Here is a 115,343-nt window from a genome sequence, read left to right as displayed (position 1 = left end):
TGCTCAAGACGCTGAAAATGGGATTATTCGCCATGATTTTAAGCGAGGGTGCTTAGTCGGTAATTTAGAGCAAGAGTCTATTTTATTGTCGGATTCTTTTAGTCAGCGTTTACAGGAAATTTATGTCAGCTGGCAGAACCGTGTAGCGAGCTGCCTAACTGAAGGTCAAAAACAAAAAGAAGTAACCAGAGAACAGACTGTAGAAGTCATGTCACAAATTTTTTGGATTGGCTGGGAAGGTGCTGTTCATCGTGCTCGATTAGTTAAAAGTACCCAGCCGTTATCTGCTTTCTTAGGTTTTTTCATACAAACAGTAAAGCAAGAGCAAGGTAAGTAACTCTTTTCAGAAGCTAAGTTATCACTTAGCTTTTTTAGTTAATTAAATAGACGATCGGTCTAAAATTGGAGACTTTTATGTTTAAAGGCTTATTGATAACTCAAAAAGACAAACAACAATCAGCTCAAATCGTTGATATAAATGAAGATCAACTACCTGAAGGGGATGTATTAGTCGATGTGCATTACAGCACATTAAATTATAAAGATGGTTTGGCAATCACAGGTAAAGCGCCTGTTGTACGCTCTTTTCCTATGGTTCCTGGTATTGATTTAGTTGGTCAGGTTGATCGTTGTGATTCTACTGCTTTTAATCAAGGCGATTGGGTTTTGTTAAATGGATTTGGTGTCGGTGAAGCTCATTGGGGCGGATTGGCTGAAAAAGCCAAACTAAAAAGTGATTGGTTGATTCCTTTACCTAAAGGTATAAATCCAAAGCAAGCTATGACAATAGGTACAGCGGGTTATACTGCTATGCTTTCTGTCTTAGCACTTGAAAAACAAGGTGTTACATCTGATTCAGGCGAAATATTAGTAACAGGTGCTAATGGTGGTGTGGGTAGTTTTGCTATTCGCTTACTACATAAATTAGGCTATCGCGTTGTCGCTTCAACTGGGCGAATGGAGCAAACGGACTATCTGACGTCTTTAGGAGCCAATGAAATCATCAACCGAGTGACTTTATCTGAACCGGGTAAACCGCTGCAAAAAGAGCGTTGGGCTGGGGTTATTGATTGTGTTGGTAGTCATACCCTTGCTAATGCTTGTGCTAGCACGAAATATGGTGGTGTTGTCACCTCTTGCGGACTTGCACAGGGAATGGATTTCCCTGCTTCTGTTGCACCTTTTATTCTTCGAGGCGTGCGTTTAATCGGTATAGACAGTGTTATGCGTCCAAAAGCTGACCGCATCGAAGCATGGCAAAGATTAAGCGAGTTACTGACCCCACAAGATTATGATGCTATTAGTACAGAGATAGGATTGGATGGTGTCGTAGAAACGGCCTATAAATTGCTTGATGGTAAAATACGTGGCCGAGTTTTAGTAAAGGTTAAGAGTCAATAAAACGCTTGGCTTCTTCTCTTTAATTACCGAGAAAAGGATGAATATGAAAATTATTATTGCGCCAGACTCTTTTAAAGAAAGCCTAACCGCTTTAGAAGTTGCTAAGGCAATTGAAATCGGTTTTCGCCATATTTTCCCGGATGGAGAATATATTAAAGTTCCTATGGCTGACGGCGGTGAAGGAACCGTTCAATCTATGGTTGATGCGACTCAGGGTCATTTTGTTGATCTTGAAGTTACTGGGCCATTGGGTAACAAAGTTATGGCGCAATACGGTATTTTGGGTGCTAAAGAAGGTAAATTAGAAGCAACGGCAGTGATAGAAATGGCTTCCGCATCAGGTCTACACTTGGTGCCAAGAGAACAAAGAAACCCTCTTTACACCACCAGTTTTGGTACGGGTGAACTGATCAAAGACGCCTTAGATCGAGGTATAAAACACATTGTTTTGGGGCTCGGTGGTAGTGCAACGAATGATGCTGGTGCAGGACTCGCGCAAGCTCTTGGTATTCAATTTAAAGATGATAAAGGGCAAGAGCTCGCTTTTGGTGGAGAGGTGTTAGCGCAATTAAAAACGATTGATGCTTCTCAAGTTCACCCACTGCTTTCACAATGTCAGATTGATGTGGCTTGTGATGTAGATAATCCATTGTGTGGCGAGCGTGGCGCGTCTGCTATTTTTGGCCCTCAAAAAGGCGCTACGCCAGAAATAGTTGCTTTGTTAGATAATACTTTGGAATATTTTGCTGATGTTATCGCGGAATCTGGCTTTGAAGACCATCGTTTAGAGCCTGGTGCTGGTGCGGCTGGCGGAATGGGGTTGGGTGTAAAAGCTTTTCTTAATGCGCAGCTTAAGCCTGGTATCGAGATTGTTATGGAAACCGTTGGTCTTGCAGATAAATTAGAGAGCGCAGACTTAGTTATTACAGGTGAAGGACGAATCGATGGTCAAACTGTCTTTGGCAAAACTCCAATGGGCGTTCTAAAACAAGCCAACCTGAAAAACGTGGCGACTATTGGTATCGCTGGTAGTTTAGGTGAAGACGCTGATGTGATTTTAAGCCATGGAATGTTAGCTATTTTCCCCATTATTCCAGCTTTAGACAGTCTAGATAATGTGTTGGCCCATGCTGAAGAGAACTTGATTAACTCATCACGAAATATTGCATCCATGCTTAAACTAGGGCAAAACCTCAGTTAATGCGTATTAACTGAGGTTTTCCAAATTATTTCCCGATACAGAATGAACCAAAGATACGGCCAAGCAAGTCGTCACTGGTGAATGCACCGGTGATTTCACTGAGAGCTTGTTGCGCTTCTTTTAAATCTTCCGCGAGCAACTCCCCCGCACCGTAGCCATGTAATTGTTCATCACCCGCATCTAAGAATCGCTTCGCTTTATTAAGCGCTTCTATGTGTCGACGACGTGCAATAAAACCACCTTCTGTGGTGCTGTCGAATCCCATAACGGCTTTTAAGTGCTCAGTCAGATCAGAAACACCCTCTCCTGTCTTCGCTGACAGAGAGACCACAGAGACGCCTTGAACGGTTTCTATACCAGTACTTTCTTTGGTCAAATCTACTTTATTTCGCACCAGTGTTAAATGACTGGTATTACCGAGTTTCTCCATAAACTCAGGCCAAATTTCACTTGGGTTTTTTGAATCAATCGATTGGCTGTCGACCATCATTAAAATACGATCTGCTTTGCTAATTTCATCCCATGCGCGCTGAATACCAATGCGCTCTACTTCGTCTGGACTATCGCGTAAACCGGCGGTATCTATTATGTGCAGGGGCATGCCATCGAGATGAATGTGCTCACGTAATACATCGCGGGTTGTCCCTTCAATATTAGTCACAATGGCTGATTCTTTACCCGATAAAGCATTCAATAAGCTGGATTTACCTGCATTTGGGCGGCCAGCTATAACGACATTCATACCTTCACGAATCAAAGCACCTTGATTGGCTTCTTTCAGAACTAATTGAAGTTTGGCCTGAATGCCTGCAAGTTCATTGGCAACTTTCCCATCACCAATAAAGTCGATTTCTTCTTCAGGAAAATCTATTGCTGCTTCCACATAAATACGCAGATGAATTAAGGCTTCAACCAATTCATCAACACGCTTTGAAAACGCACCTTGCAAAGAACGTAACGCACATTTTGCTGCTTGCTCTGACGTACTATCAATCAAATCCGCAATGGCTTCCGCTTGTGTTAAATCCATTTTATCGTTCATGAAAGCTCGCTCTGAGAATTCACCCGGGCGAGCCAAACGTGCACCAAGTGCAACACAATGGCTTAACAGCATATCCATAATAACTGGACCGCCATGACCTTGAAGTTCAAAGACATCTTCACCGGTAAATGAATTTGGCCCAGGGAAATATAAGGCTAGCCCCATATCAAGCTGTTCACTCGCGGCGTCTTTAAATGGCACATAATGGGCATAACGAGGAGTTGGTTCAAAACCAACAATTTGTTTTGCAATTGTGAGGCTTTTCGGCCCTGATAAACGAATTATCCCTACGCCACCTCGGCCAGGAGCAGTGGCTTGCGCGGCAATTGTGTCTTGGTCTGTGGCGTATTGAAAATCAGTCATAATTAAGCTCTGTACGATGAAACAAGAATATTAACCATTGTCCGTTAGCAAGGAAGTCATGGCAATCTAAACATAAAAAAGGCCTCCCAATGGGAAGCCTTTTTCTATCGAAATTAAAGGTCACACTTAGAGCGTTAAGCTTCTCTTTCGATACGTTTGGTAATGATGTACTGCTGTATAATCGACAAGGTGTTGTTACATACCCAGTATAGAACCAAACCAGCAGGGAACCATAAGAAGAAGAAAGTAAATGCGATAGGCATGATCTTCATGATTCGAGCTTGCATTGGATCTGGAGGTGTTGGATTAAGCATCTGTTGCCCAAACATACTTACACCCATCAAAATAGGCAGTACGAAGTAAGGGTCCATAGACGCTAGATCATGAATCCATAAGAAGAATGGAGCATGACGTAATTCAACAGATTCCATTAATACCCAGTACAAAGAAAGGAAAACTGGCATTTGTACCAAGATAGGTAAACAGCCACCCAATGGGTTAATTTTTTCTTTCTTATATAAAGACATCATTTCTTGTGACATCTTCTGACGATCATCGCCGTACTGTTCTTTCAGCTTGGCAATTTCAGGTCCAAATTTACGCATTTTAGCCATAGAACGGTAGCTTGCTGCAGAAAGCTTAAAGAAGATAGCTTTCACACATACTACGATCAGGATAATAGCGACACCCCAGTTAATAACCACAGATTGAATGATTGTTAGTAACCAGAATAAAGGTTTAGCCAACCACCATAACCAGCCGTAATCTACAGTAAGTGCTAGATTTTCAGCAGTTTCTTCAAGATGATCTTGTAGTTTTGGACCAACATAGAAAGTCGATGCTAATGTGCCTTGTTTACCTGGTGCAATTTCAACCGGAGAGCCTGTAAAACCAATGATATTAAAACCGTTGTTAGTACGAGCTTGTAAGGTAACTTTTTGACCTTGCTCAGGAATCCAAGCAGAAACAAAGTAATGTTGCAAAACCGCTACCCAACCTTGAGTTGTCGATTTTTTAACAGGCTCTTCTTCCATATCAGAAAAAGAAACCTTGTTGTACTTGTTTTCTTCATCAGAGATAGCACCACCTAAATAAGGCTGCAATCCCATGCTTGTTGCTTGGCTTGGATCATCTGAATTATCGCGTTTGATTTGAGCAAACAAGTTACCACGCCAAATTGACGATGATGTATTGTCTACCGTAATCAATTGACGGATACGATATTTACCTTTAGTGAAGCGGAAAGTTTTGGTGTATTTCACCCCTTTCGCATCTGTGTAATAAAGGTTTACATCAAGCGAGTCTTCGCCATCCATTAAGGTATATGACGCTTGCTCTGATTGATAAACAGGACGACCTTCAACAGAAGCATCAGGACCGTTTTGACCAATCAAACCACTTTGAGTGACATAAGTGCGTTCTGCGCCATCTTCCAAGATTACAAATGAATCAGGCTTACCTAATTCTTTCTTGTATTGAAGAAGAGCCGCTTCAACAAGGTCACCGCCAACTGGGTTGATAGCAACACGCAAAGTATCTGTGGTTACTTCAATTAGTTTCCCTGGTGCGATTGAAGTCGCATTTTGAGGAACTAAAGCATTGGCGTCGTTTACGCTTTGAGTTGCCGAAGGCAAATCATTGCTGAGTTGAGTGTTTGTCTCAGGTTGTTCCTGAGAGCTTTGAGCTACACTTTGAGTGGACTGAGAACCATAATCTTGGTTCCACTGTAAAAACAGCAGGTAGCCACTGATAAAAAGCGCACCCCATAAAAAGTAACGTCTGAAATCCATGGTATTCAACTAATTTGTTTGGTTGGACAATAGGTTCAGAGAACCCTTATAAAAATCACGGGCTATTAAACCAGCCTTTGGCAGTTTTTTCAGCCTATTTTTACTTAGAAGTGACGCGTTTTTTATTTTGAGAGGGTTTTAATGCCTTTTTCGCCAATTGGTCCCATGCTTTATCGAGTCGATTATGCAAATTAGCATTATCTAATTCTTTAATGCCTTGGCGAGCCAAGAAGACAATATCTAAACCAGAAAGCGGAATTTTATGATGGCGAAAGGAATCGCGTACCAATCGTTTGATACGATTTCGTCCTACAGCCCGTTTATCCGTTTTTTTGGACACAATAAGACCTAACCGAGTTTGGTCATCATCTCTTTTTCGTGCCAATAAAAGGAATTCGCCTGCGAAGACTTTAGAAGAGGTGTCGTTAAAGACTGATTGATAATCCCCGGCATTCAGAAGTCTGACATGCCGGGGAAAACAATAATCATCGGTCATAAGCGTGTTTATGCGCTTAATACCTTGCGGCCGCGGGCACGACGACGAGCGACGATTTGACGTCCGCTTTTAGTAGCCATACGAGCACGGAATCCGTGGTTACGTTTGCGTTTTAAAACGCTAGGTTGGAAAGTTCTTTTCATCGTTCTTCTCTCACTGAAGCAGTGTTTCAGTTTTGAGGGTTAGCGATCGCCAAGCCTCTACATTTGATCGTTAAATCAGGGCGCGGATTTTAGAGCCTTTCCTTAGTAAATTCAATGGCTAACATTGCTTAATTGTTAAAAAAATAACCACACAATCAATTAAACACTTACACACAGACTTCTACCTTAAACGTGGATAAAAAAATTAAGGTAAAAATGTCTTATCCACAAAGTCACTGTTTTATTAATTTATCTGTATAAAAATCAAAATGTTATAAATTCTATTTTTTGTGGGTAAGGTAAAAATAATTCTTAATTATGCTGTGTATAACCTGTTGTTTTATACACACAAGAATAATTTTATCTACTGCTGTGTATAACATTTCGTGTTATTAACATTTTTGTGATTGTAGCCACTTTCGTTTTTATTCTATTTATATGTGGATAACTTCAGTTACCCAAGGTAAAATCCGCTTCTTGTCTGTCACTCAACCAGGGAGTACGCCTACAGTGTCTTTGGAGCATTGGGATCTTTGTCTGCAGCGTTTGCAGGGGGAGTTTTCCACATCTCAGTTCAACACTTGGATTCGTCCGTTACAGGCTGAAATGATGCCTAATGGAGAATTGTGCCTAAGTGCACCAAACCGATTTGTGTTGGATTGGGTGAGTAACAAATATCAAACGCGCATAAAAGAACTGTTGTCTGAATTTGCAGGCGATGATCTTGCCCCTACTTTAAAACTTGTGGTGAATAACCAAAATTTTGCACAAGCGAACCAAACAACATCAGCACCGCCTCCGCCACCTATTCCTAGTGCATCAGTTGCTAGCCCTTTAAATAATGAAGCGGCAAGAGAATCTGGTTATCGTCCAGGATTTGGTTTAATGGATGATGAAGAAGGCACACCACCAGCAGGGCTTGAATTTGAAGCACCGTTAACGCTTTCCCCTACTGGCAAAGGTTTAAGTGGAGAATTGGAACCTTATGAGCAGGGGCAGCTACCTTTAGCTGCACCTAAACGTAAGGTACAGGTAGAAGGCGGTATTAATCATGGTGCTAATCTAAATAACTCTTTTACGTTTGATAACTTTGTCGAAGGTAAATCGAACCAACTTGCTCATGCAGCGGCTTTACAAGTTGCTGAAAATCCAGGAGGCGCCTACAACCCACTCTTTATATATGGTGGTGTTGGTTTGGGTAAAACTCACTTAATGCAAGCCGTTGGTACAGAGTTAATGCGCCATAATCCAAATGCCAAAGTGGTGTATTTACACTCTGAGCGTTTTGTTGCGGATATGGTTAAAGCCTTGCAATTGAATGCCATCAACGACTTTAAACGTTATTATCGTTCTGTTGATGCTTTATTGATTGACGATATTCAGTTTTTTGCTGGTAAAGATAGAACCCAAGAAGAATTTTTCCATACCTTTAACGCCTTGTTAGAAGGTGGTCAGCAAATGATACTGACTTGCGACCGTTATCCAAAAGAAATCCAAGGTTTGGAAGACCGACTTAAATCTCGTTTTGGTTGGGGGCTTACAGTTGCTATTGAACCACCTGAGCTCGAAACGCGAGTCGCCATTTTAATGCGTAAAGCAGATGAAATTGGTATGAAGTTGTCTTATGATTCAGCATTCTTTATTGCACAAAAAATTCGTTCTAATGTGCGTGAATTAGAAGGTGCGTTAAAACGAGTGATTGCTAACTCTCATTTCACAGGTCGAGCGATTACGCCTGATTTTGTGCGAGAATCATTAAAAGACCTTTTGGCCTTGCAAGATAAGTTAGTGAACATTGATAATATCCAACGAATTGTGGCGGAATATTACAAAATTAAGATCAGTGATCTTCTTTCTAAACGCCGCAGCAGATCCGTTGCCCGTCCTCGCCAAGTGGCGATGTCGTTAGCAAAAGAATTGACGAATCACAGCTTGCCAGAAATTGGTGATGCATTTGGCGGTCGTGACCATACGACAGCCTTACATGCGATTCGTAAGATTAAAGAACTGCAAGACACGGATTCGGATATCCGTGAAGACTACAAACAATTGATGCGAATTCTGACCACCTGATGGTCTAAGACTTTGAGCTTACGAGGAAAGTAATGAAATTTTCAGTCGTCCGCGAGACACTTCTTAAGCCACTTCAGCTAGTGGCAGGCGTTGTAGAGCGCAAACAAACAATGCCGGTCTTGGCCAATGTTTTGGTAGAAGTTAAAGACCAACTATTAACTCTGACTGGGTCTGATCTAGAAGTTGAGTTGATTGGTCATGTTCCATTAGATGAATGTGAAGAAGGCCGTATTACCGTGCCTGCTCGTAAGCTAATGGATATTTGCAAAAGCTTACCAGACAGTGCTGTGATTGAATTCACATTGGATGATCAAAAAGCGGTTATCCGTTCTGGACGTTCGCGTTTCAGTTTGTCTACTTTGCCTGCTGATGAGTTTCCAAACATCCAAGATATGCAAGGTGACCTAACGGTTGCGATTGCACAAAATAGTGTACGTCGCTTAATCGACCGTACTGGTTTTGCCATGGCGAACCAAGACGTCCGTTACTATCTAAATGGTATGTTATTAGAAGTGGCTGATGGTCAACTACGTGTAGTTGCCACTGACGGACACCGTTTAGCAACGGCTGTTGAAGATGCACAAGTAAGCGGCGATTTAACTCAAGTTATCATGCCTCGTAAAGGGGTCTTGGAACTGAACCGTTTATTAAGTGACACAGATGAAGTGGTTGAACTAACAATTGGTACAAACCATATTCGTGCGACAGTTGCGGATTATGTCTTCACTTCTAAACTTGTTGAAGGCAAGTTCCCTGATTATCACCGTGTTATTCCGCGTAATAACGAAAAAATTGTCATTGCTGATCGCCTAGAGCTACGCCAAGTTTTCTTACGTGCTTCTATCCTATCAAATGAAAAATATCGTGGTGTTCGTTTAATTCTTTCTAATGGTATGTTGCAAGTGTTTGCCAACAACCCAGAACAAGAAGAAGCTGAAGAATCTGTATTGGTTCAATACCAAGGCGATAATATCGAAGTTGGTTTTAATGTTGGCTATTTGCTGGATGTATTGGGTGTTGTTGACTCTCAAGAAGTGCGTTTGTCATTAAATGACTCCAATAGCAGCGCTTTGATCGAAGAGGCGCAAAGCCATGCGGCACAATACGTTGTTATGCCGATGCGTCTCTAATGAGATGATAGTGATATTACCCGCTTGATATTTTAGAAACTGAAATGGTCAAGCGGGTCTTCCCTACCCTGATTAAGGTTTAATAGTTATGCCACTGGTGCGTTTGGACATCTCTCATGTTCGCAACCTTTCTAGTGTGCGCTTTGAACCTTCACCTCAAGTCAATGTGATCGTTGGGAAAAATGGCAGTGGAAAAACCTCTGTATTAGAAGCCATTCATCTTTTGTCTTTTGGTCGCTCCTTCCGTAGTCACAAACACAAAACCTATATTCAACATGAAATAGAACATTGTTTGGTGTTTGCTCAACTACATCAAGATCAAGGCAGTCCAATTCCTGTTGGTCTACAACGCCATCGTGATGGCCAGATTGATGTACGTATTCAAGGGCAACGAGCGCAATCCGTCATTGAACTTGCTGAACGCCTTCCTGTGCAGCTTATTAATCCTGATGCGTTTCGTTTATTAGAGGGTTCACCGAGTATTCGGAGGCAATTTATCGACTGGGGAGCCTTCCATTTCGATAAAGACTTCATTCAAGCGTGGCGAGGGTGGCAAAAAGCATTAAAACAGCGGAATACCTTGCTCAGACGTGGTAAAATCTCTAACAGTTTATTGGCGGCATTTGATCAGGAATTGATCCGGCTTGGTGAGCAAGTTAATGTGTCCCGAAAAGCCTATGTTGAAAAGCTAATACCGCATTTCGTTGAAGTATTATCGTTACTGACAACGGAGCTTTCGGTCGATTTACAGTTTTTCCAAGGTTGGGATTCACAGAAAAGCTTACAAATGGCAGTGGAATCAGGACGTGATCGAGATATTGAGCTGGGTTATACGCATACAGGCCCGCAACGGGCCGATTTGCGAGTAAAAACGGTCACAGGAGATGCGCTAGATACGCTTTCTCGTGGGCAACTCAAGCTGGTGGTTTCGGCGCTTAAAATTGCCCAAGGAAAACTACTGATTGATATGGGTCGCCCGCTGGTTTTTTTGGTGGATGATTTGCCCGCTGAATTAGACGCTAACCATCGACAGAAATTGTGTCGATTGTTGGAGTCTCTAAATAGTCAAATTTTTATTACCAGTGTTGAGCCTGACACGACAGATTTTACTTGGGCTGACACAACAGACGTTCGCCAGTTTTCTATGAACAACGGCGAAATGTCTTTATTGAGCAATGGTTTGCAGGAGAGTTAAATGAGTGAAAATAATTACGATTCGTCCAGTATCAAGGTGCTCAAAGGGCTAGATGCTGTACGTAAGCGTCCCGGCATGTACATTGGGGACACGGACGACGGCACTGGTTTACACCACATGGTATTCGAAGTCGTGGATAATTCCATTGATGAAGCATTGGCTGGTCACTGTGACACCATTACAGTACTGATCCATCCAGATGAATCTATTTCTGTTTCTGATAACGGCCGTGGTATTCCGGTTGATATTCATGAAGAAGAAGGTGTTTCAGCTGCAGAAGTTATCATGACGGTATTGCATGCTGGTGGTAAGTTTGACGATAACTCATATAAAGTGTCTGGTGGTCTTCACGGTGTGGGTGTTTCGGTTGTAAACGCTCTATCTGAAAGCCTAACACTGACAATCCGTAAAAACGGTAAAGTCTACGAACAGCATTATGCCCATGGCGTACCACAAGCACCTTTGGCTATTGTTGGTGATTCTGATGGCGCAGGCACAACAGTTCATTTCAAACCGTCAGCCGATACCTTTAATAACATCTTATTTGTTTATGATATTTTGGCAAAACGCCTACGTGAATTGTCCTTCTTGAACTCTGGTGTTGCGATTAAACTGAAAGACGAACGAACAGGCAAAGAAGACTTCTTTAACTACGATGGCGGTCTACGTTCATTCGTAGAACATTTGAACACCAACAAAACGCCTATCAATGATATCTTTCACTTTATTTGCCAACGTGACGATCTAGAAGACGGTATTGCCGTTGAAGTTGCATTGCAGTGGAACGAAGGCTTCCAAGAAAACATTTACTGTTATACTAACAACATCCCACAACGTGATGGTGGTACTCACCTAGCAGGTTTCCGTGGTGCTTTGACTCGTACGCTAAATAACTTTATAGAAAAAGAAGGTCTAGCGAAAAAGCAAAAAGTCGCAACAACAGGTGATGACAGCCGCGAAGGTCTAACCGCGATTGTTTCTGTTAAGGTTCCTGATCCTAAGTTCTCTTCTCAAACAAAAGATAAACTTGTTTCTTCTGAGGTGAAAACTGCCGTAGAACAAGAAATGGCAAAACGCTTCTCTGAGTACTTACTTGAGAAACCAGGCGAAGCAAAAATTATCGTTAATAAAATGATTGATGCTGCTCGAGCGCGTGAAGCCGCCCGTCGTGCTCGTGATATGACTCGTCGTAAAGGTGCATTAGATATTGCAGGCTTGCCAGGAAAATTGGCAGACTGTCAGGAGAAAGACCCAGCGCTTTCTGAAATATACCTAGTGGAGGGTGACTCTGCGGGTGGTTCTGCAAAACAAGGTCGAGATCGTCGTACTCAAGCGATCTTGCCACTTAAAGGTAAAATCCTAAACGTCGAAAAAGCCCGTTTTGATAAAATGTTGGCGTCTGTTGAAGTTGGCACTCTGATTACTGCATTAGGTTGCGGTATTGGCCGTGATGAATTCAACGCAGATAAACTTCGCTACCACAGCATTGTCATCATGACCGATGCCGACGTGGATGGATCGCACATTCGTACTTTGCTTTTGACTTTCTTCTTCCGTCAAATGCCAGAAATCATCGAACGTGGTCACATCTTCATTGCACAACCTCCTTTATTTAAAATTAAACGTGGTAAGCAAGAACAGTACATTAAAGATGAAGCTGCATTGGATCAACATCTAATCGAAGTTGCTCTAGATGGTGCTCACATGCACGTAAACTCAGATGCTCCAGGTATTCAAGGTGAGCCTCTAGCTGAATTAATGCGAGATTATATTCGCATTGAAGAAGATATTAATCGTTTGTCTCGTGTGTATCCAAAAGATGTCATGAGTAAACTTCTGTACTGTAAAGCTCTGACACAAGAAGATTTAGCAAACGAAGCCATTGTTACTGAATGGATTGAAGCGATCCGCAGTCAAATGCCACAAGATGCTCGTACTGGCTTCCGTTTTGACTTTTCTGTTGAAAAAGATGAAGAGCGTAATATCTTCTTACCAGTTGTTGAAATTATGTCTCACGGCGTAATGAACCGTTACCGTTTTGAAGGTACTTTCTTTAATTCTCCTGAGTACAAACGCATTGTTGCTATGGCAGAAATCGTAGCTGAATTATTCGGTGAAGAATCTTACATTCAACGTGGCGAGCGTCGTGAAGAAGTTACAACAATCAGTGAGATGAAAACTTGGCTGATGAAAGAAGCCAACCGTGGTATGACAACACAGCGCTACAAAGGACTGGGTGAGATGAATCCTGAGCAGCTTTGGGAAACCACAATGGACCCTGAAGCACGTCGTATGTTGCGCGTCACCATCGATGATGCTGTAGCTGCAGACCAAATGTTCACAACCTTGATGGGTGACGAAGTAGAACCTCGTCGTAACTTCATTCAAGACAACGCCTTGAACGTAGCCAACCTAGACGTTTGATCGCTTAAGTTGAGTTAATAAAAAAGCGGTTAGAGTGTATGCTCTAACTGCTTTTTTTGTGCTTGAAATAATAGAAATCTAGAGACTGTGCATCATGGAGGGTTCGCGCCAGTGTCGAAATGATGTGCTGCCTTTGGTTTTCCATGTACTCAGAACTCAACGACTCTCTAAGTATTTAAAGGTTTCAGCCAAGGTGTCGTGAGGTGTTTTCGGTTGGTAGCCGAGTTCTTTTCTTCATAGTGTATAAAACAACCTTTCTAGAAGCTTTCATAGTAGATGACAGCGCGTTTTACACCCAGAGCTTCAAGTTCAGAGGTTAAACTATTGAGAAAGCTTGTTGGTCCACAAAGGTAAAAGTCCGCATTCAGGTCTGGTACATGTTGTTGGATAAGTCCGCCATTTATGCGCCCTTTCCTGTTGTAATCTTCTCCAATGACGTCATGTGCGTTTGGCTGGCTAAAAACAACGTCAAGGTGAAGCGCTTCATGTTGTTTCTGAAGTGTTTTGATTTCGTTCAATAACGGCGCGTGGTCGCTATTACGAGCGCCATAAATAAAATGCACGGGTAATGATTTTTGCGTTTTAGTAAGGGAGTGCAGCATGCTGACTAATGGTGTGACACCAATGCCGCCGCTGATCAAAACGATGGGTCTTGTTGCGTATTTTAGGGTGAAATCGCCACTTGGTTTTTTGGCTTGAAGTACATCGCCTACTTGAATCTCGTCATGTAGATGCTGTGAACCTACACCTTTGTCTTCTCGCTTCACACTGATTCGATAATAATCATCCATGGGTGAGTTTGAAAGTGAGTAAGTACGTTCAATAGGTGGCTTGTCTTCTAATAGAGGCAATTGTATTGGCAAATGTTGGCCAGCATAGAAGCGAGGAAGCGTTTCTGCACTCATTGGTTCTGCTAAAGCTAACTCGAATGAAGTAACAGAACTACTCTCGATTGTTTTTTTGGTAACTCGCAATCCACCTTTGATGCTATTGGGCGAACTCCAACGCAAAGGCAATACAGCCTTTAACTCAACGATTTCATCTATCTCAATGTTTAACAGTCGATGTGCGCCTGGGTGTTCTTGAATCTTGTCTGAGTCCCAATCAATGTCTACCCGCCCCGTTATTTGCAGCATATTGCCTTTTTCAAAGTCCAGAAACAGCAAACCCACCAAAGGGTTGAGTATTAAATTGCCTATGGTGTTGAAAAAATTATTGCCAGAATAATCGGGAAGTACCAGTTGTCGTTCATTTATAACCTTCATAAAACCGGGCGAACCACCTCGATGAGAAGCATCCATACCGTTTGACCTATGCTCTCCTTCTTCCTTGTAACCACTGCCAATAAACAAAGTATCTGCGTTTGAAATCCATTCTTGCATAGAGGGTGTTAGTGAAGCGTGACGTGTTGAGCTCATATCCTTCGTGTTGGTTTCGGTATATTCCCAGACACGTTCCGAAATATATTGAGGGCAATTTCCAAAGGATTGGGACACTTTGAAAGTGATGCCTTGTTCGTTTTTACTCGCTATCGAACCTGTTGCTCTGTTGCGGCGTCGGTTACTTAGTTCAATGCCGATTAGCCCGACATTGGCACCTTCAATAAAAGCTTCTTCAAGCGCGTCACCTTGTATTGGCTGAGTGGTAAAGTGCAGTGTTTTATCATCTGGGAAATGCATAAAACCTTGTTTACCCGTTAATAACGTCACCCAAGGTTTGCCTTGTGAATCTGTGGCTGAAATTACAGCAAAAGGCAATTCACTGAAAAAAAGTCGATGTTGTTCTATGAAAAAAGGACGAATCGCTTTGGCTCCCCAATGGGCCATCTCTTTATGCATACCGACATGTTTCTGTGCCTGAATTTCGCCTTTGTGGAAAGCTGAAGGCGTAGTATTAAGATTGGTATTGATATTAGTATTGGGGAGTGTCATAAAACCTTCCTTTAAAGCTTAATTAACTCAAGGCGGATGTTGCCAGGAATACGACACATCATGTGCTCTATTCCACTGTCACCTAATGCTTCTGGTGTGAATTCAATGGTTACATCATCGCGTGCTACCAGCTTTTCGTGGAGTTCTGCTAATACTGTTGTCTCTGCAACACGCAATGCAAAATGGTGTAAACCAAGATTGGCTTTACGATCGAATGGAGTTGCTGTTGTAGGGTCTTCTGCTTGCCAAAGTGTCAGCATGATGGTGCCATCGCTCACAAAAATAGCGGGATAAGCGGGCACTTCTTTTACTTGTTTAAAGCCTAATGCTTCTATGAAAAATGTACTTGCTGCTTTTACATCAGAAACCGTAAGACCTAGATGGTGTATACCTTGAGTATGAGTCATTGTTTGTTCCTTATTCATTAGAGTAAAATATAACCGTTATAGTTACATTTTAGAGGTTATATTATGTTCCCTTTTATAACCTGTAAAGGTGTTTTATAATGGTTATCATGAAAAATCATAAAAGATCCTTTATCCATGTGGGCAACCATCTCGCTATGGACCTGATAAATACTCAGTTTGAATACCATGGAGAAGCCGTTAATCTGCTCTCTTGTTATGATGACCTGTGCCAATGGGCCACAGAAATGGGAATTGAATTAGAAACCAGTAATGACGATTCAGGAATGGACGCTGTTTGGTTACTAAGAGATGCGATAAAAACGCTGATGACAAATCGGATTGATCAACAAGCGCTTTCTAAGGAAGCGATAGACGTTGTGAATAAGCATTTGTGTCATGCACCCACTCAGCAGCAATTACTGACGATTGGTGAAGAAGTTACTTTACAGCCTTTATATCAGACGCTGACGCTTGAGCAATTGCTTGGGAAAATAGCCAAAGAAGCGGCTGAATTATTAACGTCGCCACAAAGCCAACAAATCAAATCTTGCTCGAACGAGAAATGCATCCTGCTATTTTTGGACACATCCCGTTCGAGAAAACGCAGATGGTGCAGCATGGAGCGCTGTGGAAACCGAGCAAAAGCAGCGAACTTTTATCATTCCAATAAAGATTAACTTTTGATGCTTGTGCAATAAGGTCATCTGTAAATTTGAATGGCTTTTAAGTAGATACATAGGTAGTAAATACTTACAAACTTTTTATGTTCTTATGCAAATACTTATAAGTCTCGATTTATGAGTATTTGAATAAGGTCGCAATACAAAATGCTGATAAATCTGTATAAACGGTAAACGGGAAATCTATTTTCTTATATTGAGTCTCACGGCCTTTCCCCGTTAATACTAATACTGGCGCACATCCTCGGGCTTCGCCAGCCTGAAGGTCTCTCATAGAGTCTCCAACCATAATGGCTGGGTGTTCTTGAAAAGATAAACCAAGTTGAGTTTCAATCGCTTCAATCATCCCACTCTTTGGTTTACGGCAAGCGCAATTGTCGTCTGGGCCATGGGGGCAATATTGTATTCCTGAAATACTACCACCCTCTGCTTCAACTAAGCTGACCATTTTATCGTGCATTGCTTGTAGTGTTATTTCGTCATAATAACCACGGGCAATACCTGATTGATTGGTAACAACAAATACTCTAAAGCCCGCTTTTGATAAGGCTGCAATTGATTTTATGCTGCCGGGCAATGGTAGCCATTCCTCGACTGACTTAACGTATTGATCTGAATCTTGGTTGATAACGCCGTCTCGGTCTAACAGAATAATGGGTTTTATTTGTGCCATTTGAAATTGCCTTAGCAGATAAATCAATGGATAAAGTGAGTTTCTTTAGATATTAATACTCACCAATGTCAGAGAAGGTCGAGTCACGACAAACAAGGCTAAGATCATGCGGAGATAAACCAATATCTAAACCTCGTTGCCCACCACTAACATAGATTTTTTTGATGTCTTTCGCGCTTTGGTCTATGCAAGTGATAAGCCTTTTCTTTTGTCCTATAGGACTGATACCTCCTACCAAATAGCCTGTTAAGCGCTCCGCTTCTTTAACATCAGCCATACGCAGCTTTTTAACATTGAAAGCATTGGCTGCGCGCTTTAAATTTAAAGTGCCTGTGACGGGAACGATAGCCACAAAGAATTGTTTATCGTCACTGACTAATAAGGTTTTAAAAACACTTGCTGGGTCTAAGCCGAGTTTTTGTGCCGCCTCTTCACCAAAATTGATGCAGTGACGGTCGTGTTCGTATTCATGAATGCTGAATGAAATTTTTTGCTTTTTTAATTGATTGATTGCGGGCGTCATTTACCAGCTTCCTTTCTCCAGTACTTTTCTGGGGTTATCTTTGCCAGAACATTGGTGTAAATAGAACTAAAAGTGTAAATACCTCTAGACGACCTAACAACATAGAGAAACACAGCATCCATTTGGCAGAGTCACCAACACTAGCAAAACTTGAAGAAACGTCACCCAAGCCTGGACCAAGGTTGTTTAGTGTTGCAGCAACAGCAGACCAAGCTGTAACCTGATCTAATCCTGTAGCCATTAAACCAATCATTAGTGTTATATAGACCAACAAGTAAGCTGAGAAGAACCCCCACACAGCAGAGACCACTCTTTCTTGAATAGCTTTGCCGCCCACTTTTACAGGAATAACGGCATTAGGATGAATTAAACGTTGAATTTCTCGTATGCCTTGCTTGAGAATCAATAGAATACGAATGACCTTCATACCGCCGCCGGTTGAGCTTGCGCAACCGCCAACAAAGGATGTAACAATCAATAGGAAAGGTAAAAAGTGTGGCCAGTTTGAAAAGTCTGATGTACTAAAACCAGATGTCGTCGCAATCGAAACACCTTCGAATACGGCATAACGTAGAGAAGTACTCCAATCGAAAGTTGACGTCATCGCTAAAACTAAAGTAGATAAAATAACCGTGCTAGATAAGATCAATAGAAAGAAACGGGCTTCTGGATCTTTAAAATAATGCCAAATGCTTTTATGTCTCCAAGCAAAGAAATGCAAGGCAAAGTTGAAAGCGGAAACAATCATAAAGAAGACACATATCAATTCAATTGCTACGCTATTGAAGTAACCAATACTTTCATCGTGGGTTGAAAAACCACCAATTGCAACCGTCGAAAAGCTATGACAAATCGCATCGAACAAACTCATTCCTGCTATCCAATAACCTAAAGCACACACACTGGTTAATGTCGCATAAATGTACCAAAGGGCTTTTGCTGTTTCGGCAATACGGGGTGTGAGTTTGGTGTCTTTTACTGGCCCGGGTGTTTCTGCTCGATAAAGCTGCATTCCACCGATACCTAACATCGGCATGATAGCCACGGCTAAAACGATAATACCCATACCGCCTAACCAGGTAATCCACTGGCGATAAAATAAGATGGATTTCGGTAAGTCATCAATCCCAGTAAGAATGGTCGCCCCTGTTGTTGTGAATCCTGACATGGATTCAAACAAAGAGTCAGTAAAAGAAAGGTCTGGGTTTTCAGATAGGAAAAAAGGCACTGAACCAAAAAGGCCAAGTACCGTCCAGAAGAGAACGGTTACTAAGAATCCGTCACGAATTTTCAGTTCTCCACGTGCGTTTCTAACAGGAAACCAAAGGAGAAAGCCGCCTAATAAATTTACTAATAATGCATAGAGAAATGCATCGAGCGCCCCGTCATTGTAAATTAGAGAGACAATAATGGGTGGAATCAGCGAGATACTGAAGACCATTACCAATAAACCAATGACGCGAGTAATGACACTAAAATGCATACTTTCTTCCTAGAGCTCCATAAGGATGGCTTATCGAGCGTCCGTTAAAATTTCAAAGCGTGTTTAAACATGGCTTTATTAAAAGAACGTCAGCCCTACCTGAAATAGTTGTTCAACGGCCGGTATTTGTTTTTTGTTTGTCACGAAAAGAATGACGTGATCTTCTGCTTGAATAACCAATTCGCTGGTGGCAATAATAAGATCGTCTTCTCGAACAATCGCACCAATTGTTGCCCCTTCTGGTAGGTTCAAATTCGCGATACTTCGACCAACCACTTTAGAAGAGCGGTAATCACCATGTGCTACAGCCTCTAGTGCTTCTGCTGCACCTTTACGCATGGAGTGAACATTCACAACGTCACCGCGACGAATGTAGCTTAGAAGTGAGCTAATGGTGGTTTGTTGAGGTGAAATGGCAATATCGATCATACCTTCTTGAACAATGTCCACATAAGCAGGGTTATTGATAATGGTCATGACCGTTCTAACACCTAAAACCTTTGCCAACATAGATGACATAATATTCGCTTCATCATTGTTGGTTAGTGCACAGAATACGTCAGTCGATTCTATATTTTCTTCAAGTAACAATTCTTGCTTAGAAGCATCTCCATGCAAAACAATGGTGTTATCTAATGTTTCTGATAAATATCGACAGCGCTCAGGATCTCGTTCAATGATTTTAACGCGATATTCTTTTTCTAGGCTTTGTGCAAGGCGTTCACCAATGTTACCGCCACCTGCAATAATTATTCGACGATAAGGTGTATCCAGTGGACGCAGTTCACTCATTACATCCAATACGTCTCGTTGCGCCGTTAGAAAGAAAACTTCATCGTTGGCACGAATATAAGTATTACCATCAGGGGAAATGGATTTACCGTCTCGATAAATGGCAGCGATACGAGTTTGAATAGAGGGCATGTGTTCTTTCAAAAAGCTAATTTGCTGATCGATTAATGGACCACCCTTTTCAGCTTTAACGACAACCAGTTGAACCTTGCCCTCAGCGAACTCCATAACCTGTAGTGCACCAGGATAACGAATCAATCGACTTAAGTGTTTTGTTACTTCTTTTTCTGGACTGATTCGTACGTCCATTGGCATTGCTTGATCGCAAAATAATTCAGGGTACTTTGAATATGCACTAGAACGGATTCGACCAATCTTAGTAGGCGTTTTAAATAAAGTATGGGCAACCTGACAAGCGACCATATTTGTTTCATCTTGATTACTTACTGCAATCAACATGTCGGCATCATTGCAGCCAGCTTGGTCTAAGACATCGGGGTGAGAACCACTACCTTGAACAGTTTGGATATCGAGCCTATCTTGCAACTCTCTAAGGCGGTCTAAATCTTTATCGATGACTGTTATGTCGTTATCTTCACTTGCTAGGTTTTCTGCAAGTGTGGCACCAACTTGGCCCGCACCTATAATAATGATTTTCATATTCTGCCTTTGAGCCTAATGTGTTTTTAGGCTCTGCGTTTGGTGTTCTAGTTTATTTTTTATCTAGGTCATTGTGAGTAATGAAAGAGCATCACAAGACTTTTCATTCAGTAAGTTAAGTGTAACCACATAAGCGCAATTATTTAACTTGATCTTGAAAAATACTCGTAATTTTTTTACTCATTTCGTATTGGCTTTCTGTCTTAGCATTTATTGTCATTTAACTATTTGTTCTTGTTACTTTCTAAGTAAAGGTTTTGATTATGAGTTATAGACAAAAAAATACCCAATCAACTGTGTTTCATGTGAAACAATTGACTGGGTATTTTTAGATAATGACTTATTTTTCAGTGATTTGTCTGTATCTATTTATAGTTTCTTTAAGTGCTTACTTTTTGTAGTAAGCAATAGTAGAAACCATCATGACCTTCTAAGCTTGGGAAAAGCTGGCGACCATGACTGACAGGAATTCCCCACTCTAATTCCAAGTCTGAATTAAGCGTATCCAAAGGAACCTCTTTAGCATCCGGCTGGCTTTCTAAAAACTGATTCACTTGCTGTTCGTTTTCTTCTGGCATCAGAGAGCAGGTTGCATAAAGCATAAAGCCATTTGGTTTGAGCGTTTTCCAAACCTGATTAATAATTTCCTGCTGTATTTCAACCAGCTCTTTAATATCCGCAGGTTTACGGTTGATCTTAATATCTGGATTTCTACGAACAACCCCTGTCGCAGAACAAGGCACATCTAATAGAATCTTGTCGAACAGTTCACCTCCCCACCACGCGTCTAAATCGCCTGCGTCAGCACAAATCAGATGGGCTGAATAACCTAAACGTTCTAGGTTGGATTCTATTTTTTCCATACGCCAAGGCTCTAGTTCAACGGCGGTTAGATCAATATCTTTCGCTATTTCTAAAAGGTGACCTGTTTTACCACCAGGGGCAGCGCAAGCATCAAGAACTGTCTCTCCTGATTTAGGTGTAAGAATATGGGCCGCTAGCTGAGCAGCTTCATCTTGGACGCTTGAATGACCCTCTTCGAAGTTTGGTAACTCACTAACTCGAACCGCATTTTTAAGGTACAGAGCGGATGACGAGAACTCACCAACAACTGACTTTATGCCTAATTCTGACAGTTGGGTTTGATATGTTTCACGTGAAACTACACTTTCATTTACGCGAATACACATAGGAGGATGGGTATTGCTGGCTTCTACAATTTGTTCAAGTTGATCAGGCCAATGCTTATTGAAGCGTTTCACCAGCCATTTAGGTTGATTATATTCAACTGATGGCATGGATTCTAAATTAGCTATGATCTCATCCCCTTCTCGTTGATATCTGCGTAAAACAGCATTCATTAATTTTGTTGCCCAATCCTTCTTGAGTAATCGACAGGCTTCAACAGATTCATTTACAGCAGCGTGATCTGGTGTGTTCATATAACTCAGCTGGTAAAGACCCAAAAGCAAAGTCGCGTACAAGTCTGTGTCTTTTTCTTCGAAAGGGTGTGACAACAGACTTAAGGCAACACTGTTTAATTTCGGATATTGACGACATACCCCAAAGCACAACTCCTTAAGCAAGGGAATGTGTTCGCTTGTAACATCAGTTTGGTGGCGGGCAAGTAGTGTACTCAAAGACCCCTGCTGAAGCAGAATGTTAGTAATGATTTCAATGGCTACCTGGCGAGCACTGTGCTGTATTGAGGTTGTATCAGATGGTTTCATTATGATGTTTGCTCATTCTTGTTTTCATTAACGCCAAGACGCTGACCGATTTCCAAAGCCTCCTTATGTTTACCATTTAGTGCATCCTGTACTTTCATACGCTTACCTCCAGCAAATTGAATATCCGTAATAAGTATGGAGCCATTACCGGTTGCAACAATAACACCTTCCTTACTGACAACTAAAATATCACCAGGTGTGGTGTCATCGTCACTAACTGTTGCGATTTGGGCTGCATGAATTTTCATAATACCTTGATTGCTTCTTGTGAAAGCTGATGGCCAAGGTGATAAACCTCGGATTTGTCGTTCAATTAATTTCGCAGAGGCTGACCAATCAATATCTCCTTCTTGCTTAGTCAGTTTTACCGCATAACAAGTTTGGCTTTCATCTTGCTGTTCTGGTATCAGTGCTCCTTGTTTTAATAACTCTAATGCCTCGATTAATGCTTCGCCACCAATGACAGCCAAGCGATCATGAAGTGTCGAGAAAGTATCTAGAGGTGTGATGTCACAATGACTTTTTAACAACATATCACCAGTGTCTAAGCCCACATCCATTTGCATGATGGTAATGCCTGTTTCTAAATCTCCAGCGATTAACGCCCTGTTGATCGGCGCCGCACCTCGCCAACGTGGTAACAAAGAAGCATGAACGTTAATGCAACCAAGTTTTGGAGTGTCCAATACAACCTTTGGTAAAATAATTCCGTACGCTGCCACAATCATTAGATCTGCATTGAGTTCAGCAAGCTGTGCTTTGTCTTCTTGTTGCTTGAAATTTAATGGTTGAAAAACAGGAATTTGGTTAGCTATAGCAAGTTGCTTTACCGGGCTTTGTACAAGCTTTTGGCCGCGCCCAGCAGGACGGTCTGGCTGAGTATAAACACCAACGATGTCATAATTATTAGCCGATTTATTTTCAAGAATAGCCTGTAAACTGGCTGCAGCAAACTCAGGTGTCCCCGCAAAAACGATACGAAGTGGTGATGATGGTGATGTCGGCATAGGGTTTCCTTAACAAAAAATCAGGCCTTGGCCTGATTTTAAAATACATATATTGTTGGTTTAATAATAACAATCTAAAAATAGTGATCTATAAAGTAGCGATTTAAAAAATTTTAAGCTTGTTTGAGCGCCAACTTATGAGCTTTCTCTAACTTGCTTTTAATTCGATTACGCTTTAATGGTGATAAGTAATCCACCATCAATTTACCATCAAGGTGATCTACTTCATGCTGAACGCAAACAGCCATCAGTTCATCAACCTCTAATTCGAATGGTTTTCCATGGCGATCAAGAGCTCTTACCCTTACCTTAGCAGCACGATATATATGCTCATAAAAACCAGGTACAGACAAGCAGCCTTCTTGGAACTCATTGGCTTCATCGTCTAAAACTTCAAACTCTGGATTGATGAAAACAATGGGCTCGTTACGTTCTTCAGAAAAATCCATTACCACTAGCCGGTAATGATAATCTACTTGAGTTGCTGCTAATCCCAATCCATTTTCGTCATACATGGTATCTAACATGTCATCGATTTGAGTTTGTAGTGCATCAGTAAATTCGGTGATTGGCTTCGCGACCTTACGTAAGCGTTTGTCCGGGTATTCAAGTACAGTTAAAACAGCCATGATCTTTTCCAACAATGTGTCTTTGTTCATGAGTGGAGACGATCTCTCCTACTCTTTTCATTCTGACTATTGTAACGCAACTCAGCCTATTGAGCAGTCCTCTCATGGCGGTTTTTTGTGCAATATGATTGAATAGCTTAATAGGCAAAGCCTATTTGTGTTTGGTTAGTCAGAAGAATTGCAAGGAAGCTGCTTCATTATGGATAAATCTTACTTAGCTGGTTTAACAAAATCAGATTGGTTGTGTCTTAGTTTTTTAGATGGGATTGGTCCAGCACGCCTTTCCCGCCTCTATACGTATTTAAATCATGCATCAAATAACGAGTCAGAGACTTTGTTACCTTTTCAAGAAAATGAAAATATTGATAGTTGTTTATCTTATGAATTATTAAGAGCACTTAAATGGCCTGAAATAACGGCTCGACAGGCTATGGATTACTTATCCAATTCGGTACTGACAGACGAGCAAGTGATGAAGCGAGATGACACTTTAGCTTGGCTGGAAGAAAATCATCACCACTTAGTGCTTCAAGAAGATGAAGAATATCCAAATGATTTGAAAGAGATCAATGTTGCGCCTGCGTTTCTATATCTTGAAGGTGATAGAGAAGCCCTAATATTTCCTAAAATCGGTATAGTTGGTGCAAGGAAATGTACTCGCTATGGACGGGATATAACTTTTCAGTTTGCTAAACAGCTATCAGATCGTGGTGTTTGTGTCGTGAGCGGTGGAGCTATGGGAATTGACACCGCAGCTCACCAAGGGGCATTAGAAAGCCAAATGACACCAACTCTTGTTGTTATGGGAACTGGCTTATTACACCGTTACCCCAATCATAATCGCTCTCTTTTCGAGCAAGTTTTAGAACAAGATGGGGCCTTAATAAGTGAATACCCACTATCAACAAGTCCTAAGCCTCATCTATTCCCACCTCGCAATCGAATCATCAGTGGTTTAAGTATGGGAATACTTGTTTCAGAAGCATCTGTTAAAAGTGGTTCTCTGATCAGTGCGAGTTATGCAGTGCAACAAAATCGAGAAGTATTTGCACTACCAGGTCGTATATCTGATTCACAATCGGAAGGTTGTCATCAATTACTTCGACAAGGTGCGACTTTAGTCCGTCATGTAGATGACATTTTGTCTGAATGCTGCGCCCTTGTCTCACATAGTTAAAATATCTAAACAAAAGTCTGGTGCTAAAAAAGAGAAGAAAAAGGTTGTGGTAAAAGACGTAGAAGACTCTCCTCTTTTGAAGTCTTCTTCTACTCTAAATCCGTCTTCAATTAATCAAGTTCCTTACTCAGTTTCTGAGGAAGCTAAAACAGTCGCTCAATTATTAGAAAGGGAATCTGTTGCTATGGATTTTGACGCGTTGATTCGCCATACAAAAATGACCGCAGGTATTATGATGCAGGTGTTAATGGAATTGGAATTATCGAACTGTATTGAAAATCGTGAAGGCCTTTATATCCGGTGTTAAAATTAACACCGGATATAAAATAGTAGCTAATCTACATCGCTAAAGATGTCTTTTTTGAGTTGTTTAATATCCCGACGCTCTTTTTTGTTTGGTTTATGGTCTGCCATAATACGACCACCGTAAGATTTGTTTTCTAGGGCTCGGCGCTCACGTTTTTCGACAGACTCTGGCGTTTCTTCGTATAGTAGTTGAGCTTCTGGAGCGCCACGGCGTTGAGCACTGATGGCTTTGATTTGGACGACCTTTTCATCCCAACCTGCTCTTATACCAATTAAGGCTCCGATTTCCACATTACGACTAGATTTGCCTTTGCTACCATTGTAAGACACCTTGCCACCATCAATTGCATCCTTGCAAAGAGAGCGTGTTTTGTAAAATCGTGCTGCCCAAAGCCACTTATCTAAACGAACGGCTTGTGGTGTAGACTGCTTTTCTGCTTTACTCATAAGTCTGTTTTACTCATCAAAAATACGTTGACCCTATTTTATTGTCATATTTGAGGCTGTCATGAAGGACGTTAATACACACCCTATTTTCCAAGCTCTTCAAAAAATAATACACGATGCTGCCGATGTGATCATGGATATTTATCAACGTTCAGATTTAGGCATCGAACAAAAATCTGATGACAGTCCTGTCACTGCTGCGGATCTTGCTGCGCATAACGTTATATTAGCAGGCTTGCAGTTACTTACACCTGATATTCCAGTTTTGTCCGAAGAAGGCGTTGTGGCGTTTGAGGAACGCTCTCAATGGCCAATGTTATGGGTTGTTGATCCATTAGATGGCACAAAGGAGTTTATTAAACGAAATGGCGAGTTCAGTATTAACATTGCACTTGTGGAAAATGGAGAGCCAATCGTTGGTATGGTGTACTTACCAACCACAACAGAAGGTTATTTTGGTGTTACACGACCATGGAAAGATCTGCCTGTTGGGGCTATGAAGTGGCAAGGTGACGAATACGAAAGCATCAAATTGCGCGTTCCTCGAGATCCAATTGTTGTGATGACTAGTCGAAGTCACGGCCCTGCATTACCAAAAGATTTGAAAGAGACATTGAAATTAACTTACGAACAAGTTCGAGAGTTACCAAAAGGAAGCTCAATAAAGGGGTGTCGTATCGCGGAAGGTATTGCTGACTTACACTTACGTCGAGGGCCGACAAGTGAATGGGATACGGCTGCACAACAAGCTATTATCGAAGCCGCTGGAGGAATGCTAGTGACTCCGACAGGAAAGCCATTTCGCTATAATCAACGTGAAACTCTCCTTAATGGACACTTTTTTGTGTCTGGACCAGAGATCGCTCCAAGCGTCATTGACTGGTATAAAAAAGATTAAAGTAATGGATTTAGTCTTTTTTATCTGTAACCAATCAAAAAAATATAAAATGTATGTATCGTTTCACGTGAAACATGCTTTTATCATTTTTTCTTACAAAACAATCAAATAGATAGGGATATTGTGATTGAGAGTTCCTGTCAGTTTGTTATCTGCTGATCATTATTAAGTCGAGAAACAATGCGTTCTTGAGCTCGTTTCAAAAAGTCTCTTTGTAGTGGCTGAGCAAAAGACCGTGCAATAGCTACGGTTCCAACCAAAGATACAACTGTCTCCTCTGCCAATGCCTTGGCTTCTTTTACACCACGTTTTTGCAAAATCTCAGTTAGACGTTCGACTAAACTGTCAAAGCATGCTTGATAAGCCTGACGAACTTTTTCTTCTTTATGGGCCGCATCAGTGACAAGAAATTCCAATGGAGACGGATGTTCTTTGTCGCTTTTACTCCAGCTTAAATAGCGAATAACGAGCGCCCTGAGGTGAGTTTCTTTACTTTCTGTTTGCTTGTCATCTCGTGCCCAAAAACCATGAGACGTAGCGAATTGCATCGCAGCTTCATACAAGCTGCTCTTCCCCGAAAAATGCGCATAAAACGCACCATGAGTCATGTTCGCCTTTTTCATGATTTGTGTGAGAGTGACGCGATCAAAACCGTTCGAGCAAAATAGTTTCGCGGCGGCTTGTAATATTCGCTGACGGGTTTGTTCTTTATGCTTTGGTGTATATGTATAAGGCATATTTAGTCTCCTAAATATTATCTTGATCATATAAAGACTCACTCTAACATGAGGACTTTCTTTTAGTCGAATTGCAAATAGCAGAATCATGGGTGCGATTATGACAACGCAGTTTCGACAACCAAAAAGGGGTTTTTTATCATGTCACTAGAACAAAGAATTGTAATTACCGGAATGGGATTAGTTTCACCATTAGGATTAGGTGTCGATGCCGTTTGGGAAAGATTGATTCGAGGTGAGTCTGGCATTCGCACATTACCAACCACTCTTTCGGAAGGACTGAATACACATATTGCGGGACAGGTCCCAAGTCATACGGAACAGGTGAACGGATTGAATGAATCTGACTATCTGTCACCAAAAGAGCGTAAACGTGTAGATCTGTTTACTCTTTTTGCATTGGCCGCTGCAGAAGAGGCATTAACGCAAGCCAAGTGGCAACCAACTACAGCAGCAGACCAAGAAGCGACAGCAACCATTATTGCTACTGGTATCGGTGGACTACCGACGATTACTCATGCGCAATCGGTTCTAAGCAATCAAGGTGCACGTCGTTTGTCGCCTTTTACTGTTCCGGCTTTCCTTGCCAATCTTGCTGCAGGTAACGTATCTATCAAGTATGGTTTCAAAGGCCCAATCGGTACGCCAGTGACAGCCTGTGCGGCAGGTGTACAAGCTATTGGTGATGCAATGCGTTTGCTACGTACAGGTGAAGCAAAAATTGCCTTAGCTGGCGGAACGGAAGCCTGTGTTGATCCTTTAGCGCTTGCTGGCTTTGGTGCATTAAAAGCGCTTTCGACAAGAAATTCGGATCCAGAAAAAGCATCGCGCCCTTTTGATAAAGACAGAGAAGGGTTTGTCATGGGAGAAGGCGCAGGACTAGTTGTATTAGAAACTCTGGAACATGCATTAAGTCGAGGAGCGACACCCTTAGTTGAGATTGTTGGTTATGGTACCAGTGCTGATGCTTATCATCTTACTTCTGGACCAGAAAGTGGAGAAGGCGCAGCACGCGCAATAAAAACAGCATTAACCATGGCGAATATTACCGCGGATAAAATTGACTATGTGAATGCACACGCGACGTCGACACCAGTTGGTGACCGTGGTGAGATAGGTGCGTTAAGACAAATATTTGAAGATAAGATCCAACAAGTCGCCATCTCATCGACAAAATCAGCAACTGGACATTTGCTAGGTGCAGCTGGTGGTGTCGAGACGATTTTCAGTGCTCAAGCTATACGAACAAGCATACTACCTCCAACGATTAATTTGGAGCAACCAGAAGAAAGTATGGCTGATTTAGATCTTGTTCCGCTGGTTTCACGTGAAAAAATTGTTGAATACGTTTTGTGTAATGGCTTTGGGTTTGGTGGTGTGAATGCTGCAATTGTCTTGAAACGTTATAGCTAAAATTACAGTTAAATCTAAGGGATTAGGCGAACGTAATAAAAAGGGTCACTTTAAATAGAGACCCTTTTTATTCAGCCTTTTAAAAGCTTTGCATAATTATCTAAATGGGATTGAGTAAGATCGTCTTGTGTGAATGTTCTACACTAATCCACCTATGCACATGTATTTGATTTCGACGTATTCATCGATACCGTATTGAGACCCTTCACGACCACTGCCAGATTCTTTCACACCACCAAACGGTGCGACTTCAGTCGAAATAATGCCTTCGTTAATCCCCACCATGCCGTACTCTAATGCTTCGGACACACGCCAGATTCGAGCGATATTTTGAGAATAGAAATAAGAAGCCAAGCCAAACGGGGTATTGTTTGCCATGGCAACCGCTTCGTCTTCTGTTTTGAAACGGAACAACGGCGCGACAGGGCCAAAAATTTCATTAGAGAAAATAGCCATCTCGTCAGTAATATTGGTCAATATAGTTGGCTCAAAGAACTGAGAACCGACATCTTTAGCGGCAGAGCCGCCAATCAAGACTTTAGCACCTTGGCTAATCGCACCTTGAACTAACTCTTCTACTTTGTTGATCGCGGCTTGGTTAATCAGTGGACCAATATTAACGCCTTCAACAAAACCATCACCTGTTTTGAATGTCGCTACACGAGCAGCCAGTTTTGTCGCGAAAGCATCATAAACGCCGTCTTGAACCAATATACGATTAGCACACACACAGGTTTGGCCTGCATTACGATATTTAGAAGCAATAGCGCCTTCAACTGCGGCGTCTAGATCTGCATCGTCAAAGACAATGAAAGGGGCATTGCCACCTAATTCCATCGACGTACGTTTCACGGTTTGCGCACACTGAGACAATAAAAGTTTGCCCACCGGCGTTGAGCCCGTGAAAGACAATTTACGAACAATTGAGTTACCTGTTAAAACACCGCCAATGGCTTTGGCGTCTTTACCCACCACGACATTTAATACACCGGCTGGAATGCCTGCCTGGTGAGCCAGTTCTGCCAGTGCCAATGCACACAAAGGCGTTTCGTCAGAAGGTTTGATCACAATTGCACAACCGGCTGCTAACGCAGGACCTGCTTTACGAGTGATCATCGCAATGGGGAAGTTCCAAGGCGTAATCGCGGCAACAACACCAATGGCTTGTTTGATGGTTAAAACACGTTTGTCTTTCGCAAATGTTGGAATCACATCACCATTTAAACGGCGTGCTTCATCAGCGAACCAATCAATAAAAGACGCACCGTAAAGCACTTCGCCTTTCGACTCTGCAAGTGGTTTGCCTTGCTCCAATGTCATCAGCTTCGCCAAATCGTCTTGGTTGTCCAGAATCAACTGATTCCAACGGCGCAGTAAAGTCGCACGCTCTTTTGCAGTTCGGCCTTGCCACTCTTTCTGAGCTTTTTCTGCTGCTTCAACCGCTTGTGTTGTTTCGTCAGCACCCAAATCGGCCACATCAATAATGTGCTCGCCATTGGATGGATTCGTAATTGGGAAGGTTTTACCGGATAGAGCAGTAACCCATTCACCATTAATGTAAGAATGGTTTTTCAGTAAACTAGGTTGAGACAATAGTGTTTGCATAAAAACTCCAGACTGAAGGAAGGAAGAAAACCAGTAAATGACTTTTTCATTTGGCTGTCCTTTAATACTAACGGATAGTAGAGAAAGTTTAGTGCATGAAAAATGACAACAGATCAATTTAATGTTTGATGTGCTTCAAACATTAAGTTGTGTAGAGTTTAATTTGTGATCTAGTAAGCCTTGTACATAGGCTGCAATGGCTTCAATTGGATCTGGTGGTGAAATAGCATGATGCTTTTCTTCGTAAGCTTTGGTTCATGTCGCCAATATTACTATCACGATAAAATAGAAAGGATTAATCTGATCTAACCTAGTCTGGAGAAAGGTCTTGCCGTATTTAGAACAGTTTATGCAGCAGTGGAAAGCGTATTTGTTAAGCGAGCTTGCGGTTTATGGGCTTGATTATAATGAAACCGATAGCAGCAAGAATTTTGATATTAAAAGGAATTCGCTGCTTTATTTTGGTTGGTTGCGCAGGAAGTTTCAATCGACAATCAAGATGGATGAATCAAGAGACGATGTCGCTTGGACGATGCTAGAAAGGCAATTAAGAGAGCTCGCAAAGAAAGCTGAAAAAGGCAGCTTTAACTTAGTTTCTAGGATGCATTTTGATGAAAGGCAAATTCAGATCATTCTCAATTTCAGCTACGATGATGAGCAACATATTGTCTATGTAAGCTGATCTCACTTTTGAGTTAAGGTGAGCAGTAAGATCAGCACATATCAAACAGGTCTATTTAGCTTTCTTTGCTTTCTTATTCGGTAAATCCGTAATGGTTCCAGCGCCCAGTTCCGCTGCGAGCCCTACTGTTTCATGTAAGCTTGGGTGAGCATGAATGGTTAATGCGATGTCTTCTAATGTCGCGCCAAATTCAATAGCGAGAGTCAGTTCACCTAGTAATTCACCTGCGTGAGAGCCAACAACGCCAGCACCTAATACGCGTTCTGTAGCTTCATCGTAGATGAGTTTGGTTTTGCCTTGAGTTACGCCTGAAGCAATCGCTCGACCACTTGCACTCCATGGAAAAACAGCTGTTTTGACTGAAAGCTTTTGTTTCTTCGCTTCGGTTTCGGTTAAGCCAACCCAAGCTACTTCTGGAAAGGTGTAAGCAATAGAAGGAATCGCAAGCGGCTGGAAATCGACTTTATGACCTGCAATCACTTCGGCGGCTATATGACCTTGGTGCGACGCTTTATGTGCCAACATAGGGCCATGAGTCACATCACCAATGGCAAAAATATTGGGTACAGATGTTCTGCCTTGATTATCGGTTAGCACAAAGCCTCTGTCGTCTATATTGACACTTATTTCTGAAATACCTGCAGTTCGGCCATTTGGAGAACGACCAACGGCGACTAGTACAGCATCAACAGCAAGGTTCCGCTCACCGTCTTTGTCTTTCAATGTTATGTTTAATGCTTCTGGTGTTGCTTTGATATCTGTTACTTGGGTTTGAGTCAGGAAGGTCATGCGATCTTTGTTGGCCTGCTCGAAAACTCGCACGAGATCTTTATCTGCACCGGTCATGATTTGGTCGCCTAATTCTGCAACCGTGATTTTCGCGCCTAATGATTGATAAACTGTCGCCATTTCTAAACCAATAATGCCGCCACCAAGAATCAACATATGTTCTGGAATGCGTTCAAGTTGAAGGGCGCTGGTGGCGTCGAGAATACGTGAGTCTTCATAAGGCACGAAAGGTAACCGAATCGCACGTGAACCGACTCCGATAATGGCATGTTTAAACGAGATACCTTGCTCTTTACCTTCTTTGTTGGTGGTTACAGTAATAGAAGTTGTTGAGTCAAATTTCCCCTCACCATAGAAGATGTCGACTTTGCGTCCTTTCGCCATAAGAGCAAGATTGCTGGTTAATGTATCTACTGTGGATTGGCGATGATGACGAATAGCATCGAGGTCAATTGTTGGTTTTGCGTATTGCACTCCATGGGCCGGCTCGTCCGCCATAATGATTTTTCCGGCAACATGTAAAAGCGCCTTTGAAGGAATGCAGCCAACATTTAGACATACACCACCGATAGTATTGTGGCGTTCTATCATGGCAACACTTAAGCCTAAATCTGCTGCACGAAAGGCGGCTGCATAACCACCAGGACCACTTCCTAATACCACAAGATCGTATGTCATTTTTGCTCTCCTTTAATAAGGTTTCGTGATGAAATTATATTCTATCTATCACATGATAGGTAGAATATAACTTGTAGATTTGTATCAGGTCAATAAAATATCTATCACTAGATAGATGAAATATGTGAAGAGAGAAAAGGGTTTCATGAGCAAAATAAAAGTCGATACTAAATCTAAGATACAAGACGTGGCTGAGCATTTTATTATTCAAGGAGGCTATGGAGCTTTTAGCTTTCGAGATATAGCAGAAGCAGTCGGTATAAAGAGTGCGAGTGTTCACTATCACTATCCAACTAAAGGGGATTTGGTCGCGGCAGTGATGGCTCGTTATACTTATGATTTTTCTCAGATGTTACCAGATCCAAATAATGAAGAATTGGATGCTAAGCATTTACTTCATGGTTTCATCGATGGATTTAAAGCCAAGGTTGTGACTCAAGGCAATATGAGTTTATGTACCATGTTGACATCGGATAAGCCGATCTTGCCTGAATCGGTCTGCTATGAGCTGGCTATTTTTTATAAATTAAAGTTAGATTGGTTAACGCAAGTACTGGTGCGTTTAGAACAAGTCACCGACGATGAGGCCTTAGTTAAAGCAAGCCAACTACTTGCTTGTTTACATGGTGCATCCATATTAGTTCAAGGCACCAATGACCTAAGTTTTTTTGATCGTGCTCTATCTGATTGGCGAACAACTTATCGCTAAGTTGTTTATCTTAAAAATAAGCTCGCTATATAAGATTATTACTTCATTGGGATTGCTTCAATAAGGTACCATGATTACTCTCGATACCCAGATTCACTTATTAAATGAAACAAAATAGATGACTTCAAAAGATAAAAAATTACATAACCCTACTTTCAAATGGTCTTTTTTAGCCCCGCGATTTTGGGGTACTTGGTTGCTAATACTTTTGGTGCTGGCTTTAGCTTATGTGCCTTATCGTATAAGAGACAATTTGGCGAAGAAACTTGTTCCTTTTATTATGAAGAAAAAGACAGGCGCACTAAAACGCGCCCGTATTAATCTCCAATATTGTTTCCCTGAAAAGTCATTAGCAGAACGAGAAATCATATTACGGCGTAGTTTGGAAACCGCCACTCAGTTTTGTTTCGCATACGGTGAGTTGTTTGTTCGCAGTGAAAAGTACAAAAAAAGCCGCAATGACATTATTGGAGGTGAGCATCTTTTTCCCTTATTAGACAAGGGTGAGAACGTCATTACTCTCGTTCCGCACTCTTGGACGGTTGATTACACAGGTCCAATGATGGTTTCTTTAGGTTACACTGTTACAAATATTATGAAACCTCATGCTAACCCATTGATGGACTGGTTGATGCATATTCAGCGTGTTCAATACGGTAGGGCGAAAACGGTAATGTATCCAAGAAGTGCTGGTGTGAAGCCGTTTTTACAATCTGTGAGAAAAGGTTGCGTTGGCTATTATCTACCAGATGAAGATTTGGGGTTGAAGCATTCAGAGTTCGTCCCTTTTTTCGGCACTGAAAAAGCGACTATTAAAGGATTGGGCAAATTAGCAAAACTGTCCAAAGCACATATTATCCCTATGTTCCAAGCCTACAACGCTAAGTCTGGCAAGTACGAGCTACATATTTTCCCAGAATTAGAAAACTTCCCCACTGGTGATGATAGAGAAGATGCGATTTTAATGAATAAAGCATTAGAAGCTATGATAGAGCCACACACTGAACAATATATGTGGATATTAAGTTTGTTACGCAGTCGCCCAGACGGCAGCAAGATATACCGTGAAGATGTTCGTTAATCTCTACTCGCTATTTTAAATAGGGCTTTTTATATGTCTAATTCTTCAACATTGCCAGATATTCAAGCAGTTAAACATTATCTTCTATCGCTGCAAGATCATATCTGCGCTTCTTTAGAAAGTTTTGAACCAAACATGCGTTTCAAAGAAGACGCTTGGGATAGAGAAAACGGTGGCGGTGGTCGAACTCGTGTCATTGCTAGCGGTAAAGTTATTGAAAAAGGTGGTGTAAATTTTTCTCACGTTATGGGCGATAACCTCCCTCCTTCTGCTACGGTAGATCGTCCAGAATTAGCCGGTGGCCGTTTTGAAGCCATGGGTGTTTCACTCGTTATTCATCCTAATAACCCTTTTGCGCCGACGTCTCATGCTAACGTGCGTTTGTTTGTTGTTTATAAAGACGGTATGGAACCTGTTTGGTGGTTTGGCGGCGGTTTTGATCTGACGCCTTATTATGGTTTTGAAGAAGACTGTATCCATTGGCATCAAGTATCGCGAGATGCGGTTGAGCCATTTGGGGAAGGTTATTATTCACGCTTCAAAAAATGGTGTGATGAGTATTTTTACTTAAAACACCGTGGTGAACCGCGAGGTATCGGTGGTTTATTCTTTGATGATTTTAACGAAGGTAGTTTTGAAGATTGCTTCGCTATGATGCAATCTGTAGGCGACAGTTATACAAAAGCCTACATGCCGATTTTAGAGCGTCGAAAAGATTTACCTTTCACAGAGCAACAACGGGATTTTCAATTACATCGTCGTGGTCGTTATGTGGAATTTAATTTGGTCTTTGACCGTGGAACGCACTTTGGTTTACAGAGTGGTTTAGGTCGCACAGAATCGATTTTAATGTCATTGCCACCAGAGGTTCGTTGGACATACGAATACCAAATTAAACCGGCCAGTGATGAAGCCAAATTGACGGATTATTACCTAACCTCAAGAGATTGGTTGTAATCCTATAGACAATAAAAAAAGAGGATATGTTTTGGATCAATACGCCGTATTTGGAAACCCTATTGCTCACAGTAAATCGCCTGACATACACATGCATTTTGCAAAAGAAACTCAGCAAGATATTAACTACACGCGAATTTTGGGCGACGATATTGAATTTGAGAACCAAGTTCGAGATTTTTTTGCAAACGGTGGAAAAGGTTTGAATGTCACAGCACCCTTTAAAGATCGTGCTTTTGCCATGTGTGAGATTTTGAGTCAACGAGCTAAGAAAGCCGGAGCTGTAAATACCTTACTAATGGGCAAAAATGGTGATTTATTTGGCGACACAACAGATGGTGTTGGCATGGTACGAGATATTATTGATAACCATAAACAAAATTTAAAAGACAAACGTATTCTAATCATTGGCGCTGGTGGTGCCGTCCAAGGCATTTTAGATAATGTGCTGGCAGAGAATCCAAAATCTGTAACCATTGCGAATCGAACAGTTGAAAAAGCGAAAGCTTTAGCCGAAAAGTTTGACTGCTTTGGGTCTTCGTTTGAAGACTTGGAAGGTGCGTTTGATTTGATTATCAATGGTACATCCGCGAGTCGCTCAAGTAGTCTACCTCCTCTAAAAGATGAATTAGCGAACGAGAATACCTGGTGCTATGACATGACCTATGGAAAAGGTACAACCGTCTTTTTGCAATGGGCTATTGATCATGGTGCAACTGGTGCTGATGGTTTAGGTATGTTGGTTGGCCAAGCGGCAGAGTCTTTTTACATTTGGCGACAAGTTCGACCTAACATGACGAGTTTGTTAAACACTATGCGCACGCAGCTGGAAGGCTAATTTTTTAATTGAAAGTCAGCTAAAAACTAAGGTTGAAAGCGATGAAAGCGCAGTGGTTTAATTCAGTTGATCAAATAGGCGAAGCTAAATGGCAAGCGGCTATTGGTGAAACTCGTTATCCTTTTGCGCAATTTTCCTTTCATAAGGCGCTTGAGCAAAGCCACAGTATCGGTGATGGAACGGGTTGGTATCCTGAATACTTGTTAGTCATAGACGATGATGATGAACCATTGGCGATTGCCCCAACCTATCTGAAAACGCACTCTCAGGGGGAGTTTGTGTTTGATTGGTCATGGGCCGACGCTTATCAGCAACATGGTTTGCAGTATTATCCAAAACGCATTTGGGCGATTCCTTTCTCCCCTGCTACTGGTCCGCGAGTTTTTTCTCACCTTGATCCAAATGGCGACGATGCTTCTTTTGCCCATTTGTATTCGGCTTTAACGGAACTCATGACACAGGCGAACCAAGAGCGTGGCTTTTCAGGCTGGCATTTGTTATTCGCCAAGGAAGAGCATGCCAATTTGCTTGCTGCAAACCAAAACCTCCTGCATCGAATTTCCTGTCAGTTTCATTGGTTCAACCGTGATTATCAGAGCATGGACCATTACTTTTCTCACTTCTCTAGTCGTAAGCGTAAGGCGGCGCGGAAAGAGCGAGAGAAAGTCATTGCTCAAGGCGTTACTTTAGATCGTAAATTAGGCAGCGAACTAACATCTGAAGAGATTGATTTTTTCTACATGTGTTATCAATCGACCTACGCCAAACGAGGTCAGCGTGGCTATTTGACGCGAGACTTCTTTGGTTTGTTGGCAGCAACCATGGGCGAGCAAATATTGTTGGTACAGGCTTATAACGACGGCGAGCCGATTGCGGCGTCTTGGTGTTTCTTTGATGACCATTCACTGTTTGGCCGCTATTGGGGATGTATGGAAGAAGTAGATTGCTTGCACTTTGAAGCCTGTTATTACCAAGGCATCGAGTTCTGCTTAGAAAAAGGGTTACAACATTTTGATCCAGGCACTCAAGGGGAACACAAAATAGCGCGAGGTTTCGAACCTGTGTTTAGCCACAGCATTCATCATATTGCTCACGAGGGTTTTCGTGAGGCGATTGGTAATTTCTGTGAGGAAGAAGCTATTGCAGTGCGTGAGTACCATCAAGATACCCACGCGTTGTTGCCGTTTAAACAGAGTGATTAAAGATCTTGGTGTGGACCGAACAATTCGTAATGAATACGATCCGCTTGCACGCCTAGAGTTAGTAGCTGTTGTTTGACAAACATCATGAAGCCCAATGGTCCACATAAGTAAAATTCACCATCTGTAATAGGTAGATCATTTTTGATGGATTCTAGCATCATGTTGCCTTCGTAAACGCCTTCTTCTGTTTTATCTGTCTTTTCATACCAAGTATGTACGCTCAACGGTAAAGACGTTTTTAGACCTTTCACATGATCTTTAAATGAATGTTGGCTTGGTACTGCGCAAGCATGTAAGTAGCTGATTGGTTGTGCGTAACCTTGTTTTGCGAAGGTATCCAGCATGGCTTGCATTGGCGTTAAACCCACACCGCCAGAAATTAGAACGACAGGTTTTTGCTTGTCTTGGAAGTAAAAATCACCCGCAGGTGGCATCAATTCAACTTCATCACCTACATTAAGGTGATCATGAAGATAGTTAGACATGACACCGGCAAGGTCGCCACTGCCTTCACGTTTCACACTAATGCGGTAAGTTTCACCATTTGGTGCTGTAGACAAAGAATATTGACGAATTTCTTCGTATTGGTTGCCTTTAGGATGCAGTTTTACCCCTAAGTATTGGCCTGGAAGATAATCAATGACAGCGCCTCCATCAACAGGTGCGAAAACAAAGCTGGTGACCAATTCTGACTCTGGTGTTTTAGAAATGACTTTGAAGCGACGGAAATCTTTCCAGCCACCAGACTGTGCAGCGCGTTCTTCATAAAGATCACCTTCTATCTTGATGAAGATCTCCGCCAGTTGTCCGTAAGCAGCTACCCAAGCGTCTTCTACATCTTTGGTAAAAGCGTCAGGGGCTAATTCTCGTAGAGTTTCAATCAAGTGATGACCAACAATATCGTACTGATCTGGCTTGATGTTAAAGCTAGTGTGTTTGTGAGCAATACGCATCACGGCAGTTGTCAGTACTTCCAAGTTATCAATGTGTGTTGCATAGGCGGCAATGGCATTAAACAAGGCGGCTGGCTGGCGTCCTGTTTTTTGATGGGTCATGTTAAATACGTCTTGCAGCTCAGGGTTATGAGAAAACATACGCTTATAGAAATGTTCTGTAATCGCTGGACCTGCAGAGGCTAATAGTGGAATAGTGGCTTTTACAGTGTCTATATGTTGTTGAGATAACATAGCGCTTCCTTAATTAATGAGATAAATAAACCGTTTGTTGTTCATGTCTTATCCCTTCTATTGCGAGCTTTGTGCCAATTTAAAATAAACAATAAAAACATATACTTAAGTTTTATTTGTTATTTAAAGAGTCAATAAGACTCATATAAAATAAAGTCTATATGTTATCTTTGAGTCAATATGACACAGACATAATATACTTGATGAGTTGACCACTATGAATCAGATTTCAAACAACGCCCTACTTAGCTTTGCGCTCGACCTTGCTAGTGCAGTTACCCAACCTAATCGTTTTGAACAATTGGTGTACGCCGTGCGCGCCACCATCAATTGTGATGCGGTTGTTTTACTAGTGAACAACAACTATGTGCTGATACCGATTGCTCAACGTGGTTTGTCTGATGACCTTATGGGAAGGCGCTTTGCTATTGGAGAACACCCTCGACTCAAAGAAATCTGTAGTGGTCATTATCCTGTGCGATTTCCTGCTGACTCAGAATTGCCAGATCCTTATGACGGAATGGTGATTGGCCATGATGATGATTTAAGAGTGCACTCGTGCATGGGTGTACCTTTGCATTTGGAAGGCAAGCTTATTGGTGTGGTGACCTTAGACAGCATTACACCGGGCGTATTTGACAATATCGATTCAAGAGCATTAGAAATCATTGGCGCTATGTCTGCGATGACCCTAAATACAGCCATTTTGATGGAACAACTGGAAGATAAAACACAGCGAGCACAACACGTACTCCAAGCCATGAATGAACAAGCCCAAGTAAAAGATGGCGGCGAGATGATTGGCCAAAGTGATGTTATGAAGGCGCTAGATCAAGCGATTAAATTGGTAGCACCTTCTGATTTTGCGATTTTGATTGAAGGGGAAACGGGTGTCGGGAAGGAACTCGTAGCACGTATGCTCCATCAAACTTCATTACGTTCCGCATCGCCTATGGTGTATGTGAATTGCGCAGCGATTCCTCATCATTTAATTGAAAGTGAATTGTTTGGTCATGTGAAAGGGGCTTTTACTGGCGCTGACCGTGACCGACAAGGAAAGTTTTTACTTGCAGATGGCGGAACCTTGTTCCTCGATGAAATCGGTGAATTACCATTAGAAGTTCAAGGAACTTTACTAAGAGCCATTCAAAACCAAGAAATTCAAGCAGTTGGTAAAGATCAAGTTCGTAAAATCGACGTGAGAATCATCGCAGCCACCAATCGCCATTTGGAAACTGAAGTCAGGGAACATCGTTTTCGTGCTGATCTATTCCATCGCCTCAGTGTGTTCCCTATTCAAGTTCCTGCTTTACGCCATCGACAAGGGGACATTCCATTATTAGCTGGCTTTTTTGCTGAGCGCTTTCGTCGTAAGTTAGGTTTGCAGCAGTTAAACTTATCCAGTTCAGCAATAGAGCTATTAGAAGCCTATCGCTGGCCTGGTAATGTACGCGAACTTGAACATGTTATCTCTCGTGCGGCTTTGTTTGCTAAGGCTGACACTCCAACAGGTATTACTGTGATATCACCTGCTCATTTAACAGGGTTACAATTAAGCCAAGAAATAAAAGAAAGGATACAAAATAAAACAAACAATATGCCAAAAAACACCAGTGAAGCGAAAGGAAAAATAGATTTTCGTTTAGAAACAGAAACTTATCAGCGTAATTTGATTCGATCTGCATTAGATAAAACGAACGGGAATTGGACCAAAGCCGCCGAACATTTGTCAATGGATAGAGCCAATTTAGCACGGCTGGCTAAGCGACTTGGCATTAGGGTTATTAAAGAGGTTGTTGCGAAGTAATCATTTTACTAAAACCGACTAAATCAGAGAGTCGGTTTTATGACTGTTTTTAAAGTGAAGCCTGTTGTTTTAATTGTACCCGCTATAACTAAAACAGCGCCGATTAGTGTATGCCATCCGACCATTTCATCTAAGAAAATCACACCCCATAATACCCCGAAAATAGGGATTAAAAAGGTCACAGTTAAGGTCGATGGCATTCCGATATCGTTTAATAACTTAAAGAAAATCAGAAACGCGACGCCTGTACAAATAACGCCTAGTGCTAAAACAGAAGCAACCACAACCCAATCAATATCGGTGACAGTGTTAGGCGGGATAAAGAATAAAAGCGGCGTAATAAACAAGGTCGCCATAAACATTGATCCGTAGGCGTTTGCTATTGGGTCTACCTTTTTCGCTGTTTGAGTGTAAGTGCCCACTATGCCATAGCAAATTGGCGCACACAGCACAACGAATACTGCGAACAGATTGTTACCTTCGAATAACTCAGGGTCAAGTCCAACAATCACAGCGACACCTAATAAACCGAGACATAATCCAAAGACTTTCCCCGATTCCAGTTTTGTTCGAAAATAGAGTGCGCTTATTGCGGTACCAAAAATAGGCGTTAAGGCGTTTACTACAGACATTAATGATGCGGTTAAATATTGCGCTGCGTAGCCATAACAAAGGAAAGGAATAGCGGCACTTAAAATTCCCATCACTGCATAATGTTTGCCATGCTCTTTAAAATTAATTTTCTTCTTTAAGGCCAGTGCAACAAAAAAAGAAATAGAGCTGCGAAACCAACACGACCTTCAATAAGCCAAACACCACCCAATGAAGGCGCGCCAATACGCATAAATAGAAAAGATGCTCCCCAAATTGCAGCCAATGAAATAAGGTAATACGCGCTTTTTAAGCCCATGAAAAGATCCTTTAGGAGAGCGATTTATTCGGATTCGAATGGTAGCATTTTTTGCTATAAGGGCATGACGATTCTTTTAAAAATCGGCATATGTTAAAGACCGTGTCGTGCGGCGCTGACTTGGCGAATACGTTCGGCAGGAAACTCTAATTTAGGTAATAAGTAGTTTTTTAGTTCGTCTGAATAACCTAGCTCATCTAAAGCTGCAGCCATGCAATTTAGCCACATAGCTTTTTCTTTTTCTGTTACGACTAAATGGGCGTGAGCTTTAGGAAGGTTAATTTCCCCGTATGTTTTGGCGAACAAACGCTCCCCTCCCATCCAACCTGATAAAAAAGCCGTCAACTTATCTATGGTGAGTTCAATATTACTTGGGTGCATCTCAAATAAAGGTCGAAACTCTGGAGTGTTTTCCATGAGTCGATAGAAGGTTTCAACCAAGGTTCGTAATCCCGTCAGACCACCAACAGCTTGTAATGTACCATCGCCTTCACCGTACTGTATTAAAGGGTTAGTTGGAGTGCTGGAGTTTGTCATATTATTCTGAATCTCGAGGACCGTTTTGATTTTGTTTTTCTGTTTTTTCTTTGTCCATTTTTATCGAGTTTCTGTAACCACCTAAAGCAGCTAGCGCACCAATGATGAAGCTCATATAGAGGGGAATATCGAACAACATAGTGATACTGATGAAGACACAACCTACCGCCAAACCCTCAATAAAAGGCTTTGCTTTCTTAGTGATAAATTTAGACATACAACTCTCTAATATATAAAAAATAAGCGCGAGTTTAGCAAATTTCCTCGATGATGTTAGCTAAATTGTGGAAAAAAGTACGACTTATCCAATATTTAGTAGTGGTGTTTTTATTGTTTCGGAATGTTCTACTGTGTGTACAAAGTGTCCAAAAGTGAAAGAAATGATCATCCATAACCGACATTGGCCTTAAATTTACACATAAATATGAAAAACTGCCGCTAAATGTGAATAACTGCTATGATTTTCCACTTGTTTGAATAAATTCAATTTACTACCTTGGCTGTTTTTTATCCACAGGGAACAACATACCCACAAGCGAGACGTCAGTGTCCAAATTATCTATACATTCTGTTTTCAGCGCCTATCGAGCGAATGTTGTGCTTAACACTAAGATTTGGCGCATGGCTTGGCCACCAATGGTTTCGAACATTACCACGCCGTTACTGGGTTTGGTTGATACGGCTGTGGTTGGGCACTTAGGAACAGCAACACATCTTGGTGCTGTGGCGATTGGCGCGAGCATTTTTAGCTTTCTGTTTTGGGCATTTGGCTTCTTACGTATGGGATCGACCGGATTGACGGCACAAGCGTTAGGACAAGGTGATGAAAGGCGAGTACGAGAGCTTTTGTTGCAGTCTATATTGATGGGGATTTTCATTGGCTTGATGCTGATTTTATTTCGTGCACCTTTAATTGATCTCGCCATCGATTTGATGCAACCCAGTGAAGATGTAGAGCCTTGGGCACGAATTTATTGTGAGGCTCGGATTTTTAGTGCGCCAGCGGTGTTGGCTGGTTACGCTTTAATGGGATGGTTTTTTGGAGTGCAATACTCCAAAGGTGCTTTGTGGATGCTATTGGTGATTAATATTGCCAACATGGCGCTCGATTATTTTGCTGTTTATGGTTTAGGTATGGCCAGTGATGGCGTGGCGTGGGCGACGGTTTTTGCACACTATATTGGCGTTGTTGTGGCGGGTTTACTGGCGTGGCATAAACTAAAAGGTTTCTCCGGTCATGTGCCGATGAAAGCCTTGGTAAAATGGCGAGAATATATAGCCTTAGTACAGGTAAACCGTTATCTGTTTGTACGTACGATTTTGTTGTTATTAGTAATGCTGTTTTTTACCGCTCAAGGGGCACGCCAAGGTGATTCTATTCTTGCCGCAAACGCAGTATTACTGATTTTCTTGATGATCATTTCCAATGCGCTTGATGGTTTCGCCTTTTCTGTAGAAGCCTTGTGTGGCGAATATTATGGACGAAAGGACAAAGATAACTTCCGAAAAGTGGTTCGTCTTTCGACTTATTGGGCATTAGTTGCCGCGATTATTTTAATGCTAATATTTTGGCTCTTCGGTAATCAAATCATCAGTTTATTAACCAATGTTCAAAGCGTTCAAGATGATGCAAAACTGTATCTACCTTGGCTGATTTTCTTTCCTCTGTTGGGTATTTGGTCTTTTATGCTGGATGGTGTCTTCATTGGAACAACCAGCGTGAAGCAAATGCAGAACACCATGATTATCTGTGTTTTAGGTGTTTTCTTCCCTGTTTGGTTTATTACTCAAAATTTGGGAAATCATGGTTTATGGCTTAGCCAAGCGGTACTTTTTCTTGCTAGAGGTGTCACCTTGTATTGGTGCTACTTGAGAAACATGAAGCAAGGAGTTTGGTTTAAGAATACTTAGTTAAAGATCATTATTTTGGTTTCCCGAGCGACGTAAAGAGCGCTCTAAACGTGTTTCTTCTTGGCGCATTCTGAGTAAGTTATCTTCAACAAAAATCAAGTGTTTATGGGATGCATCACGGGCTTGTTCTGCGTTGCCATCCATAATAGCTTGGTAAAGGTCTGAATGTTGTACCATTACCAAACGACGAGCAGCCTTCTTTGAAAATAAGCTTTTGAGGTTGCTTGAAATACTTTTTTCCAAGACCGAATGCAAACTACGTAATGTGTGCATTAGCACGACGTTATGGGCGGCTTCTGCAATGATCATGTGAAATTCCATATCTAGTTTGGCTTCTAAGGCAAAGTTCTGGTCTTGATTCGCTGTTACTAACTGATGGAAGCAGTCCGTTAATTTTGTCTTATCGGCTTCTGTACTTCGCAAGGCCGCGTAATAAGCAGCAAGGCCTTCTAATGCATCGCGAAACTCCAATTGATCGTATAAAAACTCGTTATGGGTGCTGAGTAGATCTTGTAACGGATCGGCAAAGGCGGTGCCAAGTTGATCTGATACGTAGGTTCCGCCACCATGCCGACTGAATAAAACTCCACGAGCTACAAGATTCTGAATGGCTTCTCTCAACGATGGGCGTGATACCGCGAATTGCGCCGCAAGCTCTCGTTCTGGCGGTAGTTTTTGTCCAGCCGTAAAGCTACCTTCTAATATCATGTTTTCTAACTGTTCAATAATAACATCGGAAATTTTACGGTGTTTGACTTGACCAAAAAGGTTGGTAGGCATGACTTTTCCATCTACATTGGTTTACTTGTTAATAACTTAAAAATTGGTAAAACCAATTAAAATGTCGCTAAAATTCGATAAATATTGACTAAAGTATAGGTTGACAAATTATCAGTCGATTCTTATTGTGCAGCAATATCAATAGGTAAATTGGTCTTACCAATTTAAAGCATTCATTGACGGCTTGTCTATGTTTTTTTGTAGATGAAGCAATGTCGCGTTCTATTATGGAATTTCCGTATGACTGATTCTCTCGTGGTTAACAATAAAAAAGCACAATACGATGACTTATATCAGACACTAAAAAATTCAATTGACGACTCTCGGCTGATTCGAGACCCACTCAGAACATTAGCGTACGGTACTGATGCTAGTTTTTACCGTTTGATTCCTCAGATCGTTGTTCGTGTTGATAACGAAGCGGAAGTGAAGTTGGTAATAAACGCAGCAAGAGAGCGGAAGCTACCTGTGACCTTTCGAGCCGCCGGAACGAGTTTGTCGGGTCAGGCTGTATCAGATTCCATCTTGGTTCAACTTTCAGACAACTGGAAAGGCCATCGAATACATGAACATGGTCACAGCATTTCCCTTCAACCGGGCATTATTGGTGCTCGTGCGAACCAGTTATTACTGCCTTTCCAACGTAAAATTGGCCCTGATCCAGCATCAATCAATGCCTGTATGATTGGCGGTATTGCGGCAAACAATGCCAGTGGTATGTGTTGTGGTACGGCGCAAAACAGTTACAACACGATTAAAAGTGCACGCCTTATTTTTGCCGATGGTAGCTTATTAGATACAGCCAACGAAGACAGTCGTTTGGCTTTTGGAAACCAGCATGCAGATTTGCTTGATACCTTAACTCGTTTGTCTCGACAGGTTCAGAGCAACCCTGAATTAGCGGATAAAATAAGACACAAATATCGTTTAAAGAACACTACAGGTTACAGCTTAAACAGCTTGGTGGATTACGAAGACCCTTTCGATATCTTGCTGCATTTGATGATTGGTTCTGAAGGCACGCTAGGCTTTATCAGTGAAGTGACGTACGAAACCGTTTTGGATCACCCAATCAAAGCGGCAGCAATGATCTTCTTTGATGATATGGAAGCCACTTGTCGCGCTGTAACTGCCTTAAAAAGTGCGCCAGTGTCTGCCGTAGAGTTGATTGATCGCGCTGGTTTAAAAGCGGTGGAAGATAAGCCAGGCATGCCAGACATATTAAAAACCCTTGGCGCAAACGCTGCTGGCTTATTGGTGGATGTACGCGCATCTGATAAAGACGAGCTTGCCGCCAATATTATTGCCGTGTCTGCATCTTTAAATGGACTCAATACCATCAATGACATCGAGTTTACGCAAGACAAAGACATTTACGATTCTTATTGGAAAATCCGTAAAGGCTTATTTCCAGCGGTTGGCGCAGTTCGTCCTGTAGGAACAACCGTAATTATTGAAGACGTGGCGTTTCCGATAGAGCAACTGGCGGAAGGCGTTTTGGAGTTACAAGGCGTTTTTCAGAAGTACGGCTACAATGAAGCCATTTTGTTTGGTCATGCGTTAGAAGGCAATTTGCACTTTGTCTTTACCCAAGGGTTTGAAAACCCTGAAGAAGTCACTCGCTATGACAAACTCATGGCGGAAGTGGCTCAATTAGTGGCCGTGAAGTACAAAGGCTCGTTGAAAGCCGAACACGGCACTGGCCGCAACATGGCTCCGTTCGTCGAGCTGGAATGGGGCAAAGAAGCTTATCAGATTATGTGGGAAATCAAGCAAGCGTTTGACCCAATGACTCTGCTCAATCCTGATGTTATCTTGTCCCATAATGCGAATCTGCATATCGAAAACTTGAAACCTATGCCGAAGGCAAATGACAAAGTAGATACGTGTATCGAATGTGGATTTTGTGAACCGGTCTGCCCCTCTAAATCACTAACTTTAAGCCCTCGCCAACGTATTGTTATCTGGCGTGAGATTCAGGCTTTACGAGCTTCTGAGAAAGATCCAGAACGCTTGGCAAGATTGCAAAAAGACTATGATTATCAATCGATAGACACCTGTGCAGCCTGTGGTTTGTGTTCGACTCAATGCCCTGTTGGCATCAACACGGGTGATTTAACACGAGAGCTACGACACGATCGAAATCCAGACAGTAAAGTGGGTTATTGGATCGCGGATCATTTTGAAGGTGTCACCAAAACCGCTAAGCTTGGATTAACGGTAGCGAATGGTGCATGTCATATTTTGGGTAATAAAGGTATGGGCATGGCTACGGGCGCTTTGAATAAGGTGTCTGGCGGTGTCGTGCCTAAATGGCACAATCAAATGCCGAAACCAGCTGGCTTGATTCCTACGTTTGATTGCAGTGATTTAGAGTCGACTGAAACACTGAAAGAAGTAGTTTACTTCCCTAGCTGTGCAACGCGAGTCATGGGGGCAGGACCCAATGCGGAAGACAAACGCTCAGTAATGGCGGTAATGTTTTCTGTGCTTGAAAAAGCAGGTTTTAAAATAACTGTACCTGAAGGTGTAGAAAGCCAATGTTGTGGTATGGCGTTTGAATCGAAAGGTCAATTTGAGGCTGCTCACCAAAAAGCCAATGACCTCAATACGTTATTGCTCGCAGCGAGTGACAATGGACGAATCCCTGTCGTGTGTGATGTGAGTCCTTGTTCATTACGCATGAAGGAAAGTTTAGATCCTCGTTTGGAGTTACATGAACAAGTCGGCTTCTTATCGACTCATGTTATGTCTCATTTAACCTTAAAAGAGAAAGTCGAAAAAATCGCTCTTCATGTCACTTGCAGTACCACCCGAATGGGATTGGCTGACGATTTTGTTGCCTTGGCAAAACAGTTAGCAAACGAAGTCGTTATTCCACCAGACATTACTTGTTGTGGTTTCGCTGGTGATAAAGGTTTCTCAACCCCTGAGTTAAACGCCAGCGCTCTGAAAACGCTCGCCAAAGCAGTAGAAGGTTGTGATGTCGGCTACTCTAACAGTCGAACCTGTGAAATTGGTTTGTCTGAGCACAGCGGTATTGAGTATCAATCTATCGTTTATTTAGTGGATCAGTTGGCTCAGCCTTTGGTTTCTTAGTTGCGTATTATCGGTTAACTCACAACAAAGATCTTAGTAAGCAGCGAACAAAGATCAATGCCTAAAGCGAGGCATTGATCTTGTTAAGCGTTCAACTCTTGTTCTATTTGCTTTTGTCTAAAGCTACAGCATCAAACTAGTGTAAATCCCAAACACGCAGACGATGAGTAACGCGACGCCGATAAATCGGAAGAAGACGGCGGTTTCGGCTTGTTGAATGCGGTTGTAGAACCTTTGTCCAAAAACGTGACCAATTAAAGCGCAAGGCAGTAACCAAAGTTGATGGATAAGTTGTAAGTCGACGCCAGCGATAAGGAATGAGGTCATTTTGATTAAGACCAATATAAACCAAAGGACGAATAAGGTATCGCGCAGTTGATAACGTGACACTTTAGTGGCGAAGACAGAGACGATGAGCGGTGCGCCAATGAGTGAGGTGCCACTCACATAACCGCCAAGCATAAGGAATAAGGTATCGAGGTACTTGTTGTTACTGTAAAACGGTTTGTTCAAAATATATGACACCGCAAAAACCGCGACAATCACAAAAATTACGCCAGTGACTATGTCGCCTGGTAATGTTAGTAAACCAAATACACCGATGAGCTTGGGCACAATCATGATGCCGAGAGCTTTTTTAAGGTACCGCCAATCAATGTTGCTGCGAGTTTCTACTGCTTTACCCTGTTCTGTGGCCAGTTTCGCTTTTGTCTTTGTGTCTTTTGATCCTTGCCATGCAATCCAGCTTGAAAACACCAATAAATGAACGGAAATAATAGGTAAAAATATCAGTGGAGAATTTTCTACTAATAATAAAAAAGGTAATGCTAGTACAGCGCCGCCGAAGCCTAATCCACTACGAACAAAACCGCTCCAGATAAAAATAATGCCAATTAAGGCATATTGCCACCATAATAAATGTTCCATGAGTGTCCTTTGGAATAAAAAATAATCAGTTGGTAAAAAGGGAGCAACGAGTGTAACCAAACTTTGCTTTTATCACACGGCGATTTTTATTAATGCAAAGATGAAAGACCTTAAGATTCGACTCCACAAATGAGGGCTTTGCTTTCTTGGGGTAAATAGAAATGTTAATTAGGGCTGTATTATTTATATCAGTAATTGCTAATATTGTATTTATTGAAATTAGTATTAAAGCATTGCAACAAGGAATTATTGAATGAAGCATCGAATTATTTTTGCCGTACTAATGTCGTTCACTCTGTCATTGTTTATGTCCGCGTGGATTACTTATATGAATATTGGATTACCCTCAGATTTCGTTTCATATTGGATGAATGCATGGGCATTGGCATGGCCAGCTGCAGGTATTATTTCGTTTGTTGTTGGGCCTTTTTTGCACAGTCTGGCACAAAAAATCGCGAATAAAATTTAGTATTTTAGATCTGCCAAAGCGAAAAAATAAACCGTAACTTTTATATTGCGGTTTATTTAATCAACAAAAAAACTTTATTTAAAACGCTTTTGGGGATACAGGTAAAGAGTGTTCCGTCAGTTGTTTTGGATCTTGTTGGTATTTTCCCCACGTGCGATCCATTGGAATCACGCCAGCCCAAACAGGCCAGCTGTAATCTTCTGGGTCATCAATTGGCGGTTCGCCGCGAAATTTCACAGAAGCTTCTTCGATCTTGATCCTTACTAAGCCAGTGGCTTTAATTTCATTGTCGTTAACAGGTCTTAATTGTTCCCAACGGCCAGGGCTTACCTTGTCTAAAAAAATCTTAAACTGACGCACTTTTTCTTCTTTGTTATCAATCAATTCAGGCACACCAAATAGCGTTACAGAACGGTAGTTTACCGAGTGATGCATGGCAGAGCGCGCCATCACTAAACCGTCTAACAAACTGACGTTAATGCACACTTTTTCTGGTGTGTCGATTGGACCTTTTACATTCCGAGCTTTCGAGTGTGCGTGCCAATAAAAGTAATCTCCTTCACGCCAATGGCAGGTTGGTGTGACAAAGACTTGGCCTTCTTTGGTTTGGCCAACATGACACATAAGAGCCGCATCAATGATGTCTAAAGCGGTTGCCTTGTCGTAGCTGGCTCTGTTTGGCCCTCTTTTAACTTTACTTAGCGGTGTTTCTAGTGAATCACTCATTGGTTCAAATCCTTGTCATTGTATTTAAGTGGCGATATAACAAGGTTAAAAGAATCTGGCTTCTATAAAAATGGCCAGAATAGATATAAAAAAACAGGCCAGTTATGAAGTATGCCATTGGCAGTTTGCGTTTTTCTTTAGATGAAGACGGCGCGCCTTATTATCAGCAGTTGATCACCCAGATTCAGCAAGGCATTGTGTCGGGTGAATTATCGGTTGGAGATAAATTGCCTTCGACGCGTTTTTTGGCTGAATCTTTAGGTGTGTCGAGAAGTACAACATCCCGAGCTTACGATCAGCTTCTTGCTGAAGGTATTTTAATAAGTAAGGAAAAGCGTGGCGTGTTTGTTTCGGCTTTACCAATGATTGGTCATTGGCTGTCTCCTTCATCGAATGGAAGAAAAACGCACCATAAAATCACCAAGGATCAGGATACAAAGAAATTTAGTTTCGATGCCGGTGTGGATGTTTCTGTTTTTCCAACGAAAGAATGGGCGACGAGCATGCGCCGCAGTTGGTTAAATCCTGATTTGGCTTTGCTTCAAGGAGGTTATCCAACAGGCTATCCAGATTTAAAAGACGCAATAGTGGATTATTTGTATCGCGTGCGTGGTCTTGAATGCGTGGCTGAGCAAATTATTGTCACGGCGGGAAATAGGGACTCGTTGATTTTATTGCAACATGCACTTACTTCGTTATTAGAATCTCAGCAATCCATATCTAAAAAAACACCAATTTCATGGTGGCTTGAATCCCCTACTTATCCACCGATGCGCGAAGTACTTTCTCAAAAAGGAAAGATAGGCACTATTCATATCGATGATGAAGGTCCTTGTTTACCGGAAGGTGACTCTTGTTTATTGGAACAGAGCTCTGCGAGTGTGGGGATTATAACGCCTAATCGTCAATATCCTTTAGGAACAAGTATCAGCTCGCAACGCCGGCAGCAATGGCTACAGAAACTTCAGCAGGTGTCTTCTGATTGGTGGCTGGTGGAAGACGATTATGACAATGAATTTGTGTATCAAGGCCGAAGTGATGTGCCTTTTATGCAAACAGCAAGTATTCATGAAAAGGCGCGAGATCGTGTGTTTTTCGTGGGAAGTTTTTCGAAGGTATTATTTCGTGGTTTACGATTGGGTTTTATTGTCTCACCGATAAAACAAATAGACTTAATCAAGCAAAGCCAAGTAATACTGGGGTCATCGTCATCTTTACCAGTACAGCCTGCTGTGGCAGATTTTATGATTCATGGTAGCTTTGATCGTCATATCAACCGAATGCGTCGGCATTATCGAATCAAACGAGACTTCCTATTGGCTTTACTCAATGAAAGACTAACTCCATGGTTTGATTGGAAAAAGCCTCGTGGTGGTATGCATATTCTGATTGAGTTTAAAGCCGATGTTCTTAGCATTTTCTCTGATGAATGTTTGGATCGGCGTATTGCCTCCGAGCTGTCATTACAAAACGTATGCCTTTCTACGTTGTCTTCTCATTACCTTGATCAGATGATAACTAGGCAAGGTTTCGTGCTGGGGTTTAGTGGACCAACTGAGTCTACTATGCTTCAAATAGTGGAAGCATTACAGGCTTGGCTAGAATGTACTCTAAAAAATGAAAGTACGTAAAATAATCATTTTGGGCCTATAGTTATTGATAATTCATTAGTTCATTTCGACGATTTTTAGTGCTAACTGAACTATATCTGAGTTTTATTTTTGGTGTGATATCACCAAATAAACTTCATAAATAATAGTAATGAGTATTGCACTATTCATGATGTTAGGAATTGGGCTTTAGATGGATTTATTTTGCCCTTGTAGTATAGTGTGCGCCGTGAAAGATTGATCTAAATCATTAAACTATGCGTAACCAAGTATTAATTGTTCAAACAATTGATTACGGAGTGTGATTTACAGCCTTCGACTATTGTAAAAGCCCTAGCGCAAAAATATAATCGTCAGGCTTAATTTACACTACATGCAATATGTGATGTGGTTTTTTGATGATATCTATGGAGATGCTCATTATTGTATTTATTAAGCATTCAATTTAGTTTTCATAACTAGATGCATTATGTTTATGAATTCTAATGAGTTTAAGTTAAGCGCCTAGCTTGCTTGTAAAAGCTGCTCTAGGACATTCTGAGGTTACAGATGAAGAAAAAACTGTTCCAGTCAACTATGCTGCTTTCGCTTGCACTACTTCTAAGTGGTTGTGAGCTAGCTTTGTTCGATTCTAGCGGTGTCACGGGCAAACAAATGGGTGACACTATTCTACTTACTATGGGATTGATGCTTATTGTAGTTATACCAACTATTTTAATGACTATCTGGATTCCATTTAGATACCACGCAAGTAAGAAAGATGAATCTTACGATCCAGAGTGGGAGCACTCTAGTAAGATAGAGTTTTTTGCTTGGGGTGTACCTATTGTAATTATTATCGTGCTAGCAACGATCACTTACATTACATCTTATTCACTCGACCCTAGAAAAGAGATTGTTTCTGATAAGAAGCCTCTCACTGTTCAAGTGGTGGCAATGGATTGGAAATGGCTTTTCTTGTTCCCAGAAGAAAAAATTGCGGTAGTGAACGAAGTTGCCTTCCCTGTTAATAGACCAGTTGAATTTTTGGTTACCTCTCAATCTACTATGAACTCATTCTTTATTCCCAAGCTAGGTGCGCAAATTTATGCAATGGCTGGAATGGAAAACCGTCTAAACCTAATGGCTAATGAAATCGGTGAGTATCGAGGTATATCAGCAAACTACAGTGGTTTTGGTTTTGCGGGAATGCGTTTCAAGGCAAAAGTAACCTCAGAAGAAGATTTTGAAAAATGGGTAGAAGGTGTTAAAGCTTCTGGCCAGGTACTAACCGGTGCTGAATATGATCGCTTAATTGAAAAGACACGTGATCATGAAGTGGAGTATTTCTCATCGATAGATCCTCTACAATTTAAGAATATTATTGAGTCTTTTATTGGAGCCCAAAATGGTTCAAACTGATCTAATCAAAGATCCCCATGTGTTGACTGGTAAGTTGCACTGGGGCGTAATCCCTTATACTGATCCTGTCGTTGCACCAGTAATGGCTGCGGTCGTTCTTGGTGGTTTGTTACTGATTGCCTTTATTACCTACAAAAAATTGTGGGGGTATTTATGGGACGAATGGTTTACTTCTGTCGACCATAAAAAAATAGGCATAATGTACTGTATCGTTGCATTAGTGATGCTTGTACGTGGTTTCTCAGATGCCATCATGATGCGGGCACATCAGGCTTTATCGACGTCAGATAAGTTTGGTGAAGGGTTCTTACCTCCCGAACATTATGATCAGATTTTCACCGCTCACGGTGTAATCATGATCTTCTTCGTGGCTACCCCTCTTATGATTGGTATCATGAATGTGATCATGCCGTTACAGATCGGTGCGAGAGACGTTGCGTTTCCTTTCCTTAACTCATTAAGCTTTTACTTATTCTTAGTCGGTGTGTTGCTAATTAACATATCGCTTTTTGTTGGTGAATTTGCGGCAGTAGGTTGGTTAGCTTACACACCTCTTTCTGGTATCGAATACAGTCCCGGGGTTGGTGTAGATTATTGGATATGGGCTCTACAGATATCCGGTATTGGTACAACCTTAACAGCAGTGAACTTTGTAGCGACAATTCTGAAAATGCGTGCTCCTGGCATGACAATGATGAAAATGCCTGTGTTCACGTGGACAACATTTTGTGCCAACATAATTGCTTTAGTTATTTTCCCAATTTTAACGGTCGCTATTGCTCAATTAACACTTGATCGCTATTTAGATTTCAACTTCTTTACGAATGATGATGGCGGTAATCAGATGATGTGGGTTAACTTGATTTGGGCTTGGGGTCATCCCGAAGTGTATTTCTTGGTATTGCCTGCTTTCGGTATGATTTCAGAAGTAACATCGACTTTCTCTAGAAAACGGCTATTTGGCTATGTCTCTCTTATATGGGCGACTATTGCCATCACGATATTGTCTTTCCTAGTATGGTTACACCATTTCTTTACTATGGGCTCCGGCGCTAGTGTTAATGCTTTCTTTGGCATCATGACAATGATTATCGGTATACCAACTGGTGTGAAACTCTATAACTGGATCTTTACTATGTATAAAGGTCGTGTAGAGCTAACAGCTTCTATGTGGTGGGTGATTGCAATGCTAATTACCTTCACTATAGGTGGTATGACAGGTGTTATGTTGTCTATCCCTGCAAATGACTTCATGTTGCACAATAGTATGTTCGTACCAGCTCACTTCCATAACGTAATCATTGGTGGTGCGGTATACGGTTACTTTGCTGGTTTCACATATTGGTTCCCTAAAGCGACTGGAGTGAAGTTAAACGAGACCTTAGGTAAATGGTCTGTCGCACTTTGGTTCTTTGGTTATTTCTTCGCTTGGTTCCCTCTTTATTACACAGGCTTTGACGGTATGACGCGTCGTCTGCAGTATATTGATAACCCAGAGTGGCAATTACCTATGTACATCGCTCTTATTGGTGTTGCTCTTATTGCTGCAGGCATTGGTACTCAAGTGTTTAATATTGCTTGGAGCTTGTATAACCGCAATAAGCCAGAATACAAAGATGAGACCGGTGATCCGTGGGATGCTCATACTTTAGAGTGGTACACCACGTCACCACCACAATTCTATAATTTTGGGCATGTTCCATATATTAACGATCGTGATCAGTTGCTTGATATGAAGCAAAACGGTACTGCCTACAAGCGTCCTGAAAAATACGAACGCATTCATATGCCGAAAAACACTTGGGCAGGTCCTGTGTTAGGTTTACTGACATTACCTATGGGATTTGGTTTTGTATGGCATATTTGGTGGATGGTTATTGCATCAGTAGTTGCTATTTTCGCTTGCTGGATCAAACTCAACTTCGAACGTGATAAAGATTATTATGTCGAAGTCCCTGAAGTTGAAGCTATTGAAGGTAAATTCTTGAAGAGTAATGAAGGTCGTAATTATTACTTTGAAAAGAATGCTAAATACTACAAAAAGTGGAAACCATCAGATCAAAATGACAGCACGGTTGTTGCTAAGTAACCAATAAACCGTGGTTATAGCGCTATTACTTGGTAGCGCTATAACCAGAATTTAAATTTTGGAAGATATTTATGACTGCATTAACTAACGATCATGATCTTCATGAACATGATGATCACCACCACCATGAGGCTGAAGCCGCTGATCGCTATTTGTTTGGCTTTTGGTTATACATAATCAGTGACTGTCTGCTTTTTAGTACTCTGTTTGCGACTTATGCTGTAATGGGTCAAAACTTTGCAAATGGCGTTACACCTAATGAACTGTTTAATTTAAACTTTGTTGCTGTTGAAACGGCATTGTTGTTGTTGAGTAGTTTTACATTCGGTATGGCGATGCTGGGTGCTAATGTTGAAAACATGGCCAAAACTAAGTTCTGGTTGATCATTACTGCTTTATTGGGATTAAGCTTCCTTGGCATGGAAATCTACGAATTCGTTCATTTCAGCCATGAAGGTGCAACTCCACAGACAAGTGGCTACTGGACTTCGTTCTACAGTCTAGTTGCGACTCACGGTCTTCACGTAACAGCGGGTTTGATTTGGATGTTTTTCTTATTCATTCACTTTAATCGCGATGGCTTTTCTAACGAAAATAAAATTCGTTTGTCTTGTTTAAGTTTGTTCTGGCATTTCCTAGATATTATCTGGATTTGTGTCTTTAGCTTTGTATATTTAAGAGGAGCTATGTAATGTCATCATCTGAAACTGGTCCTGGTGGACAAGCTCACGGTAACGTTAAAGAATACGTAACAGGTCTTATTCTTTCTATTATACTGACTATTATCCCGTTCTACTTGGTGATGTCAGGTACTGGTAGTGATACCTTTACTGTTATTGCTATAGTGGTTGCTGCAATAGCTCAAGTGTTGGTTCAAATGGTTTTCTTCCTTCATATGAATGGATCTTCTAGTCAAACTTGGCTAACCGTTTCTGCCGTGTATGCACTGTTTATTTTGCTATTCGTTATCATTGGTTCAATGTGGATATTTGAGCATTTGAATCACAATATGCTAATGGGTCACTAACCTAGTCGAGAAAATTATGTTTAAAGACTATGTTTCGCTGACCAAGCCAGGCATTATCTTCGGGAATCTCATAGCCGCTGCAAGCGGCTTTTTCCTTGCTGCTAAGGGCAATATAGATTGGTTTTTATTACTGATTGTATTGATTGGAACAGCGTGTATTGTTGCGGCTGGATGCGTGGTTAACAATTATGTTGATCGTGATATTGATTTAAAAATGAGCCGTACAAAAAACCGCGCATTAGCTCAAGGGCGTATTAGTGTGAGTTCTGCACTTATTATGGCTTTGGTTCTTGGTGCCATTGGTTTTACGCTATTGCATATCTATACAACTGCTTATGCAGTCCTTTTTGGTGTCATCGGAATCCTTGTTTATGTTGGCCTTTATACACTGAAATACAAACGTAACTCTGTATATGGAACGCTTGTCGGTAGCTTATCTGGCGCCTGCCCTCCTGTTATGGGCTATGTCAGTGTTAGTAACGGGTTTGATGTTGGCGCTGCTATTCTTTTATTGACCTTTTGCTTTTGGCAAATTCCTCATTCCTATGCCATTGCCATCTGTCGATTCGATGATTATAAAGCTGCGAATATCCCTGTATTACCAGTGAAATATGGTGTACAGACGGCAAGATATCATATGTATGTTTATATTGTTGGCTTCGCTGTTGCCGCTTTGATGCTTTTTGAAAGGGGCTTTGTTGGGGTCATATATGCTCTAGTTGTAAGTTTAATGAGTATCTATTGGATTTATTTGGTTAAAATTGGCTATAAAGTAGAAAATGAACAGGCATGGGGAAGGAAATTGTTTGTGTTTTCCATCCTTGTGGTAACTGTTTTTAGTGTTTTAATCTCGGTTGATTACGTTAACCATGGACAGGTAGAGGTCACTTCTCTTCAGCATTTAAAAATGGCTATACCATCATGAATGAAACTAGAGTTTTAAAAGTATCTGCATTTGTCGCAGTGTTTCTTTCTATTTTTATTATTGTCTTCTATGTAACAACATCTACCCGTCCAATTGGCGAAAAATACAAGCCATTAAGTGAGTTAGGTGGTCCATTTACTTTGGAAACAAAGGAAGGGCCATTTTCACTTTCTGATATTGAAGGTAAGGTAGGTGTTGTTTATTTTGGTTTCTTGAGTTGTACCGAAGCTTGCCCTGCATCTATTGGCGTCGTTCAGGCTGCATATAAACAGCTTACTGATGATGAAAGAAATGGTGTTCAGTTTCTATTCATTAGTGTTGACCCTGAAAGGGACTCCTTGGAAGACCTTTATGACTTTGGTGATTATTACGACAATGACCTGCTTGCTCTTACTGGTACTCAGGAAGAAATTGATAAAGTCACATCAGATTATGGCGTATTTTTTGAGTTAACAGACTTAGAAGGTTCCGCACTTGGGTACACAGTTGATCATTCATCTCGTTTTTACATGATTGATAAAAACGGTAAATTGTTTACTACAATGAGCCATAGTACGACACCAAGCGAACTTGCTGCGCGAATAAAACAGCTTCAAAACTTAGAAAATAGCTCTTCTTAAATTATCTATTCATTGTTTCGTCTATCCAAATGTAAGGACGTGTTATGCAAACTGCTCGTAACTTGTTTTTCGTATGTGCCATTTTACCGGCGACTTTTCTTACTCAAATGACTTATGCAGAGACTTCAATGTCTGTGATAGTAGAAGAACATGGAATTCAACAATGTAAAATACCTCTACTGGCTATTGCTGATGAGCTGATTGGTAACAAGGTTCATAGATTACATGTCGATCAACCTAAACAGCATGCTGACAAATACCCATTTACTGTCGTCGGTGTCATTTCCTATAACGATGAAGATGCACAGGTCCAATTTAATGCATCTCCTATGGTTAATGGTGAATGTGAAGTCTCATATCAAGAAGTGTTCGCTTTGCCTGAAAATTGTTTAGAAGTTCGAGAGCAAGTTTTTAAGAAGTGGGAATACGTAGGTCGATTAAGTAAAGATAGCTTTTTTTTACGACATAAAGAGCGTTTGACCAAAAATGCGACGCTAACAAGTATAAAATCTGGCTCTGAATGTTTGGTAACTCGACGTCACAGTGGTATTTGAGAGGTAATCTTATGAAAAAGACAATAGCATTACTATTAATGGCTATTAGCCCGTTGGCTCTGTCTGCTCAATTAGAAATTAGTAGAACAAACCTAAGAGCAAACACACCTGGAAGTGATAATACTGCGGCATACATGGTTGTTGATAATTTAACAAAAGAGGATGTGCGTATTGTTGGTGCTGAGTCTGATGTGTCAGAGTTTACAGAACTTCATAGTCACAAGATGGACGGTGATCGAATGATCATGCGCCATGAAAAGTACATTGATGTTGATGCTGGCGAATCAGTACGTTTTGCACCAAATGGCTACCACGTTATGTTGATCGGTCTGAAAAAACGTGTGAAACATGGTGAGCAAGCAACCATCACACTGAAATATGATGATGGTACCTCACAAGCTTTTAAGTTTGACGTTATTGATCCAAGAAAAGCAGCAGAGTAATTGCTCTAGAAAACGGCTCTGCAAGTAATGTCTTTAAAAGCCTATTTAGCTTTTTCCGTGTTGATGTTTTTCTAGTAAGTTTTCTATTCCTTCAATAGTTACTTTTCCATGTAAAACATCAACAATTTCTCCATCAGGAGAGAGGATGTAAGTTGTTGGTAATACCGCTGGTAATGACATTGGCAACACTTCAAGAGATGATGTTTTTAAGACAGGAAATTGGATTTGATAGCGCTTTTTCAAATCCATAATTTCTTGATCAGATAAACTGTCGTAACTGATCCCAAACACACGTAAGTCACCTAATTGTGCAAGCTCATTTAATTCTGGAAGTTCTTCTAAACAAGGTTTGCACCATTCTGCGAAATAATTAACGAGCGTCCATTTCTCACTTTTCCAGCTATATGACTGTCCTGAAACCGCCTCAAAAGAAGGTGTTGGTGTGCTGTGTAAATTTATAACGATAACAAGTGTTAATATTGGAATAAGAGCACATCCAAGAAGTTTAATGGCGAAAGGTTTATTTTTAATAAACATAATAAAGGCTCAAACGAGTAAATTAAAAGACGAGAACTCTGAAATTAGAAGCGTTAGGATATAAATAATTTAATAATGATAACCATAGGTACTGTGCTGAGCAAGGTTAAGAACAAGCAAAGAATTAGCATGTAGCTCCATCATAAGATTGAATGTTTATTTTATTTCAACTTATCCTTTTCTTGATAACTTTCTATTTTGCTCATTATTCGTTATTTTGAGTATCTGTCAGTGAGATTTTATTTGACGCAATAAATCAAAAAGGATGATGTTAATGAAAACGCTTTTAACCTCGATAGTGACAGCTTGTTTCGTCTTTATCTTAGGCTCTAATCCAGCTTATGCTGACACTCTCAATTGCCAAGCGTTGTTAACAAAAGTTCCAGAAAGCGTAGATATCAAAGTTTCTATGCAAGCTTCAAACAAAGAAGTTAGAAGCCCTTTTTGCTTAGTGTCTGGTGTTATGGCGCAGCGTTTAGGAGCAGATGGGAAGTTTTACTCAATCAAATTCGAATTGCGTTTGCCAAATTCTTGGCAAGGACGTTTTGCCTATCAATTTAATGAAGGTAACGGTGGAGAAGTAAAACCTGCGTTAGGTGCAACAACAGGGCTTAGATCTTCACAACATGCGATTAACCAAGGCTTTGCAGTTGTTTCTAGCGACAGTGGTCATGACGCGCAGGCCTATCCAGAGGCTGGACTTTCAAGTGGGGCTGTATTTGCTCATGACGCTCAAGCACGTCGGGATTATGCTTATGCTGCTGTGCAAAAACTCAACCCTGTGGCGCGCGCACTTGTAGAAAGCTATTACCAATCTCCAATCAAGTATTCTTATGGCATCGGCCAATCAAATGGTGGGCGTCTGGCTATGGTTGTTGCCACTCGTTTTCCAACCATGTTTGACGGTCTTCTTATTGGTTCTCCTGGGTTTAATGCACCTAGAGCTGCCTTACAGCATCCCTGGGATGTTCAAGCCTTACATCGTGTGAACGATGATATTAGCCAATCTCTAACACAGAGAGATCTCGACTTTTTTGCATTACGAATGTTGAATCAATGCGATGCATTAGATGGTATTCATGACGATATGATATTCGCGTCTGATGCTTGTCAGGCAGTTTTTGAACCTAAAGCCTTAGTATGTAAGGGGAAGTTTGATCGAGACTGCCTTCCTTTGACTAAGATCGCAGCGTTGATACAAATGCATAAAGGGCCACATAATTCAAAAAACCGGGCTCTTTACAATAGTTGGGTTTATGACTCAGGTATTCGTTCTAACAATTGGCGTATGTGGAAAGTCGAAAGCAATATTTCTGTATGGAATAATAAGCCTGCAGGCCTTGTTATGGGAGCGTCTTCACTAGCGCATATCTACACAACACCTTTTTCAAATATCGCAGGTGATTTATATTCTTTGGAAAAGTATTTGCTATCATTTAACTTTGATAAAGACGCTCCTAAAATTTACGCAACGAATAAAGATTTCAACGAGTCGGCAATGACTTTAATGACACCACCAGATGTTGTGAAACCTAAGTTAACCGAGTTTAAGCAATACGGTGGCAAGATGATGATCTTCCATGGAAACAGTGATCCGGTTTTTTCAGTAAAGGATACAGTTCGCTGGTATGACTTTTTAGACTTTGGTTTAGGAGGCAGCGCAAAAGAGTTTGTTAAATTCTATCGAATTCCCGGTATGCCTCATGGGCAAGGTGGCGCCTCAGCTGATCAGTTTAATATGCTACAACCTTTAGTTGATTGGGTAGAAAGAGGTAAAGAACCCCGAGAGATTATTGCTTCGACAAGACTGGATAATCCAGAAATCACACCTCGTATGGTAGGATTAACTCGTCCCCTTTGTCCTTACCCTGCTTATGCGCACTATCGAAGTGGTAATTATTTGAGTGCGAGCTCTTTTCGTTGTGTTGTTGCTAAATAGTCATAGCGCTATCGACCGCCACCAACGTCGATAAAGCTCCCTGTGCTATAGCTTGATTTATCGCTGAGTAGCCATAATATTGCTTCGGCTACTTCTTCTGGCTTTCCTCCGCGTTGTAATGGCAAATTGGGTGCAATACGATCCACTCGCCCAGCTTCACCGCCATCGGCGTGCATGTCCGTATAAATCAAACCGGGTCGGACCACGTTAACACGAATCCCATCGCCAGCGACTTCCAAAGCAAAGCCTTTGGAAAAAGAATCCACTGCACCTTTACTCGCCGCATAATCTACATATTCATTTGGGGAGCCATAAACAGACGCAAGGGAAGATACATTAACGATCGCCCCGCCTTTGCCTCCTTGACTGAGTGCCATATGTTTAAACGCCGACTGACAACATAAAAGTGTGCCAAAGACGTTGGTGTTGAATATTCGCTGCCAGCGGCTCAAATCGGTTTTGACAAAGGTTGTTTGTGCTTCTAAGATTCCTGCGTTATTCACCAAAGCACTCACTGGCCCCCAGCTTTTAAGAATATGCTCAAACATAAATGAAACCTGCTCTGCGTCACTGACATCGGCTTGTATACAGTGAGCTTGGCCGCTAAGCTTACGGATTTCTCTGATAACCTTTTGAGCGGAAGCTTCATCTTGTCTGTAGTTCAAAACTATTTCATAGCCTTGTTGTGCAGCAAGTTTTGCAGTTGCCGCGCCAATACCTCGTCCACCACCTGTAATCAATAAAATAGGTTTTTTCATAGGCGACTCCTAATTCTGTTTTGTGATTGCTTTTTTACCATACTGAGTTTTTTTATGGAGATCCAGATGGAAACTAGGCTAGTACTGTCCAATGGCACAGGCTATCATGCGTGTCATTCTAATTGTCCAACGAATTACGTTTTGCTTGGAGGCTAATGTGAGCTCATCAGGTCGACACTTTATCTTAGGCTACGGTAGTCTTATCAATGGTGAAAGTCGTGCAAAAACCGGTGAAACAGGTAATGTTTGGCCTGTTAAATTGTATGGCTTCGAACGACATTGGTCGGTGATGAGTGATGAATTTGGAATGAGTTCTGTCGCGGTGATTCAAGCACCACAAAAAGCGTGTAATGGTGTATTGGTAGAAGTGCCTTTTGATCAATTTCCTTTGTTTGATGAGCGTGAACGAGGCTATCGTCGAGCACAGATTCAATTGGATCAGTTAAGTACTTATGACACCATATCGTTGCCTGAAGGAACCTACTGGGTGTATCACACGGACGAGGTTGTTGAGCCACATCAGGATAGTCCGATTACTCTAAGTTATCTGGATGTAATTTTATCTGGCTGCTTAGAGCATGGTGATGCTTTTACAGAGGACTTCTTGATGTTGACCAAAGGCTGGGCATCGCCTTTACTTAATGACCGACAGACACCGCGCTATCCAAGAGTGCAACCTGATATTGAGACAGAGCGTTTAAATGCGTTATTGGCGCCTGTAACCACCCTTTCTATAAAAGAGCTATCTGCAACTTATGAACCTTAACTCGACGAGCCAATTGTTGGCACGCAACGAAGACGAATTATCTGGCAAAATTTTATTTGCTAACCCAGAAGACACTTATCCTTTGGATATTAGTAGAAAAGCGGATGTGTACGCTTGGTGTCAATCTAAAACGTTTTACGATGCGTTATCGCGCGTTGGCTTTGCAGATGAGAAATTGTTTCTATCAGAGCAATGGGCACCTGAAAACGGCAGTGATTTTGATTACATCGTTGTTTATCAGCCTAAAGCAAAAGAGTTATTAGATTATTTATTGGCGGCAGTTTTACCTCTTTTAAAAGATGGTGGACAAATTTGGCTAGTGGGTGATAACAAAAGCGGCGTTAAATCCTCTGCGAAGCGTTTAGAGGTGGGATTGGATGATGTCGGTAAGGTTGATGGTGCGAAACACTGTTTACTCTATGCTGGCTATAAACGCCGTCCTGTGAAGCCTTTTGTGTTTGAGGATTGGATTGTTACTTGGCAACAAGAAGTTGCAGGGCAAAGTTTCACCTTGTGTAGTCTGCCGGGTGTATTTGGTCACGGAAAATTAGATAAGGGCACAGAACTGTTTTTGAATCAGTTAAACGAACATCGCTTCATGAGTGATGTTGCCAGTGCCCGAATTCTTGATTTTGGTTGTGGTGACGGCATTATTGCGCTTTGGATGTATAACAAAACGGGCGCTCGAATCACAGCATTAGATGACAGTGTATTGGCTTTAAAAGCCACTGAGTTAACCTTTGCTGCAAATCAGGCCAATGACGCTGTGACGACGATTGCATCAAACGGATTGAACGAAGTAAAAGGCCGATTTAATTACGTTGTAACAAACCCGCCATTTCACACGGGTATCACTACGGATTACAGCATTGTTGAAAGCTTCTTTATGACAGTGAAACAGCATTTAACTTTGAATGGCGAGTTGTTTGTTGTAGCGAATGACTTCTTACGATATCCACCAATCCTTGATGCAGCGCTTGGTTCACACACACGACTATTCAGAGACAAAGGCTATTCTATTTACCATGGTCGCCAGCCGAAAAAACGCTAGTTGTTAATGGCGTCAAATGACGATACTCGAAACGCGCAGTTCTTTATGAAATGCGCGTTTTTTTATTCTCTTAGGAATGCAGAAAGAATAAAAGAGATTAAGAGTGAAAATCTCTCATCCAGAGCTGTAAGTGTTTCAGTAAGGCCAGTGGCGCTTCTGTTAGTTGTCGACCAAGACGAGTGACAATATGCACTTCACCAGAAGATAAAATAGGATCTGCAATAGGAAGTGACACAACAAGCTTGTCTTCTAATTCTCTTCTGACAACAAATTCAGGCAAAATGGTAACGCCCATATTCGACCGTACAAATTCTTTTAGAAGTGAAAATGAGTTCACGGTCATGGTTGGCGCGAGTCGGATTCTGTTTTTAAATTCAGCCACGGCAATAAGTTGTCTAACGCCGAACTCGGCTTCTTGTAGAACCATTGGGTAAAGCATCAATTCCTCTAATTGAACTGGGCGGTTCAATGCTATTAATGGGTGTTCAATTGGAACAATAGCGCAGAGAGGGTGTAGTGAAATCTCATGAGAGCGTAGTTTTTGATGGCTAGGCGGATGGAACAAAACACCTATGTGAGCTTCGTCCTCTTCAAGTTTCCGAATCAAATCATTAGAACCCGCTACATGTACTGATAAGGTTAAATCTGGATACAAAGCTTGAAACTGAGGTAAGGCTTTTGACATTATGTCTCCAATGAAACCTTCACCGATGGCTAAGGTGATGTGACCTGACTTTAAGCCTTTTAGAGCCTGCAACTCTGATAGGCAGGTTTCTTCATTTGACGTGGCTTCACGGTAGTATTTCAGTAAGAGTTGGCCCGCTTCGGTTGGGCGTACACCTTTACGATGCCGCTCAATAAGAATGCACGTGAGCTCTTCTTCCAGTTGGGTGATTTGGCGGCTGATTGCCGAAGGGGCCACATCGAGTTTATCCGCTGCGCCCCGAATTGTGCCTAATGAAACGGCTTCATAAAAATACGTTAATCGTTTTGCGTTAATTTCTTTCATTTCTGTTTACCTTTAAGCCTTCCCACCACCATAAAATAAAAAAAGGCAGTGAGCAAAACTCACTGCCAAATAAAGCGCCTTGGGAGGCTTTGGTGATGTAAAACTAACGACTAGGGAGACGCTGTTTTACAAGTGCACACCAAAATTGAATGGCGACTTCAATAACTCGATCATTGAAATCGTAATAAGGATTGTGGAGCGCTACAGAATCCTCTTCATCCACACCCAGCCAAAAATATGCACCAGGACATTGCTCTAACATAAAAGCAAAATCCTCTGACGCCATAGACGGCTGAATATTGTAATGAGCATGACCTTCAGCACATTGCGTTTGAGCAACATTGTGAATAATAGCTGCATGCTCAGCATGATTTTTTGTCACTGGGTAACCTCGATGATAAGCCAGTGAAACAGTTAATCCCGGAGACTCGTTATGACTAGCGATATAGGCTGTTAATATTTTTTCGACCTGATCCCTGACTAGAGGGTTTAAACAGCGTACGGTGCCTCTTAGGGTTGCAGATTCAGGTAGAACATTGATTGCTTCGCCACTATTAAACATAGTGACACTAACTACAGCAGATTCTAATGGTGAAATATGACGTGATACTATGGTTTGCAAACGTAAAACGAGATCAGACGCTGCGACGATCGGGTCTATGCCCATGTGAGGCATGGCAGCATGAGAGCCTTTACCAGTGACTGTGATATCGAAAGTATCAAGAGACGCCATCATAGCGCCATCATTCACGGCGATATCACCTGCAGGTAGCCCCGGCCAATTATGTAAACCGTAAATTGCATCCATTGGAAAACGTTCGAACAAACCGTCTTCAATCATTTTTTGAGCACCACCGAGATTCTCTTCGGCGGGCTGGAAAACAAAATACACGGTGCCACTAAAAGGTTTTTGTTCCGCAAGATAACGAGCGGCACCCAGTAGCATTGCAGTATGTCCATCATGACCACAGGCGTGCATACAGCCTTTGTGTTGAGATTTATGGCCTGGTGTACCTAATTCTTGGATTGGCAGAGCATCCATATCTGCACGTAAACCAATGGCTGGTCCTGAACCATTTGTTAGCACACCAACGACACCTGTAATGCCGATACCTGTGTGAACCTCTAGACCAAAGCTGCGAAGTAAGTCTGCAACTTGTTGAGATGTTTGATGTTCAGCAAAACCTAATTCTGGATGCTGGTGGAAGTTTTTTCGCCATTGTGTAGCGTCGGCGACGAGTTGTTTTATATCTGTCATCATTATCTCCAAGTGTATTCTCTAGTCAAAATTAGCAGCGAGCATATGGATGCTGTTAATCCAGACACTTTTGACTTCGCTGTATTCTTAGAACTGTGATTTGTTTATTGTGACTTTAAAAAATAAAAAGCATTAAGGTGATCCGCTCAGAGAGAGATCACCCTAATGCTTTGGTATTCAATTTAACTTAGAAGTTAAGTAAAGCATCTGCGACAAAAACAGAGCCAACGTAAGTTCCTGTGAAAACTAAGATAGAAATAGCAGCAATTTTAAAACCAGATCGCTTGAACAAATCTACTTCCATTTTAGTAATGGCCAAAGCTGCGTAAGCTAATACAGGCGTTACCATTGCAAGGAAACTGATGTTTTTAAGTTCAGCTAAAAGAACGGCAGATACAGGAGACACAGGAATTGTTAAAAGAACACTAACAAGTGACACCCAAGCAACAGCAGGGAAACCAATAGGTACGAATTTCGCCAACACTAAACCAACAACAACCATAGCGTAGATGATCAACATCGCGGGTAAGGTTTCAATTGGGTTCAGCCCCGTTCCTGCCCAGTTACTGACAAGGCTTACAAACGAAATCACAGCTAACGCGACGAGATTCTCTTTGAAGGTCAAGCGCATTTCTTCTGCTTTTGGTTCAACAGTATTTTTAATCGTAGAGTTCATATTATTGTGCCTCTTTTGTTGTTACATCGTTGGCGTTTTCACCGGATAGTTTTTTGTAAAACCACTCCGAGAAAGGCAAGGCAATAAAAATTGCAACGTATAAACCAGTTGCGTTGGTAAGTAAGTTACTTGCACCTGCAAAGGCGAGGATTTCATCTTTCATTGCTGGAAATGCGGTAGCCAATGTACCTGAACACGCTGCGGTCATGCTGCCACTACCAACACCACAGGCCATAGCCAGCGCTCTAGGATCGAACCAACCAGTGGTTGCGAAAAACCCTGCTAGTAAAGCAAAGTAAATTGTACCGAACATGGTACCCATAACGTAAACCCCCATAACACCGATGCCTTCGTTACTTTTTAGGCCGTAACGATCAGAGATCAGAGCAATGTTCGGCTCACGGGCAATAGAGTAAGTTGCGCCAATGGCTTCACGTCCCATTTTGAAAACCAATACAGCGATTGGCATTGCAATCAACATGGTGCCTAAGTTACCTAATTCTTGTAATACCATTGCGTAACCCGCTTCCGCAATTTTTGGTAATGCTGGCCCGATCAAACTACCGAATTTGGCAATAAAAGGCAGGATACCAATGACGATAAGTGGAGCAGCAATAGATGCATTCTTCTTAGTGATAATTTTTTGTGAAAACTTCGTTATGTTTGGGTTCACAAACAAACAAAGAACAAAAGCATAAAATAAAGGAAGGAAAAGTAATTTGGCATTAGCAATTGGGATGCTCTGAACGCCAATCCATTCGGATATAACAGACATAACAATGACGATTGCGTGTAATCGCCAATTAAGCAGTAAGCTCATTATTGGGCTAGATTGGTTATTCATTCAAGGCTCCAGTTTTGGTGAGTGGGCTTTTTATAAAACGCTTTTTGGTGTTGCTTTATAATTTTGTCACTGTTGCGATAGAGGCAACAATCAGATTGTTAGGCTTAATTGAACATTATAAAAGTTATGTAAAAGGTATATTTTAAAGCTCTTTATAAGTGCATTTATGCACCAAATAAGGATGGAGGGGTTGTTATGCCTTTATTGTTCTTAATTGAATCATGGGGCTTTCGCACTGATTTGACGCATTAAAACCTTAGGCAAAAGGTGAGGAAACAATATAAGCAAGTGGGGATAGCCTTTCATAGTCATTAAATAGTCATATTTCCTTTTTTATATTTCAAAATGATCTAAAAAATAATTCAAAGAAGCGTGTTTAATTGAAGGGAAAAACCAATAATCAGCGTATTTTCTATGAAAATGGCAATGTCTCTTCGTAAAGTAGGGCTTTTTTAGCTTATGGATTGTGCTGCATTATCCAAGGGTAGTATTGAAAATAGGATAGATCAGCTCTATAGAAGAGTGCGGTAATAAATACTTAACTCTGATAAAATAGCAACTTATGAATCTCGCAGCCCATTATGTTGATGGCGCTGATACCCTAACACTAGGAATCCGTTTTGAATAACAACGATGTTTTACGCCGTCTTCGCTACACTTTCGATCTAAAAGAATTAGCTATAGTCGATATGTTCGCTTCTGCAGAAGAAACTGTCGCGCAAGAACAAGTTACAGCCTGGTTGAAGAAAGAAGATGATGCTGGTTACGAAGAAATGGCAGACGTGGATATGGCAATCTTTCTAAATGGTTTTATTAACACTAAACGTGGCAAGCGTGAAGGTCCACAACCTGAGCCTGAAAAACGCCTAACTAATAACGCCATTTTTATGAAGTTGCGTATCGCATTAAACCTACAAGCGGAAGAAATTTTAGATATCATGTCATTGGCAGAGTTTAATCTTAGTAAACATGAGCTTAGCTCTTTTTTCCGTAAGCCAGATAATCGCCATTATTGTGAATGCAAAGACCAAATCTTACGTAATTTTTTGATGGGTTTACAGAAACATTATCGTGCTTAAAATATAGTGATTTGAAATCATAACGCCACCTAGCACAGCTAGGTGGCGTTTTTTTATATTCAAAATAATTATTAACGAGTAAAAATATGAATGCATTTATGGGGTTAATGCTTATCGATGTTGCGATTGAATTATGAATTTTGCTTTTTCCTATTGCATTGTTAAATTTATATATTACTGTATGACAAATGTTTGGTAGCTGAAATATTGAGATATTGGCATTTATAACCTATTTGAAGGCTATTAATTACTATTAAATTCAATGTTTTAAGTCATATCAGACAAATAAAATTACAATAAAATAAAAGGTAAATCGTATGAAAAAAATCATAAAAAGTACGCTAATGGTTGCTGCATTCGCTTTTGTTGCTGGTGTTTCTGCTGCTGACTATCCTTCTAAGACAATCCGACTAGTTGTTCCTTTTAGTCCTGGTGGTGGAACCGATTCCGTAGGTCGTGCTCTAGCTAATTCAACTAAAGATGTTCTGGATCAAAATATCATTGTGATGAACAGAACTGGCGGTTCTGGTGCCGTTGGTATGAGCTTTGGTGCGCAACAACGTGCAGACGGTTATACATTGACTGTTGTTACGCGTGAAATCGCTTCTTTGCCTCAACTTGGCTTGATGCAACACGATGCAGATGACTTCAAACTTATTCGTATGGTTAACTTAGACCCTGCAGTTGTTCTTGTTAGCAAAGACAGTCCTTTTGAAAATATTAATGATCTAATTGCTGAGGCTCGTAAAAGAGAAGGCGGTCTTAAATTCGCTTCTACTGCGAAACCTAATTTTTATTTGATGGCGTTAGAAAAAAGTCAAAATATCAAGCTTAATGCGATTCCTTATAATGGTGCATCCGAAGCGATTCCTTCCGTTCTAGGTAATCACACCGCGGTAACTATGGTGACACCTGGTGAAGCAATTTCTCAACTTAAAGCGGGTCAATTGAAAGCGCTTGGTATCATGTCTGAAGAACGAATTGCTTTCCTACCGAACGTACCAACTTTGAAAGAACAGGGTATCGATGTATCAACAGGTACTTGGCGCGGTATTGGCGCTCCAAAAAACACACCTGATGATGTGATTGAAACACTAGGTAAAGCGTTTGACACTGCAATGGCTTCTCCTGAATTTAAACAATTCATGGAAAAAGGAGCTATGACTATTCATAACTTAAACGCGAAAGAGTTTACTGAATTTGTTGCTGAAGATACTAAAAAATTAGGTGTTCTTCTTAACTAACAGTAAAAGTAGTGATCAAAATCACCTCTAATAAATTAGGGGTGATTTTTTAAATTAGGTTATAGATATGAATAGTAAAAACCTTGCTTTTCCGATAATCATTATTCTTATAAGTATTGTGGCTTTGTTCTTTATCGGTCAGTTTCCTTCCCCAAGTTATGAAGATTCTAGTGTTAGCTCGAAATTTTTTCCTAGCGCGATTGCTATTATACAAATAATAATATGTTCCATTATCATTCTGGGAGAATACATTAATAGAAAAGATAAGGCAGAGAATTATGCTTTATTTAATAAGTATTCATTATTTGGCGCTCTATTTCTTATAGGCTATGCTGTTTTAATTTATGTTTTTGGCTATTTTATATCGACGTTATTAGCTTTTATTGTTTATTTACTCTTCTTTAAAAGTAAAAATATTTGGTATTACATTACTGCATTGATTTTCACTTCAGTTGTTTATTATGTATTTGCTAATGTATTTTACGTTGCATTACCTGAAGGTCTTATTACGGGGTTTAATTCATGATTGAACATTTATTTAATGGATTGTTAACAGCGTTAAGCTTTGACGTTTTTCCCGTTTTATTATTTGGTGTTGTTGGCGGTATTATATTAGGTGCCATGCCAGGATTAACTGCGACGATGGGTGTGGCTATACTACTTCCATTTACATTCGGAATGGATTCGACTCCTGCACTTGTAATGCTAATTGGCGTGTATATTGGTGGCATATACGGTGGCTCTATTGCTGCTATATTATTAAACACTCCTGGAACACCAGCTTCAGCAGCAAGTGTTTTAGACGGTTATACATTAACCAAGAATGGTCAAGCCGCAAGAGCATTAAGTATCTCTGCAATCTCTTCATTCACCGGAGGGATAATTAGTACTATTTTATTAATTGCATTTGCTCCCATTCTAGCTAACTTTGCATTAAGGTTTAATGCTCCAGAATATTTCGCATTAGCTCTTTTTGGTCTAACTATTATTTCAAGTATTTCTGGTAGCAATCTTTTGAAAGGTTTACTTGCGGGTACTATTGGTCTTTTAATATCAACTGTTGGGCTAGATCCTATTAATAGTGTACCAAGATTTACTTTTGGTGTATTAGATTTATATAGCGGTATTAATATAATCCCTGTATTGATCGGCCTTTTCGCACTATCTGAAGCACTGACTCAATTAGAGACAGTGATCAGTGATAAAAAACAAGTGCTACGTAGTTTTAGTTTAAAAATGCTAAGCCGAAAAGATTTAAAAGAAATTACTCCTACTGCAGTTAAAAGTGGTGTAATAGGGACCATGATAGGAAGTATCCCAGGAGCTGGTGCGGATATCTCTTCTTTTGTTTGTTATAACGAAGCAAAGCGCGCATCAAAAAATCCTGAAGAATTTGGTAAAGGTTCAATTAAAGGTTTGAGCGCGGCGGAGTCTGGTAATAATGGAGTAACAGGCGGAGCCTTGGTCCCTCTTCTTACTTTAGGTGTTCCTGGTGACGCTGTTGCTGCCGTTCTTTTAGGCGCATTAGTTATTCAAGGCTTAAATCCAGGACCTCTATTATTTACCTACAGCCCTGATATTGTGTATGGAATATTTAGCTCAATGTTAGTTGGTAACATAATTATGCTTATCGTTGGGTTAGTTGGGATTCGTTTTTTCTGCAAGATTATTGAGATTCCTAGATTGTTAATGATTCCAGTCATCATGTTTTTATCAATCATTGGTGCTTACGCAATTAATAATTCAATGTTTGATATTGGCGTCGCGATCTTCTTCGGATTATTAGGATTTATTTTAATAAAATTCCGTGTACCCTTGTCTCCTATATTAATTGCAATGATTCTTGGACCAATGGCGGAAACAAATTTAAGAAAATCACTTCTTTTATATGAAGGATCATGGTCCTTCTTATATGATAGGCCAATTGCTTTATTCTTTGTTGTGCTGACATTGTTTTCTGTTTATACCGCAGTGCGTTTTAATATGAAGAAAAAATCTTAAGTTAAAAATTAATAAATCGAAAATTAAAACTTAATTTTCTAAAGGTGAAATAAGATAGACTATTTTTTGATGGTTTTCTTTTTTCACCTTTTTTATTTAAATTCAACTAACGTATGATATTAGTATTCAAATAAAATAATTATGATTGTAAGATAATATAAACCCTCTAATTTATATTAAAATAGAAGATTTTATTAATTATTGGGCTACTTTGGAGTGAATTCTTATTTTCTTGGTCAAGGTATTGAGACAACTAGGCACATAAAAAATGTTTGAATACATATTAGAGTCTGATAATTTTTTCGTCACTATGAAGTAATGGAAAAATATTGGTTTTAAATATTTAAGTGAACTAATTGAAAGCATAAAAAAACGCCCTTTCGGGCGTTAAAAATCACTGTGAGGTGATTGTTCGTTGATTTACAGAGAGTTTATGCAGCACCCTGAGTAGCGATCTTTATACGGTTTTCTTCCACCCCGTGACAAGCAATTAAATGGCTTTGTTCTAGGTTCTCATCACTATCTAATCTCAATGTGGGTGTTTCTGTTTTACAGCGATCATTCGCATAACTACAACGACCGTGGAAAGCACAACCAGACGGTGGATTAAGTGGGGATGGTAGTTCACCTTCTAATTTAATACGCGTACGGCGTTTCTCTGGTGACAGCTGAGGTGTACTAGATAACAAAGCCAAAGTGTAAGGATGTTTGGGGTTCTCGAACAATTGCTCACGAGTACCTTGTTCTACCACTTTGCCGAGATACATAACCATGACATCGTCTGCGATGTGTTCTACCACAGATAAATCATGGGAAATGAATACATAACTCAAGCCAAACTCTTCCTGTAAATCCATCATCAAGTTCAAGACCTGCGCCTGAACTGATACGTCGAGAGCTGAGACAGGCTCGTCGGCAACAATGACATTTGGATCCAGCATCAGGCCTCGAGCAATGGCAATACGTTGACGTTGACCACCAGAGAACATGTGCGGATAGCGGTCATAGTGTTCGGCCTTCAAGCCTACCTTTGCCATAATTGCCAGCGCTTTTTCTTTTCGTTCTGTTTTTGAAAATTTGGTATTAATGATCAGAGGCTCTTCTAAAATTGCCCCAATTTTCTTACGTGGATTTAATGAACCATAAGGGTTTTGAAAGATGATTTGGATCTTCTGACGTAACTTAGCTTGAGCATCCTTGGTTAAAGTTAGTAAGTCTTCACCTAGATGAGCCAAGCTTCCACCTGTTGGTGTTTCGATCATAGTGAGCATACGACCTAGGGTCGATTTACCACAACCTGACTCCCCAACGACAGCAAGGGTTTTGCCTTTTTCAAGGTTGAAGCTAATGCCGTCTACCGCTTTGACAACGGCATCGGGTTTAAACAAACCTTGTTTAACATGGTAATGCTGCTTGAGGTTCTCAGCTTTTAAAATTAAGCGGCTATCGAATGACTTGTCAAATTGACTCATGCGGTTGGTCTCCCTTCGCTGTCCAATGGCGTATGGCATTTTACTTGACGGTCTAGATCGCCTTGGTTCTCAGGCTCCACCTTACGGCAATGATCTGTGGCATAAGGGCAGCGAGGACTTAACAAGCAACCAAGAGGGCGATCATATTGGCCAGGAACTACGCCCGGAAGTGCTTCAAGTCGAGCTTTCCCTGCGGCCGATTCTGGTAAGGAAGCAAGCAAAGCTTGTGTGTATGGATGTCTTGGTGTGTTAAATACTTCTGATGCAGGGCCGGATTCAACAATCTGTCCCGCATACATTACAATCACACGATGTGCGACTTCAGCCACAAGAGCCAAATCGTGAGTAATTAACACCAATCCCATTTGTTTTTTACGTTGCAGATCAATTAGTAGATCAATGATCTGAGCCTGTATTGTTACGTCTAAAGCGGTTGTCGGCTCATCAGCGATCAATAAACGCGGATTACAAGCAATGGACATAGCAATCATTATTCGCTGGCTCATACCACCAGAAAGCTGATGAGGATAATTATCCAAACGAGATTCCGGTGCAGGAATCCCTACTTGAGTGAGTAGCTCAATAGCGCGGGCTTTCAGTTCTTTTTTACTGCCGCCTTGATGTGTCTTTAATGCTTCAATGATTTGATAGCCCACGGTAAAACATGGATTCAAACTGGTCATCGGGTCTTGGAAGATCATTGCAATATCGGAGCCTGTTAGCTTACGACGTTGCTTTTCTGGCATGGCTTGTAGGTCTTGGTCATCAAAACTTAGTTGCTCTGCACTGACTTTACCAGGGAAATCAATTAATCCCATGATAGACAAAGAGCTCACACTTTTTCCTGAACCTGATTCCCCTACAATACCAAGGACTTCCCCTTCTTCTACTTTGTAACTGATGTTATCTACGGCACGAAAATTACCGAAGGTAACACTTAAATTTTTCAACTGTAACAGTGACATCTGAACCTCTCCTACTGTTTCAATTTAGGGTCAAGAGCGTCGCGTAAGCCATCGCCCATGAGGTTAAACGCCAATACCGTGATCAGTATGATCAAACCTGGGAAGGTAACAACCCACCATGCGCGTTGTACGAATTGCAAAGCGTTAGCCAGCATAGATCCCCATTCTGGTGTTGGTGGCTGAGCACCTAACCCAAGGAAACCAAGTGCTGCCATATCAAGAATCGCACTTGAAAAACCAAGTGTTGCTTGCACGATCAGAGGTGCCAAGCAGTTTGGTAAAATACAAACAAACATTAAACGTAATGGGCTAGCACCAATGACTCGTGAAGACGTCACATAGTCACGAGACATTTCGGCCATGGTTGCAGCACGGGTTAATCGCACATAATGGGGTAATGACACAATAGAAATGGCTAATGCCGCATTCACAATGCTTGGCCCTAAAATTGCGACAATCGCAATCGCTAACAACAAGCTTGGCATTGCCAGCATAATATCGACGATACGCATGATCGCAGTATCAATAAGGCCTTTGAAATATCCAGCTACAAGGCCAAGTAAAATCCCCATAACCAAAGAAGCCGTCACCGCTACAATGCCAACGGCAATAGAGAGACGAGAGCCATAAATTAAACGTGACAGAATATCGCGGCCAACGTCATCAGTACCCAACACAAAGGACCAGTTACCGCCTTCCAACCATGCTGGTGGCAATAGCAAGGCATCACGGTATTGATCAGATGGTGAATGTGGAGCAACAAAATTGGCAAATATCGCCATAAAGAAAATCAACGCAATAACAATAAGGCCACCGAGAGCGCCTCTGTTACTGCTGAAATAGTGCCAAAACTCTTGAAACGGCGTCATAGGGACAGGTGCCGATAATTGGCTATTGTCCGTTGACGCTTTTGTAGAAGTAGTCATAAACGTCTCCTTATCGGCTATGTCGAATGCGTGGGTTAATGATGCCGTAAGTGATATCTACCAAAAGATTCACGAAAATGATGATACAAGCCACAATTAAAATGCCGCCTTGTACTACAGGGTAATCACGACGGCCAATCGATTCGATTAACCATTTACCAACACCTGGCCAAGCAAACACGGTTTCCGTCAAAATCGCACCAGATAGCAATATACCTACTTGCAAACCGATAACTGTAACCACAGGGATTAATGCATTACGAAGAGCGTGAATAACGATAACTCGCCAAGGCGCGATACCTTTAGCGCGGGCTGTACGAATGTAATCTTCGCTCAATACTTCCAACATAAAAGAACGGGTCATACGGGCAATTACAGCCATAGGAATCGTTCCGAGTACGATACTTGGTAAAATAAGATGGGAAACAGCAGAGGTAAATGCTCCCTCTTCATCAGATAAGAATGTGTCAATCAACATAAAGCCGGTGACATCGTCAATCCAATAAGTCACATCTATCCGCCCAGAAACAGGCGTCCAACCAAGGTTGACAGAAAATACCAGCATGAGCAGTAAAGCCCACCAAAAAACAGGCATGGAATAACCCGTTAGGGAAAATGTCATGACGGAATGATCAATAACGGTACCGCGCTTTACTGCTGCGAAAATGCCTGCGGGTAAACCGATAAGAATGGCAAATATAGCGGCACATGTGGCCAATTCTATGGTTGCTGGGAATAAGGTTAAGAACTCACTCATTACTGGCTCTTTAGTAACAAGAGAGTTGCCTAAGTCGCCTTGTAAAACACCTGCTACATAACGGAAGTATTGAATATACATTGGTTGGTCGAAACCCAATTGAGCGCTTAGTTCAGCATGACGTTCAGGGCTTACACCACGTTCGCCTGCCATGACATCAATAGGGTCACCAGGAATTAAGCGAATAAGGGTAAAGGTCAATAAGGTGATCCCGATGAAGGTCGGAATAACGAGGCTTAAACGACGAAAAATAAATTGAAACATAAAGGACTGATTCTCTTACCATGTTATAGGAGCACATCACTTCGATTTGAATAGCCGTACGATTTGAATGGCTGCTCGACTCGAATAGTCATTCGATTTGATTAAGCATTGGTTTAATCAGATCCGCTCTATGAACAAAATGCCTACTCACGTCCCAGCGAGCAGGCATTTTATAAGTTGTCCAATTAAGGACGATCTTTTAAACGCTGTTTATTTACTAACGTTGTAGAAGAAGTGACCACCAAGTGGATCTACTTTATAGCCTTTTACTTCTTTACGAATTGGTTCGTAAACGACAGAGTGAGCAATGGTGATCCAAGGTGCTTCACGTTTGAAGACAACCTGAGATTCTTCATACAACTTAGTACGTTCTGCTTTATCCGCAGTACGTTTTGCGCCTAGCAACAAGTTATTGAACTCTTCGTTACACCATTGTGCGCGGTTAGAACCACCAACACCTTCACAGCCAAGTAGCACGTATAGGAAGTTATCTGGGTCACCATTATCACCAGTCCAACCTAATAGAACGGTATCGTGTTCACCTTTCTTAGAGCGGTCTAGGTATTCACCCCACTCGTAAGAAACGATTTCTGCTTTCACACCAATTTTTGACCAATCTTCCTGCATAACTTCTGCCATACGGCGTGCATTTGGATTGTATGGGCGTTGCACAGGCATTGCCCAGATGTTGGTTGTAAAACCATTTGGGTAACCAGCTTCAGCTAAAAGTTTTTTCGCTTTCACTGGATCATATTGGTAATCAACAACTTTGTTGTTGTAAGACCACATTGTTGGCGGAATTGGGTTCTTAGCTGCTTTACCTGCACCTTGGAAAACCGTATCAATGATTGCGCTCTTATCCGTTGCTAGGCTTAATGCTTGGCGAACTCGAACATCATCAAATGGTTTTTTCTGAGTGTTAAACGCTAAGTAACCAACGTTTAAACCTTCTTGGCTAAGTAGGTTGATATTTGGATCCGACTCCATTTGCTTAAGATCAGCTGGGTTCGGGTAAGGCATAACATCACATTCGCCTGCTTTTAGTTTTGCATAGCGAACAGAAGCGTCTGGTGTGATAGAGAAAACAAGACGATCTACTTTTGCTTTGCCTTTCCAGTAATCTTCAAAGGCTGTGTAGCGGATCAAGGAATCTTTACGGTACTGAACTTTTTGGAAAGGACCTGTGCCTACTGGATCGCTGTCTAGTTTCTCTGGTGTACCAGCAGCCATTAATTTATCCGCTTGTTCTTTAGAGAAGATAGACGCGAAATCCATTGCCATGTTGGCAACAAAAGGTGCTTCTGGTTGGTTAAGAACAAATTTCACTGTGTAGTCATCGATTTTTACGATGTCTTTGATCAAGGTGTCCATGCCCATAGCTGTGTAGTACTCATAAGAGCCACCAGAGACCATGTGGTAAGGATTGTTTTTATTGCCTTGACGATCAAACGAGAAAATTACATCGTCTGCGTTAAAATCACGTGTTGGTTTGAAATCTTTAGTTGAATGGAACTTAACGCCTTTACGCAAATGGAAAGTGTATTCAAGACCATCGCTTGATACATCGTAGCTTTCAGCAAGTCCAGCTTCAGTTTCCGTCGTGCCTAATTTGAACTCTAGGAGACGGTTGAACATGTTTTTTGATGAAGCATCAAATGTGGTACCAGAAGTGTAAAGTGAAGCGTTAAAGCCTTCAGGACTGCCTTCTGAACAGTAAACCAATGTAGTTGCAGCGTGAGCAGATGTACTGATTGCTCCAGCGGCCATAAGTGCAAGTGTCAGTTTTCCTAACCCTTTTTTCATTGTAACTCTCCAATTAACGTAATTATATATCGTGCGAACACGTGGGAAGTCGAATCAAGGTATTCGTTACTTTTGTGATTTCTTACTAGAGGGGCGAACATCTTTTGTAGAGCGCCTTTTAGAAACAAACCCCATTCAAACTACTGTTCAAATGGGGTTGTTCTGCCTCATCCTTGAGCCCCCTTTAGCCACTTAAATAACCCTGAATAAACACAGTTATTTAAAAATAGCATTATTGAAGATTACTTAAGCGCCATTAAATGACCAATCGAAATAACGATATGTCCTATGCATGTAATGAATATGAAATAGGAATGATGGCTGTAGAGCCTTGTTACATAAGGTTTTAGCTTTGATGAATAACGTAAGTAATGTGGAAAAAATGTGTGATATTTCTTATCAGAAAAGAATCTGATCGCACAGATGTAACGACTTTTATCGTGTTATAGATAAGAAAAGAGCTTGAGGAGAGTGTCGAGAAGATGGATTCAATATAGGCAGAAAGTAAAAAGGAGGTTAAAAAGAACAAAGCCCAACACTTATCAAAATATTGGGCTTTGGGGATTTATCAAAACAGAAAAAATAGAGGGGAGCGGTAAAAACTAAGCTTTTTTATCGAATGCTTTTACCAATGCTGAAGTATCTTGGCGGCCTCGACCTTCTTTTATTAAATCCTGGTAATCTTGGTCGATTGCTTGGGTCAATGGTAAAGAGAAGCCCATTTTTTCTGCCTGAGCCAAACAAAGCCCCAAATCTTTATGCATCCACTCAATAGCGAAGCCAAAATCGAATTCGTCTTTTGCCATGGTTTCACCACGGTTTTCTAATTGCCAAGAGCCTGCTGCGCCATGCTTGAGAGTATCAACCAAGGTTGCGACATCTAAATTAGCTTTCTGAGCAAAGCGGATACCTTCGGATAAACCGGATAAAACGCCACCGATTAAAATTTGATTTACCATTTTAGTGAGTTGACCATTACCTACTGGGCCCATCAACGTAGTTGCTTTTGCATAAGAGTCCAAGACAGATTGAGCTTTATCTAAGTCACTTTGCTCACCGCCGATCATAATTGTTAATACACCATTGACTGCACCTGCTTGCCCGCCAGAAACAGGTGCATCCATAAAGAAGAAGCCATGCTCTTGTGCTGCTTGATGTAGTTCTTTGGCTACTTCTGCAGAAGCGGTTGTGTGATCAATAAATAAAGTACCTTTTTGAGCGTTTCGAAAGGCACCATCAGGGCCTAAATACACTGCACGTAAATCGTCATCATTACCTACGCAGGTTAAAACTATTTCCGCATTTTGAGCCGCTAATGCTGGTGTAGCGACAGAAGAGCCAGTGTACTCTTCGCACCAGGTTTGGGCTTTTTGAATTGAACGGTTGTATACGATGACATCGTGTCCTGCTTTACTCACATGACCCGCCATTGGATACCCCATAGTTCCTAATCCGATGAAGCTGACTTTCATTGCATTCTCCTTCCTCTATTATTCAAGATGGCGCTATTTATGCTGTAATTTGATGAATAGATAATACGTGGTTGTTAAATAATTACGAGATACAAAAAATACGAAAATTGAGCATACAGAAGCGAATTAAAGGTGGTTTTGATATGTTTTACGTAATTCCTAGAGGTGGAGGCCTCGCCTGACATCCCTGTGGATAACTCTGTGCAAGAAAAATCAGACGAGAGATTATTTCGTTGATATAGGGTTATTTGTCTAGAATCGTGCATATTTCATACGATTTTTCTCTTTTATTTTTGCGCTGCAATTTCTTCCTCCTATTGTCAATAGTGAAACGTGATTTTATTTTATAAAAAAGATTTCTCAAATTGACATAGTTGATATTGATTATTAATCGAATAGTAAATTTAAAAACACAGAAATATAGATAAAATCTATTTAAAACATGATGTTATGTGTTTATTTCCTCCTTTATTAAATTAAATAAAGCATGAGCCAGTTGTTCATTAGCATGGGAGTCTAGATGCACACCATCGACTTCACTTGGCTGTAAAATACCAGCAGAGTTAAGGAAAAGGCATTTGTTGTGAATAGCCATATCTTGGTAGTGTTGGTGAAAATGTTGAGATTTTTCAATGGCTCCGTCGAAGTTCGCGGCCAAAGAGCCCATTGGGGATAAAATATTTGGCGGGGCCACGACAACAAGGGTTGGGCTAGGAAAACCGTGAGAATTCGGCATTCTTGACCTTTCAATCAATTTCTCGATGCCTTTTGCTGCTTCATAGGCTCCAACATTAAAATGTCGCTTCAAATCATTCGTGCCTAGCATCAAAATTAAAATATCAACAGGCCCAAAGGTTTCCAAAGCCGCTTGCAGATAAGCTAAGCCATTTCTGCCTTCTAAAAATGGATCATTCCACAAGGTGGTTCGGCCCGGTAATCCGAAATTAATGACGTCGTGTTGATGACCTAATAAGCCATTTAATATGGATGGCCAACGAAGGTGTTTAGGGTAGCGTCCACCATTAGGAATTCTGCCCCAAGTTAGAGAGTCGCCGTAACATAAAATAGTCGCCATAACCTACTCCTTGCATTTTCCTATGAGTCACTGAATAGTGTAGTAAATATAACGCTGATCTGAACAAGAATTATCGTCGAAAAGACAGGTTCATTAATGTTTGTCAGGGTTAAATAAAATAATAATAAATCGCAAAGAGGCCTTTATGAGCGATACACCTTTTTATACAAAAGATGAAATGCATTTAGCATTTGGTCGTCTGAAGTCTGTCGCTAAGCAAACGCCCTTTCCAACAGTGGAACAACGTCAACAATGTTTAACTGATCTAAAAATTTCTTTGTTGAATTATGAACTCCCTTTGTTAAATGCTTTGCAGAAAGATTTTGGCTGCCGTGCTTATGAAGAATCTCGGCTGCTTGAATTTATTCCTTTATTAGGTGAAATAAAGCACGCCAAGCGTCACCTTGCTAAATGGATGAGATCATCTAAACGCAATGTACATATCAGTAGTTTCCCCGCAGCCGCTAAAGTGGTGTATCAGCCTAAAGGTGTTGTCGGTGTTATCTCTCCTTGGAATTATCCTGTTTTACTTTGCTTGGGGCCTTTGGTAGGTGCTGTAGCAGCAGGCAACCGAGTGATGTTGAAAGTGTCGGAGTTTTGTCCAGAAACTAATAAGGTATTACGAGATATATTGAACGAAGCAATGGGAGATGATTGGGTAGAGTTGGTGGAAGGCGAAGCAGATATTGCGGATGAATTCAGTCAAATCGCCTTTGATCATTTACTGTTTACTGGTTCAACATCTGTTGGTCGTATTGTGATGCGTAATGCGGCTAAGCATTTGACACCCGTGACATTGGAGTTAGGTGGTAAATCGCCTTTGCTTGTTGCCCCTTCTGCGGATTTAAGCGATACGGCTAAAAAACTGATCTTTGGTAAAATATTGAATGCAGGACAAACCTGTGTAGCGCCAGATTACGTGCTTTGCCATCAAGATCAAAAGCACGGTTTGATTGAACAAATGAAAGCGGAGCTCGCAGTTTATTATCCAAATGGTATTCTCAGCCCTGATTACACAAGCTTAGCGAATAACCGACAGATGAGTCGTTTGAAAGGTTACCTTGAGGAAGCTTCTGCGGCTGGAATTACATGTGAAAACCTCATGGTGGGAGAAGCCGAGCAAGATGGCAAATTGGCGTTTCATATTTTGCATCATCCAGACGATAAATTGGCCATCATGCAGGATGAAATATTCGGACCTTTGCTGCCTATCTTGACCTATGCAGACATAGACGAAGCGTTTGATTATATTCAACAGCAACCTCGTCCATTGGCTATGTATCTCTTTACTCAAGATAAAGAAGATCAAAAACGCAGCGAAGAAAATATTGCCAGCGGTAGTTTAGTTGTTAATCAAACGATTATCCAAGTGGCACAACCGGATCTGCCTTTCGGTGGTGTCGGCGCATCGGGTATTGGTGCATATCATGCAGAAGAAGGTTTCCGGACATTTTCACACGGGAAGTCTGTGCTACGTCAACGAGGCTTCAACATTGTTGGCTTATTTCGCCCTCCATATAAACGCCGAATACATCGAATCATTGAAAAATACTGGCCTTTTTTGTAAATGTCGATTGAATAAGTATGATTAGTATAGAATTTCAACGTTCTGATAATTGAGGCTGCTTAATAGTGACTGGGTAGGTTCTCTGTCTGTAATAACACAATCATAGTCACTTATTTTTCCCCATAAGCAACGTGATTCCGTTTCGAATTTTGTACTATCAATAACCAATATTCGATAGTGACAGTGATCCACTAAGGCCTCTCTTGCCATGACTTCTTCATCTGTAAAGTCGAATAGGTGTCCTTGCTTATTGATGGCAGCAACAGAGAAAATACCGATATCAGCTCGATATCGTTGGAAAAACCGCATGGCATCACCACCAATGACATCTTGATCTCGCATTCTTACTTTTCCGCCTGAAATAGTCAGTTCACAATCTGGGTGTTCACATAAATTTCGAGCCGCATGTAGGTTGGTTGTCATTACTTGTAGGCCTTGAAAGGTGTTTAGTTGACTGGCAACTTCCGCCACGCTTGAACCACTCCCAAGGAAAATAGACTGATAATCTGCAATTTTGCTAATACATAAATCTGCAATACGCTTCTTCCCTTCCGCATTACGAATTCGCCTTTGGTCAAAGCTGATATTTTCTCTATGGGGAAAAGGGATGACTTCCCCATGACTGCGTAATAACAAGCCTTTTTCAGCCAACAGTCGGATATCTGAACGAATTGTCTGTACTGATACTGCAAATTCGTCAGCAACGGCTTGTAATGTTTGTCGCCCTTGCTCGTTAATCCATTGAACAATTTCGTGATGGCGTTGATTCATTGCTAAATCCTTTCTAATCATGTTTTTTAAAATAGATTTTCGAAACGAAAGTAACTAATCATCAAACGAAAATATTTTGTCACTATAGTGTCAAATTGTGTCGGTATTGTTGCAGCTCACTTATCAAAAAGAGAGTTTCCCAATGACCATGAAGAAGACTTTATTGATATGCGCAGCAGCCCTTGCTTTCCCATTATCTGTGCAAGCTCAAGATGTATTGACTCTGTACACGAGTCAACCAAACAAAGACGCACAAATGACGGTAGATGCTTTTGAGGCAGCTAACCCTAATATTAAAGTTGAGTGGGTTCGTGACGGCACGACTAAATTGATGACCAAACTACGAGCAGAATTGTCTTCTGGTGTTGTGAAGCCTGATGTTCTGCTAATTGCTGACAGTGTTACTATGGAATCTATGGTGTCAGATGGTTATCTGGAAGCATACTTAAGCCCCAATCGAACAAAATATGAAGATAGCTTGTACAGTGACAAAGGCTATTATTATGGAACCAAACTGATTACGACTGGCATTGTTCATCATAAAAATGCACCGCAATCGCCAACGGATTGGTCTGACTTCATAAAACCGGCCTATAAAAATCAAGTAGCAATGCCAAGTCCTCTATATTCTGGTGCCGCTCTAATCCATCTTGCGACGTTAACAGATGAAAAAACGCTAGGTTGGAATTACTACGAGCAATTACATACGAACCAAGTGAAAGCTCAAGGTGGTAACGGCGGTGTACTAAAAGCGGTAGCTTCAGGTACTAAGCCTTATGGCGTCATTGTTGATTTCTTAGCCATTCGAGAAGCGGCTAAAGGCTCACCGATTGAATTTGTTTTCCCTAAAACCGGTGTAAGTATGGTGACTGAGCCCGTTGCCATTATGAAGGGCGCGAAAAATAAAGCTGCCGCAAAACGTTTTGTTGATTTCCTCTTGTCGAAAGAGGGTCAGCAGTTGGTATTGGAGCAAGGCTACTTGCCTGCTCGTGGTGATATTGGTGTACCAACAGGTTTCCCTAAACGTGAGGCAATTCGTTTAATGCCTTTTGATGCAGCGAAAACCCTAGAGAATAATGAGGCAAATAAAGCCCGTTTCAGCAAGATCTTTGAAGGTTAAGCGATATGACCCCTTCTTTGATTAAAGCGCGTTTTATAGATAGACCTTCTATGGATAGCCAGCTTCGCTGGTTATCCATAGGATTGTTCGTCTTAATTGCAGCGTTAAGTGTTGTGCCGAGTTTACGTTTGCTTGTGGAGGCACTAAGTCAGGTTACCTTGTCTGCGTCGTCACCTTTGGCAGAAGTCTTACGTAGTGAACGAACTTGGATTGCGCTAAAAAATAGTTTTTACACTTCAGGTTTAGGTACCTTAATTGCTGTTGTTTTAGGCTGTGGTTTCGGTTTTGTTACCACGTTAACGAATATTCGAGGCCGTGCAGTTTGGGTATTCTGCTTTATGTTGCCTATGATGATTCCGCCCCAAGTAACGGCATTGAGTTGGTTGCAGTTGTTTGGGCCAGCAAGTCCTATCTTAAATACATTTGGTATTGCGCCTGCATTAGGTAGCCCTCAGCCAATGTACTCTGCAGAAGGCATTGCCTTGTTGTTAGGGATTCAAAGTGCACCATTAGTTTATCTTGCTCTTCGAACTCAGCTTATTGCGCTACCACAAGATTTATTGGAAGCAGCACAATTAGCAAAAGCATCTCCGTTTCGTGTTTGGGTTGATATCATCGTCCCCCTTTGTCGTAGTGCTATTGTGGCTGGTGCCGCGTTGGCGTTTGTTTCTTCGTTGGGAAATTTTGGTATTCCCGCCATGCTCGGTATTCCTGCTGGTTACATTGTTTTGCCAACCTTGATTTATCAGCAAATGGCAGGTTTTGGTAACGACATGCTGAGCCAAGTAGCGGGTCTGTCGATGATCATAGCCCTATTAGTATTGGCGGGTATGTTATTACAGCAATGGTTACAACAGCGCAGTCGTTATGCCCTGCTAGGACATACGGCTCGGTCTATTTCTTTCCATCTGAAGCGTTGGCGTTTACCTCTTGAGTTATTGCTTGCCGTGATTCTGTGTTTCATTCTAGTTGCGCCATTATTCGCTTTGATCGTGAGTTCTTTGGTGCCTGCTTTAGGTATGCCTTTAACCCTAGATACACTGACATTCTCCGCTTTTCACGAAATGATTAGTCGTCAGGGAGTAACCAAACGAGCTTTTGAAAACAGTGTGTTTCTTGCCTTTGCAAGTGCTTTTGTCTTGATGATTGTTTCCTTGCCATTAGGTTATCTCTTGATGCGCTTGCCAATGCGTACAAGAGCAGTAATAGCTAGTCTGATCGAAGTGCCTTATGCCATTCCTGGGATTGTTTTAGCGATCGCCTTTATTTTGTTATTTGCCAAACCTCTGCCGTTTATCGAAGTCAGCCTGTACGGCACTTTAGGCATTATTTTCTTAGCCTACCTTTCTTGTTTTTTGAGTGTCTGCTTGAAGCCTGTATTAAGCGCCATGTCGCAACTTGATCCTGCCTTAGAAGAAGCGGCTCAACTCGCCGGTGCACGACCAATTAAGCGACTGATCGATATTATTCTGCCCCTTACTGCGCCGGCCTTTTTTGCTGGTGGTTTATTGGTTTTTCTTATCTCGATAAATGAGCTGACGGTTTCCGCTTTATTGTGGAGTGCAGGAAACGAAACTTTAGGGGTTTTAATTTTTAACCTAGATGAAAGTGGTGACAGTGTGCTTGCTTCTGCCATTGCTGTGCTGGTTGTCATGCTGGTGGCTGGGTTAATGAGTTTACTGAGCTTATTTGCCCCTCGACTGCCAAAAGGAGTTATCCCATGGCACGATTAATATTAGAAAATCTTCATAAGTCATTTAACGGTGAAGCTGTTGTAAATAATCTAAATCTTACAATTGAACCGGGTGAATTTGTTGCATTACTTGGTCCAAGCGGTTGCGGTAAGTCCACTATTCTAAGAATGTTGGCTGGGTTTGAACCTGTTTCTGATGGGCAAATTACTCATGGAGAAATTTGCCTTTCGAGTAACAAGCATCATGTGGCAACGGAAGACAGAAACTTTGGCATGGTCTTTCAATCCTATGCTCTTTGGCCACATATGAGTGTAAAAGACAATGTAGGTTACCCGCTGAAGGTACAAAAGATCAATTTAGTTGAGCGGAACAAACGTATTCAAGAGGCTTTAGAAATTGTCCAGCTTGAGGAATATGCTGATCGATTACCAGCCCAGCTTAGTGGTGGACAACGACAGCGTGTGGCACTTGCCCGTAGTCTGGTTACTGAACCTGATGTGGTGTTGTTTGATGAGCCACTTGCCAATCTAGACCGGCATTTACGTGCAAAAATGGAAGAAACTTTCCGTGCTTTCCATAAACGTACTGGTGCGACTATCGTGTATGTGACCCATGACCAGTCCGAAGCCATGTCACTTGCCGATCGCATTGCCGTATTGAACAAGGGGGAATTAGTGCAATGGGGTACGCCTCAGGCGCTTTATGCCACGCCGAAAAATACTTGGTTAGCAAATTTTATAGGCCGCGGCTCTGTATTGAAGGTGAGTGAAATTGCCCCACAACAATATGTTAATAGCACAGACTTACATGATCTGATCAAAAGATATTCTTCTGAACAGGTTTTTAGTTCAGTGCTTGTTCGTCCTCAAGATATTCGCTTTGTACCTGCTGATGCTTTCTCCATTGTTGTGACAGTAGATAACTGCATCTTTCGTGGAGAGAGATATGATATCGAGTTAACACTGGAAGATGGACAGAAACTGCTTACTTATAGTGATGTGCCTATGACAATCAATAGTCCACATCATATTCGCCTTGAGCAAGCTTGGTCGCTTGAGAGTGAATCATGAAGGTTAGCATTGATATTCTCAGCGGAGCAGGTCGCAAAACAGCGGCTGCAATTTTAGTCACTTATCAAGCTTCCCATGAGTCACGCGAAATACGTCTTTTATTAGATGCGGGTGGCGCATTAGAAGTGGGTGAAGACAAAGGCTGGAATCAGCCGAAAAACCTAGACGCAATTTTAATATCTCATGATCATCAAGATCACATGGGAGGTTTACTTGATGTTGATGGCAACGTCCCCGTTTATGCCACTCAAGAGGTACAAAAATTATTACCAACACATCTTAACCTTCAAACGTTACCTGTTGGTGGCATGACCTTAATTGAAGGTATTGAAGTGACCACAGGATCTGCAGGGCATTCTTTTGGTGGTGTGTGGTTACATTTAAATATTGGGGAAGGTATTTACTACAGTGGAGATTTTAGCTTGGAGTCAACCTTATACCCTTTCACAATGCCACCGAAAGCAAAAATCGCTCTACTTGATGCGTCTTATGGCTTATATGACAACAGCTTAGAGGAAGGTAAGCAGTCACTACTGAGTTTTTTAAAGGAAGAAAAATCCTTGGTCATGCCAGTTCCCCAAACTGGGCGAGCGTTAGAGATAGCTTGTTGGTTAACGTCTTTAGACTTTCATGATTGGACTTTGGGTGAAGATTGTTTGTCAGCAGAAACGGCCTTGGCGTCACCAATGGAAGGAATATGTGCTGACACTAGACCCGTATTAGAGCGCCTTAAAGGCAGACAGTTTGACCTCAATACGAAAGTTATCTTATGTGGTGACCCTGATGGTGTTAGTGGTATAGCTGCAGATTTACTACTTCAACCAGAAACCTATTTGCCCGTTTATACAGGCCACCTTCCTGAGCATGCTCGACAAGCGGTCAGTGAAGATAAGGCGCACTTTGTACGTTGGAATGTACATCCACGTAAACAAGACTTAAAACGCCTTATTAATCATTTGGGCTGTGATACGTGCGTTCCTCTTTTTCATGGCATGAAAGACCTACAAGAGTGGCAAACAGCGCTTGGTCCAAGTGTCACGTCACAAACTTATATTGAGAAAACGTATGACATTAATTCGTAAACCATTCGTGTTTGCCCGCCATGCCCAAAGCACATTCAATGCAGCTCATCTTATTGGTGGTTTCACAGACAGCCCACTGAGTGAGCAGGGCATTGAACAGGCAAAAAGTGCAGAGTCGATTCTAGGAGATGTTTTAAATAACGATTTACACCGCAATAAATGGAGTGTTGTAGCGACTAGCACTTTGCAACGAACTCAGAGAACCGCTTTCTATGCGGTACCTAATCAGATGATAACCCCTTATGAACAGCTTAAAGAGCGGGATTGGGGAGATTTAGAAGGTTGCCCGATAGAGCAACAGTTGCCTTATGAGGTGACACCACCGAATGGTGAGTCTTGGGACGATTTTGAGACCCGAATCATCAGTGCACTAAACGATATTTTAGAACAATATCCGCAACCGCTCATTATTGCTCATTCAGGCGTTTACCGAGTGTTGAATAATGTGATTAACGGTACCCCTTATTGCCCAAGAATTGGCAATGTCTCACCTATATCTTTCATACCCAACCAAGATGATGGTGGTTGGAAAATAACTCCCCTTAAAGGAAATTCAATATGACCAAACACGCCGTTATTGTTGACTTAGATGGCACACTTGCAGAATTCGACCACACTCAAGTTGCCCATTGGGTACTAGGTGCAGAGAAGCATTGGGATCCGTTTTTCGAACATATGAAAAATGCCCCTGTGATCGAAAACATACTGCGTTTAGTCACTATTTTAAAGCTGCAAGGCCAATCTATTTTGATTTGTAGCGGTCGTCCTGAATCCCATAAACAGCATTCTATAGAGTGGATGCAACAGTATAACGTGCCTTTCGATGGCGTTTACCTACGCCCTGAAAATGCGGATGAAGTGCCAGATGAAGAGGTGAAAAAAGAACTTCTACAGAAAATTCATGATGATGGCTTTTTACCTTGGCTTGTATTAGATGATCGAGACGCAGTGGTTGCAGGATGGCGTAAATTAGGACTGACATGTTTGCAGTGCGCACCGGGGGATTTTTAACCCGAATGGTTTTTACTATATAGCCATTAACCTAATCTCAAGTTAGCATGGAGCAACTTTTATTTGGAGAAGCTCCATGTTCCAACTTGTATTGCTTAGTAGCCAACAACATGTCGATGTCGCTAATTTATCTCTTTCTGCTGAATTAATGGGTTTACCTAAAGAGATTCCAATTCGTGTCCAGCAAACGTGTCTAATTGGCGGTAAGCAAGCTGGTTCTCGTTTGATTACCTTGGTTGTAGGTGATTCTGTTGTACGTATTGTACCAACGCGAGGAATGGCTGTGTTGGATGTGGTGCGGCATGATGTTCACTTTGGTTGGGATTCCCCTGTTAAAGACATTGTTCATCCGAATTTTATCAACCAAGAAGCGTCTAGTGGTACAGGGTGGTTAGATGGCTTTAATGAAATGGTTGTTCGTTGTGGTTATCAATGGACTGGGCACCCAGGACAAGATGGCGATGAGTTTCTAACTTTACATGGCCGTATCCAAAATACACCAGCAGATGAAGTCATTCTAGAAGTAGAGCAAACTCCGCCTTACCGCGTTACATTACGTGGTCGAGTTGATGAAAAACGTTTCAAGTCTACAAACTTTGAATTACAAACTACCTTGTCACTGACTCCAGACAACCCTTATCTCACAATCGAAGATATTCTGACGAATAAAGGCAGTTATCCGCGAGAATACCAAGCTATCTATCACAATAATTTCGCTCAGCCGATTCTCGAAAGTGGTTCGAAATTGCACGTGCCTGTGGCAGAGTTGTCTCCTTTTAATGATTATGCTGCTGGTGGCTTGCATGACTGGAACTCAATGCCAGAGCCAACTAAAGACTTTGATGAAATGGTTTTCAATGTTCGCCCTATCACTGATGCAGAAGGTTTTTCACATGCTTTGTTACATAATGAAAGGGCAAATAAAGGTATTGAGGTAAGTTATCAGACAGAGACCTTGCCAGTGCTTAGTGTTTGGAAAAATACAGACACACTGGAGCAAGGTTACGTAGTAGGAATCGAGCCAGGAACGAGCTTCGCCTACAATCGCTCTTATCAAAGGAGTTTAAACTTAGTGCCTGTGATAGCAGCGGGAGAATCAAAACATTTTGTTGTACGGTTTGGTTTTTTAACAAGTGAAGCACAAGTAAAGTCCAGTGTGACAAGGATTGCTAATTTACAAAGCTCTCAAACGCCTCAGGTTTCGCCTACACCGCTTGTGCTTCTTGAAAATACATAGCATTACGACTGAAACGTTCCCAGTCGCCAGCTTCCATATAAGGCGCACTGCTTAATGGTTGATTGTATATATAAATCCAACCTCGGCCATAGGGTGAAAATACACGCTTGCGAAGAAATAACGAGGTTTTTATGGATTCTGGGTTGAAGCCTTCAAGGCGATCGAGTTCTTCCAAAATTTCGTCGGACACATCGTACCACTCCACACGGATTCGTCCGCTTTCGTCATGGGTAGGAATAATGCCGGGGAAGTCGCCTAAGTTGTACATGCGAAATCCTGTTAACCAACCTAACCCAATACGTTTACATCCAGCGATTAACTTATGATTGTTTAAACCCTCGCGAAGGGTTCCATAGACAGCAACAATGTTAGTAGTCATGGGTGAATTCCATCTTTATGCATTCAATAAAGTGCACAAGATGGCCTTGCTGAAGCGTCATTTCAAGCCCATAAGGCCGAATCAATAAGTAAATTACAGAGCCCTGACACATCCTTTATACATTCAATAGATTGCTTGTTCAGGGATACATTTTGTAACCTGTTTTTCTGACGTTTTTTTTGCTCAAAATCGTACTTCTTAATTCGGTCACGAAGCGTGAGCCGCTTCATGATCCAATAACCAGCGTTTGCGCTCTAATCCGCCAGCGTATCCCGTTAAACTACCGTCTTTTCCAATGACTCTATGACAAGGAATAATGATGGCAATACGGTTCATGCCATTGGCTCTTGCCACCGCGCGAACGGCTTTCGGGTTGTTCAATCGAGTGGCTTGTTCTTGGTAGCTTGCGGTAGTAGCAAAAGGAATATCACATAAAGCTTTCCAAACAGAGTTTTGGAAGTCTGTTCCCGGTGTATGAAGTTTCACCGTGAAGTCTTTTCGTTGGCCGAGGAAATACTCGTCTAGCTCTTTTTTCAGCTGCTTAGTGTGGATATTTTCGCCTGCCACGATAGGCGCTTTTAGACGACGCTGTAGGTCTTCGAATTCTGTTTCAAGCATACGGCGATCTACAAACTCTAAAAGGCAAATTCCGTCGTCTGAGGCGCATACAAACATGGGGCCAATAGGCGTGGTGAGTCTATCGATTAAAATCACTGGGTTCTCCAAATTTAGCGTGGGCGAATGGCCCAACAGCTTTTTAAAAGTGTAACCGAAACCACTCAAAGAGTCGTAGCCTGAATCTAACGCTGTGTTGGTCGCTGTTTTACCATTTTTTAATTCTTGGAAAGCATAATTGATGCGGTACATACGCTGGAAGGTTTGAAACGTCATGCCGTAATGCTGGTTAAACCAACGTCGTAAAAAAATAGGACGAATGCCTGCTTCAACAAGTTGCTCATCGGTGATTTTTGCTTTGGTGCAATCTCGCACAAGATCCATCGCGACTTGTACTTCATGGGGTGCTTCATGGGCATTTTCGGTAGGTCGACAAACTTTGCAAGGACGAAAACCCGCGTCCATCGCATCTTTAAAGTGAGTATAAAACAACACATTTTCACGTTTGGGTTTGCGGGCACGACAGGTAGCGATACAAAAAATCGACGTGGTTGTCACGCCCACAAAAAACACACCAACATAACTCGATGTACGGTTTATCAACGCCTGATAATAATCATCAGTTAATTTTTCATCAGTGATTAACATAGACATACTCGTTAGCATTTTCTCTGTGTTATGGAATACAACACCCAATAATCTAAGGTTAAGCCATTAGGCTAAAAAACGACAACCGAAAACTGGACGAGTATTTTTATGAGGCATTTTATTAAAAGCGTATCGTGGCGGCAGAAATAATCTTTTGTTTGTCTGTGGATTTTTACTTATCATTCGCCCTCTTTGGATTTTCTTCTGACTCGTATTTAGCTGTTTAAGGGCGATGTTATGGATTACAGTTTATTTACTGTGGCTTTGTTGATGGGCACAGGGTTTGTTGCCGGTATTATTAACACTTTAGCTGGTGGTGGTTCTAACTTAACCTTGCCTGCTTTGATGGTAATGGGAATGCCAGCAGACATAGCTAACGCCACAAACCGTGTTGGTGTCTTTCTGCAAAACGTCACGGCAACCTTTGGCTTCCGCAAAGCCAAAAAACTGGATACCGTTGACATCATGCCAGTGATGATTCCTTCATTAGCGGGGGGCGTTGTTGGGGCTTTCGCTGCTAGTTATGCACCAGAAGCTTGGCTGAAACCATTATTGCTGAGCGCGATGATAGGTATGACGCTCATCATGATTATTCGTCCTGCCATGATTGCACCGCCAGAAGGTACGATTCCATTTAAAGTAAGAGAAAAACCGAGTGCATGGATCGCTTTATTTATCGCCGGTGTTTACGGTGGTTTTGTGCAAGCGGGCGTTGGGTTCATTTTGATTGCGGCGCTAGCAGGAACATTGCGTTATGACTTAGTGCGTACTAACGCGTTAAAAATGGTCTGTACACTCGGCTTTACCGCATTAGCGCTTGGCGTCTTTATTTGGAACGATCAAATTCTGTGGATTCCCGGATTGATCCTCGCGTCTGGCACCATGTTAGGCTCATATCTTGCCGTAAAAATGGCGATCAAAGCCAATCCGAATCACCTTAAATGGTTCCTCTTCATCATGACGGTATGCGGCAGTGCGGCGGCTTTGTTAAGTGATTAATATTTACTTCAGTAATCAATGTTCATTGTTTCAATGACTTTAATATTGAAGAAATTCCAGTCCGAGTAGATTGTTTAGTGGTGATAGGGCGATATACCTTCATTAATTAAAAGTGCTTAAATTACTGGGTTTTAAGCACAGAACATGGATCTTGTTTATCTATCTGCTGGGTGATTAACGCCATCGCTGACGACGACCTCGCCAAGATCAAATGGATTGACTCCTTCCAAACACCCAATATTGTAACCATATATATTTGGTGAAGATCGGCGTTGGTGATGAGTATAAATACCGCAGTTCGAGCAAAAGTAGTGTTTCGCAATCTTGGTGTTAAATTGGTAAAGTTTTAAAACATCATGACCTTTGACTACACGTAGGTTCTTTAATTCGATTGAACCAACGATCGCACCTTTACGGCGACAAAGAGAACAATCACAACGTCTCGGGTCGACAATGCCTTCTGGTAAAGTTAGTTCTAATTCCACTGATCCACAGTGACAAGTCGCTTTGTGCTTGAGTTGAATATCTGTATTGCCGACTTTTTTAATCATGGTTTCTTCCTCTTATTTTTGCTTTAAGGTCTTTGAAATTCCTTTCTCGCTGTGTCTATTTTTTTTCGCATAAAACAATGCTCGGCGTGGTCATTGATAAGCCCCATGGATTGCATGAAGGCGTAAAGTGTCGTTGGGCCAACGAAAGTCCAGCCGAGCTTCTTCAAGTCTTTAGATAAGGCGATAGATTCTTTACATGTGGTTTGTGTTTCTGGTGGTGGCAAGGTGTTTTCATCTGGTTCGTAGCGCCATAGAAACGCCGCAAGAGAGCCTTCTTTGGCAATCATTTCTTGCGCCCGTTTTGCATTGTTTATTACTGCGTAAATTTTGCGTATATTACGGACAATTCTCGCGTCATTAAGTAATATCTCTATATTTTTGTCATTGAACTGAGCAACTTTATTGATATCAAATTGATGAAAGGCAAGACGAAAGTTTTCTCGTTTGGTGAGTATGGTTCGCCAGCTCAAGCCAGATTGGAAGGTTTCCAAGCAGAGCTTTTCAAACAAGCGCTGATCATCAGCAACAGGAAAGCCCCATTCATGATCATGGTAATGGGGAAAGTCCGGAGCGGAATCCGCCCATGCGCAGCGTTTCTTTGAGTCAGTCACATTATTTTCCTAATTCTCGATGACGTGTAAGGCGCGGTATTCGTCGTAGGCGAATTGGTCCGTCATGCCGCTGATGTAATCTTGAATTAGGCGGCAACGGAAGTAAAACTCCCACGCATTGTCAGATAAGCTATGCAGTTCGGTACCTTCAAAATGTTGTTTGAATGATATTAGGTTTTTTAAGGCGGTTTTGTACGCTGCGACGTATTTGCTCGATAACTTGTTACTCAGGCGTGTTTGGTAAAGGTGCGTTTTGTCTTCTCCATTGATAATGGCTGTGAAGGTTTGACTGTCTAACGCTAAGAGAGGTTTGTAGATATCTAATAGCCCAGTAATGATTCGATAACCTTGCAGCTCTTGTTTTTGAACTTCAGGTGCACAGAACACATGATTAAAGGCCACAGATTTTAGCGTTTCTAGGAGCGCATGAGTGCCGCTAAAATCTTCCACTAATGCTTGGTTGTAATGGCCATGGAAAACCGCATCTATGTTGTCGATGAATTGCTTGCTGGCATGGCTCACCGCACGAGTGTTTATTGCTACGCGAAACGGTACAAAAAAATCGCCTTCTATGTTGGTCACTTTATAGCGGCGTATATTATCTTCTATTAGTTTCCCCATTAAATTCTGTTCACTTTCTTTAATATCGAACTCGCTGCTATCGACAATTTCATTGTAGGTTTCTTTGAGTTTGTCGAGCAATTCGTCAAACTTTAAAATGCCCTTTTCTATGGCGTCTTCGATGTCGGCGATGCAGTAAGAGATATCGTCTGCGGCTTCCATGACGTAAGTAAAAGGGGAGCGGCAACCTTCTTGAATATTCAGTGTTGAGTTGATGGTATTGATAATAGGTGTTTCGCTGAGGTAGTAACCGGCTTTCTTTTTAAGGTAGCTTTTCGGATCCTCGTCTTCTTTCTTTGGTTTCGCTTGGTCGGCTCGGCGCGTGTATTTGATGATGCCAGACATTTGCGTGTAAGTGAGATTTAAGGTTTGCAAGGTATGTACGATTCGTAGCGCTTGTGCATTGCCTTCAAAGTTACAGATATCGGTGATGATAGGTTGAAGTGCTTGTGTTGTGTCTGAAAGGTCTGTTTTTTTCTTTTATCTTCTAACAGAGAAGGAATGTGATCACTGAACCATTGATTGATAGCGCCTTCACCAAAATGACCAAAGGATGGGTTGCCAACGTCGTGCATCAAACAGGACATTTCAACGATGGATTCAAACTGGCGATCTAAATCAGTTAGACCATACATTGCTCGTTTTTCTGGGTTGAGATTCTTAAATATTTGTTGGCTGATGAAACGACCCACTTGCTGTACTTCCATGGAGTGGGTAAGTCGGCTGCGTACCGCGGCGTTGCGCTCCAGAGGAAATACTTGGGTTTTTTGTTGTAAACGACGAATGGCGGCAGAGTTAATAATGCGACCACGATCACTTTCAAAAATTGAAAGGTCTTGGTTGTGCTCATCAAAATTTAGTCTGTTGAATGAACGGTGTGGGCGAATTTTATTTTTAAAGTCAATCGTCATTTTTTAGCGTCCTTAACCCTAATCGTGTGTACTCATTGATAGTACCGATATTTCCATAACAAAGTCATGTTTAATCGATTGTTGTCAGTCAGTAGAGAATGCCTGACTTTTCACTGTCATCTAACCGTCACAGAACTGTCACTTAGATGTTGTTTTGCTTAGGTATAGTAAAAGGCACCCTATTGATGTGAAAGGTGTTATGTCTTCAGTTCTTTCTTTATCAACGCTTCAAGAGCATGTGTATTTTCTCTTGAATGAAGTTGAAACGCACTGTCACCTTGTTGAGTTGTTTTTTAAATCGAACTCAACTGAGCTACTGCCGCGGATTCGTGGTCGTAGAGGTTATGTGCAAACGCTGCGTGAAAAAGTGGATATTGAAACGGCGCGTTTATTAGACAGCCGAAAATCTCGAACCAAATTTCATGCTCAAGTTCGAGGTATGCATTCTCTTGTTATCGCGTTGGAAATGCTCACTCAGAATTGCTTTGATTGTATCCGAGAAGGTACGTTAGAAACGCCTTATAAGCACCCAGCGAGTCAAGACTGTCGCAAGCTGATAAAACGTATTGCTCGTGCTTTGAATCTAGTAAAAGTCGGTGTGGGTGAAAATCGTCGTCGTACAGGCATCAAACTTGGACGTCGCACGCATAAATTGCTTACGCAATACAACGATTTGCAAACACTGACCCTGCAAGCAAAACAGACCTTGAGTGATGACGAGCTCAGAGCGGCGATTCTCAGCAACGTCAGTTTAAAGCGATTGATCGAACAACTAAGTGTGGTGGCTGAAGCCTTAATCAAAGCGGATCTTGGCCAAGTTGCGACCTTGCAGAATTACCCTCACTTATTAGACAGCGCTGCCAATCTGAATTATGACTTAAGAGATTTAAAAGTCAGGCGTTTAGCTTTAACTCGATCTGGTAGCGCCATTGCTGCCATTTCCCATAAAAGCGAATCTGGTAAAGAGATTTTGGCGGTTTACAAGGAAGGCGACCGAGCCAAGATCGAAGAAGAAGTGGCAGGCGTAAACCATTGGCGCGACATTGACCCAAGACTTGCGCCGAGTGTGTTATCGCAAACCGGCATGGCAGACGAACAATCCTCTTTATTGATCGAACACATTCCAGGGAAAACCTTAGAAGCCTTGCTGTTAGATGGCGATCAAGACGGTGTGAAAGCGGCACTTAAAGTGCTTTTTAAAACCCTGAATCAAACCTGGAAAACCACGTTAACGGAAGAGTCTTGCGCCGCGAATTTCATGCAGCAATTGCAAAAGCGCATTGGTGATAGTCGCAAAGTGCATCCTGAATTTTTCAAAGACGAAGAGCGCATTTGTGGTTATGTAAGCCCAAGTTTTGATGTACTGATTCGTAAAATATCGAAACAAGAAACCCAGTGGCGAGCGCCCTTTTCTGTGCTGACTCACGGCGACTTTAATGTTGATAACCTGATTTATGATGCTATAGAAAAACGTGTTTATTTCATCGATTTACATCGCGCATCTTACTTCGATTATGTGCAGGATTTGTCTGTGCTCATGGTGTCGATTTATCGGTTGCAGGTATTAAGTGGCGTGACTCGGCAGAAGATGATGGAAAGCGCGAAAGAGATTTACCAATTTGGACGTCGCTTTGCGAACCGTCAGCAAGATACTACCTTTGAAGTACGTTTAGCCGCTGGTCTAGCGCGATCTTTTGCCACTTCCACACGTTTTATTTTTGATAAAAAACTGGCTTCTCGAATGCATTTACGCGCTCGGTATTTATTAGAGCGTTTAGCAAAATTATCGCCAGAAGACACTCAGACATTTACTTTACCACTCAAGGATCTTTATGTTGAATAAGCCAAAAATTGGGGTCATTGGCATCCCAGGGAAATGGTCTACAGAAGTGTTAGCCGATCGCTTAGAAGAGCAAACAGGTTTTCGTGCTGTGATCGATATGAATCAGGTTGAGCTGCGTTTAGATACACAACAACTGATGTATCAAGATCTCGATCTAATGACTTTAGACGGTCTGGTTATCAAAAAAATCAGCGAGGTTTATTCGCCAGCAACAGAAGATCGTATTCACATGTTGTCCTATGCCGAACGTGCTGGTGTAAAAATGTTCAGCCCGACACAAAGTGTCGGTAATTTGATTAACCGTTTAAGCGGTACCTTAGCTTTGCAGCAAGGCAATATTCCGATGCCAAAAACCCGCATTACGGAAAATCTAGAACAAGCGTTTCTTACTGTTCGAGAGTTTGGCTCTGCGATATTGAAGCCGCTTTATTCTACCAAAGCGCGAGGCATGATCATTTTGACTCAAGATGACAGCGATGAATTTGTTCGTCATGCGTTGGAAGAATATCGTCAGAATCAGTCTATTTATTATATTCAGCAAACCGTGAAATTAGATGGTCGCGATTTGGGCATGGTGTTTGTCGGCGGCGAATACCTTTGTACCTATGCACGAGTCGGCAATGACGATTCTTGGAACACAACGATTAACAGCGGTGGGCGCTATGAATTGTTTGAGCCAGATGCTGAACTGATTGAATTAGGTCGTCGAGCACAGTCTTGCTACGACTTGAGCTTTACCACAGTGGACATCGCGTTAACAGATCAAGGTCCAGTGGTGTTTGAAGTCTCGGCGTTTGGCGGTTTTAAAGGCGCATTAGAAGGTTGTGGCGTCGATGCTGCTAAAGTGTACGCGGACTATGTTTTGAAGGCATGTGTATTAAAGGAATGTGTACTAAAAGAAAGTGGTTTACAGGAATCTGATTCAAAGAAAGGCACGAAAGCATGATTAAGACATTATTAAATTTGCCCCATGTTGATGAAGCGTTAAAGCATTGTATTCATGATGTTCGACTGACGTTTGCTGATTTGGCTATTACCGTTCATTCCAATGAAGCCATGTTGCTCGCTGGTTTAGCGGATTATTATCGAAGCTATTTAAAAATTGGCTCGGTGGCGACGTCATCACTGAACTTATATGTGATTGAACAGAGTATTGCTGGGAATGAACTTGATTGGCTAGAAGTGCCAAGAGAAGCCGGTAAGCAAGGCCGAAAAGAAGGCTTTCTTGACGTTGAAGGCGGTCGCTGGATTAAGAAATTCAAAACCGGAATGGCCTTTTTACAACGACCTGATAATACGGTTGCCGTTGGTCCTTGTGCGAGCAATTTGGCGCAAATTATTAATTTCATCAACAACCAGTTTCTTAATCATCATTTACGCCAAGGTTTTACCTTGGGCCACGCATCGGGTTTTAGTGTAAAGGGTGAGGTTACCGCCATTGCAGCTGGTTCTGGCGGCGGTAAATCTACCTTGATGCTGCGTTGTTTGGAAAATTCAGAGCGGGACTTTTTAACCAACGATCGTATCTTGTTGAAAAAAACAGAGCAGGGAACACAAACCATAGGCTTGGCAAAATTACCGAGAGTCAATCCTGGCACCTTGTTGCACTCGGATCGATTGCGTCACATTTTGCCAGAAGCTCGCCAGCAGGCGTTGCATGAATTGCCGCAAGGGGAACTCTGGTCACTAGAAGAGAAATATGACGTACAAATCGAAGACGATTACGGTCCAAACCGAGTCCAGTTAGCGGGTAATTTAGCGCGCCTAATTATGTTGGACTGGTCGCTAAATAGCTCAGAGCCGACACAAATAGAGCCTGTTGATTTGTCTAAACAGGGTGATGTGATTGAAGGTTTACGTAAACGTCCAGGACCTTTTTATCAAGACAGCAAAGGCTCATTTGCGGATTTAAACGCCATTGATTCGGTGGCGCATTATTGTGATGAGTTAGCGAATGTAAAAGTGTATCGACTAACAGGCAAGATAGATTTCGACCGAGCTTACGATTTGATTGAAACTCTGGACAGTCTATGAATATGGCTATGACCACAAATATGAGCAGCAACATGCGTATCGCTTTGATTCGTCACGGTGCTTATGAACAATTGAAGGATGTGCCGAGTGCCTTACAGCCTTTTCCCTTAACGAAAGAGGGTGAACTTGAAGTGCGTCTTCAAGCCCGCGCCTTTGGCGAATGGCTAAAGCAGACGGGTTCAAAGCTTAACCCTGAGATTGATTCGTCGACCTTGCTTCGAGCTTGGCAAACGGCGTCTATCTACATGGAAGAGTTGGGGGATTACTTTGAGGGCGAGCCACAAGTGCGTTCTTATTCTGCTTTGTGTGAACGCAGCGTTGGTGCTGTGGCGAATTTGTCAATCGACGAAATAGAACGAGTTATGACCTTGGACCCGCGCTTTGAAACACCGCCAGAAAACTGGAAATCAGACAGCTATTATTGTCTACCTTTTGATGGCGCTGAATCGCTTATGCAAGCCGGTCAACGAGTGGCTGATCATCTACAGTCTTGGAAAGCGTCAGAAGAAAATAGGTCTCTTATTAAATTGTTTGTTGGACATGGTGCGTCAATACGCCACTGTGCCTTTCATCTTAACGTCATAAAGTTCTCTGATATTAAACGGTTAAGCATGTTTTACGGACACCCTGTTGTATTGGCGTTTGCGGAAGATCAGCAAGCACAAACGCTTTTTGGTGAGTGGAAAGTACGTCAAATTACAGACGTTCCTGACTAGTTTTCACCCGTTTAAACATAATGAAACAGCAGTACGAAAAGTTAATAAGTAAGACGTTTTTTAAGTTAGTTCAAACGTTCATTTAAAAGGTAAATCACCATGCAGAACCCGATTCCCGCTATTACAGATTACCCTCATCACGCCAATATTATTGCGCGTTTGCCGAGGGAGTGGACATCGTGGCCGCGGGACGACAGTTCGGTGAACAGTCATGTTCTGGAATCCAACGACACACCTGCTCGTTTCGAGAAAAACAAACTCCGTTGGCCAAAACGTTCTGTGGTATTTATCTCTGATCCTCATGCGGATGCGACGGCATTTGAAGCGTCTTTAATTGCGGCTGGTGTGGTGGATCGTAAAAAGAAAGCGGGTTTAGGCCATTTAACGTTGACGAAAAAAGGTAAGAAATCCGAGATCATTATTGGCGGTGATTGCTTGGATAAAGGGCCTAGTAATCTTGCCTTACTGCGCAGCGTGAAACAGCTTTATACCTTAAAGGCTCGTGTTACCTTGTTGGCTGGCAACCATGACTTGCGACTTTTGATGGGCTTGTTGGCGTTGGCTCGTAAAAAAGATGTGGGCAATCAGCACTTTTTTGTTCGTATGGGAAAGAAGGTTGTGCCGTTGTTTCGCGAAGTGTTTGATGAATATTTGGCAGGCACACATTGGGACAAAAAAATCCCAGATGAAGATACCTGTCGTAAACATCTTTTTCCTGGGGAAGATTGGTTTAAAGAGTTTCCTTTTCATGCGGCGGGTTTTTTAACGGTTGAGGGGATCGATCGTGAAGTGCGTAAGATGGAATCGAAAAACCACAGTTTTGAAAAACACTGTCGTGCAGCGGGTTTAAGTTTACGACAAGTGTATGCCACTTCTTTGAAATGCCAGCAGTTATTCCTACATAAAAAAGGCGAATTCAATTGGTTCTTTCGCAAAATGGAGTTGGTCGCAAAACGGGGTTCTTTCTTATTTCTACACGCAGGACTCGATGACAGCATGGGACAAATGTTATTGAAAAGCGGTACGAGTTATGCGAATAAAGCCTTTCATCGTAACTTAAAACGTCGAGACTTATTTAGCTTCTACTACAGCTCAATTGCCAATACCTTCCGTACAAAATACCGCGACGCGGATTTGCCATTGACCGATCGTGGCGTGAAAGCCATTCATAAAGCCGGCATTCATGTGGTGGTTCAAGGGCATGTAAATCGACAACAAGGCCAACGTATAGCGATCAAAAAAGGCTTGGTTCATGTGGAAGCTGATATCACTCTAGACTCTCATTCGCGTCATTCTGAAGGTCTAAAAAGCTACGGAATAGGAGCTACCTTGATTGATAAAGCCACTGGCATCGTTGGGTTAAGTTGTGATTATCCGACTGTAAAAGTGATCTCCGCAGAAGAATTACAGACTATCTACGAGTAACTATTATGAAATCGAAAACAGAATTTAAATATGAAGCCTTGCTTGATCCTGATGATATCCAAGACGTTTTAAAAGCCTTGTCGAAAGGGTTAAGCAAAGGAAAGTTAGAGTTTTCTGATGAAAAAGAAGGTGCCTTATCGCTTGATCCAAAAGGCTTATTACGTTTAAAAGTGACTGCTTCTGATGATGAAGACAGCCAGCAGTTTGAAGTGAAAGTGCGTTGGGAAAAAAGCCCAAAGCGCTTAAATAAAACCGCGCCGAAGATTTCATAAACAGGTGTGCTAGTGAATTAACCGCTAAAAAAACCGCCTTTTTGTAGATGAAAACAATCAGGCGGTGAAGTTGGAATAAAGCTATTTAGATTACTGAATACCAGTCATCTCGTTGAGCGATGTTTTAATACCATTGGCAGATACGAGTAAGGGGTTACCTTTGAGCAACCCTTCTCCAGCTAAAAAGTTATTGGTTGCACCACCGGCTTCATCCACCATGATGAGACCGGCCAAGCAATCCCATGAGTTAATGTGCGGTTCGTAGTAGCCAATTAAGCGACCTGCCGCCACATAGGCCAGCATGAGTGCTCCAGAGCCATTACGAATGAACATGCCGCCTTGGTTTAACAACTTATCGATGAAGTTTACGCACAATGATGCTGGAACTCGGTGAGAAGTGCCTAAACCCATTACGCCTTCTTGTACTGAGTTCACCTTAAGCGTTTCGACTTTTTGATTGTTTACAAAGCAACCTTTTCCCGCCACAGCGCTGAAAAGTTCGCCACTGTTCGGATCAAAGATAAGGCCGCAAGCAATTTTGTCGTTCACCATAAGTGCGATGGAAATACACCAAGCATGCATGCCATTAAGAAAACATGCTGTACCATCGATGGGATCAATTACCCACAAATACTGGTTTTTGCCCTTGGTGACGCCTTGTTCTTCACCGAGAAAACCATCTTGAGGAAAGCTTTCTTGTAAGCCTTCAATGATGGTGATTTCTACATTACGGTCGGCAATGCTGACCACATCCTGTGGCTCCATTTTGGTTTCTACCACAAGCTTTTCCCGATTACGGAAATAGTCCAGTGCTTGAGCGCCAGCCACCTTGATGACTTTTTCGGCCTGTTCGAATCGGTTAAAAACCGCTTGATCTATTAGGTTATGAGCTAAAAACATGAGTTGGACTCCACTCTAAGCCGTCTTAACTAACGCAAGACCGCGATTTGAAAACGCAATAGACACATCGGAACCGACGGGAATTGCTTGCTCAACACGATAATCGACAACGAATAAAGTACCTACTTCGGAGTCGACATCGTATTGCATTTGGTTGCCTAAATAAGTGGCTCGCCTCACATTGCCGGCAAGCCCTGTGGACTGAGGATCAAGCTTAGATAGACGTACTGAGCTCGGGTGTACCGCCAACTGCACGCGGCCTTTGCCAAAGCCGCGCTGGGGTAAAGAGCAACGTAGCGCGCCTACGGCAACTTCCGCCGTTTGACCATCGGTAGCGATAATGTCTGCATCAACTAAGTTAGCGTCACCAATAAAATCGGCAATAAAGCTTGAAGCAGGGGCTTCGTAGAGTTCACGAGGACTGCCTTCTTGAGCAATTACTGAGCGGTTCATCACAATAATACGATCAGATACAGCTAGTGCTTCTTCTTGATCATGGGTGACATACACGGCGGTTAAACCAATTTTTTGTTGGAGTTCACGGATTTCTTCCCGCACATGGCGACGTAATTTGGCGTCTAGGTTCGACAAAGGTTCATCTAAGAGCAGTACTTCAGGTTCTAGAACCAATGCCCGAGCAACAGCGACACGTTGCTGCTGTCCACCAGATAACTCACTAGGGTAACGCTCTCCGTAGCCTGCTAAGCCAACCAGCTCTAACCCTTCTTCGCTTTTTTCTTTCGCTTCGACTTTATTCGCTCCACTGGCGTTAAGGCCATAGGCAACATTCTCGGCTACTGTCATATGAGGAAATAGAGCATAAGACTGAAATACCATGCTGACGTCTCTGTCCGTTGCAGGAAGATGGGTGACGTCTTTATCTCCAATCATAATACGACCAGATGTTGGGTGCTCTAGACCTGCCAACATACGCAAAGTTGTGGTTTTGCCACAGCCACTTGGTCCCAATAAGGTGACAAGATTTCCTGGTTCTATTGTAAAAGATACGTTATCAATGGCGGTTACATTACCAAAAGTTTTAATGACATTTTCAAAGCTCACTGAGCCTGGTTTGTATTGAAGACTCATGCGTGTTTCTCCTTAAAAGAAGGGCTTGAAGTAGCCGATGACTTGTTTGAATGAGAGATTGAATCAGTACGTCTTAGACGGCGTTTTCCAACAACAAGATTGATTCCTATGATGGCAGCCAACATGACTAGGATCAGCACACTGCAGTAGGCGATGGCTATACCATATTCGCCATTTTCAACTAGACCAATGATGTAAGATGTCGCCATGTTGTGATCAGCACTAACTAAGAAGATCACGGCGCTAACTGAAGTAATAGCGCGTACAAAGCTGTATACCAAGGACGCGATAATCGCAGGGCGTAATAGTGGAAGTATTACCCGTCGGAAAGTACGTAGACTGTTTGCACCTAAAGTCAGTGATGCTTCGTCTAGGCTCTTGTCTAGCTGACTCATGGCAGCAATACCACCACGCACACCAACAGGCATATTACGGAAAACAAAACAGATAATCAGAATCACACCAGTACCAGTAAGCTCCAATGGCGGGACATTAAAGGCAAGGATGTAGCTGATACCAATGACAGTACCGGGAATAGCAAAGCTCAACATGGTGCCAAATTCAAACGCATTTTTCCACTTGAACTGCTGACGAACTAGTAAGTAAGCAGTAAGCAAACCAACCATGGCCGTAAATGGTGCGGCAATGGCGGAAATACTCAAGGTTGTCCACAATGAATCCCACGCCGCTCCTTCCCAGATCATGCCAAACTCACCCCAACTAACAGAGAAAGCATCATGATAATGCTGCAAGGTAAAGCTATTATCGTAACCCCAGTTTTGAACAAAACCACCAAACATAATCATGCCGTAAATGGCGATGGTTAATACGGCCCAAGGCAATGCGGTCATGTAGCAAGCTAATTTCATACCTTGGTTTAAGCCCATATAAGCACCAGAATCTGCTTTCCCTGTCACCGTAGTGTAGGATTTTTTACCAATCCAATGGCGCTGTAGGAAAAACGCACTTAAGGTGAAAAATAGTAAAAGTATGGCTAAAACTGCAGCATAACCTTGATCGTTTTGAGCCCCCACGATGGCAAAGAAAATTTCAGTGGAAAGCACGTCAAAATCGCCACCAAGCACCATTGGGTTGCCAAAATCGGCGAGGCTTTCAATGAAGGCCAATAAAAAGGCATTGGCTAATCCGGGACGCATCAAGGGTAAGGAGACATTAACAAAGGTGTGCCAGCGATCTGCTCGTAAAGTTTGCGACGCTTCTTCCATAGAAGGGCTGACACCTTCTACAACACCAATCAAAACCAAAAACGAAATCGGAGTAAATGACAGTACTTGAGCAAGTAGTACTCCAGGCATGCCATAGAGCCATCGACCAGGTTCAATATTAAATACATCGGCGAAGAATTGAGTAACCACACCAGAACGGCCAAACAATAGAATTAACGCCAAACCAATAACAAAAGGAGGTGTGATAATGGGTAAAACTGTTAGTAGGCGTAAGGATCTTTTCCAGCGAAAACCAGTACGAGTGACAACCAGCGCAAAAGATAGACCGAGTAAGGTGGTGATTGTAGCCGTTAGAATAGCCAAAGTAAGTGAATTCCATGCAGTACCGCAGGTATAACCACTACTTAGGCAAGCTAATGACCAAATGTCATCGCTAAAGAATTTACCGAAAAATGCCGATGGTGCAAAAACACCATCGTTGTTCATAAAAGCACTAATTAATACTTGGCTGACAGGAAAGAAAACAAATACGCCAACCAAAGCGACGATCAAACCAATACTTCCGGTAACAAATACATCGCCTTTTAAAAAACCCGTAGCGGCAAGTCCAGTCGTTAGTAGAATCAAGAAAGATAAGCCGCACAGCATGGCACCGTAACCGAAACCATATTGCTGTTGTTCTAGTTCACCAAATAAAAACTCCAGCCCAGCAAATTGCCAGCCACTGATGCCAATGGCGAAACCTTGACCCATCATATAAATCAGACCAAAAGCACCAGAAAAAATAAGATATCGACTGTATCTTGGGTCACTTTTCGTTAATGAAATCAGGCGTAAAGGTACAATTAATGGCAAGGCTAATGGCAGCAACCATAACTTATCACCAAGCAAGCCTTGCAGAATGGCTGGTGCGTAATATAAATCGGTAGGATAACCATCGGTTAACCAAATAAATGACCAGAAGCCATCTTCGAGCAGATACCAAGGCATCAGCAAAAAGCCGATCCAGCCGAGTAAAAGCCACGGAATAAAAGAGTGTTTCACGATTGATACTCCAAACAGTAACTTGAGTCTCTGCGGGGACTAAGTCCCCACAGACCTCAGTAAAAAACAAGGTTTGTCTGAATGATTAACGTGGTAGAGATTTGATCTCATCATCCCAACGTTGCAGCAAATGTTGGCGCGTGTCTGCGGATCCATATTTGGCAAAGTCATAATCGATCAGTTTCAGCGTATCAAAGTCTGGCGCACCGGGAGGTGTTGTTGCCGATTTATTTGATGGTACTTGGTAAGCATTGGCTTTTACTGCCATGGTTTGAATATCAGGGCGTAAAGCAAACTCTGCCCAGATTTTGGCTTCTTTCATATGGCGAGCACCTTTTATTATACTCATTGAGCCCACTTCATAGCCTGTACCTTCACAAGGTGCCACAGCTTTGACTGGGTAACCTTTTTCAACCTGCTTTACGATATCGTGAATGAAGGTAATGCCAATGGCAGTTTCACCATTAGAGGCGGCTTTAATTGGTGCTGAGCCGGACTTTGTGTATTGATTTATATTTTTATGAAGCTGAGCAAGGAAGTCGAACGCTTGCTCTTCCCCCATCATTTGTACAAAAGTCGCTAGTGCTGTGTATGACGTTCCTGATGAGTTTGGGTTGGCAACTTGTACTTCGCCTTTGTAAATTGGTTTAGCGAGATCTTTCCAACATTGTGGTGCTGGTAGACCTTTGGATTTGAGAATATCTTCATTGTAGCCAAAACCTAATGCACCAGCGTAAATACCAACAGTACGGTAGCCGGAGACTTTGGCTTGATTTTGCGCCCAGTCACGCAGATCGGACAATGTTTTAGGTTTGTACGCTTGAGTTAGTTTTTCTTCGGCAGCTTGAAGGTGCGGATCACCTGTACCACCCCACCAAATGTCAATTTTTGGGTTTTTCGCTTCAGCCCGTAATTGTGCATAGGCTTCGCCGGCACTTTTACGAATAAGCGAGACATCAATACCTGTTTCTGCTTCAAAGCTTGTTTCCATCAAGCTACACCAATCTGTATCTGTGGAACAAAGAACATTTAGCTTACCTTTGGCCATAGCGGGTGTGGCAGTGAATGTCGCCATTGTCGCTAAAGCAAGGCTAAGGATATAGGGAGAGTTTTTCATTTTTATATTGCCTCCTGATGTTTTTTTAATAGTTGTGCATACGTATGAACAACAAAATAAGCATACTAGGCAAATTTCAATAACGAAAGGTAAATTTCAAAATAAATCAAAACGAAATAAAAATTCTATTGTTATCAATAGGTAACAATACTTGAATAGTTAGTAATGAATAATCTTGTTTCTTTTATTCGTTTGTTTTGGGTTTGATTAAGGTGGATCGATAGATTAGTTCTGCTGAAATCGTTTGTTTATTCGGGATAGAAGTCGGATATTTCAATCGATTTAGCAAAGTTTGAACCGCTGCTTTTGCTATCTCCGTCGAAGGCTGTCTAATGGTTGTCAAATCATAGGCTTTAAACCGAGCTAAGGCTATATCATCACAGCCAATAATACCGATAGACTCTAGATGTTCCGTGCTTACAAGTTGTTTGGCGGCATCTAAAAAACCACAAGCCAGGTGATCCATGCAGAAAAATAGGCCATCTACGTGCTCGTCTGATGAGGTTAATATGTGTTCTGCAACCTGATAGCCACCATCGTAATCACCAACTTCACACAAGATCTCATTGGCTTGAATTAGACCTTTTTGAATATAAGGCTGTAGGTAGGCTAAAAAACCATTAGCACGCATTACACTGCTAAAACTCGGTTGTTTAGCTCGCACAACGGCAAGGTGTGTTTTACCTGATTGAATTAGTGCTTCAGCAGCCATGGAGCCTGCTTTCTTATTGTCTAAATTGACAATATCAGCTTCGTCAGAGTGCTCAGTTCGATTAACTAACACCACCGGTGTACCGTGTTTGATAAAGGCTTTACCAATATTTTCGCTTGGTGTGCCTGAAGTGATAATGACACCGCTGAGCTGATATTGAATAAGTCCATGCAGGTCTTCATCTATGGTTTCTCGATTCGATACGTCCATTACCATGGGACGAAGTCCGCAGTTTTGCACTTCAATGATTAACTTATGTAGAAACTCAGAGCGGAATGGATCTTCTAACCCCGCGGTAACAAGACCAACTAGATCACTACGTTTCTTAATCATGGTCTGCGCAGCTTTATTGACCTGATAGCCAAGCTGCTCAGCCGCCGCAAAAACACGCAGGCGTGTCGGTTCCGAGATTCGACTATTTGGGTCAAAACTTCGTGATACGGTTGATTGCGAAACGCCAGCTAAAGTGGCGACATCGGCAGAAGTGGCATGACGCTTGTTCATTATTATTTTGCTCTAATAATTGTTAAATAACATCTTTTCAGACTGTTTGAAGAGTTTACATTACATTAGATAGCATGTTTGTAACCTTCAACTCACTGATGACTTTATAGTTCAGTATAAAGTACTTTAGGTAAAAAATGTTTTTACAATGAATTACCTAATGATGTTTTCCAATGGGATTTTTGCTAGATTCAATGGGGTTATTCTAATGATGCTGAGGTAAAACATGTTAGAGCTAAGACCCAACTGTGAGTGTTGTGATAAAGATCTACCGCCTTTTGCTGAAGATGCCATGATATGCAGTTTTGAGTGTACATTTTGTGTAGACTGCGTTGAGATTAGGCAGGATTCCATGTGCCCTAATTGTGGTGGTAATTTTGTCCCCCGCCCCATTAGACCTGAGCAAAAATTAGTCAATAACCCTGCTTCAAATAAACGCGTTACTTCGGACTGCAAATAGAAGTAGATCAATTTTAGTTTTTGTACTTCTATCTTTAGTACTATAGAATTTTGGCGATAGTGATTAGCAATGATTTTTCGTGGGTAACAACTTCATTGAGTTCTAAAAACTTAATCGAGGAGCTTTATTACATGTTTTATTTTGCTGACTACAAAAAAAGAAGGAAAGGGACTTTGAAAATTTATGGACGAATTGCAATGATTGCAGGAGTAACAGGCTCGTCTGTGTTGTCTGCGGCTACTTCGATTAATGAAATCCACTCTTGCTTGGCGTTGACGAATTTCGTTGACTCAAAAATCAGCAGTGCAAGTAATACTTATTCTGAAGAAGAAATAGTACTGATCCACACAGGGCTTAGGCGTTACGGTGATTATCTAGATCGCGAGGTGATTGACCCTAAACTGTTGCAATTTTATGGTGGTAACGAGTCTCAAGCTAAATTAATGAAAAAGCTGTTTAGTCGTCAACAGGCAAGCTTTATTCGATATCTCAGTGATCGTTATTCAGAAGATAAAATCCCCACTGATTACGTTGTCGCCATTAAAGAGTGTTCAATCAAAACCCGTTCTCAAGGTGACGTTGCTCTTGCTCTCAAACAAGCCATCGACACCATGGCTAAACACTAAGCCTTTTTCTACATTCATACTTCACAAGTCGGTAACAGTTAAAACCCGCTTGGCTGATCAATTTGCATGGCTGTAGATAGAAGGTGTTGCTCGTTCAGGTAGTTGAGCAGTTCGGTATTCACATCACTTTGAATGCTCTGAATACCTTGGTTACCAAAAATACGGTTTATCTCGATCACATAAGGCACTGAGCCAACCATGGCAATATCGAATCCCGCATGGTTGATGTCTAATGATTCCGCAATGAAGGTAACGAGGTCTTGGGCTTCCTTTGGAATAAGTGCAATCTCAACTTGTCCACCTTGGCTGACGTTATTATGAAAGCCATTATCAGACTGCAAACGCCAATAACCACTGACGATTTTATTACCAACCCAAATGATCCGCATGTCTCGATCGATGGGCAAGTATTCTTGTACATATAACACATCGGTTTGAGCAATATAATCACGCCATTGACCTAGGGTTTCGATTAAAAACACCCCATTTCCCATGCTGCTTTTAGGGAATTTTGCGACAAAAGGCGACGGCATTTCATCCCATATTTTTTCTGCTTCATACTGTGTATTAGCAGATATAACAGTGTAAGGGTGCTGTAGTGGAACGATAGTGCGAAAGGTTCGAGTCATTTCGATTTTATCATGGCCAATTAGATAAGAAGCCAGACTTGGGAAAATGCGTTTCTTGAGACCACAGGTCAATGCAGTAAGTTGCCAGTATTGTGGGAAGAGAAGCCAATCAGCTTGTTTGATTTCTTCCAAATGATCATACATAGATTCAGGTTTTATGTATCGAACATGGGGTAAATGGAGTGTTCTTAGTGCATCGAAAGAGATGATCTTCATTCTAATATAATCAATGGCTAAACAGGTGGCGATTGTGTGCTTTAGAAAGGGAAAAGGAAACAAATAAATTTCGTCAATAGATATAAAAAAATAAGAGAGCAAATAGCCTGCTCTCTTATTACTAAAAAGGGTCTGTTAATAGACAATTATTCATCACTTGGGGCGTGTTTAAGAAAGAGGCCAAGTCAGTGTTACTAATTGAACTTGAAAGATTTTTAAGAGAATGCGCTCTTGGTACGGCTGTTACGCAAACGACGAATTGAATCAACGATCAGCATAGCAAGCGCTGACCAAATAAGCACAAATGTAATAAGCTTTTCTGAACTCAATGGCTCGTTATATAAAAACACAGCTAAGAGAAACATTCCCGTTGGGCCGATATATTGAAAAAATCCTATCGTCACCATACTTACACGATTTGTCGCCGCAGCAAAACACATTAAAGGCACCATGGTAATAGGCCCTGAAGCGATGAGCATCCAGTTTACAGAGGTACTGTTCTCAAGCATGTTGGATGTTGGGGATGTGGCGAGCACAAGATAAAAAAGTGCAAAAGGTAACAATATAGCTGTTTCAATGGCCATTCCAGTGAAGCTATCGACAGCCACTTTTTTACGGGCTAAACCGTAGAAACCAAAACTAGTGGCTAAAACCAACGCAACCCAAGGTAAAGAGCCAAATTGAATGACTTCAAAAACGACGGCGCAAAAGCATAAAGCAACAGCGGCTTTACGTACTCTATCGAGTTTGTCTTTGAAAAAAATCATACCTAATAAAATACTAATTAGTGGGTTGATGTAATAACCCAAACTTGCACTTAACATTTGATTGTTTTGTACTGCCCAAATAAAAGTTCCCCAATTCAGCGCGATGAGAATGGTGGAAATAAGCATAACTAGTAGTGTTTTTGGTGATCTAAGCACCGTTGTTAATGCCTTGGTATAACGTAAAACGAAGATTAATGCGATAACAAGCAGAAAAGACCAAATGACTCGGTGAGAAAGAATTTCTGTTGCAGGTACAAATGACATTTCTTTGAAATAAATTGGTGTAATAGCCCATAAAAGAAATGCAGATAAAGCGTAGAAAGAGCCACTTCGAGATGATGTTTGCATTGAAGCTGTCCTATTCAATGAATATTTATTTTAGATGGTGAGTCTATAGGAATATGTAATGAACAGGCAGAATAAAACAAAACATTCTAAAACTCAGTCTAAATATTGCCTAAACAAAAGGATAAGTTTAAAGTTGCCCGGTGAATTTTACATAAATCGAACTTCGGGGCGGGGCGAAATTCCCCACCGGCGGTAATTTTGACTGGGTAATGCCATCAAAGAGCCCGCGAGCGCTTAATTTTATTTATTTTAGCAATTAATAGAATTAAGGTCAGCAGATCTGGTGAGACTCCAGAGCCGACGGTTAGAGTCCGGATGATAGAAGATCGACCAAGCAGCAAAAAATCATTTCTCTTTATTGAGTGATGGTTATTTTTGTTGGCGCTGCCTATGCGTTTTAGCTTACATACTTTGATAATGTAAGTGTCTTGGTATATTCCTCATCACCCCTGTACATCTTATTTTTTGGAGAAACCAAAGATGGCAGGAACATTCTTTATCATGATCGCGTGCTTCACGTGGGCGCTTGATACTTTAATTCGGTATCCATTATTGGGTGCGGGTTATTCCACGCTACAAATTGTTTTAATCGAACACCTTACCTTAGTGTTATTTGTTAGTCCTATGCTGTGGCGCTATCGTCACGTTTATCGTCATATGTCGATGAATAGTTTTCTCTGCCTGTTCTTTATTGGCGGTGTTGGTTCTGCCGTAGGAACCTTAGCCTTTACGGAAGCCTTTCAATACTTGAACCCAACTGTGGTGATTTTGCTGCAAAAACTGCAGCCTATCGTAGCGATTTTATTGGCGTATTGGTTCCTGAAAGAACGGATCGAAAGTCAGTTTGTCCGCTGGGCGTTGGTGATTCTATCCGGCAGTTTCGTGATGATGTGGCCTGATTTGCGTTTGTTGAGTAACGCCCAATGGCATTACTCAAGTGACAGCATGAGTCTGTTAAAAGGTTATGGCTACACATTAATTGCGGTTATTTCATGGGGGGCTGCGACGGTTTGCGGTAAATACCTTTCCCATCAGAATATGCCAGCGAACGCCATTATGTCAGGTCGTTTTGTAACCGGCTTATTGGTTTTATTGCCTTTGGCAATAGTAAACACAGATAACTTAATGGCGATGAAATCGTTAGATTTAGGTTTGGCTGTTTCAATGGCATTGTTAAGTGGTTTTATTGGAATGTGGTTTTATTACCGAGGGTTACGCACTGTACCAGCTCAAATGGCGACCTTAGCCGAGCTGTCTTTTCCTGTGTTTGCCGCGGCGATCAACTGGTTCTTCTTAGACATGGGATTAACAGGGTATCAAATCATTGGTGGTTTGATGCTAATTTTTGGCAACATAGGTTTGCGTTTAAAAGAGCTAAGAAACAACGACTTAACAACAGTCACTCATCAGTCTTAAATTTCTCATAAAGCAGCCTGATGAAAATTCAGGCTGTTTTTCTTGTTTAAATACGATTCTATATAGTCAGTTCTATACTTGATTTGGATATATTTGAAATTCCTGCACAATTTTGGTGCTTTTTGATTTAGAATAGCGGCTAAAATCTGTCTGAATGGTTAGTTTTTGGTGCATGTCGTCTGTATTGAGAGTGGCTATTCTATTTTATCAAGGACAACCGATGCCAAGTCTCTCTCCAAAGGCGCAATCTACAGAATCTAAAAAACAATTTGTCGAGCCAAAAACCTATTGGTTTGAAGTGGTCTTAATCTGGATTGCTGGTGTTTCTGCTGCCATGCAGTTCGCTAAATTTTCAATTTCTTACGATGCTGTATTAATACATTATCAAGAAGGGCCAACTGCAACAGGCATGGCACTTTCTATTGTTGGTGTGGTTGGGCTGATTTTTGGTGTGTCGGCTGGTGTCTATGCTGGACGAATTGGCTATCGAAAGGTTCTGGTTGGCGCATTGCTGCTTGGTTCTATGTTGTCTTTTATTCAGTCGTTATTACCGCCATTTGAATTGGTTCTGGTGACTCGATTATTGGAAGGTTTTTCTCAGTTGGGTGTGGTTGTCGCCGCTCCAACTATGATTGCTGCAGCTTGAGTGCGAACCGTCACCGTTCGATAACGATGGGCTTGTGGGGCACCTTTTTTGGTGTCGCGTTTGCCATTAGTGGTTTTATTGGAAAATGGATTCTAGTGAATTTTGGTTTAAGTGCTTTGTACTTGAGTCATGCTATTTTGATTGGTTCTATGGCGTTGATCCTCACCGTATTTCTTCATAAAAACAGCTCACTTTTTAATACTGTTAAAGTCGAGGTGCCTGATAAAATTCTGACGCTGTTAGGCAAGATTTACCGTAACCCTCGCATTGTCTTTCCGAGTTTCATTTTTCTATTTTACACCTGTATTTTGGTGTCGATGCTGACGTATATCCCTCGATTTATTCAGGATGAATCGTTAAGAACGACCATGCAGATCTTTTTACCTTTAACCAGTACAGCAGGGTCTTTTATTGCGGGTGCATTATCTCAATACTTTTTTCGACCTCAGCGGGTGGCTTTGATCGCTTATATCGGTGCGGCAATTAGTGCACTGACATTGTTGAATTTCTTAGCGGAACCGACTTTATTCTGTTTTGTCGTCGGTGCGATGATTTTTTGTATCGGTATGCTACCAGGTGCGACCTTGGCCATGATTCCTGTGTTGGCTAGAAATCAAGACGAACAAGCCCAAGGTTATGGCTTGGTTGCCCAATTAGGTAATCTTGGAGCAACGATTGGGCCACCAAGTTTCGCGGCTATGATAACGTTATTTGGAATGAATGGTTTGATCGGTTTGGTATTGGTCTTTTGTTGCTTTGGTGTTGTGTTCAGTCTCCTATGTGCTCGAATTGGTGCAGCTTCAGAGGAGTCTTGAAATTAAATTGTTTTCAGTAGCATAAGCTATTCTTATGCTACTTTTCCCTTCTTTGCTTTATACCTTCCTTATTAATTTCACTTTAAAGTGGATATTTGTTGTAAGAAGTTTGTCCAAACTGCGTCTAATCTTTATATATAGTGCTACTTGAGCATAATGCTCCGTAAACAAAGCACTTTAATAGTATCAAATTCAATCAACTAATTTAGTCGTGGCTTTTGGAGCTTAGTAATGAAGAAAACCGTTTTGTTAATATTAATTGCGGCGGTCATCGTAGGTTTTTTCTACTTTGACTTGCATCAATTGTTAACGTTAGAAGGTCTAAAGTCAGGGTTAGAGACATTCGAAGCGTGGCGTGCTGAAAGCCCTCTACTTATTGGTGGTGCGTTTTTACTCTTGTATGTAATTGTGACTGCCTTATCTTTACCAGGTGCAGCCATCATGACACTAGCAGCTGGAGCTTTGTTTGGTTTGGGCTGGGGTTTGCTAATTGTTTCGTTTGCTAGCAGCATTGGTGCAACCTTGGCTTTTCTTGTTTCTCGTTACTTGCTTCAAGATACTGTGCAAAAACGCTTCGGTGATCGTTTAAAAGCCTTTAACGAAGGGATTGAAAAAGAAGGCGCGTTTTATTTATTCACACTTCGTCTTGTTCCCATTTTCCCTTTCTTTTTAATTAATTTGTTGATGGGGCTGACAACGATTCGCGCCGTGACATTTTATTGGGCGAGCCAGCTAGGTATGTTGGCAGGTACGTTTGTGTTCGTAAATGCGGGTACGCAACTTGGTCAACTAGAAAGCTTATCCGGCATTCTGTCTCCTCCTTTATTACTTTCTTTTGTTTTATTAGGTGTTTTCCCTTTGATAGCTAAAAAATTGATTAACATTATTAAAGCGCGTCGTGTGTATGCAGGTTTTACTAAGCCAAAAACATTTGACCGTAACCTTATCGTTATTGGTGGTGGTGCTGGTGGTTTAGTAAGTGCTTACATTGCTGCCGCTGTAAAAGCTAAGGTGACTCTGATTGAAGCTCATAAAATGGGTGGTGATTGCCTTAACTATGGTTGTATTCCAAGTAAAGCCTTGATCAAAAGTGCGAAAGTTGCACAGCAAATGCGTCACGCTGAAAACTACGGTTTGAACAGCAGTGAACCCACTTTCTCGTTCAAGAAAGTGATGGCTCGGGTTCATGATGTTATTAGCAAAGTTGAGCCACATGACAGCATTGAGCGTTACACAAATCTGGGTGTTGATGTTGTACAAGGTTACGCAAAACTAATAGATCCTTGGACTGTTGAAATCCAATTAAACGAAGGTGGCACGAAGCGCATGACAGCACGCAGTATTGTGTTGGCAACGGGCGCACGTCCATTTGTACCACCGCTACCAGGTTTGGAGGACGTGGGTTACTACACCAGTGACACACTTTGGGAAGAATTCGCAAAATTTGATGCGCCACCAAAACGTCTTGTTGTATTAGGTG

111 protein-coding genes and 1 riboswitch (2 of these 112 only partly in view) are annotated in these 115,343 nt (G+C 41.6%); of the genes, 59 read left to right on the top strand and 52 right to left on the bottom strand.

Going from position 1 to position 115,343, the window contains the following annotated elements:
* The 3 genes from acuR to AC0L3Y_RS05530 form a co-directional block, all read left to right on the top strand.
* Positions 1-337, top strand: the 3' end of a protein-coding gene (gene acuR / locus AC0L3Y_RS05540; protein ID WP_473469718.1) for an acrylate utilization transcriptional regulator AcuR. 338 nt of this gene lie to the left of the window's left edge; 337 of the gene's 675 nt are visible here — the last part of the coding sequence; its start codon lies off the left edge, out of view; it ends in the stop codon at positions 335-337.
* A 77-nt stretch (positions 338-414) separates the two neighbouring features.
* Positions 415-1,401 carry an acrylyl-CoA reductase (NADPH) gene (gene acuI, locus AC0L3Y_RS05535; protein ID WP_473469716.1) on the top strand — a complete coding sequence of 329 codons (987 nt, stop codon included), beginning with the start codon at positions 415-417 and terminating at the stop codon, positions 1,399-1,401.
* A gap of 43 nt (positions 1,402-1,444) precedes the next feature.
* Positions 1,445-2,602, top strand: a complete 1,158-nt coding sequence (locus AC0L3Y_RS05530) for a glycerate kinase family protein (RefSeq protein WP_473469714.1) — start codon at positions 1,445-1,447, stop codon at positions 2,600-2,602.
* Between the two features lie 25 nt (positions 2,603-2,627).
* On the opposite strand, the gene mnmE is transcribed toward AC0L3Y_RS05530, so the two are convergent.
* From mnmE to rpmH, 4 genes are all read right to left on the bottom strand, one after another.
* Positions 2,628-4,007, bottom strand: coding sequence for a tRNA uridine-5-carboxymethylaminomethyl(34) synthesis GTPase MnmE (gene mnmE, locus AC0L3Y_RS05525; RefSeq protein WP_473469712.1), 1,380 nt, complete (start codon positions 4,005-4,007; stop codon positions 2,628-2,630).
* 134 nt (positions 4,008-4,141) lie between these two features.
* Entirely contained in the window at positions 4,142-5,797 is a 1,656-nt protein-coding gene (yidC, locus tag AC0L3Y_RS05520; RefSeq protein WP_473469710.1) for a membrane protein insertase YidC, read from the bottom strand.
* A 100-nt stretch (positions 5,798-5,897) separates the two neighbouring features.
* The gene (rnpA, locus tag AC0L3Y_RS05515) at positions 5,898-6,293 is read right to left on the bottom strand and encodes a ribonuclease P protein component (protein ID WP_473469708.1); all 396 of its coding nucleotides are present in this window, start codon (positions 6,291-6,293) and stop codon (positions 5,898-5,900) included.
* 8 nt (positions 6,294-6,301) lie between these two features.
* A complete protein-coding gene (gene rpmH, locus AC0L3Y_RS05510; protein WP_084035504.1) occupies positions 6,302-6,436 on the bottom strand; it encodes a 50S ribosomal protein L34 in 135 nt (44 codons plus the stop codon).
* 510 nt (positions 6,437-6,946) lie between these two features.
* On the opposite strand from rpmH, the gene dnaA reads away from it, so the two are divergent.
* From dnaA to gyrB, 4 genes are all read left to right on the top strand, one after another.
* Entirely contained in the window at positions 6,947-8,509 is a 1,563-nt protein-coding gene (dnaA, locus tag AC0L3Y_RS05505; RefSeq protein WP_473470594.1) for a chromosomal replication initiator protein DnaA, read from the top strand.
* 32 nt (positions 8,510-8,541) lie between these two features.
* On the top strand, positions 8,542-9,639 hold the full coding sequence (dnaN, locus tag AC0L3Y_RS05500) for a DNA polymerase III subunit beta (RefSeq protein WP_473469706.1): 1,098 nt from the start codon (positions 8,542-8,544) through the stop codon (positions 9,637-9,639).
* 88 nt (positions 9,640-9,727) lie between these two features.
* On the top strand, positions 9,728-10,834 hold the full coding sequence (gene recF, locus AC0L3Y_RS05495) for a DNA replication/repair protein RecF (protein ID WP_473469703.1): 1,107 nt from the start codon (positions 9,728-9,730) through the stop codon (positions 10,832-10,834).
* Positions 10,835-13,258, top strand: coding sequence for a DNA topoisomerase (ATP-hydrolyzing) subunit B (gyrB, locus tag AC0L3Y_RS05490; RefSeq protein ID WP_473469701.1), 2,424 nt, complete (start codon positions 10,835-10,837; stop codon positions 13,256-13,258).
* Between the two features lie 257 nt (positions 13,259-13,515).
* Here gyrB and AC0L3Y_RS05485 read toward each other — a convergent pair whose 3' ends face one another.
* Together AC0L3Y_RS05485 and AC0L3Y_RS05480 are read right to left on the bottom strand one after the other, a co-directional pair.
* Positions 13,516-15,189, bottom strand: a complete 1,674-nt coding sequence (locus AC0L3Y_RS05485; RefSeq protein ID WP_473469698.1) for an FAD-binding oxidoreductase — start codon at positions 15,187-15,189, stop codon at positions 13,516-13,518.
* Positions 15,190-15,200: 11 nt separating this feature from the next.
* Positions 15,201-15,596 (bottom strand): VOC family protein, encoded by a 396-nt coding sequence (locus AC0L3Y_RS05480; protein WP_473469696.1) that lies wholly within the window; start codon positions 15,594-15,596, stop codon positions 15,201-15,203.
* A gap of 98 nt (positions 15,597-15,694) precedes the next feature.
* Here AC0L3Y_RS05480 and AC0L3Y_RS05475 point away from each other — a divergent pair, with 98 nt between their 5' ends.
* A complete protein-coding gene (locus AC0L3Y_RS05475; RefSeq protein ID WP_473469694.1) occupies positions 15,695-16,273 on the top strand; it encodes a CGNR zinc finger domain-containing protein in 579 nt (192 codons plus the stop codon).
* 118 nt (positions 16,274-16,391) lie between these two features.
* Here AC0L3Y_RS05475 and gmhB read toward each other — a convergent pair whose 3' ends face one another.
* From gmhB to def, 7 genes are all read right to left on the bottom strand, one after another.
* Positions 16,392-16,949, bottom strand: coding sequence for a D-glycero-beta-D-manno-heptose 1,7-bisphosphate 7-phosphatase (gmhB, locus tag AC0L3Y_RS05470; RefSeq protein WP_473469691.1), 558 nt, complete (start codon positions 16,947-16,949; stop codon positions 16,392-16,394).
* Between the two features lie 52 nt (positions 16,950-17,001).
* Positions 17,002-17,472, bottom strand: coding sequence for a Cys-tRNA(Pro) deacylase (gene ybaK, locus AC0L3Y_RS05465; protein WP_473469689.1), 471 nt, complete (start codon positions 17,470-17,472; stop codon positions 17,002-17,004).
* Positions 17,473-17,506: 34 nt separating this feature from the next.
* Positions 17,507-18,955: a TrkH family potassium uptake protein gene (locus AC0L3Y_RS05460; protein WP_473469687.1), complete on the bottom strand. Its 1,449-nt coding sequence runs from the start codon at positions 18,953-18,955 to the stop codon at positions 17,507-17,509.
* Between the two features lie 78 nt (positions 18,956-19,033).
* Positions 19,034-20,407: a Trk system potassium transporter TrkA gene (gene trkA, locus AC0L3Y_RS05455; protein WP_473469685.1), complete on the bottom strand. Its 1,374-nt coding sequence runs from the start codon at positions 20,405-20,407 to the stop codon at positions 19,034-19,036.
* A gap of 380 nt (positions 20,408-20,787) precedes the next feature.
* Positions 20,788-22,137, bottom strand: coding sequence for a 16S rRNA (cytosine(967)-C(5))-methyltransferase RsmB (gene rsmB / locus AC0L3Y_RS05450; protein ID WP_473469683.1), 1,350 nt, complete (start codon positions 22,135-22,137; stop codon positions 20,788-20,790).
* Positions 22,137-23,144 carry a methionyl-tRNA formyltransferase gene (gene fmt / locus AC0L3Y_RS05445; RefSeq protein WP_473469681.1) on the bottom strand — a complete coding sequence of 336 codons (1,008 nt, stop codon included), beginning with the start codon at positions 23,142-23,144 and terminating at the stop codon, positions 22,137-22,139. The genes rsmB and fmt overlap by 1 nt, the downstream gene beginning before the upstream one ends.
* 113 nt (positions 23,145-23,257) lie before the next feature.
* Positions 23,258-23,773, bottom strand: coding sequence for a peptide deformylase (gene def / locus AC0L3Y_RS05440; protein WP_473469678.1), 516 nt, complete (start codon positions 23,771-23,773; stop codon positions 23,258-23,260).
* A 199-nt stretch (positions 23,774-23,972) separates the two neighbouring features.
* Between def and dprA the strand changes: the two genes are divergently transcribed.
* Positions 23,973-24,950: a DNA-processing protein DprA gene (gene dprA, locus AC0L3Y_RS05435; RefSeq protein WP_473469676.1), complete on the top strand. Its 978-nt coding sequence runs from the start codon at positions 23,973-23,975 to the stop codon at positions 24,948-24,950.
* Positions 24,934-25,257 carry a DprA-like winged helix domain-containing protein gene (locus tag AC0L3Y_RS05430; RefSeq protein ID WP_473469674.1) on the top strand — a complete coding sequence of 108 codons (324 nt, stop codon included), beginning with the start codon at positions 24,934-24,936 and terminating at the stop codon, positions 25,255-25,257. The genes dprA and AC0L3Y_RS05430 overlap by 17 nt, the downstream gene beginning before the upstream one ends.
* Positions 25,258-25,283: 26 nt before the next feature.
* On the opposite strand, the gene AC0L3Y_RS05425 is transcribed toward AC0L3Y_RS05430, so the two are convergent.
* A complete protein-coding gene (locus tag AC0L3Y_RS05425; RefSeq protein WP_473469672.1) occupies positions 25,284-25,703 on the bottom strand; it encodes an RNA-binding S4 domain-containing protein in 420 nt (139 codons plus the stop codon).
* A 61-nt stretch (positions 25,704-25,764) separates the two neighbouring features.
* Between AC0L3Y_RS05425 and cysQ the strand changes: the two genes are divergently transcribed.
* Positions 25,765-26,601, top strand: coding sequence for a 3'(2'),5'-bisphosphate nucleotidase CysQ (cysQ, locus tag AC0L3Y_RS05420; protein ID WP_473469670.1), 837 nt, complete (start codon positions 25,765-25,767; stop codon positions 26,599-26,601).
* 140 nt (positions 26,602-26,741) lie between these two features.
* On the opposite strand, the gene AC0L3Y_RS05415 is transcribed toward cysQ, so the two are convergent.
* On the bottom strand, positions 26,742-27,338 hold the full coding sequence (locus tag AC0L3Y_RS05415) for a TetR/AcrR family transcriptional regulator (RefSeq protein WP_473469668.1): 597 nt from the start codon (positions 27,336-27,338) through the stop codon (positions 26,742-26,744).
* 141 nt (positions 27,339-27,479) lie between these two features.
* Between AC0L3Y_RS05415 and fabF the strand changes: the two genes are divergently transcribed.
* Positions 27,480-28,751 carry a beta-ketoacyl-ACP synthase II gene (fabF, locus tag AC0L3Y_RS05410; protein WP_473469666.1) on the top strand — a complete coding sequence of 424 codons (1,272 nt, stop codon included), beginning with the start codon at positions 27,480-27,482 and terminating at the stop codon, positions 28,749-28,751.
* 138 nt (positions 28,752-28,889) lie between these two features.
* On the opposite strand, the gene AC0L3Y_RS05405 is transcribed toward fabF, so the two are convergent.
* Positions 28,890-30,356, bottom strand: coding sequence for an NAD-dependent succinate-semialdehyde dehydrogenase (locus AC0L3Y_RS05405; protein WP_473469664.1), 1,467 nt, complete (start codon positions 30,354-30,356; stop codon positions 28,890-28,892).
* Between the two features lie 328 nt (positions 30,357-30,684).
* On the opposite strand from AC0L3Y_RS05405, the gene AC0L3Y_RS05400 reads away from it, so the two are divergent.
* Positions 30,685-31,038 (top strand): hypothetical protein, encoded by a 354-nt coding sequence (locus tag AC0L3Y_RS05400; protein WP_473469662.1) that lies wholly within the window; start codon positions 30,685-30,687, stop codon positions 31,036-31,038.
* A gap of 51 nt (positions 31,039-31,089) precedes the next feature.
* Here AC0L3Y_RS05400 and lpdA read toward each other — a convergent pair whose 3' ends face one another.
* Positions 31,090-32,505 (bottom strand): dihydrolipoyl dehydrogenase, encoded by a 1,416-nt coding sequence (gene lpdA, locus AC0L3Y_RS05395; RefSeq protein ID WP_473469660.1) that lies wholly within the window; start codon positions 32,503-32,505, stop codon positions 31,090-31,092.
* 145 nt (positions 32,506-32,650) lie between these two features.
* Here lpdA and AC0L3Y_RS05390 point away from each other — a divergent pair, with 145 nt between their 5' ends.
* The 5 genes from AC0L3Y_RS05390 to AC0L3Y_RS05370 all read left to right on the top strand — a co-directional run bounded on the left by AC0L3Y_RS05390 (position 32,651) and on the right by AC0L3Y_RS05370 (position 37,292).
* Complete coding sequence (locus AC0L3Y_RS05390) at positions 32,651-33,214, top strand: TetR/AcrR family transcriptional regulator (RefSeq protein ID WP_473469658.1); 564 nt, start codon at positions 32,651-32,653, stop codon at positions 33,212-33,214.
* A gap of 118 nt (positions 33,215-33,332) precedes the next feature.
* Entirely contained in the window at positions 33,333-34,295 is a 963-nt protein-coding gene (gene lpxM / locus AC0L3Y_RS05385) for a lauroyl-Kdo(2)-lipid IV(A) myristoyltransferase (RefSeq protein ID WP_473469657.1), read from the top strand.
* A 33-nt stretch (positions 34,296-34,328) separates the two neighbouring features.
* Positions 34,329-35,252 (top strand): oxygen-dependent coproporphyrinogen oxidase, encoded by a 924-nt coding sequence (hemF, locus tag AC0L3Y_RS05380; RefSeq protein ID WP_473469656.1) that lies wholly within the window; start codon positions 34,329-34,331, stop codon positions 35,250-35,252.
* Between the two features lie 31 nt (positions 35,253-35,283).
* On the top strand, positions 35,284-36,090 hold the full coding sequence (gene aroE, locus AC0L3Y_RS05375; protein WP_473469654.1) for a shikimate dehydrogenase: 807 nt from the start codon (positions 35,284-35,286) through the stop codon (positions 36,088-36,090).
* 41 nt (positions 36,091-36,131) lie between these two features.
* Positions 36,132-37,292, top strand: coding sequence for a GNAT family N-acetyltransferase (locus tag AC0L3Y_RS05370; protein WP_473469652.1), 1,161 nt, complete (start codon positions 36,132-36,134; stop codon positions 37,290-37,292).
* Here the strand turns inward: AC0L3Y_RS05370 and hmpA are convergent.
* Positions 37,289-38,479: an NO-inducible flavohemoprotein gene (gene hmpA, locus AC0L3Y_RS05365; RefSeq protein ID WP_473469650.1), complete on the bottom strand. Its 1,191-nt coding sequence runs from the start codon at positions 38,477-38,479 to the stop codon at positions 37,289-37,291. The genes AC0L3Y_RS05370 and hmpA overlap by 4 nt on opposite strands.
* A 217-nt stretch (positions 38,480-38,696) precedes the next feature.
* On the opposite strand from hmpA, the gene norR reads away from it, so the two are divergent.
* Positions 38,697-40,286, top strand: a complete 1,590-nt coding sequence (gene norR / locus AC0L3Y_RS05360) for a nitric oxide reductase transcriptional regulator NorR (protein WP_473469648.1) — start codon at positions 38,697-38,699, stop codon at positions 40,284-40,286.
* Positions 40,287-40,309: 23 nt separating this feature from the next.
* Here the strand turns inward: norR and AC0L3Y_RS05355 are convergent, their stop codons facing one another.
* From AC0L3Y_RS05355 to AC0L3Y_RS05340, 4 genes are all read right to left on the bottom strand, one after another.
* Positions 40,310-41,026 carry a DMT family transporter gene (locus AC0L3Y_RS05355; protein WP_473470593.1) on the bottom strand — a complete coding sequence of 239 codons (717 nt, stop codon included), beginning with the start codon at positions 41,024-41,026 and terminating at the stop codon, positions 40,310-40,312.
* Positions 41,027-41,034: 8 nt separating this feature from the next.
* Positions 41,035-41,196, bottom strand: coding sequence for a hypothetical protein (locus AC0L3Y_RS05350; RefSeq protein WP_473469646.1), 162 nt, complete (start codon positions 41,194-41,196; stop codon positions 41,035-41,037).
* A gap of 93 nt (positions 41,197-41,289) precedes the next feature.
* Complete coding sequence (locus AC0L3Y_RS05345; RefSeq protein WP_473469644.1) at positions 41,290-41,733, bottom strand: group II truncated hemoglobin; 444 nt, start codon at positions 41,731-41,733, stop codon at positions 41,290-41,292.
* A 1-nt stretch (position 41,734) separates the two neighbouring features.
* Positions 41,735-41,950 (bottom strand): hypothetical protein, encoded by a 216-nt coding sequence (locus AC0L3Y_RS05340; protein WP_473469642.1) that lies wholly within the window; start codon positions 41,948-41,950, stop codon positions 41,735-41,737.
* Between the two features lie 404 nt (positions 41,951-42,354).
* On the opposite strand from AC0L3Y_RS05340, the gene AC0L3Y_RS05335 reads away from it, so the two are divergent.
* Positions 42,355-43,644, top strand: coding sequence for an MATE family efflux transporter (locus AC0L3Y_RS05335; RefSeq protein WP_473470592.1), 1,290 nt, complete (start codon positions 42,355-42,357; stop codon positions 43,642-43,644).
* Here AC0L3Y_RS05335 and AC0L3Y_RS05330 read toward each other — a convergent pair whose 3' ends face one another.
* On the bottom strand, positions 43,645-44,424 hold the full coding sequence (locus AC0L3Y_RS05330) for a GntR family transcriptional regulator (RefSeq protein ID WP_473469640.1): 780 nt from the start codon (positions 44,422-44,424) through the stop codon (positions 43,645-43,647). It lies immediately after the preceding gene.
* A gap of 240 nt (positions 44,425-44,664) precedes the next feature.
* Between AC0L3Y_RS05330 and AC0L3Y_RS05325 the strand changes: the two genes are divergently transcribed.
* Positions 44,665-47,523: an FAD-binding and (Fe-S)-binding domain-containing protein gene (locus AC0L3Y_RS05325; RefSeq protein WP_473469638.1), complete on the top strand. Its 2,859-nt coding sequence runs from the start codon at positions 44,665-44,667 to the stop codon at positions 47,521-47,523.
* A gap of 123 nt (positions 47,524-47,646) precedes the next feature.
* Here the strand turns inward: AC0L3Y_RS05325 and AC0L3Y_RS05320 are convergent, their stop codons facing one another.
* Entirely contained in the window at positions 47,647-48,450 is an 804-nt protein-coding gene (locus tag AC0L3Y_RS05320) for a TSUP family transporter (protein ID WP_473469636.1), read from the bottom strand.
* 253 nt (positions 48,451-48,703) lie between these two features.
* Between AC0L3Y_RS05320 and AC0L3Y_RS05315 the strand changes: the two genes are divergently transcribed.
* Positions 48,704-48,919 (top strand): DUF2798 domain-containing protein, encoded by a 216-nt coding sequence (locus tag AC0L3Y_RS05315; protein WP_473469634.1) that lies wholly within the window; start codon positions 48,704-48,706, stop codon positions 48,917-48,919.
* 78 nt (positions 48,920-48,997) lie between these two features.
* Here AC0L3Y_RS05315 and AC0L3Y_RS05310 read toward each other — a convergent pair whose 3' ends face one another.
* A complete protein-coding gene (locus tag AC0L3Y_RS05310) occupies positions 48,998-49,645 on the bottom strand; it encodes a pyridoxamine 5'-phosphate oxidase family protein (RefSeq protein WP_473469632.1) in 648 nt (215 codons plus the stop codon).
* Positions 49,646-49,749: 104 nt separating this feature from the next.
* On the opposite strand from AC0L3Y_RS05310, the gene pdxR reads away from it, so the two are divergent.
* From pdxR to AC0L3Y_RS05265, 9 genes are all read left to right on the top strand, one after another.
* Positions 49,750-51,276: a MocR-like pyridoxine biosynthesis transcription factor PdxR gene (gene pdxR, locus AC0L3Y_RS05305; protein WP_473469630.1), complete on the top strand. Its 1,527-nt coding sequence runs from the start codon at positions 49,750-49,752 to the stop codon at positions 51,274-51,276.
* 528 nt (positions 51,277-51,804) lie between these two features.
* A complete protein-coding gene (gene cyoA, locus AC0L3Y_RS05300; RefSeq protein WP_473469628.1) occupies positions 51,805-52,656 on the top strand; it encodes a ubiquinol oxidase subunit II in 852 nt (283 codons plus the stop codon).
* Positions 52,643-54,745 carry a cytochrome o ubiquinol oxidase subunit I gene (gene cyoB, locus AC0L3Y_RS05295; RefSeq protein WP_473469626.1) on the top strand — a complete coding sequence of 701 codons (2,103 nt, stop codon included), beginning with the start codon at positions 52,643-52,645 and terminating at the stop codon, positions 54,743-54,745. The genes cyoA and cyoB overlap by 14 nt, the downstream gene beginning before the upstream one ends.
* A gap of 71 nt (positions 54,746-54,816) precedes the next feature.
* Positions 54,817-55,437, top strand: a complete 621-nt coding sequence (gene cyoC, locus AC0L3Y_RS05290; protein WP_473469624.1) for a cytochrome o ubiquinol oxidase subunit III — start codon at positions 54,817-54,819, stop codon at positions 55,435-55,437.
* Positions 55,437-55,772: a cytochrome o ubiquinol oxidase subunit IV gene (cyoD, locus tag AC0L3Y_RS05285; protein ID WP_473469622.1), complete on the top strand. Its 336-nt coding sequence runs from the start codon at positions 55,437-55,439 to the stop codon at positions 55,770-55,772. Before cyoC ends, cyoD begins: the two co-directional genes overlap by 1 nt.
* A gap of 16 nt (positions 55,773-55,788) precedes the next feature.
* Positions 55,789-56,697 (top strand): heme o synthase, encoded by a 909-nt coding sequence (cyoE, locus tag AC0L3Y_RS05280; protein WP_473469620.1) that lies wholly within the window; start codon positions 55,789-55,791, stop codon positions 56,695-56,697.
* Positions 56,694-57,317 (top strand): SCO family protein, encoded by a 624-nt coding sequence (locus tag AC0L3Y_RS05275; protein WP_473469618.1) that lies wholly within the window; start codon positions 56,694-56,696, stop codon positions 57,315-57,317. The genes cyoE and AC0L3Y_RS05275 overlap by 4 nt, the downstream gene beginning before the upstream one ends.
* Positions 57,318-57,361: 44 nt before the next feature.
* Positions 57,362-57,871: a hypothetical protein gene (locus AC0L3Y_RS05270; protein WP_473469616.1), complete on the top strand. Its 510-nt coding sequence runs from the start codon at positions 57,362-57,364 to the stop codon at positions 57,869-57,871.
* Positions 57,872-57,882: 11 nt separating this feature from the next.
* Positions 57,883-58,314 carry a copper chaperone PCu(A)C gene (locus AC0L3Y_RS05265; protein ID WP_473469614.1) on the top strand — a complete coding sequence of 144 codons (432 nt, stop codon included), beginning with the start codon at positions 57,883-57,885 and terminating at the stop codon, positions 58,312-58,314.
* Between the two features lie 45 nt (positions 58,315-58,359).
* On the opposite strand, the gene AC0L3Y_RS05260 is transcribed toward AC0L3Y_RS05265, so the two are convergent.
* Positions 58,360-58,851, bottom strand: coding sequence for a TlpA family protein disulfide reductase (locus AC0L3Y_RS05260; RefSeq protein WP_473469612.1), 492 nt, complete (start codon positions 58,849-58,851; stop codon positions 58,360-58,362).
* 274 nt (positions 58,852-59,125) lie between these two features.
* Between AC0L3Y_RS05260 and AC0L3Y_RS05255 the strand changes: the two genes are divergently transcribed.
* Entirely contained in the window at positions 59,126-60,790 is a 1,665-nt protein-coding gene (locus AC0L3Y_RS05255; protein ID WP_473469609.1) for a tannase/feruloyl esterase family alpha/beta hydrolase, read from the top strand.
* An 8-nt stretch (positions 60,791-60,798) separates the two neighbouring features.
* Here AC0L3Y_RS05255 and AC0L3Y_RS05250 read toward each other — a convergent pair whose 3' ends face one another.
* On the bottom strand, positions 60,799-61,548 hold the full coding sequence (locus AC0L3Y_RS05250) for an SDR family oxidoreductase (protein ID WP_473469607.1): 750 nt from the start codon (positions 61,546-61,548) through the stop codon (positions 60,799-60,801).
* A gap of 157 nt (positions 61,549-61,705) precedes the next feature.
* Here AC0L3Y_RS05250 and AC0L3Y_RS05245 point away from each other — a divergent pair, with 157 nt between their 5' ends.
* Together AC0L3Y_RS05245 and AC0L3Y_RS05240 are read left to right on the top strand one after the other, a co-directional pair.
* Positions 61,706-62,314, top strand: coding sequence for a gamma-glutamylcyclotransferase family protein (locus AC0L3Y_RS05245; RefSeq protein ID WP_473469605.1), 609 nt, complete (start codon positions 61,706-61,708; stop codon positions 62,312-62,314).
* On the top strand, positions 62,304-63,365 hold the full coding sequence (locus AC0L3Y_RS05240) for a methyltransferase (protein WP_473469603.1): 1,062 nt from the start codon (positions 62,304-62,306) through the stop codon (positions 63,363-63,365). The genes AC0L3Y_RS05245 and AC0L3Y_RS05240 overlap by 11 nt, the downstream gene beginning before the upstream one ends.
* 97 nt (positions 63,366-63,462) lie before the next feature.
* Here the strand turns inward: AC0L3Y_RS05240 and AC0L3Y_RS05235 are convergent, their stop codons facing one another.
* The 4 genes from AC0L3Y_RS05235 to AC0L3Y_RS05220 form a co-directional block, all read right to left on the bottom strand.
* Entirely contained in the window at positions 63,463-64,374 is a 912-nt protein-coding gene (locus tag AC0L3Y_RS05235) for a LysR family transcriptional regulator (RefSeq protein ID WP_473469600.1), read from the bottom strand.
* A gap of 103 nt (positions 64,375-64,477) precedes the next feature.
* Positions 64,478-65,632 (bottom strand): M20 aminoacylase family protein, encoded by a 1,155-nt coding sequence (locus AC0L3Y_RS05230; protein WP_473469598.1) that lies wholly within the window; start codon positions 65,630-65,632, stop codon positions 64,478-64,480.
* A gap of 187 nt (positions 65,633-65,819) precedes the next feature.
* Positions 65,820-66,308 (bottom strand): hypothetical protein, encoded by a 489-nt coding sequence (locus AC0L3Y_RS05225; protein ID WP_473469596.1) that lies wholly within the window; start codon positions 66,306-66,308, stop codon positions 65,820-65,822.
* A gap of 1 nt (position 66,309) precedes the next feature.
* Entirely contained in the window at positions 66,310-67,152 is an 843-nt protein-coding gene (locus AC0L3Y_RS05220) for a DUF3100 domain-containing protein (protein WP_473469594.1), read from the bottom strand.
* Between the two features lie 620 nt (positions 67,153-67,772).
* Between AC0L3Y_RS05220 and AC0L3Y_RS05215 the strand changes: the two genes are divergently transcribed.
* The 4 genes from AC0L3Y_RS05215 to AC0L3Y_RS05200 all read left to right on the top strand — a co-directional run bounded on the left by AC0L3Y_RS05215 (position 67,773) and on the right by AC0L3Y_RS05200 (position 71,476).
* Complete coding sequence (locus tag AC0L3Y_RS05215) at positions 67,773-68,231, top strand: YehS family protein (RefSeq protein ID WP_473469592.1); 459 nt, start codon at positions 67,773-67,775, stop codon at positions 68,229-68,231.
* A 317-nt stretch (positions 68,232-68,548) separates the two neighbouring features.
* Entirely contained in the window at positions 68,549-69,475 is a 927-nt protein-coding gene (locus AC0L3Y_RS05210; protein ID WP_473469590.1) for a tripartite tricarboxylate transporter substrate binding protein, read from the top strand.
* Positions 69,476-69,542: 67 nt separating this feature from the next.
* The gene (locus AC0L3Y_RS05205) at positions 69,543-70,001 is read left to right on the top strand and encodes a tripartite tricarboxylate transporter TctB family protein (protein WP_473469588.1); all 459 of its coding nucleotides are present in this window, start codon (positions 69,543-69,545) and stop codon (positions 69,999-70,001) included.
* Complete coding sequence (locus AC0L3Y_RS05200; RefSeq protein WP_473469586.1) at positions 69,998-71,476, top strand: tripartite tricarboxylate transporter permease; 1,479 nt, start codon at positions 69,998-70,000, stop codon at positions 71,474-71,476. Before AC0L3Y_RS05205 ends, AC0L3Y_RS05200 begins: the two co-directional genes overlap by 4 nt.
* 431 nt (positions 71,477-71,907) lie before the next feature.
* Here AC0L3Y_RS05200 and AC0L3Y_RS05195 read toward each other — a convergent pair whose 3' ends face one another.
* The 7 genes from AC0L3Y_RS05195 to AC0L3Y_RS05165 form a co-directional block, all read right to left on the bottom strand.
* Positions 71,908-72,948: a peptide ABC transporter ATP-binding protein gene (locus tag AC0L3Y_RS05195; protein ID WP_473469584.1), complete on the bottom strand. Its 1,041-nt coding sequence runs from the start codon at positions 72,946-72,948 to the stop codon at positions 71,908-71,910.
* On the bottom strand, positions 72,945-73,913 hold the full coding sequence (dppD, locus tag AC0L3Y_RS05190) for a dipeptide ABC transporter ATP-binding protein (protein ID WP_473469582.1): 969 nt from the start codon (positions 73,911-73,913) through the stop codon (positions 72,945-72,947). Before dppD ends, AC0L3Y_RS05195 begins: the two co-directional genes overlap by 4 nt.
* Positions 73,914-73,924: 11 nt before the next feature.
* Positions 73,925-74,839, bottom strand: coding sequence for a dipeptide ABC transporter permease DppC (gene dppC / locus AC0L3Y_RS05185; protein WP_473469580.1), 915 nt, complete (start codon positions 74,837-74,839; stop codon positions 73,925-73,927).
* Positions 74,840-74,849: 10 nt separating this feature from the next.
* Positions 74,850-75,860: an ABC transporter permease subunit gene (locus AC0L3Y_RS05180; RefSeq protein WP_473469578.1), complete on the bottom strand. Its 1,011-nt coding sequence runs from the start codon at positions 75,858-75,860 to the stop codon at positions 74,850-74,852.
* 210 nt (positions 75,861-76,070) lie between these two features.
* Positions 76,071-77,663, bottom strand: a complete 1,593-nt coding sequence (locus AC0L3Y_RS05175) for an ABC transporter substrate-binding protein (RefSeq protein WP_473469576.1) — start codon at positions 77,661-77,663, stop codon at positions 76,071-76,073.
* 602 nt (positions 77,664-78,265) lie between these two features.
* Complete coding sequence (locus tag AC0L3Y_RS05170) at positions 78,266-79,135, bottom strand: NAD(P)-dependent oxidoreductase (protein WP_473469574.1); 870 nt, start codon at positions 79,133-79,135, stop codon at positions 78,266-78,268.
* A 448-nt stretch (positions 79,136-79,583) separates the two neighbouring features.
* Positions 79,584-80,210 (bottom strand): SGNH/GDSL hydrolase family protein, encoded by a 627-nt coding sequence (locus tag AC0L3Y_RS05165; RefSeq protein WP_473469572.1) that lies wholly within the window; start codon positions 80,208-80,210, stop codon positions 79,584-79,586.
* A 145-nt stretch (positions 80,211-80,355) separates the two neighbouring features.
* Here AC0L3Y_RS05165 and AC0L3Y_RS05160 point away from each other — a divergent pair, with 145 nt between their 5' ends.
* Positions 80,356-81,777, top strand: a complete 1,422-nt coding sequence (locus AC0L3Y_RS05160; RefSeq protein ID WP_473469570.1) for a coniferyl aldehyde dehydrogenase — start codon at positions 80,356-80,358, stop codon at positions 81,775-81,777.
* Positions 81,778-81,798: 21 nt separating this feature from the next.
* Here the strand turns inward: AC0L3Y_RS05160 and AC0L3Y_RS05155 are convergent, their stop codons facing one another.
* Positions 81,799-82,548, bottom strand: coding sequence for a DeoR/GlpR family DNA-binding transcription regulator (locus tag AC0L3Y_RS05155; protein WP_473469568.1), 750 nt, complete (start codon positions 82,546-82,548; stop codon positions 81,799-81,801).
* 142 nt (positions 82,549-82,690) lie between these two features.
* Here AC0L3Y_RS05155 and AC0L3Y_RS05150 point away from each other — a divergent pair, with 142 nt between their 5' ends.
* The 7 genes from AC0L3Y_RS05150 (at position 82,691) to AC0L3Y_RS05120 (ending at position 89,762) form a co-directional block, all read left to right on the top strand.
* The gene (locus AC0L3Y_RS05150) at positions 82,691-83,668 is read left to right on the top strand and encodes an ABC transporter substrate-binding protein (RefSeq protein ID WP_473469566.1); all 978 of its coding nucleotides are present in this window, start codon (positions 82,691-82,693) and stop codon (positions 83,666-83,668) included.
* 50 nt (positions 83,669-83,718) lie between these two features.
* Positions 83,719-85,401: an ABC transporter permease gene (locus AC0L3Y_RS05145; RefSeq protein WP_473470591.1), complete on the top strand. Its 1,683-nt coding sequence runs from the start codon at positions 83,719-83,721 to the stop codon at positions 85,399-85,401.
* The gene (locus AC0L3Y_RS05140; RefSeq protein ID WP_317005651.1) at positions 85,389-86,432 is read left to right on the top strand and encodes an ABC transporter ATP-binding protein; all 1,044 of its coding nucleotides are present in this window, start codon (positions 85,389-85,391) and stop codon (positions 86,430-86,432) included. The genes AC0L3Y_RS05145 and AC0L3Y_RS05140 overlap by 13 nt, the downstream gene beginning before the upstream one ends.
* Positions 86,429-87,514: an MBL fold metallo-hydrolase gene (locus AC0L3Y_RS05135; RefSeq protein ID WP_317005652.1), complete on the top strand. Its 1,086-nt coding sequence runs from the start codon at positions 86,429-86,431 to the stop codon at positions 87,512-87,514. Before AC0L3Y_RS05140 ends, AC0L3Y_RS05135 begins: the two co-directional genes overlap by 4 nt.
* Positions 87,498-88,076 carry a histidine phosphatase family protein gene (locus tag AC0L3Y_RS05130; RefSeq protein ID WP_473469562.1) on the top strand — a complete coding sequence of 193 codons (579 nt, stop codon included), beginning with the start codon at positions 87,498-87,500 and terminating at the stop codon, positions 88,074-88,076. The genes AC0L3Y_RS05135 and AC0L3Y_RS05130 overlap by 17 nt, the downstream gene beginning before the upstream one ends.
* On the top strand, positions 88,073-88,525 hold the full coding sequence (locus AC0L3Y_RS05125; protein ID WP_473469560.1) for a phosphatase domain-containing protein: 453 nt from the start codon (positions 88,073-88,075) through the stop codon (positions 88,523-88,525). Before AC0L3Y_RS05130 ends, AC0L3Y_RS05125 begins: the two co-directional genes overlap by 4 nt.
* A 76-nt stretch (positions 88,526-88,601) precedes the next feature.
* Positions 88,602-89,762 (top strand): aldose 1-epimerase family protein, encoded by a 1,161-nt coding sequence (locus AC0L3Y_RS05120; protein ID WP_473469558.1) that lies wholly within the window; start codon positions 88,602-88,604, stop codon positions 89,760-89,762.
* Here the strand turns inward: AC0L3Y_RS05120 and AC0L3Y_RS05115 are convergent.
* Together AC0L3Y_RS05115 and AC0L3Y_RS05110 are read right to left on the bottom strand one after the other, a co-directional pair.
* Entirely contained in the window at positions 89,731-90,141 is a 411-nt protein-coding gene (locus tag AC0L3Y_RS05115) for a gamma-glutamylcyclotransferase family protein (RefSeq protein WP_473469556.1), read from the bottom strand. The two genes, AC0L3Y_RS05120 and AC0L3Y_RS05115, sit on opposite strands and share 32 nt — an antisense overlap.
* A gap of 207 nt (positions 90,142-90,348) precedes the next feature.
* Complete coding sequence (locus AC0L3Y_RS05110; RefSeq protein ID WP_473469554.1) at positions 90,349-91,404, bottom strand: bifunctional transcriptional activator/DNA repair enzyme AdaA; 1,056 nt, start codon at positions 91,402-91,404, stop codon at positions 90,349-90,351.
* A 237-nt stretch (positions 91,405-91,641) separates the two neighbouring features.
* Between AC0L3Y_RS05110 and AC0L3Y_RS05105 the strand changes: the two genes are divergently transcribed.
* Positions 91,642-92,403 carry a sulfite exporter TauE/SafE family protein gene (locus AC0L3Y_RS05105; protein ID WP_473469552.1) on the top strand — a complete coding sequence of 254 codons (762 nt, stop codon included), beginning with the start codon at positions 91,642-91,644 and terminating at the stop codon, positions 92,401-92,403.
* 155 nt (positions 92,404-92,558) lie between these two features.
* Here the strand turns inward: AC0L3Y_RS05105 and AC0L3Y_RS05100 are convergent, their stop codons facing one another.
* The 4 genes from AC0L3Y_RS05100 to dgt (AC0L3Y_RS05085) are packed head-to-tail and all read right to left on the bottom strand — an operon-like array spanning position 92,559 to position 95,097.
* Entirely contained in the window at positions 92,559-92,954 is a 396-nt protein-coding gene (locus AC0L3Y_RS05100) for a GFA family protein (RefSeq protein WP_473469550.1), read from the bottom strand.
* Between the two features lie 23 nt (positions 92,955-92,977).
* On the bottom strand, positions 92,978-93,565 hold the full coding sequence (locus AC0L3Y_RS05095; RefSeq protein ID WP_473469548.1) for a DNA-3-methyladenine glycosylase I: 588 nt from the start codon (positions 93,563-93,565) through the stop codon (positions 92,978-92,980).
* A gap of 9 nt (positions 93,566-93,574) precedes the next feature.
* Positions 93,575-94,609: a dGTP triphosphohydrolase gene (dgt, locus tag AC0L3Y_RS05090; protein WP_473470590.1), complete on the bottom strand. Its 1,035-nt coding sequence runs from the start codon at positions 94,607-94,609 to the stop codon at positions 93,575-93,577.
* On the bottom strand, positions 94,549-95,097 hold the full coding sequence (gene dgt / locus AC0L3Y_RS05085) for a dGTP triphosphohydrolase (RefSeq protein WP_473469546.1): 549 nt from the start codon (positions 95,095-95,097) through the stop codon (positions 94,549-94,551). Before dgt (AC0L3Y_RS05085) ends, dgt (AC0L3Y_RS05090) begins: the two co-directional genes overlap by 61 nt.
* A 199-nt stretch (positions 95,098-95,296) precedes the next feature.
* Here dgt (AC0L3Y_RS05085) and AC0L3Y_RS05080 point away from each other — a divergent pair, with 199 nt between their 5' ends.
* From AC0L3Y_RS05080 to AC0L3Y_RS05055, 6 genes are all read left to right on the top strand, one after another.
* Positions 95,297-96,940 (top strand): phosphotransferase, encoded by a 1,644-nt coding sequence (locus AC0L3Y_RS05080; RefSeq protein WP_473469544.1) that lies wholly within the window; start codon positions 95,297-95,299, stop codon positions 96,938-96,940.
* Complete coding sequence (locus AC0L3Y_RS05075) at positions 96,930-97,886, top strand: GAK system ATP-grasp enzyme (RefSeq protein ID WP_473469541.1); 957 nt, start codon at positions 96,930-96,932, stop codon at positions 97,884-97,886. Before AC0L3Y_RS05080 ends, AC0L3Y_RS05075 begins: the two co-directional genes overlap by 11 nt.
* On the top strand, positions 97,883-98,974 hold the full coding sequence (locus AC0L3Y_RS05070; RefSeq protein WP_473469539.1) for an HprK-related kinase B: 1,092 nt from the start codon (positions 97,883-97,885) through the stop codon (positions 98,972-98,974). Before AC0L3Y_RS05075 ends, AC0L3Y_RS05070 begins: the two co-directional genes overlap by 4 nt.
* 8 nt (positions 98,975-98,982) lie before the next feature.
* Positions 98,983-99,690 carry a histidine phosphatase family protein gene (locus AC0L3Y_RS05065; RefSeq protein WP_473469537.1) on the top strand — a complete coding sequence of 236 codons (708 nt, stop codon included), beginning with the start codon at positions 98,983-98,985 and terminating at the stop codon, positions 99,688-99,690.
* A gap of 99 nt (positions 99,691-99,789) precedes the next feature.
* On the top strand, positions 99,790-101,115 hold the full coding sequence (locus tag AC0L3Y_RS05060) for a metallophosphoesterase (protein ID WP_473469535.1): 1,326 nt from the start codon (positions 99,790-99,792) through the stop codon (positions 101,113-101,115).
* Between the two features lie 5 nt (positions 101,116-101,120).
* A complete protein-coding gene (locus AC0L3Y_RS05055) occupies positions 101,121-101,387 on the top strand; it encodes an amphi-Trp domain-containing protein (protein WP_473469533.1) in 267 nt (88 codons plus the stop codon).
* 90 nt (positions 101,388-101,477) lie between these two features.
* Here AC0L3Y_RS05055 and AC0L3Y_RS05050 read toward each other — a convergent pair whose 3' ends face one another.
* The 5 genes from AC0L3Y_RS05050 to AC0L3Y_RS05030 form a co-directional block, all read right to left on the bottom strand.
* Positions 101,478-102,287 (bottom strand): inositol monophosphatase family protein, encoded by an 810-nt coding sequence (locus AC0L3Y_RS05050; protein WP_473469531.1) that lies wholly within the window; start codon positions 102,285-102,287, stop codon positions 101,478-101,480.
* Positions 102,288-102,302: 15 nt separating this feature from the next.
* On the bottom strand, positions 102,303-103,376 hold the full coding sequence (locus AC0L3Y_RS05045; RefSeq protein ID WP_473469529.1) for an ABC transporter ATP-binding protein: 1,074 nt from the start codon (positions 103,374-103,376) through the stop codon (positions 102,303-102,305).
* On the bottom strand, positions 103,373-105,607 hold the full coding sequence (locus AC0L3Y_RS05040; RefSeq protein WP_473469527.1) for an ABC transporter permease: 2,235 nt from the start codon (positions 105,605-105,607) through the stop codon (positions 103,373-103,375). Before AC0L3Y_RS05040 ends, AC0L3Y_RS05045 begins: the two co-directional genes overlap by 4 nt.
* 85 nt (positions 105,608-105,692) lie before the next feature.
* A complete protein-coding gene (locus AC0L3Y_RS05035; protein WP_473469525.1) occupies positions 105,693-106,724 on the bottom strand; it encodes an ABC transporter substrate-binding protein in 1,032 nt (343 codons plus the stop codon).
* Between the two features lie 184 nt (positions 106,725-106,908).
* The gene (locus tag AC0L3Y_RS05030) at positions 106,909-107,940 is read right to left on the bottom strand and encodes a LacI family DNA-binding transcriptional regulator (protein WP_473469523.1); all 1,032 of its coding nucleotides are present in this window, start codon (positions 107,938-107,940) and stop codon (positions 106,909-106,911) included.
* A 226-nt stretch (positions 107,941-108,166) separates the two neighbouring features.
* Between AC0L3Y_RS05030 and AC0L3Y_RS05025 the strand changes: the two genes are divergently transcribed.
* The gene (locus tag AC0L3Y_RS05025) at positions 108,167-108,400 is read left to right on the top strand and encodes a DUF1272 domain-containing protein (RefSeq protein ID WP_473469521.1); all 234 of its coding nucleotides are present in this window, start codon (positions 108,167-108,169) and stop codon (positions 108,398-108,400) included.
* Between the two features lie 131 nt (positions 108,401-108,531).
* The gene (locus tag AC0L3Y_RS05020; RefSeq protein ID WP_473469519.1) at positions 108,532-109,026 is read left to right on the top strand and encodes a hypothetical protein; all 495 of its coding nucleotides are present in this window, start codon (positions 108,532-108,534) and stop codon (positions 109,024-109,026) included.
* Positions 109,027-109,064: 38 nt separating this feature from the next.
* Here the strand turns inward: AC0L3Y_RS05020 and AC0L3Y_RS05015 are convergent, their stop codons facing one another.
* Positions 109,065-109,871: an ATP-grasp domain-containing protein gene (locus AC0L3Y_RS05015; RefSeq protein ID WP_473469518.1), complete on the bottom strand. Its 807-nt coding sequence runs from the start codon at positions 109,869-109,871 to the stop codon at positions 109,065-109,067.
* Positions 109,872-110,086: 215 nt separating this feature from the next.
* Positions 110,087-110,986 (bottom strand): EamA family transporter RarD, encoded by a 900-nt coding sequence (rarD, locus tag AC0L3Y_RS05010; protein ID WP_473469516.1) that lies wholly within the window; start codon positions 110,984-110,986, stop codon positions 110,087-110,089.
* A gap of 155 nt (positions 110,987-111,141) precedes the next feature.
* Positions 111,142-111,317: riboswitch (FMN riboswitch) on the top strand.
* Between the two features lie 149 nt (positions 111,318-111,466).
* On the opposite strand from rarD, the gene AC0L3Y_RS05005 reads away from it, so the two are divergent.
* From AC0L3Y_RS05005 to AC0L3Y_RS04990, 4 genes are all read left to right on the top strand, one after another.
* Entirely contained in the window at positions 111,467-112,402 is a 936-nt protein-coding gene (locus AC0L3Y_RS05005) for a DMT family transporter (protein ID WP_473469514.1), read from the top strand.
* 220 nt (positions 112,403-112,622) lie between these two features.
* Positions 112,623-113,048 carry a hypothetical protein gene (locus AC0L3Y_RS05000; protein WP_473469512.1) on the top strand — a complete coding sequence of 142 codons (426 nt, stop codon included), beginning with the start codon at positions 112,623-112,625 and terminating at the stop codon, positions 113,046-113,048.
* Positions 113,045-113,863, top strand: coding sequence for an MFS transporter (locus AC0L3Y_RS04995; RefSeq protein ID WP_473469510.1), 819 nt, complete (start codon positions 113,045-113,047; stop codon positions 113,861-113,863). Before AC0L3Y_RS05000 ends, AC0L3Y_RS04995 begins: the two co-directional genes overlap by 4 nt.
* A gap of 231 nt (positions 113,864-114,094) precedes the next feature.
* A protein-coding gene (locus tag AC0L3Y_RS04990) for an FAD-dependent oxidoreductase (RefSeq protein ID WP_473469507.1) crosses the window boundary here: on the top strand, positions 114,095-115,343 show its 5' portion. It continues 902 nt past the right edge of the window; the window shows 1,249 of its 2,151 coding nt (coding positions 1-1,249); the start codon lies at positions 114,095-114,097; its stop codon lies beyond the right edge, outside the window.

The organism is Marinomonas sp. GJ51-14 (assembly GCF_055808695.1).
This window is presented reverse-complemented; position numbering and strand designations above follow the sequence as displayed.

What these genes read in the sequence shown, in the direction of transcription:
- AC0L3Y_RS05165 (WP_473469572.1), bottom strand. Translation starts at nt 80,210, where the DNA reads ATGGCGACTATTTTATGTTACGGCGACTCTCTAACTTGGGGCAGAATT.
- dgt (WP_473469546.1), bottom strand. Translation starts at nt 95,097, where the DNA reads ATGACGATTGACTTTAAAAATAAAATTCGCCCACACCGTTCATTCAAC.
- ybaK (WP_473469689.1), bottom strand. Translation starts at nt 17,472, where the DNA reads ATGACGCCCGCAATCAATCAATTAAAAAAGCAAAAAATTTCATTCAGC.
- yidC (WP_473469710.1), bottom strand. Translation starts at nt 5,797, where the DNA reads ATGGATTTCAGACGTTACTTTTTATGGGGTGCGCTTTTTATCAGTGGC.
- AC0L3Y_RS05145 (WP_473470591.1), top strand. Translation starts at nt 83,719, where the DNA reads ATGGATAGCCAGCTTCGCTGGTTATCCATAGGATTGTTCGTCTTAATT.
- dppD (WP_473469582.1), bottom strand. Translation starts at nt 73,913, where the DNA reads ATGTCACTGTTACAGTTGAAAAATTTAAGTGTTACCTTCGGTAATTTT.
- rarD (WP_473469516.1), bottom strand. Translation starts at nt 110,986, where the DNA reads ATGCAAACATCATCTCGAAGTGGCTCTTTCTACGCTTTATCTGCATTT.
- norR (WP_473469648.1), top strand. Translation starts at nt 38,697, where the DNA reads ATGAATCAGATTTCAAACAACGCCCTACTTAGCTTTGCGCTCGACCTT.
- AC0L3Y_RS05105 (WP_473469552.1), top strand. Translation starts at nt 91,642, where the DNA reads ATGGATTACAGTTTATTTACTGTGGCTTTGTTGATGGGCACAGGGTTT.
- AC0L3Y_RS05005 (WP_473469514.1), top strand. Translation starts at nt 111,467, where the DNA reads ATGGCAGGAACATTCTTTATCATGATCGCGTGCTTCACGTGGGCGCTT.
- AC0L3Y_RS05035 (WP_473469525.1), bottom strand. Translation starts at nt 106,724, where the DNA reads ATGAAAAACTCTCCCTATATCCTTAGCCTTGCTTTAGCGACAATGGCG.
- AC0L3Y_RS05250 (WP_473469607.1), bottom strand. Translation starts at nt 61,548, where the DNA reads ATGAAAAAACCTATTTTATTGATTACAGGTGGTGGACGAGGTATTGGC.
- AC0L3Y_RS05310 (WP_473469632.1), bottom strand. Translation starts at nt 49,645, where the DNA reads ATGAGTGATTCACTAGAAACACCGCTAAGTAAAGTTAAAAGAGGGCCA.
- AC0L3Y_RS05405 (WP_473469664.1), bottom strand. Translation starts at nt 30,356, where the DNA reads ATGCAAACACTATTGTCTCAACCTAGTTTACTGAAAAACCATTCTTAC.
- AC0L3Y_RS05015 (WP_473469518.1), bottom strand. Translation starts at nt 109,871, where the DNA reads ATGAAGATCATCTCTTTCGATGCACTAAGAACACTCCATTTACCCCAT.
- gyrB (WP_473469701.1), top strand. Translation starts at nt 10,835, where the DNA reads ATGAGTGAAAATAATTACGATTCGTCCAGTATCAAGGTGCTCAAAGGG.
- cyoE (WP_473469620.1), top strand. Translation starts at nt 55,789, where the DNA reads ATGTTTAAAGACTATGTTTCGCTGACCAAGCCAGGCATTATCTTCGGG.
- AC0L3Y_RS05115 (WP_473469556.1), bottom strand. Translation starts at nt 90,141, where the DNA reads ATGACTACTAACATTGTTGCTGTCTATGGAACCCTTCGCGAGGGTTTA.
- hmpA (WP_473469650.1), bottom strand. Translation starts at nt 38,479, where the DNA reads ATGTTATCTCAACAACATATAGACACTGTAAAAGCCACTATTCCACTA.
- AC0L3Y_RS05200 (WP_473469586.1), top strand. Translation starts at nt 69,998, where the DNA reads ATGATTGAACATTTATTTAATGGATTGTTAACAGCGTTAAGCTTTGAC.
- AC0L3Y_RS05195 (WP_473469584.1), bottom strand. Translation starts at nt 72,948, where the DNA reads ATGAGTCAATTTGACAAGTCATTCGATAGCCGCTTAATTTTAAAAGCT.
- AC0L3Y_RS05060 (WP_473469535.1), top strand. Translation starts at nt 99,790, where the DNA reads ATGCAGAACCCGATTCCCGCTATTACAGATTACCCTCATCACGCCAAT.
- cyoA (WP_473469628.1), top strand. Translation starts at nt 51,805, where the DNA reads ATGAAGAAAAAACTGTTCCAGTCAACTATGCTGCTTTCGCTTGCACTA.
- AC0L3Y_RS05260 (WP_473469612.1), bottom strand. Translation starts at nt 58,851, where the DNA reads ATGTTTATTAAAAATAAACCTTTCGCCATTAAACTTCTTGGATGTGCT.
- AC0L3Y_RS05275 (WP_473469618.1), top strand. Translation starts at nt 56,694, where the DNA reads ATGAATGAAACTAGAGTTTTAAAAGTATCTGCATTTGTCGCAGTGTTT.
- AC0L3Y_RS05255 (WP_473469609.1), top strand. Translation starts at nt 59,126, where the DNA reads ATGAAAACGCTTTTAACCTCGATAGTGACAGCTTGTTTCGTCTTTATC.
- AC0L3Y_RS05130 (WP_473469562.1), top strand. Translation starts at nt 87,498, where the DNA reads ATGACATTAATTCGTAAACCATTCGTGTTTGCCCGCCATGCCCAAAGC.
- AC0L3Y_RS05235 (WP_473469600.1), bottom strand. Translation starts at nt 64,374, where the DNA reads ATGAAAGAAATTAACGCAAAACGATTAACGTATTTTTATGAAGCCGTT.
- AC0L3Y_RS05065 (WP_473469537.1), top strand. Translation starts at nt 98,983, where the DNA reads ATGACCACAAATATGAGCAGCAACATGCGTATCGCTTTGATTCGTCAC.
- AC0L3Y_RS05390 (WP_473469658.1), top strand. Translation starts at nt 32,651, where the DNA reads ATGAGCAAAATAAAAGTCGATACTAAATCTAAGATACAAGACGTGGCT.
- cyoB (WP_473469626.1), top strand. Translation starts at nt 52,643, where the DNA reads ATGGTTCAAACTGATCTAATCAAAGATCCCCATGTGTTGACTGGTAAG.
- AC0L3Y_RS05030 (WP_473469523.1), bottom strand. Translation starts at nt 107,940, where the DNA reads ATGAACAAGCGTCATGCCACTTCTGCCGATGTCGCCACTTTAGCTGGC.
- AC0L3Y_RS05265 (WP_473469614.1), top strand. Translation starts at nt 57,883, where the DNA reads ATGAAAAAGACAATAGCATTACTATTAATGGCTATTAGCCCGTTGGCT.
- AC0L3Y_RS05210 (WP_473469590.1), top strand. Translation starts at nt 68,549, where the DNA reads ATGAAAAAAATCATAAAAAGTACGCTAATGGTTGCTGCATTCGCTTTT.
- AC0L3Y_RS05025 (WP_473469521.1), top strand. Translation starts at nt 108,167, where the DNA reads ATGTTAGAGCTAAGACCCAACTGTGAGTGTTGTGATAAAGATCTACCG.
- AC0L3Y_RS05230 (WP_473469598.1), bottom strand. Translation starts at nt 65,632, where the DNA reads ATGACAGATATAAAACAACTCGTCGCCGACGCTACACAATGGCGAAAA.
- mnmE (WP_473469712.1), bottom strand. Translation starts at nt 4,007, where the DNA reads ATGACTGATTTTCAATACGCCACAGACCAAGACACAATTGCCGCGCAA.
- AC0L3Y_RS05110 (WP_473469554.1), bottom strand. Translation starts at nt 91,404, where the DNA reads ATGTTAATCACTGATGAAAAATTAACTGATGATTATTATCAGGCGTTG.
- AC0L3Y_RS05070 (WP_473469539.1), top strand. Translation starts at nt 97,883, where the DNA reads ATGATTAAGACATTATTAAATTTGCCCCATGTTGATGAAGCGTTAAAG.
- fmt (WP_473469681.1), bottom strand. Translation starts at nt 23,144, where the DNA reads ATGCCGACATCACCATCATCACCACTTCGTATCGTTTTTGCGGGGACA.
- AC0L3Y_RS05370 (WP_473469652.1), top strand. Translation starts at nt 36,132, where the DNA reads ATGAAAGCGCAGTGGTTTAATTCAGTTGATCAAATAGGCGAAGCTAAA.
- AC0L3Y_RS05120 (WP_473469558.1), top strand. Translation starts at nt 88,602, where the DNA reads ATGTTCCAACTTGTATTGCTTAGTAGCCAACAACATGTCGATGTCGCT.
- AC0L3Y_RS05325 (WP_473469638.1), top strand. Translation starts at nt 44,665, where the DNA reads ATGACTGATTCTCTCGTGGTTAACAATAAAAAAGCACAATACGATGAC.
- dppC (WP_473469580.1), bottom strand. Translation starts at nt 74,839, where the DNA reads ATGACTACTTCTACAAAAGCGTCAACGGACAATAGCCAATTATCGGCA.
- lpdA (WP_473469660.1), bottom strand. Translation starts at nt 32,505, where the DNA reads ATGACATACGATCTTGTGGTATTAGGAAGTGGTCCTGGTGGTTATGCA.
- gmhB (WP_473469691.1), bottom strand. Translation starts at nt 16,949, where the DNA reads ATGGCACAAATAAAACCCATTATTCTGTTAGACCGAGACGGCGTTATC.
- acuI (WP_473469716.1), top strand. Translation starts at nt 415, where the DNA reads ATGTTTAAAGGCTTATTGATAACTCAAAAAGACAAACAACAATCAGCT.
- dprA (WP_473469676.1), top strand. Translation starts at nt 23,973, where the DNA reads ATGGATAAATCTTACTTAGCTGGTTTAACAAAATCAGATTGGTTGTGT.
- AC0L3Y_RS05270 (WP_473469616.1), top strand. Translation starts at nt 57,362, where the DNA reads ATGCAAACTGCTCGTAACTTGTTTTTCGTATGTGCCATTTTACCGGCG.
- AC0L3Y_RS05135 (WP_317005652.1), top strand. Translation starts at nt 86,429, where the DNA reads ATGAAGGTTAGCATTGATATTCTCAGCGGAGCAGGTCGCAAAACAGCG.
- hemF (WP_473469656.1), top strand. Translation starts at nt 34,329, where the DNA reads ATGTCTAATTCTTCAACATTGCCAGATATTCAAGCAGTTAAACATTAT.
- AC0L3Y_RS05315 (WP_473469634.1), top strand. Translation starts at nt 48,704, where the DNA reads ATGAAGCATCGAATTATTTTTGCCGTACTAATGTCGTTCACTCTGTCA.
- rsmB (WP_473469683.1), bottom strand. Translation starts at nt 22,137, where the DNA reads ATGAAACCATCTGATACAACCTCAATACAGCACAGTGCTCGCCAGGTA.
- AC0L3Y_RS05000 (WP_473469512.1), top strand. Translation starts at nt 112,623, where the DNA reads ATGCCAAGTCTCTCTCCAAAGGCGCAATCTACAGAATCTAAAAAACAA.
- rnpA (WP_473469708.1), bottom strand. Translation starts at nt 6,293, where the DNA reads ATGACCGATGATTATTGTTTTCCCCGGCATGTCAGACTTCTGAATGCC.
- rpmH (WP_084035504.1), bottom strand. Translation starts at nt 6,436, where the DNA reads ATGAAAAGAACTTTCCAACCTAGCGTTTTAAAACGCAAACGTAACCAC.
- AC0L3Y_RS05240 (WP_473469603.1), top strand. Translation starts at nt 62,304, where the DNA reads ATGAACCTTAACTCGACGAGCCAATTGTTGGCACGCAACGAAGACGAA.
- AC0L3Y_RS05160 (WP_473469570.1), top strand. Translation starts at nt 80,356, where the DNA reads ATGAGCGATACACCTTTTTATACAAAAGATGAAATGCATTTAGCATTT.
- AC0L3Y_RS05330 (WP_473469640.1), bottom strand. Translation starts at nt 44,424, where the DNA reads ATGCCTACCAACCTTTTTGGTCAAGTCAAACACCGTAAAATTTCCGAT.
- AC0L3Y_RS05055 (WP_473469533.1), top strand. Translation starts at nt 101,121, where the DNA reads ATGAAATCGAAAACAGAATTTAAATATGAAGCCTTGCTTGATCCTGAT.
- AC0L3Y_RS05475 (WP_473469694.1), top strand. Translation starts at nt 15,695, where the DNA reads ATGGTTATCATGAAAAATCATAAAAGATCCTTTATCCATGTGGGCAAC.
- AC0L3Y_RS05075 (WP_473469541.1), top strand. Translation starts at nt 96,930, where the DNA reads ATGTTGAATAAGCCAAAAATTGGGGTCATTGGCATCCCAGGGAAATGG.
- lpxM (WP_473469657.1), top strand. Translation starts at nt 33,333, where the DNA reads ATGACTTCAAAAGATAAAAAATTACATAACCCTACTTTCAAATGGTCT.
- AC0L3Y_RS05080 (WP_473469544.1), top strand. Translation starts at nt 95,297, where the DNA reads ATGTCTTCAGTTCTTTCTTTATCAACGCTTCAAGAGCATGTGTATTTT.
- AC0L3Y_RS05100 (WP_473469550.1), bottom strand. Translation starts at nt 92,954, where the DNA reads ATGATTAAAAAAGTCGGCAATACAGATATTCAACTCAAGCACAAAGCG.
- AC0L3Y_RS05425 (WP_473469672.1), bottom strand. Translation starts at nt 25,703, where the DNA reads ATGAGTAAAGCAGAAAAGCAGTCTACACCACAAGCCGTTCGTTTAGAT.
- dnaN (WP_473469706.1), top strand. Translation starts at nt 8,542, where the DNA reads ATGAAATTTTCAGTCGTCCGCGAGACACTTCTTAAGCCACTTCAGCTA.
- AC0L3Y_RS05220 (WP_473469594.1), bottom strand. Translation starts at nt 67,152, where the DNA reads ATGAATAACCAATCTAGCCCAATAATGAGCTTACTGCTTAATTGGCGA.
- cyoC (WP_473469624.1), top strand. Translation starts at nt 54,817, where the DNA reads ATGACTGCATTAACTAACGATCATGATCTTCATGAACATGATGATCAC.
- AC0L3Y_RS05340 (WP_473469642.1), bottom strand. Translation starts at nt 41,950, where the DNA reads ATGTCTAAATTTATCACTAAGAAAGCAAAGCCTTTTATTGAGGGTTTG.
- AC0L3Y_RS05020 (WP_473469519.1), top strand. Translation starts at nt 108,532, where the DNA reads ATGTTTTATTTTGCTGACTACAAAAAAAGAAGGAAAGGGACTTTGAAA.
- cysQ (WP_473469670.1), top strand. Translation starts at nt 25,765, where the DNA reads ATGAAGGACGTTAATACACACCCTATTTTCCAAGCTCTTCAAAAAATA.
- pdxR (WP_473469630.1), top strand. Translation starts at nt 49,750, where the DNA reads ATGAAGTATGCCATTGGCAGTTTGCGTTTTTCTTTAGATGAAGACGGC.
- AC0L3Y_RS05485 (WP_473469698.1), bottom strand. Translation starts at nt 15,189, where the DNA reads ATGACACTCCCCAATACTAATATCAATACCAATCTTAATACTACGCCT.
- cyoD (WP_473469622.1), top strand. Translation starts at nt 55,437, where the DNA reads ATGTCATCATCTGAAACTGGTCCTGGTGGACAAGCTCACGGTAACGTT.
- AC0L3Y_RS05415 (WP_473469668.1), bottom strand. Translation starts at nt 27,338, where the DNA reads ATGCCTTATACATATACACCAAAGCATAAAGAACAAACCCGTCAGCGA.
- fabF (WP_473469666.1), top strand. Translation starts at nt 27,480, where the DNA reads ATGTCACTAGAACAAAGAATTGTAATTACCGGAATGGGATTAGTTTCA.
- AC0L3Y_RS05140 (WP_317005651.1), top strand. Translation starts at nt 85,389, where the DNA reads ATGGCACGATTAATATTAGAAAATCTTCATAAGTCATTTAACGGTGAA.
- AC0L3Y_RS05205 (WP_473469588.1), top strand. Translation starts at nt 69,543, where the DNA reads ATGAATAGTAAAAACCTTGCTTTTCCGATAATCATTATTCTTATAAGT.
- trkA (WP_473469685.1), bottom strand. Translation starts at nt 20,407, where the DNA reads ATGAAAATCATTATTATAGGTGCGGGCCAAGTTGGTGCCACACTTGCA.
- AC0L3Y_RS05335 (WP_473470592.1), top strand. Translation starts at nt 42,355, where the DNA reads ATGGCTTGGCCACCAATGGTTTCGAACATTACCACGCCGTTACTGGGT.
- AC0L3Y_RS05175 (WP_473469576.1), bottom strand. Translation starts at nt 77,663, where the DNA reads ATGAAAAAAGGGTTAGGAAAACTGACACTTGCACTTATGGCCGCTGGA.
- AC0L3Y_RS05345 (WP_473469644.1), bottom strand. Translation starts at nt 41,733, where the DNA reads ATGACAAACTCCAGCACTCCAACTAACCCTTTAATACAGTACGGTGAA.
- AC0L3Y_RS05155 (WP_473469568.1), bottom strand. Translation starts at nt 82,548, where the DNA reads ATGAATCAACGCCATCACGAAATTGTTCAATGGATTAACGAGCAAGGG.
- AC0L3Y_RS05170 (WP_473469574.1), bottom strand. Translation starts at nt 79,135, where the DNA reads ATGAAAGTCAGCTTCATCGGATTAGGAACTATGGGGTATCCAATGGCG.
- AC0L3Y_RS05125 (WP_473469560.1), top strand. Translation starts at nt 88,073, where the DNA reads ATGACCAAACACGCCGTTATTGTTGACTTAGATGGCACACTTGCAGAA.
- AC0L3Y_RS05150 (WP_473469566.1), top strand. Translation starts at nt 82,691, where the DNA reads ATGACCATGAAGAAGACTTTATTGATATGCGCAGCAGCCCTTGCTTTC.
- AC0L3Y_RS05350 (WP_473469646.1), bottom strand. Translation starts at nt 41,196, where the DNA reads ATGGGCTTAAAAAGCGCGTATTACCTTATTTCATTGGCTGCAATTTGG.
- AC0L3Y_RS05460 (WP_473469687.1), bottom strand. Translation starts at nt 18,955, where the DNA reads ATGCATTTTAGTGTCATTACTCGCGTCATTGGTTTATTGGTAATGGTC.
- AC0L3Y_RS05480 (WP_473469696.1), bottom strand. Translation starts at nt 15,596, where the DNA reads ATGACTCATACTCAAGGTATACACCATCTAGGTCTTACGGTTTCTGAT.
- recF (WP_473469703.1), top strand. Translation starts at nt 9,728, where the DNA reads ATGCCACTGGTGCGTTTGGACATCTCTCATGTTCGCAACCTTTCTAGT.
- AC0L3Y_RS05225 (WP_473469596.1), bottom strand. Translation starts at nt 66,308, where the DNA reads ATGAACTCTACGATTAAAAATACTGTTGAACCAAAAGCAGAAGAAATG.
- AC0L3Y_RS05180 (WP_473469578.1), bottom strand. Translation starts at nt 75,860, where the DNA reads ATGTTTCAATTTATTTTTCGTCGTTTAAGCCTCGTTATTCCGACCTTC.
- AC0L3Y_RS05530 (WP_473469714.1), top strand. Translation starts at nt 1,445, where the DNA reads ATGAAAATTATTATTGCGCCAGACTCTTTTAAAGAAAGCCTAACCGCT.
- AC0L3Y_RS05050 (WP_473469531.1), bottom strand. Translation starts at nt 102,287, where the DNA reads ATGTTTTTAGCTCATAACCTAATAGATCAAGCGGTTTTTAACCGATTC.
- AC0L3Y_RS05045 (WP_473469529.1), bottom strand. Translation starts at nt 103,376, where the DNA reads ATGAGTCTTCAATACAAACCAGGCTCAGTGAGCTTTGAAAATGTCATT.
- AC0L3Y_RS05320 (WP_473469636.1), bottom strand. Translation starts at nt 48,450, where the DNA reads ATGGAACATTTATTATGGTGGCAATATGCCTTAATTGGCATTATTTTT.
- def (WP_473469678.1), bottom strand. Translation starts at nt 23,773, where the DNA reads ATGGCTGTTTTAACTGTACTTGAATACCCGGACAAACGCTTACGTAAG.